A 115,343-nucleotide genomic window follows, 5' to 3' on the forward strand; every position below is an offset into this window, starting at 1 on the left:
GCGGATTTCGATGCGGGGTTGTTCGGTATGTCGCCGCGGGAGGCGTTGGCGACCGATCCGCAGCAGCGGCAGCTGCTGGAGGTGTCGTGGGAGGCGCTGGAGAACGCGGGTATCGATCCGTTGTCGTTGCGGGGCAGCAATACCGGCGTCTACACCGGCATCATGTACAACGACTACGCGACCAGACTCGAGACGGTCCCCGAGGATCTCGAGGCGTATCTGACCAACGGCAGCGCCGCCAGTGTGGCGTCGGGTCGGGTCGCGTACACGTTCGGTTTGGAGGGGCCGGCGGTGTCGGTGGATACCGCCTGCTCGTCGTCGCTGGTGTCGATTCATCTGGCGGTTTCGGCGCTGCGTAGTGGTGAATGCGATCTGGCTCTCGCCGGCGGCGTCACTCTGTTGTCGTCGCCCGCGAGCATCGTGGCGGCGGCCCGGCTGGGGGCGCTGTCGCCGGACGGGCGGTGCCGTTCGTTCGGGTCGGGGGCGAACGGCACCGGCTGGGCCGAGGGTGTGGGTGTCGTTGTGCTGCAACGGTTGTCGGACGCGCAGCAGGCGGGCCTCCCGATTCTGGCGGTGATCCGGTCCACCGCGATCAACCAGGACGGCGCGTCGAACGGTTTGACCGCGCCCAACGGCGCGGCGCAGCAGCGCGTGATCCGGCGCGCCCTCACGTCGGCCGATTTGGCACCGGGTGATGTCGACGCGGTCGAAGCGCACGGAACCGGCACCGCGCTGGGCGATCCGATCGAGGCGAACGCACTGCTCGAAACCTACGGACAACCCGGTCGCGAACACCCCCTCTACGTGGGCTCGCTCAAATCCAACATCGGCCACAGTCAAGCGGCCGCCGGTGTGGGTGGGGTGATCAAGATGGTGCAGGCGTTGCGGGCGGGTGTATTGCCGGTGTCCTTGCACGCGGATGTGCCGAGTGAGCATGTGGACTGGTCGGGCGGTGCGGTGCGGGTGTTGTCGGAGTCGGTCTTGTGGCCCGAGGTCGGCAGACCGCGGCGGGTGGGAGTGTCGGCGTTCGGGGTGAGTGGGACCAACGCGCATGTGATCCTCGAGCAGGCACCGGTTTCCGCGACCGGAGCAGTCGAACCCGCGACCGTGGGTACGACAGGCCCCAGTACCGACGAGTCCGCTCCGGCGACGGGCGTGGCGCCCGCGTCCGCCGCCTGGCTGGTGAGTGCGAATTCGGCTGCGGCACTGCGGCGGCAGGCGCGCCGCCTGGCCACCCATGTGCGTGCCCACCCCGGTATCGACGTCGCCGCGGCGGCGCGGACGTTGGCGACCGGCCGCGCCCGGCTCGGCCACCGCGCCGTCGTCATCGGCCGCACCGCGGGCGAATTCGCCGACCGCCTCGACGCTTTCGCCGACGAGCGGCCCGACGAGACCGTCGTCCACGGCCTCGCCGTGTCGCGGCAGCGCGTCGCCTTCGTCTATCCGGGCCACGGGTCCCAGTGGGCCGGGATGGCCACCGGCTTGCTGGATACCTCCCCGGTTTTCGCGGCCGCGGTCGCCCGATGCGCCGACGCCCTCTCCCTGCACCTCGATTGGGATGTGGCCGAACTGCTGCGCTCGGGTGCGGGCACCCTGGCCGGCCGATCGAAGGTCGAGGTCGATCAGCCCGCCCTGTGGACGGTGATGATGGGTCTGACGGCGCTGTGGGAATCGGCCGGGATCATCCCCGATGTAGTGATCGGCCACAGTCAGGGCGAGGTGGCCGCGGCCTGCGCCGCGGGCATCCTGAGCCTCGCGGAAGGCGCGCGCATCGTGGCTGTGCGCAGCACATTGCTCGCCCGCCTGGTCGGGCGCGGCGCGATGGCATCGCTCGCGCTGCCGCAGGAACGAGCCCGGGAGCTGCTGCGCGAGGTGAGCGGGGTCGATATCGCGACGGTGAACGGCACCGGGGCCGTGGTGGTCTCGGGCGATTCGGACGGTATCGACCGGCTGATCGCCACCTGCGCGGCCGATGGAATCCGGGCTCGCCGGCTCGACGCCGAATTGGCCGGCCACTCGCCGGTCGTCGACGCCGTGGCGCAGGATCTGCTCGCCGAACTCGGTGAGGTGCGACGGAAACCGGCGACGGTCCGGATGATCTCGACGGTGACCGGTGCGCCGGTGTCCGCCGACGAACTCGACGCCGGGTACTGGTACCGGAACTTGCGCGAAACCGTGCAGTTCCACACCGCCGCCGGAGTCGCGATCGACAGCGGGTGCGATGTTTTCGTCGAGGTGAGCCCGCATCCGGTGCTGACCGGCCCGCTGGCGACCACCATCGAGAACTCCGCCTCGCCGGATGGGCTGACCACCGCGACGCTGCGACGCGACGAGGGAGACCTGGCCCGATTCCTGCAGTCCGCGGCGGAGCTGGAGGTCGGCGGGGTGTCCGTGGACTGGTCGGCCTTGGTGACCGGCACGACACCGATTCCGTTGCCCACCTACGACTTCGAGCGACGCCGATACTGGCTCGACGGTACCGTCGCGCTGCCGGGGGTCACCTCGGTCACCGGGGACGACGACCGCTTCGGCGACGACGAAACCCGCGGCGCGGCCCTGGCGGAGCTGCCGGACGGACAGCGTCTGACCGCGGTGCGCGAATTGGTCGAGGCGGAGATACGGACGGTGCTGCGGCTGGAACCGGACGATGAACTCGTCGTCGAGTCGCCGCTCAAGGAATTGGGGTTCGAGTCGGTCTCGGCGGTGGATCTCACCAGACGGCTGAGCCGGGCGACCGGTCTGCGGCTCCCCACCACGCTGGCCTTCGAACATCCCAGCCCCGAGGCCATTGCCGCGCACATCTCCACGCTGCTCGGTGCGACTCGACGCGCGGATGTCGCGGACCTGGTCGACCGGCTCGCAGCGGCGCTGCGCGACGGCGTGGCCGACGACTCCGCCCTGCTGCGATTGCGGGCCGTCCTCGCCGATGCCGGGCCGTCCGGCGACATCGATCCCGGGGGCGACCTCGGCCAGGACATCGACCTCGACCAAGCCAGTGACGACGAACTGTTCGACATCGTCGACGTCGGGAGGAATTCGTGACCATCGCAACCCCGCCCCGCGCATCCGGCGATCAGCCCGGCACCTCGCGCGAAGCGAAACTGCGCGCCTACCTGAAAAAGGCGATCGCCGAGACTCAGGACCTGCGCGCCGAACTCCAGCGGCTGCGCTCCGCCGCGGTCGAGCCGATCGCGGTGGTGGGGATGGGCTGCCGGTATCCCGGCGGGGTCCGTTCGGCGGACGAGCTGTGGGATCTGGTCGCCGGTGGTATGGACGCGATCGGCCCGTGGCCGGCCGACCGCGGCTGGGATGCCGACGGGCTGTTCGACGAGGACCCCACGCGGGTGGGGGCGTCGTATGTGCGGTCGGGTGGATTCATTTCCGGTGTGGCGGATTTCGATGCGGGGTTGTTCGGTATGTCGCCGCGGGAGGCGTTGGCGACCGATCCGCAGCAGCGGCAGCTGCTGGAGGTGTCGTGGGAGGCGCTGGAGAACGCGGGTATCGATCCGTTGTCGTTGCGGGGCAGCAATACCGGCGTCTACACCGGCATCGTCGCCGACGATTACGGCGACGGTTACTGGTCCGCGATTCCGCCGGAATTGGAGGGGTATCTGGGTGTCGGCACGTCGGCGAGCGTGGCATCGGGGCGGGTGGCGTACACGTTCGGTTTGGAGGGGCCGGCGGTGTCGGTGGATACCGCTTGCTCCTCGTCGCTGGTGTCGATACACCTGGCCGTCACGGCACTGCGCACAGGTGAATGCGATCTGGCTCTGGCCGGCGGGGTGACCCTGCTGACCTCACCTGCCGGATTCATCGAGTTCTCCCGGCAGCGAGGGTTGTCGCCGGATGGGCGGTGCCGTTCGTTCGGGGCCGGGGCGAACGGCACCGGCTGGGCCGAGGGCGTGGGAGTGGTTGTGCTGCAACGGCTGTCGGATGCGCAGCGATCGGGGCGTGAAGTACTGGCCGTGATTCGCTCCACCGCGATCAACCAGGACGGCGCTTCCAACGGACTGACCGCGCCCAACGGCGCCGCGCAGCAGCGGGTGATACGCCGGGCGCTGACGGCCGCGGGATTGGACGCGGCCGAGATCGACGCGGTCGAGGCGCACGGAACCGGCACTACGTTGGGCGATCCGATCGAAGCGAACGCGCTGATCCAGACCTATGGGCGGGCCGAGCGCCGCCATCCGCTGTATATCGGGTCCCTCAAATCGAATATTGGCCACACCGCGGCCGCGGCGGGTGTCGGTGGGGTGATCAAGATGGTCGGTGCGTTGCGGGCGGGTGTGATGCCGGCGTCGTTGCACGCGGCTGTGCCGAGCGAGCATGTGGATTGGCCGGCGGATGCGGTGCGGGTGTTGTCGGAGTCGGTGGCGTGGCCGGATACGGGCCGCCCGCGCCGGGTGGGGGTGTCGGCGTTCGGGGTGAGTGGGACGAATGCGCACCTGATCCTGGAGCAAGCACCGGTAGTCGAGACCGGGACGATCGCGACCGGTGGTGACAGCGATGCGGCGGCCCGCACCGGAACGACGGCCTGGTTGCTGTCCGCCCACACGGATGCGGCATTGCGGCGTCAGGCGCGCGACCTCGCCGACCATGTACGCCGTCATCCGCGGGCCGATCCGGCGGATATCGCCCGCGGTCTCCTCACCGGCCGAGCGCGCCTGGCGCACCGAGCGACGGTGATCGGCTCCGGCGCAGCCGAATTCGCCGATCGGCTGACGAGCTTGGCCGAAGGCGCGCCAGCTCCCACCGCGGTGTCCGGCAGGGTGCGACGCGGCGGTGTCGTCGGCTATCTGTTCACCGGTCAGGGCAGCCAGCGGCCCGGAATGGGAGCTGCGCTCGCGCGACGCTTTCCCGTGTTCTCGGAAACCTACGAGCAGATCCTCGCCGTGCTGGATGATCGGCTGCGCGGGCGGATCGATGGTTCGCTGGCCGCCCTCGTCCGGGACGCGCACGATCCGGTGGCCTCGGCACGGACCGTCATCGCGCAGCCCGCACTGTTCGCGTTCGAGGTCGCGTTGTTCCGCCTGCTCGAATCCTGGGGTGCGGTACCGGATTACGTCTGCGGTCACTCGATCGGCGAGATCTCCGCCGCGCACGTATCCGGAATGCTCACCCTCGAGGCCGCGGCCGGACTCGTGGCCGAGCGTGCTGCCCGCATGCAGGAACTCCCGTCGGCCGGTGCGATGCTCGCGGTGGAAATGTCTGTGGCGGAGCTGGATTCGGCCGCGCCCGGGTGGCACGACGTGGTCGATCTCGCCGCGGTCAACGGGCCCACGGCGATCGTGGTATCCGGGTCGGCCGATGGCATCGAGAAGGTGCGCGACACCGTGCTGGCGCACGGGCGCCGAGTGCGAAGGCTCGAGGTCAGCCACGCCTTCCATTCCCGGTGCATGGATCCCATGCTCGACGGGTTCGGAAAGGCCATAGCCGCACTGCCTTTCGGCCAGCCGTCGATTCCACTGGTGTCCACGGTGAGCGCCACGGTCGTCCCCGCCGACGCGATCGCCACCCCCGAGTACTGGGTGCGCCAGGTCCGGCAGCCGGTGCTGTTCCACGAGGCCGTGCGCGAGCTGGTCCGGCTCGGTGTCACCGACCTGGTGGAAATCGGTCCCGACGCGCATCTCACACCCTCCGCGATCGCCACCGTGTCCGCCACGGACAGCACGGGCCCCACCGTGACGGCCACCGCACGCCGGGACCGCTCCGAGGTCGATACGGTGCTGGCCACCGCCGCCCGCTTGGAGTTGGCGGGCGCCGAGATCGACTGGGGCAGGATCGCCGGACCCGGCCCGGCGGCGGTGGGCCTACCCACCTATCCGTTCGAGCGGGAAACTTACTGGCTGCCACCGGGGCCCGCCCTCGTGGGGGTGCGTGGACAGGCCGCCGTGCCCGCGCTGCCGGTCGCGGCCGCACCCGAGCCCGATCCGCAGCCGCTGTCCGACGCCGATCTGCTCGAACTGGTCCGCCGGGCTACCGCCGGAGTGCTCGGACTCCCCGATGTGAGCCGGGTCCGGGCAGAGGTGCCGTTCGCCGAGCTGGGCATGACCTCGCTCGCCGCTGTCGAGTTGACCGAGCAACTGCGGGCACACCTGGGATTCGCGCTCGCGGCGAGCGCGCCGATCGAATATCCCACGCCGGCGGCGCTGGCCGACCACCTGCGGGCGAACAGCACCGACGCGGCGCACCCGGCCGGTGACGGTTCGCTGCCCGCGCTGTATCTCGAACTCAACCGGGCGGGGGAGATCGCGGCCGCCGCGGCCTTGATCACCGCGGCATCGCACACCCGGCCCCGATTCGGACTTGGCGATATCCGCACCGCCACACCGCCTCCGGTCCGGCTCGCCGCCGGCGATGGCGCACCGCCGGTCATCTGCTTCCCGGCGCTGACCGCGATGTCGGGCCCGCACGAATTCGCCGGATTCGCCCGGGCTTTCGGCGATCGCCATCCGGTCTACGCCATGGAAGCCCCGGGGTTTCGCGCCGATTCGGCGGTGCCGGAGGATCTGCGCACCTATTTGCACGCGCAGCTGACGACGATTCTCGACACGGTCGGTGATCGGGACTTCTTCCTGGTCGGCCGGTCTCTGGGCGGCTGTGTCGCGCACGCGGTGGCCGCCGAACTGGTCGCCGCCCAGCGGCCGCCGCGCGGGGTGGCGCTGATCGACACCTACCCGATCGACACCCCGGCCCGGACGGGCAAACAGTGGTGGATGCCCGCACTCATCGACGGTATGGTGCGGCGCATCGACGATCTGGCGCTCGAGCTGTCGGCGCATCGGCTCACGACGATGGGTGCCTATCTTCGGCTCACCGCTGAGCTGGCCGACCAGCCGATTCCGGTGCCCACACTGTTGGTGCGCGCCCGAGATCCCTTGCCGGGGATGCCTGGAGAGGATGCGGATTGGCAGGCGGACTGGCCGCACGCCGACCACACCGCCGATGTCGCGGGCGATCACTATTCGGTGCTGGAGGAGGGTTCCGCCGGGACCGCCGGCGCGGTCGCCGGGTGGATCAGCACGCTGGATGGTGGGCGCTGATGGCGATACCTGCCGTCGTCCTGCTGCGGGCCGGTGGCTGGCATCCCGGATCGGTAGTGGGGCGTGACTATTCGGCGCGGCGATGGGCCGACGATGTGGTCGCCCGGGCCGAGGCGTTGCAGCGCGCGGCGTACCCGCCGCACTATCTCGGTATCGACACCATCGCCCATGCGCACGACGGACGCGGCAGCTGGCAGCTGGTTGCGGTCGACGCGTTGTCGATCGCGCGACGGCTGCGGACCGCCCGCCCGCGCAGCACCCTGGTGCCCACGGTGACCGTCGCCGATCTCGAGGACACTTCGCTCGAGATTCCCGGCATCGGGGGTGGGCTGGATCTGCAGGTCCGGGTGACGAACCGCTTCGTGGGCTCGGAGCCGATGCCGGAACCCACACCACCCGATATCGACCTGACCGACCCGGAGATCCTGCGTGGCATGGATATCCGTTTCACCGCTGCGGCGCGGACACTCGCCTTGGTGCGCGCGCGGTGGGCACCGCACGGGCATGCCCCCAGACTGTGGGCACTGGCGCACATGACGATTCCGTACCGGCTCGCGGCCGAGGCCTGCGACGATGTGGCGCTCACGCCCCGGACACCCGAGCAGTCCCGAGCCATCCTGGCGGAGGTCCGTGCCCTGGAGTCCGAACGCAGCCGCCCGCTACGGAAATTCGCCGATGTGACGGTATGCGTCGACGACGCCCCCGGCGCGGCGGCGCGTCGAATGGCCGAACTCGACCGCCTTGCAGGGACGCCGCTGCGGTCCGATGCGGCGGTGGTGGTCGGCACCGGCGCGGATCTGGTGGCGCAGTGCGAGCAATGGCTGGCCGCGGGCTTCGACGGAATCAGATTCCGGCCGTGCGGCGAGGCCGATCTGCACTGCCTGGCCGACACGGTGCTGCCGCGCCTCACCCGAGGTTGACGCCACATAAGACGCCGAACCCGGTTGTCCCGCAAGCACTTCGAAACCATGCGCGGCAGTGGACGGAATGCCCGTTCGACTACACTCGTCGGCACCCGCGGTCAAGTGCGATGCACCCCTATTTCCGGGCCGTGGCACCGGCATTTCCTCGCACTGCTTAGGGGTGATATGCGCGCGACGCGGTTGTTAGCGTCCGAACATGAGCGAAAACCCAACTCCCGCAGCGAAAACGGTCGTGATCACCGGCACATCCTCCGGTGTCGGCCTCGCGGCCGCGGTCGCCGCCGCCCAGGCCGGATTCACCGTAGTCGCCACCGCGCGCGACCTCGATCGCACCGACGCCCTGCGCGAGGCTGCCGCCGCGGCCGGCGTGGAGCTCGACATCCGCCGCCTCGACGTCACCGAACCGGACAGCATCGAGGAGACGATCTCCGGAGTGCTCGACACCTACGGCCGGCTGGACGCGGTGGTGAACAATGCCGGAGTCGGCAGCATCGGCACGCTGGAATTGCTGAGCCTGGAACAGATCCGGGCCGGTATGGAGGTCAACTTCTTCGGTGTGCTCGCGGTGAGCCGGGCCGCACTGCCGCATCTGCGCGCGGCCGGTGGGCGTCTGGTCACCGTGGGTAGCGCCTACGGCGCGGTCGGCCAGCCGTTCAACGAGGCGTACTGCGCCGGTAAGGCCGCGACCGAAACGTATCTGGAGGCATTGGCGGCCGTGGCGGCGGAGGTGGGGGTGACGGTGTCGGTCGTGCAGCCGGGCCCGATCGCCTCCTCGTTCGGCGACAACATGCCCATCGATCGGGTGGCGTTGCGCGCGGCCGCCGACGCCGGGCCGTACAAGGTCGCCTACGCGAACTATCTGGCCTACCTGCCCGGCATGATCGCCGACGCGGTCCAGACCTCGGCGGAGGTCGCCGAGTACGTGCTGTACGCGCTGACCGACCCCGCGCCGCCCTTCCGCATCCAAACCTCGGAGTTCTCCAGGAATTTCGTGGCCGACAAACTCGCCGACATCGATGGTTCGGCAGTGCAGGCGATCACCCGGCAGTGGCTGGGATCGGCGAATACGGGTGTCAACCCCTAGCTTTCACGCGATCCGGACGGCATTTCTGGGGTAACTGGTGAACAATTTGATTGTTAATGTCCGATATGTGCGTCCGATTTCGCCGTTGCGGCTGGTGATCCTTTCCATTGTTTGTGTCCTCTCCGTTGCCGGATGTGCCGGGTCCGGTACTATCGGAACGGCGCCGTCCGAGCCGGTTTCCGGAGGTACTCTGACCTTCGGAATCAACGATGCGCCAGGGTGTTTCGATATTCATGTGACGTCGGCCGATATCGCGGCGGAAATCCAGCGCAATGTCGTCGACTCGTTGGTCTCGGAAGATTCCGATCACAAATTTCACCCCTGGCTCGCGACGGCGTGGACCGTCGCCGATGATTTGCGTAGCTACACCTTCACGCTGCGTAAGGACGTGACGTTCACCGATGGCACTTTTTTCACCGCCGCTGCTGTGAAAGCGAATTTCGATCACATCGTGGCGCCGGCCACGAAATCGCAATACGCCAAGAATCTACTCGGCCCCTACACCGGAACCGATGTCGTCGACGATTACACCGTCCGGATCAATTTCTCGGCGCCGTTCGCACCGTTCCTGCAGGCGGCGAGTACGCCGTTTCTGGGGTTCTACTCACCGCAGACCCTCGCTACCGCCGCGGACAAGTTGTGCGCGGGCGGGCCGGTCGACGTCGGCTCGGGGCCGTTCGTCTTCACCGAATACACCAAGGGACAGAGCGCGGTGATGACCCGCAATCCGAACTACCGGTGGGGTCCGGAAGGGGCCGCGCATCAGGGCCCGGCCTATCTCGACTCGCTGGTCTTCCGGATCCTGCCCGAGGACGCCACCCGGGTCGGCGCGCTGACCAGCGGCCAGGTCGATATCGCCAAGGCGATCCCGCCGATCCAGGTGCGCACCGTGGAGGCGGCGTCGAATCTGACGGTGAGCCGGGTGGATCAGCCGGGCCTGCCCTATGGTGTCCACCTCAACACCGCCGCGGCGCCACTGGATGACCAGCGGGTTCGAGCGGCGATCCAGCAGGGCATCGACGTGGCACAGGATGTGCAGACCGTCTACTTCGGCCAGTACAAGCGTGCCTGGGGACCGTTGTCGCCCACCACCGCGGCCTACGAGCCGGGTGTGGAGAATTCCTGGCATTACGATCCGCAGGCCGCCGGGCGGCTGCTCGACGAAGCGGGCTGGACCGGCCGCGACAGCGCGGGCTTCCGCACCAAGAACGGGCAGCGGCTCAGCCTGTTCTGGCCGGCGCTGCCCGAATCGAGCACCCGCGATCAGCGCAATCTCCTGGACCAGGCCGTCCAAGCGGATCTGGCGAAAATCGGTGTGGAGGTCCAACATCCACATCTCACCGCGGGCGAATACAACGCCAGGGTCGCCGATGGCCGGTTCCAGCTGTTCTCGGTGAGCTGGGCGCGGTCGGAAGCCGATCTGCTGCGGCTGTTCTTTCACAGCGCGAATATCCCGCCCGCCGGGCAGAACGTCTCCCATCTGAAGGATCCGCAGATCGACGAGTGGACCGGCACCGGTGCGGCCACCACCGACCGACACGGCCGCGATCGCCTCTACGGCGACACCCAGCGGCGAGTACTGCAGACCGGTGCGATGGTGCCGCTCTACGTCCTGGCCGCGATCGACGGGGCATCGCAACGGGTGCACGGGCAGAAATTCGACCCCAACGGCTGGCTGCAGTTCTACGACGCCTGGAAGGCCTGACCGTGCAAGTACTGAGCATGCCCGACGTTGTCGTCGGGGGCACCGCCATCCGGGTGGCGACGGCCGTCAGCAAGCGTGTGCTGGCCGCCGTCGCGGTGGTCTTCGGCGCCGCCACCCTGGGCTTCCTCGCCCTACAGCTGTTGCCGGGCGATCCGGTGGACTGGCTGCTCGGCCCGAATCTGACCGCCTCACCCGGACTGCGGGCGCAGGTGCGAGCCGACTACGGCTTCGACCGGCCGGTGCTTGAGCAGTACCTGTCGTACCTGAATATGGTGCTGCACGGACAGCTCGGGACTTCCTACCAGTTGCAGCAGCCGGTGACCACGCTGATCGCACATCAGCTCGCGCCGACCGCGGAACTGGCCGTTACGGCACTGGTATTGGCGCTCGCGCTCGCGATCGCCTCCGCCGTCGCGACCGCCGGCCGGCGGCCCCGGCTGCGCGCGGGAGTGTCCACCGCGGAACTCGTCGTCACCTCCGCGCCGCAGTACTGGGTGGGAATCCTGCTGCTGACGGTGTTTTCGTTCGAGCTGCGGGTGTTCCCGGTCGCCGGTGCGCAGACTCCGGCGGCGCTTGTACTGCCCGCGATCACGCTCGCACTGTCCATCGCCGGCGTGCTGTCGCAGGTGCTGCGCGAAGGGCTGGAGGCGGCGCTGACCCAGCCGTTCGTCGTCACAGCGCGGGCACGCGGCGCGAGCCTGTCGGCGGTCCGGCTGCGACATGCCCTGCGGCACGCGGCCGCACCGCTGCTCACTCTCACCGGCTGGCTGACCGGAACGCTGCTCGGCGGCGTCGTTCCGGTGGAGACGGTCTTCGGCCGCCCAGGGATCGGATCGCTTGTGCTGCAGGCGGTTACCACCCGTGACATGCCGGTGGTCATGGGCGTCATCCTGCTGTCGGCCGTGGTGTTCGTGGTGATCTCCACCCTCGTCGATCTGCTGCAGCTCGCTCTCGATCCGCGTATCCGCACGAACGGAGACTGACCGTTGACCGCTCCTGATATCGCCGTGCCGGAAACGGCCGCGGCGCTCGAGACCCGGCTCCGGATTCCCCGGCCCGCAGTCGTCACGGCCGCGGCGGTACTGGCCCTCGTGGTCGTGGTGGCTGTCGCGCCCGGCCTGTTCACCGACTTCTCACCGACCGCGACCGATATGAAGGAGGCGCTGGCCGCGCCGTCCGCCGCGCATTGGTTCGGCACCGACCAATTGGGCCGCGACGTCTTCACCCGGGTGCTCTACGGCACCCGGCCCGCGATCCTGCTCGCGGTGCTGGCCACCGCGCTGGCCGTGGTGATCGGCACCGTGGCCGGGTTGCTCGCGGCACTCGGCGGCAGGTTCGCCGATCAGGTGCTCATGCGCGGTGCGGATGTGCTGCTGGCCCTGCCGCCGCTGCTGCTCGCGCTGCTGGTCATCGCGGCGCTGGGACCGGGTACCGGCAATGTCGCGGTGGCCGTGGCGATCGCGTTCCTGCCGCTGTACGCACGACTGGTGCGCTCGGAGGCACTGCTGGTTCGCCGATCCGGCTATGTGGAATCCGCGACCGGGCTGGGCATTCCGCGGCCGGTGGTGATCGTCCGGCACGTCGTGCCCAATGCGCTGGGCCCGCTGCTGGTGATGGCGCCGCTCGGTTTCGGGACCTCGATGCTGTACTCGTCGGCGCTGAGTTTCCTGGGGCTGGGCCTGCAGCCGCCGACTCCGGAGTGGGGCGCGATGCTGTCGGAGGGCAAGAGCATCCTGGCCGCCGCGTGGTGGGTCGGTGTCTTCCCCGGAATCGCGGTGACCTGCACGGTGATCGCGGTCAATGTGGTGGGACGGGCACTGCGCACCCGCTTCACCGGGCGAGGTGTGGCATGAGAGTCGCGAGGAGCCGCGATACGACCGAGCCGCAATTGATCGTCGAAGGACTCGATGTCGCCTTCGGGTCGGGCCCGGGCCGGATCCATGCGGTGCGGGATGTGTCGTTCGAAGTGCACGCGGGGGAATGTCTTGCCATCATCGGTGAATCCGGTTCCGGTAAGAGTGTCACCGCTCGGACGCTGATGGGACTGACCGGCGACGACGCGAGCGTCACCGCGCGGCGGCTCGACTTCTCCGGCACCGATCTGCTGGCCGTCGACGAGTCCGGCTGGCGCAGACTGCGCGGCCGGCGCATCGCGCTGGTGCTGCAGGACGCGATGGTCGCACTGGATCCGTTGCGCCGCACCGGCGCCGAGATCGCGGAAACGCTGCGCATTCACACCGCGACCCCGCGCCGCTCCATCGACGACACGGTACTGTCGCTGCTCACCGACGTGGGTGTGCCCGAACCCGAGCGCCGCGCCCGCCAGTATCCGCATGAGCTCTCCGGCGGACTGCGCCAGCGTGCGCTGATCGCCTCGGCCGTCGCCGCGGGCCCCGATCTGCTGCTCGCCGACGAGCCGACCACCGCTCTGGACGCCACCGTCGCGGCGCAGGTGCTGGATCTGCTGCGCGAGCTGCGCGCGGGCGGGATGTCGATCCTGCTGATCAGTCACGACCTGACCGTGGTGTCCCGGCTCGCGGACCGGGTCGCGGTGATGTTCGGCGGCCGCATCGTGGAATACGGTTCCGCTCAACGCATTCTGCGCGACCCGCGGCATCCCTACACGCGCGCGCTGCTGGCGGCGGTACCCACCGGTGACAGCCGGGGCACCCGCCTGTCGGTGAGCCGGAGTAGCGGCCCACCGGAGGGGCCGGGCGGCCACCTGCGAGCCGGTGACGGCGGTGGCCTGCCGGACAATGGCGGGAGCGATCATCTCGCTCCGGCCCGGCTCGATGCCGCGTCGCGATCCGGCTGCCCGTACGCCGCCCGCTGCCCGCATGCCGACGAGCACTGCGTACGCGAATTGCCCGCCCTCACGTCCGCGCCCGGCGCCCCTGACGTCCGGTGCTGGCATCCCGACGCCGTGGCCGTCGCACCGTTGCGCATCCCGTCGGCCGTGCCCGCCACAAATTCGGATCTCGCCACCGGCCGCGCCCTGCTCGAGGTCGACTCGATCGGCAAGTCCTACCGCGGTCCGGGCGGGGTTCGCCACCACGCGGTGCGCGAGGTGTCCTTCCGGCTCCGGTCGGGGGAGGTGCTCGGTGTGGTCGGTGAATCCGGTTCGGGCAAGACCACGACGGGACGGATCGTGCTGGGACTTACCACGCCCGACACCGGCAGTGTCCGCTTCGACGGACTGCCCTGGAGCGAGCTGCGCGAACACCGTCGCCGCCCGCATCGCCATCGGATCCAGGCGATCTACCAGGATGCGCTGGGCTCCTTCGATCCTCGGCTCACCGTGGCCGGCATCCTCGGCGCCGCCATCGCGCGCGGTGGCGTACCCCGCGGTGCGGCTCGCCGTACCCGGGCCCTCGAACTTCTCGATCAGGTCGGGCTGGCGGCGAATGTGCTCGACCGCCGCCCGCGTGAGCTGTCCGGCGGTCAGCGGCAGCGAGTGGGTATCGCCCGCGCGCTGGCACCGCGACCGGAGATCCTGGTTTGCGACGAACCGGTGTCGGCGCTGGACGTCTCGGTCCAGGCGCAGATTCTCGACCTGCTCACCGCCCTGCAGCACGAGCTCGGCGTCGCCATGCTGTTCATCTCCCATGATCTGGGCGTCATCCACCACCTCAGCGACCGGATTCTGGTGATGAAAGACGGCCGGATCGTGGAGGACGGCGAGGCGACCCGGGTCTTCACCCATCCCCGAGACCCGTACACCAAGCAGCTGCTCGCCGCGACCGCGGTGCGTTCGGACGCCCGCCAGGTATCCGATCGGCCGGTGGCTCCGGTGCCGGGCTGATCCAGCGGAGTCCCCGTATGAATGAACCCGCCGCGCCGGCGGCCGTCGCCATCGTGGGCGCCGGTCCCAAGGGCCTCGGCGTCCTGGAACGAATCTGCGCCGGCGCGCCGGAGCTGCTCGGCGACCGGCGGCTCGTGGTCCATCTGATCGATCCGTATCCCCCCGGGCCCGGCCGCGTGTGGCGCCACGACCAGTCGCCGCTGCTGTTGATGAATTCCAAGGCCGCCGACGTCACCATGTTCACCGACGACAGCGTGCAGTGCGAGGGGCCGCCGGTACCGGGACCCACACTGGCCGAATGGATTCAGCAGGTGCGCGACGGCACGCTGACCGCCGAAATCGATCCGGGTCTGCGCGACGAACTACACCGCGCCACGCCTGCCACTTTTCACACTCGTCGTATGCAGAGTGCCTATCTGTCGTGGTGTTATCGGCGGATCCTCGACACGAGAACGGATTCGGTCGAGGTGAGTGTGCACACCACCGAGGCCGTCGACCTCACCGAATCCGGCGACGGCGATCAACTGGTGTGGCTGCGCGACGAACGGCAGCCGGTGCGGGTCGACGCGGTGGTGCTGACCGTCGGCCACCTCGACGGCGAAACCGACGCGGCCGGACGATCACTCGCCGATTTCGCGCGCCGGCACCACCGCAAGTACTTTCCCCCCGGCTATACCGCCGATACCGACTTGTCGCCGATCGAGCCCGGGGAATCGGTGCTGGTACGCGGATTCGGGCTCGCGTTCATCGATATGCTGACGCTGCTGACCGAAGGACGCGGCGGCAGGTACGAGACCGGTGCGGGGGATGAACTCGTCTATCGGCCCTCCGGCGCCGAGCCCATCCTGTTCATCGGGAGCCGCCGCGGTGTCCCGTACCGGCCCAAGCCCGCTTACGGATTGCTCGGTGCCGCAGCGGAATTGCCGCGCTTCTTCGGCCCGGCCGAGATCGCCGCCCTGGCGGCGCGTCCCGCACCGATCCGGTTCCGCCTGGATCTGTGGCCGCTGATCGCGAAGGAACTCGGCTGGGGCTACTACACCGAATTGTTCACCGCCCACCCCGAGCGGGTGCGGATGGAGTTCACGGAATTCGCCGAGCGCTACAGCGAACTAGACTGGGACACAGCGGAAATGCGCACGCTGGTCACCAAGGCGGTTCCCGCCGCCGAGGACCGGTTCGATCCGATCGAACTGGACCGTCCCCTGGCCGCGGTGACCGCCACGGATTCGCACGAGATGGCCGCCCGGGTGCGCGACCATATCGTGCAGGTACTCGACCGTGGTGGTGATTCGACGTTCAGCGCGGACCTGGGCGCGGTCACCGCGATGCTCTCCGTGTTCCGGCAACTGCCGGCCGCCGTCGCCACCGGAAAGCTCGACCCGGCATCGCAACTGTTCGATGTGGACGGCTGGTGGTTCGGCTTCTTCAGCTATATAGGCAGCGGGCCGCCCCGGGCGCGGCTCGAGGAATTGCTTGCCCTGGAACGCGCCGGGATCGTCTCGTTCGTAGGTCCCGAGATGTGGGTGGCGACCGACGAGGAGCGCGGCCTGTTCCTGGGTGGTAGCCGAAAAGCGCCCGGCACGGTCGCGTCGACGACGCTCGTCGACGCCCGGCTGCCGTCACCGGATGTGAGCCGCACGACCAACCCCATCGTGCGGGCCCTGCACGATCGCGGCCGCCTGGGCGCGGAGCGACTGGTCGGTGAATCGTCGATCCACAGCACCGGCCGCATCCACACCTCCGGTATCGACGGACAGCTCTTCGATGCCGACGGCGTCGCGCACCCGCGGCGTTTCGCGCTCGGACCGCACACCAGTCTGCGCATCGCGGGCGCGTTCAGCAGACCGCGCACCAACGCGCTCGGCTTCCGCGAAAACGACAGTGTCGCAAGACAGGTGCTGCGGTTGGTCGGTGCCGACCGGCCGCGGCGGCAGCCACGACCTCAGGAGATTCCATGACCCGCAAGACCTATGCTCGTGTCCTGACCAACGATGTGAACGGCACCGTCGAGGTGCTGCGCGAACTCGTCGGCCGCGCGCCCGACTTCCAGGTCACCTTCGGCCGCTTCGATATCGCGCTCATCGGCGACTTCTGTGTGGTGGCCGGAACCGACGAGGCGCTGGCCCGGTATCGCGGCACGGTCGGGCCGGTGATCGTCGCGGACCTCGATGCGACGCTGACTCTGCTAGAGCGGGCCGGCGGCGAGGTGACCGTGCCGCCGTTCGAGGGGCCGGCCGGTCGTGGCTTCCTGATCCGCCATCCCGACGGAGTCGAATTCGAGTATGTCCAGTTCCGCCCGGACCTGGCCCAGCAGGTGTTCGGCTGAGATTTCGACGGCGCCTTTTCTGCTCAGTGTGAACGGAATCGCGAAAACAGAAAAAGACCCTGTATTCCGGTTAAGAGCCGACCGCGGCCCCGCTACGGTGGCCTGCGCACGGTCCGATGGTCGGTTACGATAGCAGCACGGTAATGCTTCGATTCGGCCGACCGCAATTCACACAGCCGAACAGAACGACACGGTGCCGCATTTCGGAATATCGTGCGCTATTCGGTCTGAACGGTACGGGGCTGCCCCGAGGTCCCGTAACGCGGTGCCTCAGGGCGGAACGACGAGGTTCTTCGATCCCCGGTGCGTGGTCGCCAAGAGCGAGATGAGGGCGCCCCGTTGTTTGTCGAACGTCGATCACAGCTTGTAACTCTGGAGCGAATCTATCGCCAATGTATTGCCGGCAAGGGTGGTATATCACTGATCACCGGTCCCGTCGGGAGCGGTAAGACGGAATTGCTGGAAGTATTCGCCGAACAGGTGTCCGGCCAGGGCGCGATAATTCTCGAAGCCGTTGGTTCGCCGCGTGAGTGCGATCAGGCATTCGGGATTCTGCAGCAGTTGTTCGCGAGCCTGCGTGACCTCGCCGATCACGGGCGCGCCCGGGAGTTGCTGTCCGACAGCGCCGCCCGGCTGAGCGGCCGTGACCGGGACACGCAGTTCCTACCCAACCATGCGAACCAGGAACTGTGGGCGATCGTGCGGCGATTGTCGGCCCAGGCGCCGGTCGCCATCATCGTCGACGACCTTCAGTACGCCGATCTGGCCTCGCTGCAGTCGCTGGTCTATTTCAGTGGCCGCCTGCGTTCCGCCCGGGTCGTGATCATCGGGACTCGCTCCGATCTCCCGTCGTTCGCCGGTGACCAGCGCGCGGTGCTGATCACCGAATTACTCCGCCGTCCCCGGTTTCACCTGCTGCGCACCGGCCCACTGTCGGTCGAGGGCGTCCGCGAAATGCTGGCCGAGCGAATCGGCGTGCCGGTGGGCTCGGCTCTGGCGCAGTCCTGGTATCGCCTCACCGGTGGCAGCCCGTTTCTGCTGCGCGCCCTCACCGAGGACAACGGTTCGGCCGGATTGGCTCTGGCGCAACGGCTTTCGGAACCCATCGCCGGTGACGAGTTCGCCAAGGCCGCGCTGGTGTGCGCGCATCGCGGCAGCCGCCGGTTCCTCGAGGCGGCTCGCTGCCTGGCGGTGCTGGCCGAATCGGAGTCCTTCGCCCTTCTGCCGCAGTTGATCGGCGAGGACGAGGCCACGGCCGCGGCGATCGTGCCCGCGCTCACCGACGCGGGCATTCTGGACGGGGAAAGGTACCGGCACCCGGCGGCACAGGCCGCGGTTCTCGGCGAACTGTCCGCCGCCGAGCGTGCCGAACTGCATCGCCGCGTTGCCGGTCTGCTGTACGAGGACGACCGCCGGCCCGATCGGATCGCGGTCCATCTGGTCGCGGCCGGCTGCGTTCGCGAACCCTGGGCGCTCGAGATCCTGCTCGCGTCTGCGCGGGAGGCGCTGCAGCGCGACGATCCCGAGTGCGCCGGCAAATGCCTGCGCACCGCCGAGCCCATGGTGACGACCGCGGAAGAGCAAGTGGCACTGGCGATTCTGCGCATTCACGTGGAATCACGCAGCAATCCGGACGCCATCACCGAATCCGTGGCGACCGTCCTGGACGCGGTGCGTGCCGGCCGGGTGTCCGTCGATCAGATGATCGGGTTGCTGAATCCGTTGCTGTGGCAGGGGCGCGCGGGTGCGGCGACCACGATCCTCGCGCACATCGAACAGACCGACGCCGCGCTGGACGATCGCTGCTCCGCCGATCTCGCCTCGATCCGGACGTGGATGCGGTCCACCCATCCAGGTCTGCTGGCCGGGGCCGCCCGGCTGGGCGAACCCTCGGGTGGCGCGCGAGTGCGCATCGTCGCCAACCGGTCCGTGCGCGGTCCGGGGCTGCTGGCGGAGGTACTCGAGATCGGTCCCGACGAGCACACCGTTGCGACCGCGGAGTGGTTGTTGCAGACCACTCGGCTGTCGATCTCCTCGTTGCCGTCGATCGTGTCGGCGCTGCTGGCTCTGGCGCACGCCGATCGCGTCGATCTCGCGGAGCGGTGGTGCGAATCGCTGCTGCGAGAATCGGTGGCGCAGGATGCGGTGACCTGGCAGGCGATCCTGACCACCACGCGTGCCGAGATCGCCATCCGGCGCGGCGATATGGTGACGGCCCGGCGCGATGGGCTGGCGGCTCTGGATCTGATATCTCGGCAGGCATGGGGGGTGGCGCTCGGCACCGTCGTCTCGCGGGTGCTGATCGCGGCAACGGCGCTGGGGGACTGGCAGACCGCCGGCGATTGCCTGATTCAGCTGCCCGCCGCGGTCTTCGACACCCGTTACGGCGTGCAGTTCCTCTACGCCCGGGGCCGCCGGCTGCTGGCGGGCGATCGGCTGCAGGCGGCGCTGGACGATTTGTCGACCTGTGGCCGGCTGATGGGCGAATGGGGAATCGACCAGCCCACCTTCCTGCCGTGGCGGGCCGATGCGGTGGCGGTGCTGCTGCGTCTGGGGCGTGAGCGCCACGCCGCCGAATTGGCCGCCGAACAACTCGGCCGCACGAGTGCGAGCCAGCCCCGGGCGTACGGGATCGCGCTGCGTACCGTCGCGGCGACCGAACGAGACGCCGGGACCCGCCGCGATCTCCTGGTGCGAGCCATCGAGGCCCTGGAGAACGCGCCGGATCGGATGGAGTTGGCCGCCGCCCTCGCCGATCTGAGCGAGGTCCAGGTGCGGCTGGGAGAGCCCCGCCGAGCGCGGCAGACGGCACAGCGTGCGACCCGGCTGGCGGAGGAACTATCCCTGGAGCCGTTACTGCAACGGCTCGATATCGGCCGCAGGCCGATCGAATCGGTATTTCCCGTGTCACCGTCGAGCCGGGCCGAGAGTGACAGCGACGTTCTGAGCGCTGCCGAACGTCGAGTTGTGACGCTGGCCGCCGGTGGTCGCACCAACCGGGAGATCGCGGCCGAGCTGTACATCACGGTCAGTACGGTGGAACAACATCTGACCCGGGTCTACCGGAAGTTGCGGGTGAAGGGCCGCGGCGACCTGGCGGCCTACCTGCACGGTGGCGGGCTCACCCAGCGCGGCGCCGCGTGAAACTCCGGTGCTCCCCTCCGGGCTCGAACCCGGAGGGGAGCACCGTGTCACGCGGCCGGTTGTTTCGGTTCCCTGATCACGACCAGGCTGATCACCAGCGCCGCGGCGGCGAAGACGACCGCCGCGATGACCGCTGTGGACAACCCGTGCGCCAGCGCGGCTTCGACCGCGGCGCCGGAACGTTCGCGGTCGGTGCGGGCGGATTGATAGATGGTGGTCAGGATGCCGACGCCGAGGGACAGGCCGATCTGCTGGGTGGCTTGCAGCAGTCCGGATGCCGCACCCATATCCCGTGGTTCAAGGCCACCGAGCACGGTCATGTTCAGGGTGACGAACGCGAGGCTCAGGCCGGCGCCGAGCAGGATGAACGGCGCGAGAACGCCGGTGAGGTAATTGCTCGTGCCGGTGGTGGTGGTCAGCCAAACGGCTTCGGCGAGCATCAAAATCACACCGGTCACCAGAATCTGTTTGCGTCCGAACCGGGCGATGAGTTTCGGCGCCCACTTCGCCACCGCGAACTGCACGATGGCCATGGGCAGGAAGGCGAGTCCGGCGACCAGCGGGCTGAAGCCGAGCGCGTCCTGGATGTAGAGCGACAACAGGATGTAGGTGCCGGCCATGGTGGCCATCAGCAGGACGAAGATCAGATAGGCCCCGGCCCGGATCCGGTTGCCCAGCAGGCGCAACGGCATGATCGGCTGTTCGGCGTGGCGTTCGATGAAGACGAATCCCGCCACCAGCACCACACCGGCGACGAACGGCACGACGGTCCCGGGAGCGGTCCAGCCGTGGGTCACATTGGTCAGGGCGTAGACGATGCCGACCATGCCCAGGGTGGACACGATCGCACCGAGCAGATCGAAAGTGCCGCGGTGGCGTTCGGTTTCGTCGAGGTAGCGCCGGGCCAGCAGGATTGTCGCTATGCCGATCGGCACATTGATGAAGAACACCAGGCGCCAGCTGAAGGTGGTGAGCACACCGCCGACGATCAGCCCGAGGGTGATCCCGAGCCCGGTGACCATCGAGAAGACGCCCAGCGCCCGAGTGCGCTGCGGGCCCTCGGCGAACGTGGCCGCGATCATCGACAGCGCCGCCGGTCCGGCGAAGGCGAATCCGACGCCCTGCAGCGCCCGCGCGGCGATCAGCAGGCCGCCGTTGGGAGCGATGCCGCCCAGAATCGAGGCCACGACCAGCAGCCCCAGACCCCAGGAGAACATCCGGCGCCGGCCGAGGATGTCGCTGGCCCGGCCGCCCAGCAACAGCAGGCCGCCGTAGGCCAGCGAGTAGGCGCTGAAGACCCAGGCCAGCGATTGCGCCGACATCCGGAGCCCGGATTGGATCTCGGGCAGCGCGATATTGACGACATTGCTGTCCACCGCGACCATGAGCTGGCACGTCACGATGACACCGAGCGCGATCGACAATCTGCGATTGCGGGTGATGGTGGCGGGATCCGCCGGCGCGTCAGCGCCGGGAATTCGGGTGTCGGGCTGGATATCTCGGCTGGTCATCGACAGTCCGTTCGAAGGATTCGGAAGGAAGGTAGCGCGAGCCACTGCGCGGCGCTGCACATCGCTCTACGCTTGTAGACTCGAATCAGCATAGGTCTCGAGGCCATTTTCGTCTACATGTGTTGAGTGAGGTTGCGATGCCGGTTCAAGAAGTCGAGGCGGCTCCCGCCAGTCGTGCGCAGCGCCGTCGCCAGACCAGGCAGCTGATTCTGGAGGCGGCGCGGGAGCTGTTCGCCGAGCGCGGCTACATCGAGACCACCATCCGAGCCATCGCGCAGCGCGCCGATGTCGACCCGGCGCTGGTGATGCAGCATTTCGGTACCAAGAGCGCGCTCTTCGACGAGGTCGCGGGCATTCCGGTCACGCTCGACGATGCGCTCGAGGGTCCACCCGAGGAACTGGGTGAGCGATTGCTCCGGCATGCCCTCGCCGATGTGGACCGCAAGGAGGACCGGACCATGCCGGTGCTGCGGTCGATGCTCACCCATCCCGAGGCGGCGCACGCGGTGCGCTGCGCGATCATGAATCCCGAGACCAGTCCGTGGACGCGGGTGCTGGTCGGCCCGGACGCCGAGCGGCGGTCGGTACTGATCGGCACTCTGGTACTCGGCGTGCTGATCGCCCGCTACATGGTGCATCTGCCCGGTGTGGCCGATGCGCCGGCCGAACGCCTGGTCGAACTGCTCGGCCCGTGCCTGCGCCCGCTGGTCGTCGGCGACGCCGAGACCTCGGTTGCGGGCGCCGGTTCGGTTCTGGACGAGCTGGCCGAAGCGGAGGCGGCGCGGCGGGCCGCGGCGGAGCGGGTGGACGAATGCGCGTTCGCGGCGTTGGCGGCCGGGGCGTCCTACGGGGAGGTCGGCCGCCTGGTGGGCATCACCCGGCAAGCGGCGCGGAAGCGGTGGCCGCAGCGGGGAGCTGCCGAGTAGGCGCGGATTGTCGAGGTGACAACTAAGGTTGTCGAACGGCGGAACTCGGAGCGTCGTCGGTGATCCGATTTCTCGTTGACAACCAAGGTTGTCGCTCCGATCGTGGCAGTCCGTCCGTGCCGCCACGGTTAGGAGGACTTGTTCGGTGTCGACTCGCGGCCAGTAGCGAGCGACGCCGGCGAACCTCCGGTCCGCCGTGCCGTGTTCTCAGGCCCTAGGGGGTCACCCGCACCGTGATAGGGGTGCCGATCGACCTTTCTCGTTCCTAGGCTTGCGGTGCGCAAACATGCTCGCCCGCAACAGATCTCGCCCGTCACAGATCCGGTGCGCCACCGCGGGGAGCCGCCGAAACGGCCGACCGTGAAGGAGCCATCCCCTTGACCAGCCTCGACACCATCGACGTCTTCGATCAGGAACGCTATCTCGACGGACCGCCGTACGCCGACTTCGCGGTGCTGCGCCGGCAGGCGCCGGTCTTCCATCACCGCGATCCCGAAGTACCCGAAGGACATTGGGCACTGACCCGGCACGCGGATATCGTTCACGTGGCCCGTCATCCGGAACTGTTCTCCTCCGAGCGCAAGGGTTCGCAGCCGCAGGAGTTCGACGAGGTCGCCATCGATGTGCAGCGGCGGATGATGATTCACCAGGACCCGCCCCGGCACAGCCGGATCCGGGGTTTGGTCAACCGGGGCTTCACCCCGCGCGCGGTGGATCGCCTGCGGCCCAGGATCGCGGAGGAATGTGCGGCGATCGTCGACAATGCCTTGGCGAAGGGCGAGTTCGATCTGATCCCGACCCTGGCCGCCGAACTGCCTCTGATCGTGATCGCCGAGCTGATGGGCATCCCGCGTTCGGATCGTCATCTGATCTTCGAATGGTCACGCGCCATCGCCGGGCAGACCGATCACGAGCACGGCGGTGCGGAGGCCACCCGGGACGCGGTCGTCGGTATGTCCGGTTATGCCGCCGAACTGGGCGCGCAGCGCCGCCGTTGCCCGCTCGACGACACCGTGACGAAGATGGTCAGCCCGGACGCGCAGGGAAATCAGCTGACCGACGAGGAATTCCAGGCCTTCTTCATCCTGATGACCGTCGCGGGCAACGAGACCACCCGCTACTCGATCGCCGGTGGCGTCGAGGCGTTCGCGCAATTCCCCGATCAATGGGCGCGCCTGCAGCGCGACCCGGAGCTGGCGCGCACGGCCGCGGAGGAGATCGTGCGCTGGGTCTCACCGACGAAGGTGTTCCGCCGCACCGCAGTCACCGATACCGAGGTGGGCGGGCAACTGATCCGCGCCGGGGACAAGGTGATGGCGCACCTGGTGTCGGCCAACCGCGACGAAACCGTCTTCGCCTATCCCGAGTCCTTCGATATCGGCCGCGATCCCAATCCGCACCTCGGATTCGGTGGCGGCGGACCGCATTTCTGCATCGGTAAACATCTCGCCGTGACCGAGATCGAGATCATGTTCGAAACTTTGGCGCGAAAGGTGGACCGCATCGAGATCACCGGGCCCACACCGCGATTGCGCTCGTACCAGTTCACCGGTATCACCGCCATGCCGGTGCGCATCACCGCGCGCTGACCAGCCATTCGGGCCGGGCGGCGCCCCGCGGAGTCAGCACCGTCCGATATCGGCCGGGGGTAGCCGACATCGATACCTGATCGGTGAGACCGCGATAACGACCCAGCGGCGTCTGCGCGGTGAACATCTCCGGTGCCCGGCAGCGGTGGAGGTCGCCGGTTCCGGCGATCTCCGCGGCATATGTCCGGTCGAAACAACCCATCCCGAGAATCCACAGGGCGACCCGGGTCAGACCGACGTGGACCCGGTAGCTGCCACCCTCGACCGCGCGCCGGGCCAGCGCTTCCACGATGCCCGCGGTCAGCAACCACGCGACGATGTAGTCGTTGACCACGGTGATCGGCGACAACGCGGGCCGATCGGGTGTGCCCTCCAGCAGCATGGCGCCGGTCAGGCAGCCCGCGGATTGATCGAAGCCCACCCGGCCGGCCCACGGCCCGCGCTCGCCGTTCAGTGAGATCGTGGCGTGAACGATGCCGGGACGCAGCTGCGCGGCCTGCTCCGCGGTCAGCCCGATCCGGTCGAGATATCGGGGGCGGCGGTTGGCGAAGAAGATGTCGGCGCCGGCCAGCAGCGTCCGCATCAGCCGGGCGCCGTCGTCGTCGGAGGGATCGACGGTACTGGATCGGATGCCGACATTCGCGCTCAGATAGGTCACGTCGTGCTCGAAATCGCCCGGGCGCCAAATGTTCAGCACGTCGGCACCGTGCAGCGCCAGGGCGCGTCCGGTTCCCGCTCCGGCGATCACATGACCCATCCCGAGCGCCCGCACGCCCGCCAGTGGCTGATCATCGGTGCCGGGCAACGGTTCCGGTGCGCTGTCGGCGATCCGGGTGATCTCGATCAGCGGCATATCGGCCAGCCCGTCACGGAAGTGCGATTCGGCTGTCAACTCCTCGAGTGTGCGCAGCATCGGCAGCACCACCCCGGCGTCGGCTCCGGCTTCCTCGAGATCCCGTGCCCGCCAGCGCCGCACCGCCGCGGCCACCGCGTTCACATCGTCGGGGACACCGAGCAGCCGTTGCGCGGCAACCTTGATTCGCGGATACGGGTTCAACGGCATGACCCAGCGATCGTCCGCGGTGCGGTAGAACTCGAAACCGAACGCGGGAGAGGCGTTGACCGGAGCGCCCGGGGGATAGCCGTTGAGCCGCTCCCACCGGCCGTGGAAGGGCGCCAGCCGGTGCACCGCCGCCCGCAGGTCCACGGCGATGTCCTGGCCCGGGCCACCCCGCAACCGTGAAAGTTTCGCCAGCGCGGCGGATTTCGCGGCGAGCCCGATCGCCCCGGCCGCGCCCAGCCGCAAGGCGCTGGGCACGATCGGATCGGCTCCGATGAACTCGATGCTGCCGCCGGTGTCGGTGGGGTCCATTCCGATCCCGGCGAGAACCTCGCCGAATTCGGCGTGCGGGTCGAAATCGTCGGTGGCCGGGCTCGACACCGCCTCGCGCAGCCGATCGGACAGCGAAACTTCCGTGGGCATCATGTCTCGAAGGTAGGACCGGACGGTGGCGGTGACCACGACCGATCCGGACAGGTGCACATGACCGCAACGGTCGGTTCACCGTAGGGTGGGCGGGTGGAGATGCTGCACCTGCGCTACTTCATCGCTGTCGCCGAGGAGCTCAATTTCACCCGGGCGGCGGCTCGACTGCATCTGTCGCCGTCCCCGTTGAGCAGGCGGATCCGGGATCTCGAGCGTGAACTCGGTCGCGATCTGTTCATCCGCGGTCATCACCGGATCGAGCTCACCGCCGCCGGTGCCAGTCTGCTGCCCGCGGCGCGCGAGATCATGCGGCGGATCGAGGCGGTGCCGGCACTGGTCCGTGACGCTTCGGGGGTGTGCCCGCGCACTCTCACACTCGGGATCGCGCCCGAAGTGTCCGCCCGGGTGCGCAACTCGGTGCTCGAGGCACTGTCGGCCCACCCCGATGTCGCGGTGCGACTGCACCCGGCCGAGGGCGGGCGGCTGCTGCGCGCCTTGCAGACCGATGCGGTGGACCTCGCACTGGTCACCGAACCGGTCGGGGTGCCCGGTGTCGGCCGGGTTCGCCTGGAATGCCAGCCGATCGCCGTGGTGGTCGCCACCGGTATCGGATTCGACGGGCGCACCTCGGTCCGGCTCGACGAACTGGCCCACCTTCCTTATGTTCCTTGGGGTTTCGGTGCGGACCCGACGCCGCTGGAGTCCGTGGAGGACGCGATCCGGCAACTCGGCGCGCGCCGGTGTCCCGGGGCCGACGCGCTGAACCCGGACGGCATCGCGCATGTGGTGGCCAGCGGGCAGGCGTTCACCATCGCCGGGCGCTGTACCGGAGCCGGGAAGGCCTTCGCCGACGAGCGGGTCGAGGTGCTGGCCTTGGAAGGGGTCGACGCCTCGATTACGACGGTCGCCGCGTGGCGCGAGGATCGGCTGCGGCCGGGCGGAGCGCTCGTGGGCGCGGTCGCGACGCTGTCCGAGCTGGCCGCGGAGCGGGTTCGCGACGCGCAACGGTCGTCAACGCGGTGAGTGCGGTGAGCGGGGTCGAGCGCCTGCTGCTCAACGCGGCACGGACACTCGGCGCCGGACGGTTCTACATCTTCACCCAGGTCGTGCTGCCGGCCGCCTTCCCGGCGATCTTCCCGGGGATCCGGCTCGCCGCCGCCAACGCATTCACCGCCCTCGTCGCGGCCGAACTCGTCGGCGGCGCGCAGGGGATCGGCATCTACATCAACACCGCCTCGTTGCGGTATCAGACGCCGCAGATGTATGCCGGAATCTTCGCCCTCGGCCTGGTCGGAATCATCGTCAACGCGATTCTGACCGTCGTCGAATGGCGAGTTACCTCCTGGCAGCGCGGATTGACGAGCAGATAGCGCGGAAAGTATTCGGATGCACAGGAAAGATCGGCGCCGGCCGCCCGCAGCGATGCGGGCTCCGGTTCGGCGCGGAATCGCGACGATCGTCGCTCTGATTCTTTTCGTGCCCGCCGCGGCGGCCGGATGCGGGTCGGCGACGAAGGTCAGCTACGAACCCGCCGCTGACGACGAGAATGCGCTGGTCGTTTACGTCGACGGTGGCGACGATCGGGAAATTCTCGATTACGCGATCCACAACCTGCTGCCGGATTCGGTGAAGGTGAAACCGGTCGACGCGGCCGGCGACGCCAACGCCCGCATCGCCGCCGGCAAGGGCGATCTTTCCTACTTCCAGCACATTCCGGCGTTCGAGGCCGACAGCCAGAAGAATTCCTATACGAATCTGAGCATCGTGTCGAAGGTGAACGTGGTGCCCTACGCGGTGTACTCCTCGAAGTGGCGCGATCTGAAGGACACCACCGACTGGGTACACGTGGGATTGGTGCAGGACCAGGTCGCGGGGGTGAGCCTTCCGCACGGCGCGCAGGTGGCCCTGCCCGCGACGCCCACCGGTTTCGCACGCGGGCTCTACCTGCTGCAGAGTGCGGGCCTGGTGACGCTGGATCGTCCGTTCGGCGGCACCTCGGCGGCGGATCTGACGATCGGCCAAGCGAACGTGCGCGACTCGGCGCGGCATCTGTCGTTGCTGCCGTTGAGTTTCGACCAGGATCTGGCATCCATCTATCACAGCTACGACGCGGTGGTCCTCAGTCCCGAGCAGGCCGCATCATTGGGGCTGCAACCGGCGAAGGACGCCCTCGCGATCGAGCCGGGTCCCCGGAAATCCCTATGCGCACGTGCTTGTCGCGCCGTCCCGGCTGGCGGGCGACCAGCGGGTGCTGGAATTGACCCACGCGCTGGAGAGCCCCCGGCTGGCCCAGTTCCTGGCGACGAAATACCGGGGCGCGGATATCGCCGTGGCGGCTGCGGGCGCCAGGTGACGTCGTCCGAAATGCCGGGCCGAAATCCATACGCCCAACCTCTACATACAAGGAAAACGATGGCAGACAGCGACATTCGCGAGCGGCGCGCACCCGTACGGAGGCACCTCGTCCGACGGTGCAGCGCAGCGGTGATCGCGGTGATCGCGGTGCCGCTGGTGGCATACGCGGCTCCGGCCGCGGCGCACGTGCAATCCGACGGCACACCGGTGACCAAGGGCGGCTACGGGGTCGTGCACCTGATCGTGCCCGGTGAATCCGCCACGGCGAACACGGTCGGGCTCACCGTCACCATCCCCGCCGGCGTGGATCTGAAATCAGCACGGACACAGCCCATTCCGGGCTGGACGGCGTCGGTCGAACGGGATCAGGCCGCCGGTCGGGTGACCAAGATCGTGTGGAATGCGAATACGCCTGCCGACGGTTTCAGCAATACGCAGTATCGCGAATTCTCGTTCTCGGCGGGCCCGTGGCCGAAGTCTGTGGACTCGGTCGCGCTGCCGTCCGATCAGCGGTATTCCGACGGTTCGGTGGTGTCGTGGAACGAAATAGCGGTCGACAAGGCCAGCGAGCCCGCACATCCGGCGCCGGTCGTCCCGGTGACCGCGACCGCCGCCGGACATTCCGACGACGGCGGTCATGCCGTATCTGCGGCGAACACGGCGCCGGATCGGCACGACGACGCCGCCCTGCACGACGGAGGCGAATCATCGGCGAGCGGATGGTGGCAGGCGCTGTCGGTGGTGGCGCTGCTGCTCGCGGTCGCGGCGGGTGCGGCGGCGACACTGGCATTGCGGCGCGATCGTGAGCCTCGGTCCTAGGGGTGCACTGCGGTGCTGGTTCGTCCTGCTCGTCGCGATCGTGGCGCCGGTGTGGGCGGCCGGTGTCGCGTCCGCGCACGCCGTGCTGGTGTCGACGACACCGGAATCGAGAACCCATGTCGACACCGCGCCGGGTGAGCTGCGGCTGCAACTCGACGAGCCGGTCACCCTGGTCGCGGGCTCGGCCCAGCTGATCGACAGCGGCGGAAAACGATTCGCGCTGTCCGCCGCTCGGCTCGATGACGGTCAGCGCCGGGTTGTGCTGGTGCCGGCCGAGGCGGTTCCGGACGGGGCCTATCTGGCCACCGCGCGCGTCGTGTCCGCCGATACCCACGTGGTGTCGTTATCGATCCAGTTCACCGTGGGTGCGGTGACCGCGCAGGGCCGGTTCGCCCCGCCATCTCCGACCGGTATCGAGCAATATCTGAACTCTCCGACGCGGGGTATCACCTATCTGGGATTGATATTGTCGGCCGGATTGTACGCTGCTGCGCTGTGGGTGTGGCCGACGGTGGTACGCAGGCCACGTTTTCAGGTGCTCTATCGGGTGGGAATCGGGATCTTCGTCGCCGGATTCGGCTGCCGATTTCTCGTTCTGGTCGCCCAGCAGGACGGCGGTCTGTCCGCGATGTCGGTCACGGGTGCACGCACCGTTCTCGAGACCCCGCTCGGAGTGGTGACGGTGATCGCGGGGCTGGCCTCGATCATCGCCTTCGCTCTCGTCACCCGTGCCGCCCGCGCGGTCGTGGGGGCGGGTGCGGCGCAGGCCGCCGCCGCGGTCGTCGCGGTGACGCTGGACGGTCACGGCGGCTCGGTGCAGGGGTGGCCGTGGTCGTTCGCCGGCACGCTGCTGCACGTCTACGGCATCACCGTGTGGCTCGGTGGTGTCGTCGTGGTCGCCTTCGTCCTGCGCGGGGGCCGGAATCGGGGTCGATGGCATGCGGTCGCGGTCGGGCACGTGGTGACGGCCGTGGCCGGCGGGATCGTGCTGGCGGTCCTGCAGGTGCACCCGCCGGCCGCTCTCGTGCACACCACCTACGGTCTGGTGCTGGTGGCGAAAGTCGTTGTGGCACTGGGGGTTGTTTCGCTCGGTTATCTGAGCCTGCGGTGGTTCCGCCGCACCGATGCGATCGTCGGCCGGCCCCGGACCCTCGTGCTGGAGACGGCGCTGGCGGTGGTGGTGCTGGCGGTGACCTCGGTGCTGACGACGCTGGCTCCGGCGAAGGATACCTACACCACCGATCTCGCGACCACGCTCGACTTCGGGGCGGCGCAGGTGCTGCATATCGGCATCGATTCGATCCGGCACGGCCCGCAGCGGCTCACGGTCGACTACGCACCGGCGAACACGTCTGCGGCGCATAATGATTCCGCGACCGTGAGCGTCGACCTGTCGTCGGAATCGGCGAATGTGGCACGGTTACCGGTGACGTTGGGGCGCCCCGTGGTAGAGCACGGATCGCTGGTGTGGCGCAGCGAGCATCTCATCGTCCCCGCGCCGGGACATTGGAGAGTCACCGTCAGATTCGACGGCGGCACCGGCCCGAAACTGGCTTCCTTCTCTTACCGAGCCCTGTGACTACGAGACGAGCCGGAACGAGGAAACGGTCACCCCAGCGGGGAGCTTGCAGCGCAAGGTCCCCCGCGGGCTCCGCGGTGCATTACATGAGTTCGGCGAAGCTGTGACGAAGTTGGGCCTGGCCGGTCCGGTAGGGCCATTCACGCGCTGGTCAGGAGCCAAATATGCGTCACCGAGCGCTGGTGAGTTCGGTCTGGCTCGTCAACACCGACAGTTGGTTGACCCGCCTTTCGGAGGTTGCCTCGTCGTCAGTTGTTCTGCGACGTCCTGTCGACGTTCTGTAGGCCCGGGTGAATCGGCGATCGCAGGCGAAGCCAATCGATCTCCCCGGATCGAAAACCCTTGCTGAACTGCGGGTTCGTTATTCAACGAATGGGCCGGAATGCGGGAGCTGTCCCGCCCTGTTTGCGTATCGATCGCATCCTTCGATGCTACTAATGACCGGTTGGTTTTGTCCGGCGAAGCGGCGCGACCTGCGGGTTCGTGGTTGTTGGTAAGTGTTGTCGGTTGCTGTTTGTTGCTGTTTGTGGACCTGTGACGTCCTGATACAGACGTCGTTTGCCCACGTACAGTGCTATTTTCGAGACGTTTCGCGCCGACAGCTGAACCGCCCGTCAGGTGTGACCTTCGGTGATGGATGAATCGCCCCGGGTCTGTCGGAGGCTCTGATGTTCCCCGGGTTTCGTGGAGTCGGGATGCTGGACTTCAGGCCACGGGTTGGATGGGTGATTGCATCATCTCGTACTCGATAGGGGACCGCATGCCCAGGGCCGAGTGACGGCGTCGCCGGTTGTGGAAGATCTCCAGGTATTCGAAGATCGCGTTTGCCAGCTCGATCCGGGTTCTCCATCTTTGACGGTTCAATAGCTCGGTTTGCATTCTGCCCCAAAAGGATTCGATGACAGCATTGTCGAAACTTTATCCGGCTAACCAGGGTTGATCTTGTTCCGCTGTTAGGGTTTCGCCTTTTCCGGCTGATTTCTGGATGTCGGTGATGGTGGCGTCGAGGCGGGCGATGAGTTGGTGGTGACGGGCGGCTTCGGTGATCCAGCCGCGGCGTTGGGCGTCGTCGGCGAGTTTGCGGGCGTCGCTGCGTTGGGCGGCAAGGATGGGCAGGTAGGTGGCATCGGTGCGGAAGTTCGGGCAGTGTTCGCAGATGTTGGCGTAGGGGCAGGCGCCTTGGGCTGGTGCGCGCAGGCAGAATCCGCCTGCGAGACGGGATTTCAGGGCGGGGGCGGCGGTCCAGTCCTTGCAGCTGGTGATGTCGGCGAGCGGCAGGGCTTTGGTGCCGGCGGGTGTGGTCGGCAGGTCGGCGAGGTGGTCTTTGGCGAGGGTGAGGGCGCGTTCGTATTCGGTGCGGATGGTGGTGTCGAACAGTTTCCCGTAGCGCAGGCTCATCTGGGCGGACACGTGCCCGAGCAGGGCCATCAGCGATTGCAGGGAAACCCCGGCGTTGACTAGGGCGGTGGCGTAGGTGTGGCGCAGTTGGTGCGGGGTGACGTGCCCGATCCCGGCGGCGGCCGCGGCGCGGTCGAGTTCGAGGCGGACGCCTTGCTGGGCGAGCCGCCCGCCGTGGTGGGTGAACAGGAATTGGGCCGGTTTCCCGGTGCGCGGATGGGTCAACGGTTCTCCGGGACTGCGGATTTCGATGATCCGGTCGACGAGTTCGACGGCTTCCTCATCGAGGGGGATCATCCGTTCGGTGTCGAGTTTGCCGAGAGGGACTTTCAGCCAGGATCCTTCGCCGGGAATCTCGTGGACGCAGTCGATTTCGAGGTCGAGTAGTTCCCCGATCCGCAGTCCGCATGCCCGTGCCAGCAGCAACGCCGACGCTGCGAGTTCGTGATCGCTGCAACGCAGTGCGTCGGTGAGGCGCCGGTCGGCGTCGACCGGGATGTAGCGCGGTAACGGTTTCGGGAGGCGGGGAACATCGTTGCGGAACAACAGTTTCCGCTTTGGTGCGTCGTTCCATCCCCATTCGGTGATCTCGGTGAGGAAGGTGTTGACCGCCACGATGCGGCGGGCGTGATCGGCAACGCCGATCGGTTCACCGGTCTTGCTGTTCACCGCGTCGGGCAGGCTGGCCAGCCAAGGCTCGATGTGGCGGCGGCGGTCCAGTTGCGACAGCCGGGTCAGGGCGGGGTCGAGGTCGGTGAGGAACCGGCCGAACCCGCTCAGTCGGGTGGCCATGCTGGACACGGTGTGGCGGGTGCAGGTGCCGCGTTTGGCCTCGAGGTAGTCGATCATCGCCTCGGCGATGGCCGGGGTGATGCCGTCGAGGCGGACCGCGAAGTCCCAGGGCCCGCCGGGGCGTGGTGGTTCGGGCAGGATGCCGAGGTGGAACAGCACCAGGTGCGTGTTGGCGAGGGCGGCTTTGTAGTGGTGCCAGCCTTTGCCGGTGCGGTCTTGGCGGTCGCGGCAGGCGGCGGCGAACTCGTCGAGATCGGCGAGGGTGAGCTGATGCAGGCGGCGGCCGGTCTGGATCAGCAGCCGCGCTGGTGCCTGGGACCCGGTGGCGGTGCGGACTCTTTGGGTGAATCCGAGTCCTTGTGCGGTGGTGAGAAATTCGGCGAGATCGCCTCCGATCGGTGAGGCGTCGATCTCGCGCCAGAGGCTGGAGATCTTGCGTTCGAGCAGGTAGTCGTAGCCGGGCCGCAGCAGGTTGTGCAGCATCAGGAACGTGATGAACGGCCGCGTCGCCGAGTTCGCCGACAACCGGACCTCGAGCGGCTCGTGGGCCCAGTCCTGCGGGTTCGGCCACTGCTGCAGGAAGGTCCGCGCGGCGCTGTAGTAGGGCGCGCTGCCACGACCGGTGCGGGCCAGTTCGGCCAGATATCGATGGTAGAAGTCGTCGGCGTCAGACCTGGCGGCGAATACGTGCGCGAGCGGCATCGAATTCCTCCTTCACCCGTTTCGGGGCCAGATGGACATAGCGGGCAGTGGTGTCGACATGGGTGTGCGCGAGCAATGCCTGCATCACCGACAGATCAACCCCCGCCTCGGCCAGCGCGGTGCCGAACGAATGCCGCAACGCGTGCGGATGACCGGCCGTGACGCCGGACAGTCGACGGTGATAGCGGAAGATCGTCCGCAACCCCGCCGGAGTCAACGGTTGCCCTCGATTCGGGCCCTTCGCGACCAGAAACAAACGCGCCGAAGATGATTCGGGCCGCTCGGCCAGCAGATAGCCCTGGATCACGCGGGCCAGATCCGCGTCGAGCGGGACGGCGCGTTCCTTGGCGCCCTTGCCCCAAACCCGGATCCAGCCCCGCCCGATATCGACATCGCCGACCTCGAGGGCCAGCACCTCGCACGACCGCAACCCGCAATACAACATCAGTCCGGCCATCGCGCGGTCACGCCAGGTCCGCAAACTTGCCAACAGCCCGGCGGCCTCCCAGATTCACCGGCCCGATCCGGATGTCCCGCTGGAGGAAACGCTGGGCGCGCTCGACGATCTCGTCAGCGCCGGCAAGATCCGCTACTACGGGACCACCACCTTCGAGCCCCATCAGCTGGTGGAGGCGCAGTGGGTCGCCGAGGATCGGCGGCTGCACCGGCCGGTCAGTGAACAACCGCCGTATTCCATCCTGGCGCGCGGGGCCGAACGGGCCACCCTGCCGGTTGCCCAGCGCTACGGGCTGGGGGTACTGACCTGGAGTCCCCTGGCCGGTGGCTGGCTGTCCGGACGCTACCGGGACGGCGCGCGAGCGCCGGAATCCTCACGGCTGCAACGCCAGCCGCACCGGCACGATCCGGCACTGACGGTGAATCAGCGCAAGCGCGCCGTCGCCGAGGAGCTCGCGAAACTGGCCGACGAGGCGGGGCTGTCGCTCGTCCATCTGGCCCTGGCGTTCGTACTGCAGCATCCGGCGGTGAGTTCGGTGATCATCGGACCACGCACCCTGGAGCAGCTCGGGGGCCAGCTCGGCGCGGTCGATGTGCGCCTGAGCACCGACGTGCTGGACCGCATCGACGAGATCGTCGCGCCGGGGGTCACGATCAGCCCCGCCGACGAGGGGTACCTGCCGCCGTCACTGACCGAATCCGCCCTTCGCCGCCACCTTCCGGGAGCCCGCCGATGAGCCTGTCCGACCTGCGCACCCTCGGCCGCACCGGAGTGCGGATCAGCCCGTTCGTCCTGGGCACCATGAACTTCGGGGCGCGCGGCAATACCAGCCATGAGGAATCGATCGCCCTGATCCATCGCGCGCTCGACGCCGGGATCAACACCATCGACACCGCCGACACCTACTCGCGGGGCGAATCGGAGATCATCGTCGGCAAGGCCTTGGCCGGCCGCCGTGACCAGGTGATCCTGGCAAGCAAATTTCACAATCCGGTCGACGACGATCCGTCGCATCGAGGCAACTCTCGGCGCTGGATCGTGCGTGCGGTGGAGGATTCGCTGCGCCGCCTGGGCACCGATCACCTGGACCTCTATCAGGTGCACCGGCCGGAATCGATCACCGCCATCGACGAGACCGTGGGTGCGCTCGACGATCTGGTGCGTGCGGGCAAGATCCGCTACTACGGCACCTCGGTCTTCTCGCCCGCCGAATTGATCGAGGTGCAGTGGTCGGCCGACCGGTGGCGGTGGCACCGCGCGGTCAGCGAACAAGTGCCGTACTCGCTGCTGGTGCGCGGCATCGAACGCGAAACCCTGCCGATCGCAAGGAAATACGGTCTCGGCGTCCTCACCTATGGTCCGCTGGCCGCGGGGTGGCTCAGCGGCAAGTACCGGATCGGTGCGGGCCAGCCCGCATCGCACCGGGCCGACCTGATCCCGGGCCGCTTCGATATCGACGCACCGGCCAACGCGACGAAACTGGCCGCCGCGGACGCGCTGGCCCGGCTGGCCGAGGAATCGGGACTGAGCCTGATCGAGCTGGCGATCGGCTTCGCGGGTTCACATCCGGACGTCTCGGGCATCATCATCGGCCCCCGCACCGGCGAGCATCTCGACACCTATCTGCGCGCCGCCGATGTGGTGCTGGAACCCGCGGTGCTGGATCGGATCGACGAGATCGTGCCGCCCGGAACGTATTTCCATGAACGCGACACCGGGAAGATCCCCGATGCCCTCGTCGACCCGGCGTTGCGTCGCTCGGCCTGACGCCGTTCGGCCCGCCGCGAGCTAGCGTTCCAGGCGCTATCCGGCGCGGCGCGGCATGGCCGAGCGGGTGTGCTCGATCAATTGCTCCAGGTCGAGCTCCCCGGCGCGGGTTTGTGCCCCCGCCTCGAGTGCGGCGGAGAACCGTTGTACCGCATCGGTTCCGGTGAAGAGCGGCATGAGCAGCTCGAGCTCGGCGGCCAGGCCCTCGGTCAACGGCAGCTCGCTCGCGGTCAGCACGGCGCGTTTGGCGGCGGCGACCGCGGCCGGGGGATGACCGGCGATGCGGCGAGCGAGGTCGTCGACGAAGGCGTCGAGTTCGTCGGCGGGCAGGGCGCGGTTGATCCAGCCGTAGCGTTCGGCGGTGCGCGCATCGTAGAGTTGCGCCCCGAGAACGACCTCCAGCGCCCGGGAGCGGCCGATGAGCCGTGGCAGCAGCTGTGTGCCGCCACCACCGGGAAAGATGCCGAGCGCCACCTCGGGCTGGCCGAACCACGCGTGATCGATTGCGGCATAACGCAAATTGAATGCGAGCAGGAATTCCGCACCGCCGCCGCGGGCCCGTCCGGTGATCTTCGCGATCGTCGGCTGCGGTAGGGCGCGGTAGCGTTCGAACAGGGTCGGCCCCGGACCTGCGGCATAGGTTTCGAGCGCTTGCGGATCGGTGACCAGACGCATATCGCCGTGCGCGAGAAAGAACTCCGGGTCGGATGCGGTCCGGTGGCGAGTTGCGGTTGAACCGGAGTGCCCTGCCGGTGATCAGCCGATGAGTTCCCCGCGCGGATCGTCCGCGGTATCGGGCGCCCAGGCGGCATGCAGCCGGGCGTAGCGGCCGCCGGCGGCCGAAAGCTGTTCGTGGGGACCGTCTTCCACGATCCGGCCGGCGTGGAAGACGAGGATTCGATCGGCCATTTCGGCGCTGTGCAACCGGTGGGCGATGGTGACGGTGGTGCGGCCCGAGGTCAGGTGCGCCAAGGCGCGCTGCAGGCGCACATCGGTGGCGGCGTCGACGCCGCTGGTGGCCTCGTCGAGCACCAGCAGATCGGGATCGGTCAGCGCGGTGCGCGCCAGGGCGACCAGTTGCCGCTCGCCCGCCGACAACGCCTCGCCGCGCCGTCCGACCACCGTGTGCAGGCCGTCGGGGAGGTGGTCGATCCACTCCCGCAGCTCGAGCCGGTCCAGGACGTCGAGGATCGCCTCCCGGGAGGCGCCGTCGCGGCCGAGCGCGATGTTGTCCTCGATACTGCGGTCGAACAGGAACGGATCCTGCGGCACGATCGCCACCCGCCGGGCGAGCACGCCGCCGTCGATGTCGGCCGTATCGATATCCCACAGTGCGACCCGTCCGTTCGACGGGAGCAGCTGCCGGGTGATCAGTTTCGCGAATGTGCTCTTACCGCAACCGGTCTCGCCGACCACCGCGACATGCTCGCCCGCCCGGATGCGTAGATTCACCGGCCCCAGGGCGAGCCGTTCCGGCACGTAGCCGAATGTCACCCCGGTCAGTTCGACGGGCGTCGCGCCAGAGGGGAGAGCGGTGTGCCGGGGGGTTCGCGAGCTGGTCGGAGCGTCCAGAACGGTTGCCACTCGCCGCAGTCCGGCCTCGGCATTGCGGGCGTCGGCGAGGCTGGTGACGGCGAACTGCATCGGCCGTACGAAGAATGTGGCCAGGAACAGGAATGCCACGATGTCACCGGCGCTGGCGTGCAGCGGGCCGATGCCCGCGGCCGTGCCGACCACGATGACCGAGGTGGTGATCAGTCCGCTGGCCCACTCACCGACCGACATGTTGAATCCGACCGGCCACAGCGTTCTGCGCTGTGCGGTGAGGACGGCGTCGATGCGCCGCTCGGCGCCGTCGCGCATCCGTTCCTCGATGCCGTAGCCACGGATGGTGTCGATGCCCAGCAGCAGTTCCAGCAAGCCGGCGTACAGTTCGCCGATTCGCACGCGCACCGCGTCGAAACGTCGCGCCACCAGTCGCTGTAACCGGCGGCCGGCGATCGGGACGAGTGCGCCGATGATCAGTACCAGCACCGCCAGCGGCCACGAATACACCGCCATCACGGCCAGGGCCAGCACCATCTGGCAGATATTCTGGACCAGGGTGACGCCGCCCGACTGCGCGTAGACCGTCACCATGTCCAGGTCGTTGGTGACGCGGGCGACCAGATCGCCACCGGAATCGGTGCCCCGATCGGCGGGATCGCGACGCAGGATGCGGCTGAAGGCGGCCGCGCGCAACCGGAACAGGACCTGTTCGACGATCCGGATCAGACGCCGGTTCACCAGCGATGAGCTCAGCATCGCGGCCAGCACCGCCGCCACGCCGACACCGACCGCCGCGAGGACGATACGGGACCGGGCGCCCGGCGTGGTGTCGGCGAGCAGGGCGTGGTCGAGCGCGTACTGGATGGTGACCGGGATGACGATGCGACCACCCCCGGCGACCACGACCAGCAGTGCGATACCCAGGAGCGCGGTGCGCGGCAGGGGTGCGTGGCGGTCGAGTCGGCGCAGCAGCGCCGGAATCGAATCACGGTGCGGGACAGCAAATCGATGGTGGCCTCGCTGGAGCACAGCCTGCGCGATCTGGGCACCGACTACGTCGACATCTTCTACCATCACAGCCCCGATCTCGAGACTCCGCTGGAGGAGACGGTCCGCGCACTGGCCGACGTGGTGCGCCAGGGCAAGGCCTTGTACGTGGGCATTTCCAACTACCGGCCCGATCGGGCGCACGAGATCGCCGAGCTGCTGCGCGGCGAGGGGGTGCCGTTGCTGATCCACCAGACCCGGTATTCGATCTATGATCGCGGCCCCGAACAGAGCGGACTGCTCGATACCGCCAGTGCCGACGGATTCGGTGTGATCGTGTATTCACCACTGGCGCAAGGTCTTCTGACCGACAAGTACCTCGAGACGATTCCCGAGGGTGCGCGAGCACGCAACAGTGCCTTCCTCTCGCCCGAGGTCATCGACGACACCTATCGGCAGCGCACCGCCGCGTTGAACAAGATCGCCGAAGCGCGGGGGCAGTCGCTGGCGCAGCTGGCGCTGCAGTGGGTGCTGCGGCGTCCCGAGGTCACCTCGGCGCTGATCGGCGCCAGCTCCACCGGACAGCTCGACCATAACCTCGCGGCGCTGACCTTCCCGGCGCTGACCGACGAGGAACTGGCGCTGATCGACGAGCACGGCGTCCACGGAACCGGATCGCGGCGCTGAGATGCCCGGTCCGACATCGGGTTTCCATCTCAACCTGTCGCTGATGACGCCGGGACATTTCCGGCAGGCGTGGCGGTTGCCGCACGCCGATCCGCTCGCCTATCTGGATATCGAGTACTTCCAGCGCCTCGCGCGCATCGCGGAGGCGGCGACGATCGACGCGGTCTTCCTCGGCGACGGGCCGTCGCTGCGCGGGGAGATCGAGGAGGCGCCGGGCACCGGCATCGATCCGCTGGTGCTGCTGGGCTCCGTCGCGGCGGTGACCGAGCACCTCGGTGTGGTGATCACCTCCTCGACCACCTACAACTCGCCGTACAACCTGGCGCGGCGATTCCAGGCGCTCGACCATGTGACCAAGGGGCGTGCGGCGGTCAATATCGTCACCACCGGAACACCCGCCGCCGCAGCCAATTTCGGCCTCGACGCCCATCCCGATCGCGAGACCCGCTATCGGCGGGCGTGGGAATTCCTGGATGTGGTCACCAAACTCTGGGACAGCTGGGATGCCGACTGGCTCATCGCGGACAAGGCCTCGGGCCGCTACGCCGATCCGGACCGAATCCACCGCATCGACCACGAGGGAGAGTTCTTCTCCGTCGCGGGCCCACTGCCGGTGCCGCCGGGCCCGCAAGGGCGGCCGGTCGTGGTGCAGGCGGGCGGGTCGGAGGGCGGCCTCAGGTTGGCCGGAGACTTCGCCGACGTGGTGTTCACGGTGGCTCAGACCCGGGAGCGGGCCGTCGCGTTCCGGGAGGAGATCCGCCGCCGGGCCGTGGCAGCCGGTCGCGGGCCGGACGCGGTCAAGGTCTCACTCGGCGTGGTGGTGCTGGTCGCGGCGACCGAGGAACAGGCACGTCGCCGCGAACGCGAACTGTACGACCTGCTGCCGATCGAGCGGCTCACCACCCACCTCCTCGCCAACCTCGGCCTGCCGGCGGGTTCGTTCGGACCCGACGACCCGATCGACGTCGGAGATCTTCCGGAAACCGTTCCGGCCGAGACGTTTTCGACCGGATCCAGTGAATCCACCCGGGCGCTGATCGCCACCGGGCCGCGCACGCCGCGCGAGTTGATCGAGCGCAGCGCCGGCGGATCGGGGCATCGCCTGCTGGTCGGCACCCCTGAACAGGTTGCCGACGATCTGCAGCAGTGGTTCGAAGCCGGAGCCGCGGACGGTTTCACGATCATGCCGGCCGACACCGCCGTGGATCTGGAGAACTTCGCCACCGGCGTGGTGCCGATCCTGCAGCGGCGCGGGCTGTTCCAGCGAGAATATCGGGACCGGACACTGCGTGCGCGCCTGGGACTGCCGGGGCCGCACCGGCAGGTGGGCGACGTCGCCGAATCGGCCTGAGACCGGTTGTGCGGCAGCGGTAGCACCGAGGCGGGGACATCGAGTCCCCGCCTCGGTGTTGTCGCTCAGCGCAGCAGCGGCAGCAGGTGTTCGCCCTGGCGGTGGATTTCCTGCAGGTAGGGCGTGTCGGAGAGGACGAAATGGGTGATCCCGAGGTCCTGGTACTTCCGCAGCGATTTGGCGACGTCCTCGGCCGAACCGACCAGCCAGGTGCTGCCCGCACCGCCCCCACCGACCCGGCCCGGCGCGGTGTAGAGGTTGTCGTCGAGCACGTCGCCGCGGGCCGCGAGGTCGTAGAGGCGCTGCTGGCCGACCGCGGCCCGCCACTGCGGTCCCGGGCCCGCCTCATGACTTTTCGCCATCTCCGCCACCCGGGCCTGGGCATCGGCCCACGCCTGTTCGGTGGTGTCGCGTACGACGGTGGTGACTCGCAGACCGAATTCCAGCGGCGGAAGTTCACGTCCGTGCCGCTCACTCAGCTCCCGCAGGCGCTCGATCCGCTCGCGCACGTCGGCGAGCGGTTCACCCCAGAACAGCTGCACGTCGGCCACGGTCGCCGCGACCCGCTCGGCGGCGGCCGACGCCCCGCCGAAGTAGAGGGTGGGATGCGGCCTGCCCTCCTGGACCGAAATGCGCGGTAGCACGGTGGAATCGGTCACTCGGTAGTGCGTTCCCGCGTGGGTGACGTTCTCCTCGGTCCACAGCCGGCGAACGAGGCGGATGAACTCCTCGGTGCGCCCGTAGCGGGCGGCCTGGTCCTCCTCGGATTCGCCGTAGGCGGCGAGATTGTCCTTCCCGGAGACGATGTTGATCCGCACCCGGCCGCCGGACAGATGATCGAGTGTGGCGACCGCCGAGGCGAAATGGGCGGGACGCCAGTATCCGGGCCGGATGGCGATCAGCGGCTCGAACGACCGGGTGCGCGCGGCCAGCGCCGCCGCCACGGTGAGCGTGTCCGGACGGCCCCATCCGGTACCGAGCAGCGCGCCCTTCCAGCCGTACTCCTCGAGCGCTCGCGCCTGCGCGGTGAGGGTGTCGAGGCTGTTGTGATCGGTGGTGACGGTGTCGCCCCGGTGGCCCGGTGTCACTTGATTGGGGATGTACCAGAGGAATTCGGCGCTTATCGGGGTCGTCCTGTTCGGTGGTCGCGATCCGCGGCGGACGCAGCTGGCTACCGCCGGAGGAAGAATGTTCGGCGAGGCGAACACCGAGAGTATGGTCCCGCCGGATCGTCCGATCGCCTGTCCGGCCGGCCGCCAGGATGCGTGAAAAGCGCTGTGTACTGCGGGAATTCGGTCTCGGCCGAAATAAATTCCGGGGGATTCGAGAGCGCCGCCGAAAGCTCCACCGGTTCGTCGGAGAGTGAACCGATGCCCCTCGGGTGCGTTACGCCCGGTGTCGCAGGACGCTCCGATCGCGAAGGTTCAGTGCGTTTCCGGATCTCGACGACTCTCGGCGAGCGCCGCCGCTGCCGTCGCCACCGCGTCGATCATCCGCTCTCGCTGGGCGCCGGGAAGCCGCTCGGCCAACTGCCGCTCCAATGTGGCACGAATATCGTCGCGAAGCGCGAGCCCGGGCTCGGTCAGGACCGCTCGGGTGATTCGCCGGTCCGCCGGATCGGGTTCGCGCGCCAGCAGTTCCCGGCGCTCCAACCGGTCCACCATTCCGGTCACGTTGGTCTTGTCGCATCCGAGCGCCGCGGCGAGCTCGCCGAAGCTGGGCCGCGACTTGTGCACCAGGCACAGCAACTCGAGTTGCTGCGCGGTCAAACCGTAACTCCGCGCGACCTTTCCGTAGAGCACGCTCAGCTCCCGGTGCAATGCGCCGAAGGCGGTCACTGAATCCGGGTCACCGATGGCCATCGCCGAAGTCTAGCTCCTCGACTGTTGACATGCTCCACCAATTAGTCGAGTGTGTGGACTATAGACATGCTCATCTATGTGGAGGACTTATGCCGGTAGCGATAGTGACCGGGGCGTCGGCCGGGATCGGGCGGGCGATCGCGGGCCGCCTCGGATCCGAAGGAATGGCTGTCGTCGTCAACTACCTCGGCAACCGCACCGCGGCCGAGGAACTGGTGGCCACCGTCGAGGCGGGTGGCGGGCGCGCGGTGGCCGCCCGGGCCGACGTCTCCGACCCCGTGCAGTTACGCGGGCTGTTCGATCTGGCGGAGGACGAGTTCGGCGGAGTCGACATTCTCGTGAACAACGCGGGCACCGCTCGTTTCGCACCTCTGGCGCAGGCCACCGACGAGGATTTCGACCTCACCTTCTCCCTCAACGTGAAAGCCACGTTCATCGCATTGCGCGAGGCGGCGAATCGCCTGCGCGACCATGGCCGGATCGTGGTGATCTCTTCGGGTGTGACGGTCACTCACCGTTCCGGCTCGGCCGTCTATGCCGCGAGCAAGGCCGCCGCCGAGGAATTGGTGCGTGTTCTGGCCAAGGAGCTGGGTCCGCGCGGCATCACCGTGAACAGTGTGCTGCCGGGTGCGACCCGCACGGAAGCCCTCGCCGGCGCGCGAGATACCGCGGCGCTCGACGAGGTCGCTGCGGCAACGCCTCTCGGCCGCATCGGTGAGCCCGGGGATATCGCCGACATCGTCGCGTTTCTGGTTTCCGACGACGCGCGATGGATCACCGGCCAGTCCGTGCGCGCAGGCGGCGGACTCTTCTGACGTCCGCGGGCGATCGCGGTAAGAATTGGGCTGAACCAAAGCCTCCGGCCGGCCGCCGGAACGTGCGAATGTCGTTGGGTACCACGGATATGGACCGCGCCGGGCCTGCGAGGAGATCGGCGCCCTATCCGCCGTAGCAGCGGGATGCGCCCCACTTGCGGGCTGATCGCGCGATCCATTCAGCACACCGACGGTCCCGGGAGGGCGTCATGACGTCGACACATATCGAACCCGTTGCACCGGCGCTCGATTCCATCGAATTGCGGGCGGTGATCGATGAGATCGCCGCGGATGCTCGGCGGCGCCGCGAGACCGGCGGGGGTTGCCCGGACCGCGCGCTGGCACTGGCTCGTGAGCATCGCCTGGGCGCGGTGCGAGTGCCGCGCGACCTCGGCGGCGCCGGCTACAGCGTGCGCGAATTCTTCGCTCTCGCGGTGCGGCTCGCGCAGGCCGATCCCGACGTCCCGCACATCCTGCGCATCCACTGGAGCACCGTCGAGGAAGCGCTGCGCACACGCGAGACGGAGCGAAGCAAGCAGTGGCTGCGGTGGATCCGCGAGGGCAAGATCTTCGCCGGTGCGCAGTCGGAGCTGTCCGGTCAGCCGGGTGTGTACAGCTACGACACGCTGCTCACCGCCGAGGACGATCATTTCCGTCTCAACGGCCGCAAGTTCTACAGCACGGGCAGCATCTACGCCGACTATCTGCGTATCGGCGCGAACAACGAAGCGGGACAACAGGTCAGCGTCGTCGTTCCGGGCGACCGCGAGGGCGTGCTGCACCTCGACGACTGGGACGGCATCGGACAGCGTGAGACCGGCAGCGGCACCACCGTCTTGGACGACGTGCTCGTGCACGCGGACGAGATCGGCGAATTCCGATTGCTCCCGGGCCCGAGACGACCCCGCAGCCCGCTGGTTCATCTGCTGCTGCACGCGATCGCGGCGGGCATCCTGAGGGCACTGACCGAGGACACCGCGACGCTGCTGCGCGCGCGGACCCGGTCCTATTCGTGGGGCAATGCCGAACTGGCCCGCAACGATCCGCAGCTGCTGGCTGTCGTCGGATCGCTGTCGAGTACCGCTTTCGTGGTGGAAGCCGCGGTGCTGGCGGCCGCCGACGCGCTCGACGCGGCGACCAGTCACGTCTGGCAGCACGGCCTCCCCGACGACGGCCTGGAACTCGCGGCCTCACTACAGACTTCGCAGGTCAAGGTGGCGGTGGAAAAGATCGCCCTGAGCGCCGCGGCCGAGGCCTTCGACGCCGGTGGTGCGTCGTGGACACGCGCATCGGCCGGACTGGACCGGCACTGGCGCAATCTGCGGACGTTGTTCTCCCACAACCCGACCGTGTACAAGGCGCGGGTTGTGGGAGACGTCGTCGTCAACGACGCCGAGCTGCCGAGCGTCGGATTCTTCTGAGTCCGCGCGCTTTACGCCGTGTAGTGCGGGGGAGTCGGGCGGCGGTGGCGTCAGCCCGGCTCGTCCCCGCTCGCCACCGGGCGGGTGGAATCGGAACTCGACGCCGAGAACGAGCCGGGATAGAGTGCGGCCTCGACTCCGAGCGTCGCCAGCGCCAGTACGTCCAGGGTGGCCGCGGTGCCGCCGCCGCAGTAGGCGCCCCACTGCTTCCGGCCGCCGAATTCGCCCGCGCCCCGATATGCGGTGCGCAATGTCTCCGGGGCGCGCAAGAACCCGTCCGGCCCGATATTGCGGGCCGCGGGAAGATTCACCGCTCCCGGGATGTGCCCGCCGCCGGAGGCGCCGGAATAGCCCGCACTGTCGCGAGCGTCGAGGAGGACACCCGAGCGGGCCAGCTCGCCCGCCGCTTCGGTGTCGAGTACCGGCAGCGAGCCGAGGGTGACGACGAACGAACCGGTGCGTGCCGGCGGCGCCTGATCCCCGACGTCTCCGCCGGCCGCGACCCAGGCGGCCAGACCGCCGTCGAGGTGCCGCACATCCGGCACCCCCGCCCAGCGCAGGGTCCACCATGCCCGCGCGGCGAGTGCGGGAACCTCACGGCTGTACACCACTACGAGGGTGTCGGCGTCGATTCCCCAGCGCCACACGGCATTCTGGATCTGTTCCTCGGTCGGCAGCGGAAACGCCCCCGAACCGGGCGATGTCGGTCCGACCAGATCGGCGGTCAGCGACACCACATGCGCACCCGGCAGGCGAGGCGCCGCGTCGGCGGGCGGTTCGCGATGCACTTCCAACAGCGTTACGGGACGTCCGGAGCTCGAGTAATGGTCGCGCAATTGTGTGGCGCTGATAACGACATCGGTGAGTGTGGACATGGCGAGTCCTTTCCGGACGGGTGGATCTGCGGCACCTATGCGGTGAGTTCGGCGAGCTGCGCTCGCCGAACATCGGCGGACTGGCCTTGTACCAGGAGGAACAGGGCGGTGCGCGCGTAGAGCTGCGCGGTGTCGTCGCCGGCCAGCCCGCGGCCGGAGCGGGCGATGAGCAGGGCCCGGGTGATCGCCGACAGTGCCTCGCCGACAGCGACTTTCACGGCGAGACGATCCTCGGCCCGGTAGGCCCCACCGCCGTGAGCACGTGCCTCGTCGGACAAGTCGTAGGCGGTGGCTCGCAGCTGTTCGAACCGCGGTCGCCACACCGCCGCCACCTGCTGCGCCGGCTGCTCCGACGCCAGTTCCAATTCACGCAACACGGTTTCGGCCAAACCGAAATGCTGGGCACGCGCGTCGTTGGAGACACCCTGGTCATGGCACAAATCCACCGAATCATGGACATCAACCAACTCCACACCGTCACCAGCGAAGTCGTCGACACCGCCCGCGAATCCCTCGTCATCGGCACCCTCTAAACGGCCGACAAGGCCGGCGGCCCACCCCTGGTGTCGGAGGATGCCCTTATCGTTGGGCACATGACCGACATCGCCCCGCTGGCCGCCTCCACGCGGGCAGTATTCGGCGACCCCGGCGTCCACGCCGTCGTCCGAGCCGGACGCACCGTACACGCCGTCAGCCTCGGCCACTGGATCGGCGACGAACAAGCACCAGAACTGCTGTGCCACACCGGCGTCGCCGGATGGTCATCCACCGCACTCGAACCGACACGCGCAGAAATCACCTGCGCCCGCTGCCTACGCAAACTCGGCACCCCCATCCTCGTACCACAGCAACTGCACCTATTCAGCGACGAACAACCGGCCAGATAACGCCGAAGATCTCGCGCCATCCATCGCACAAGGTCACAGTCAGGGTCCGATTCGCCGTTTTTCCCGTGTTGGCTGGCGTGCAAAGTTGTGCTACTTATATATGCGCATCTAAACATTAGTTGTCGACTGTGTTGCGCACGTCGTCAACGTGTGGCGGCGGGATCGGGTGAGTCTGCGCCGGCACCACCGCGATCGCGGGAACGGGCCGCGCGACTCCGAACGTTCGCGCCGTGGCGGGCCGCGGTGAGTGCCGCCATGGTGCCGGCGGTGCCGCCGCCGACGATCAGCACATCGCAGCTCAGTTCGCGGCCTCCGGTGACCGGTGGTATCGCCGATGTCATCGTTGTCTCACCCTCTTTCGGTCGGTGTGGTCACACCGTGGTGCGGTGTGACCGGAATACGGTGCAGCCGGCCGAACAGGGAGAACCGGTCGCCGCGGAAACGGAGGTATTCGAGGTCGACGGGGCGACCGGAGTCGGTGTAGGTAAGGCGTTCGAGCAGCAGCAGCGGCGCGCCCGGGCGGATCGACAGCAGCCCGGCCACGGTGGGATCGGCCGCCACCGCCTCGATGGCGACGGCCGCCGAACCCAGCGGCAGACCGAGTTCGGCTTCCACCAGCCCGAAAACGTCACGACCGGCGAGGTCCATATGCAGCAGCGGCGCGCCGATATCTGCGGTCAGGTAGCTGGCGTCCCGCGACAGGGGTTCACCGTCGAGCAGCCGTACGCGTTCCAGTGCCACCACCGGCGTACCGGGCTCCAGTTCCAGGCGTTCGGCAACGATCGGGGTGGCGGGGATCAGTTCGGCCAGCAGGACCCGGTTGACTATGCGGCTGCCGCCGGTCTCGAAGCTCTCCGCCAGACCGCGCAACCGGTCCAGCTCCTGCACGGCCTTCTGCGCGACGACGAAGGTGCCCGCTCCCTGAACACGGTCGATCATCCCTTCGTCGCGAAGCAGGGCGAGGGCATCGCGCACCACATTGCGGCCGACGCCGAAATCGGCGGCCAGCTGTGCCTCGGCGGGCAGCGGGCGGTCGCCGTAGACGCCGCTGCGGATGCGAGCGCGCAGGACGTCACAGACCCGGCGGGCGGGCGGGAGCGCTGCGGCGGCCGGTGCCGGGGAATGGGGAAGTTAGTTCAGCTCGGTAGGCTTGATCGGGTATCGGCGGGGTGACGCGGCAAGGTCGTAGATGCCGAGTTGTCGTTCGATACCGGCTATTTGGTCGCGGTAGCCGGATAATCGTGCTCGCCGAATCGTTTCTGTTGTGCTTCTGCGATTTGCTCCGCCGTCTGATCGAAGGTGTTGCTGTCGACGGTCACGTCCCCGAAGGCCGGGAAAACCACCGTGTACAGGTTCGTCCGCACGCGCTCGTTGACATCCCCAGGTGGACAGTTGAATGCAAATGAGCTGATTGAGGTTCCCGACGAGTTCGGCCGGCGTCAGGCCGACGAAGGCGGTCTCGTCGACCGGCGTCAGGCCGGTGACCGTGTCTTCGTCGTAGGAAGCAGTGACAGCCGTCGGAGTTCGGGCCCACGCTGCGTCGTCGGTGAAGGCGGTGCGCACCAGAATGGAGTCGCCCTGGGGCAGTGGGGAACGTGCCAGGGCGAGGCCTTGTGCGCGCTCGCCGAGCACGCGCTGGACGACACCGAACTCGACACCCTGGTGCCCCCGTTGCTCCTGTCCGCCGGAGCGGTTCTGGTCGATGAGCTGGTGCCGCTGCGGGACCTCATCGCAGGCCTCGCCGACGTCGAACTTCCCGGCCACACCACCCAGCTGCTTGCCCTCTTGCCGGACACCGCCCGGCCGAAGTCACAGCGTGATCGCGACCCGAACGCCTTCGCCGATTCCTCCCACGACATCAGGAGAAGACGATGACGGCCGAAGCAACCAATGATCCAGTACCCGCACGGCCCGCGGTCGCTGATGCCGCGCAGTAGGTGCCTTCCGATGCTTGCTTTGACGTTGCAGTGCTCGCGAGGTTTCGTCGGCCCCGCGCGGACCACGCCCTATCCGCCTCTCGAGCGAGCTCACCGGCTGGAGACAATGGGTCGAATGGACGTTGGAGGTCGGTCGAGAGTTGTCGAATCTGAGTGTCGACCCTCGGAAAGGTGCCCGCTATGACGAATCATCGCACCGCGCTTCGGCTTTCGGTCCTGGATACGGCACCGATCGTGGAGGGCTCGAACGCAAGCCAGGCGCTACGTGAGTGCGTCGAGCTGGCGCAGTTCGCCGACGGGCTCGGCTACCACCGGTTTTGGATACCGGAGCATCACGGTATGCGCGGAGTGGCCAGTGCCGCACCGGCAGTCATCATCGACCGCGTTGCGTCGGCGACCCGCCATATGCGGGTGGGAGCCGGCGGTGTCATGACACGGAATCATTCGCCCATCGTGATCGCGGAACAATTCGGTACGTTGGAGGCTTTTCGCCCCGGGCGTATCGACCTCGGACTGGGACGCGCCTTGGGCGGGCCCCGTGAAGTCGCCGACCGTATTCGTAGCCCACACGACCGGACAGCGACGTCGTTCGAAGACCAGATCCGGGACCTGCTGGGGCTGTTCGATGAACAGACTTCAGGCCGCCCGGCGGCGGTGCCCGCCGAAGGCAACCGACCCGAAATCTGGATGCTCGGAAGCAGCGACTACACCGCGCGCGTCGCCGGTGCCCTCGGACTTCCCTTTGCTGCAGCGCATCACCTCGAGCCGGAAAATACCATCGCGGCTACCCGTATCTACCGGCAGACCTTTCAGCCCTCATCACTGTGCCCGGCACCGCGGACCATGGTCAGCGTGGCAGCAATCGCGGCCGAAAGCGACGAACGCGCTCAGTGGCTGTCCGGGTCACTGAAGATGAAGGCCGCACGGCGAAAAGCGGGGCAGCCGATACGCTTACCCAGCCCGCAGACCGCAGCACACTCCGGATATGCGAGCAGATGCGGCGCCGCAGATGAACTGGACGGGGTCTTCGTCGGCACGCCGGCGACCGTGCTGTCGCGTTTGCAGGGCTTGGCAGAGTCAACCGCCGCGGAGGAACTCCTGATCAAGACCGACCTTTACGACCCTCACGATCGCTGCGAGTCGTTCAGACTGCTGGCCGACAATCGCGTTGCCCAAAGCCGAACTTAGTACCAGGGTTCGTAGACGCTCGGCCGGAGTGCGGGGCAGCACCGATGCGGGTGTTCACCAAGTACGCGACCAATCGAGTCGTGATCCCTTGGCTGGACGAAAACGATGGTGCGCGTGGCATATTCAGCACGTCAGCAGATCTACCGGAACATTCTGTTCGAACCCGGTCGTCGCCGAGCCGACGCCTACCGTGTTCATCATCCCCCTGCCGTACGGCAGCCGGGTCGACTGCCGCGCTTGACCGGTGCCCCTTCGCCCTTCCGGCCCTGTGCTCATCGGTCGGGGACTTCGCTGATCTCTTGGGAGTCGTTGTGCCCTGTCAGCCGGGCCACGTGGAAAGGAACGATCCGAGCAAAGAGGTCGTCCGAATCGACCCGGCAACCCGAAGGGCCCGCATCATGACTTTCTTGGCGATGGTTCACCCGCATGCCGAACGGCATCGCGGCGAGCACGCGGGCTGGCTGCGGGCCGCGGTCCTGGGCGCCAACGACGGACTGGTCTCGACCGCGAGCCTCATGGTCGGCGTCGCGGCCAGCGGCGCCGCGGCGGGCGCGGTCCTCACTGCGAGGCTGGCTGGATTGGCGGCGGGGTCGATGGTCATGGCGGCGGGCGAATACGTCTCGGTCAGTTCGCAAGTCGACGTCGAACGCGGCGACCGAGCCAAAGAGGAGCACGAACTGGCCACCGACCCCGCCGCCGAATTGACGGAGCTGGCGGGCATCTACCGCGACCGTGGACTGCCTGCCTAACTCGCCGCGCAGGTCGCCGCCGCATGGCACGACAACGATCCGCTCACCGCCCATCTGCGAGATGAGCTCGGGCACAACGAAATCACCGCCGCCCGCCCCACGCAAGCCGCGTTGGCCCCGGCCGCCAGCTTCTTCCTCGGCGGCCTGCTCCCGCTGCTCGGTGTGATCGCCCCGACCAGCGGCACCCGACTGGGGCTCATCGTGATCGTGACCGTGCTGGGACTGGCCGTCGCGGGCGTTCTCGGAGCCCGAGTCGCCGGGACGAGTACCCTGCGCCCGGCGCTGCGAGTCGTCATCGGCGGCAGCCTCGCCATGGCAGTCACGGCGCTGGTCGGTCAACTCGTCCACGTCGCCGGCATCTGATCGGACCGGCCGAACGCGGCTGGGTCGTGGAGCGTGTAATGCTACGCGGCATCGAACAGCGTGCCGGGCGACTCGCGGTGGCGATGTCAGGTTAGCCATGGCTCGGGGTCCAAGGTCCGCGTCCGTGGTGGCGTAAGGCTCGTCGATCGGTGACTTCGGCCTGCGGTCCCCGCACAGCGTGGCGGCGACGATGGGTGTGTTTCCGTTGGTTCGGCGAGAGGTGATCGCGATGGGGGCGCTGTTCGGACTTCCGGCGCATCCGCTGCTGGCGCATGTGGCGGTGGTGGCGATTCCGGTGGCGGCGGTGCTGGCCGTGGTGGTCGCGGTGTTCCAGCGGGTGCCCGGGCTGGTCAAGCTCACCACACTGGGTGTGGGTGTGGTGGCTGTGGTGGTGGTGCCGTTGATGGAGTCCTCCGGCGAAGCGCTGCAGGAGCGAGTGCCCGAGACGGCGGCGGTGGAACGGCACGCCGACCTTGGAGAGACGTTGTTGCCGTGGGTGATCGGGCTGTTCGTCGTGATCGTCGCAGTACTGGCGATCGACCGGTGGCCGCGTGCGCCGCGTTCGAGCGGGCCGGGAACACCACGTCAACGGGACTTCGGTCTGTCTCATCGGGGCCTGCGGACGGTACAGATCGCTGGCGCGGTCGCGGTGGTCGTGGTGGCGGCGGGCACGCTGGTACAGACGATTCGGATCGGCCACAGCGGTGCACAGGCGACCTGGTCGACCTCCGCTCCGGTACAGAACCCGGGTGAGCCTGAAGATCGCTGATCACCCGGCGCGGAATTTCCAAATCCTGTTGCACCCCTGGGGGATCGAGAGGAACAGACATGCACAACAAATCGCGACTGACGATTGCGATGTGTACCGCGCTTCTGGTGCCGGTGGCGGCGTGTTCGGGTACGCCACAGCGAGCCGCGTCGCCACAGCAGTCTTCATCTCCACAGCAGTCCCAGTCCGCGCTTGCCGAGTCGACCCGAACCAACGCCTTGGCGGCGATGCACGGGGAAGCCTTCGCTCACGCGAAATACCGGGCCTATGCGGATCAGGCCCAGCACAACGGCCAGACACGGGTAGCGCAGGAGTTCCACTCCGCTGCACGGACCGAGCTGGCGGATCATTTCACTCGTGAGGCCGATCTGATCGGACTGGGCGGTGACACCGCAGCGAATCTGCGGGACGTGATCGCCGGCGAGTCCACCGAATCGGCCACTATGTACCCGGGCTTCGCTGCACAGGCGACAGCGGCGGGTGACGCTGCGGCGGCGCAGCTGTTCTCCGGGATCGCCGGCGACGAAGCAGCGCACGCACGCGACTTCACGACCGCGTTGGCGACCCTCACAGGGCCCGCGGGCGCCGTGGTTCCGGCGGGGCCCGATGTCACCGCGACTTCGATCACGCCGGGACCGGCGAAGTCGTCGGGTGCGACCCTGGCCAACCTGCGCACGGCCATGCAGGGCGAGGCGTTCGCCTTCGCGAAATACACCCGATATGCCCGCCAGGCTCGTCAGGCGGGGAATCCGCAGATCGCGCAACTGTTCTCCCGCACCGCCCAGGTCGAGCTCGCCGAGCACTTCGCTGAGGAAGCGACGCTGGCCGGGCTGGTGGCCTCCGACGCTGCCGCCAATCTCACCGACGCGATCGCAGGGGAGAAGCAGGAAGCCGAGTCGATGTACCCCGACTATGCCAACCAAGCCGACAAAGCCGGAAACGCTCGGGCCGCCGACCTGTTTCGAGAGATTGCGGCCGACGAAAAAGCCCACGAGCAAGCCTTCCGACAGGCTCTCGCCGCCCTGTGACCTCGGTCGTTTCGACCAGGCCCGGCTCACGGGAATGGGCCGGTACGTGCAGTTGCTGCACCAACTGGTGCCGGGTTCGGTCGACACCGCCGACGCTGTTCGTCCAGTGTGCGCGATCGTTCCTGGACAGCTCTTCGGGGGGAAGATATTTGCGCGGACTGCCAGACCCGGCCATGGGACGCGGCGCATTCCGTCGTGCCGGTGGCCGCCGAGGGACAGACGACGCAGCCAGCTATCACCCACGGGTCGGAAGCCTACACGGAAGGGGAGGCCGAAGCGGATCGTGTGCTGGGCCGTTCCGCCGATAGTTCTCGGCTGGTGGACGGTACGGGCGCTGCGATTCCACAGCGGTTTCGGTCGCACGCGGTGCCGAGTAGTTCACCACTGCTTCGCGCCCGAATTCGCCGCGCTCGCAACGGATTCGCCTGGGAGGTGCCGCGACGTCACGCCAACGAGAGGAACAGCTTCTCCATCTTCTTCATGTCGGCGCCGTCCGGGCTGCCGTTGGTCAGACAGTACTGGAGACCGGTCGCCACCAAGGCGTAACCGCTGCGGCTCAGCGCTTTGTTGACAGCAGCGAGCTGAGTGAGCACATCCTCGCACTCCGCACCGTCTTCCATCATGCGGATGACGGTCGCCAGGTGGCCGTGTGCACGCTTCATGCGAGTGATCACGGCCTTCACCTCGTCCGGTTCGAATTGCATCTGTTTCCTCCAACGTCTCGGCCGGCCCGTCGCGGACCGTACCCATGAATCATATCCCCCCGGGGGGATGCTATCGTTGTCTCATATCCCCCCGGGGGGATAGCCCGTACGTGGTTCTCCCCGCACCACCCGCGACGGACCACAGCTGATGAAAGGAATGCCGGATGTCCGTACTCAGTGAGCGCCCGTCCCGCCACGGCGCCGCCGTGCTCCAAGAGCTCTCGCCGCAGCATCGCGCGCTACGTCATGCGATCCCCGAGGTGTACAAGGGTTTCGGCGAACTCAGCAAAGCCGCGTTCGCACCGGGAGCCCTCGATCGCAAGACGAAGGAACTGATCGCGCTCGCCATCGGCGTGGTCGAGGGCTGTGACGGTTGCATCGCCTCGCACGGGCAAGCGGCCGCGCGCGCCGGGGCCACGCGCCAAGAGGCCGCAGAGGCCATCGGCGTTACCTTCCTCATGCACGGCGGCCCGGCAACGATCTACGGTGCTCGCGCCTACGAAGCGTTCTGCGAGTTCGTCGATGCCGTCGATGCCGGCGACGGCCCGGCGTGATCACGAACGGAAAAGGTTCTCGGCATGTGTAGTCCCGTTCGCTGCAGGGTGTGCGGCAAGACGACGTGGTCCGGTTGCGGTCGGCACGTTGCTCGGATCCGGGCCGCCGTTCCGGCCGACCAATGGTGCGCCGGCCATCCGGCATCCGCCCAGGACGGCTCGTCGCGTCGGCTGTTTCGCAAGTGGGGAGGCCGCTGAAGCGGCCCCGGTCAGCAGTCCGACGGTTTCGGACAAAGCGCTGGTGTACTGCGCCAGGAATTGGCGCCTGTTGACCAACCATCTGGACGACCAGCGGATCGCCTACCAACACATCGATCGCATCCTTCGATGCTACTGATGACCGGTTGGCTTTGTTCGGCGAAGCGGCGCGACCTGCGGGTTCGTGGTTGTTGGGGAGTGTTGCCGGCTGCTGTTTGTTGCTGTTCGTCAGCCTGCGACGTCCTGTGGACGTCCTGTACGGCGTCTGAATTTCACCTTTCCGGCTGGCGGCTGCCGGTTGGTCGCAGGCACCTGGCGGCCCTGATACAGGTCCATGTGGCGTGTGCTGCCCGGCCGGGGTGCGTGCCGATAGCGGTCGTTGCGGCAGCCGGTGAGCGGAACACGGCCGTCGAAGCAGGCCGAGATGTCGCTGCTGCCGGGGCGAGAACCTTGGCAGATCTACCAGGCATCGGTGTGGCACGAGGGACTCGTATACCTCACTGCGGCAGATTTACCTAAGAGGGTGTCTCACGTGGTTGTGATTCGGTTATGCTTATGCTGCGTCGGATCCGGTTGTGCTGCATGATGTTCGACTTGTGGTCGATGAGTTGTCCGAACGCCTTCTCCCGGACGAGTTGTGGGCTTTGGTCGAGCCGCTGTTACCGGAGTTCACCCCACGTCCGCAGGGAGGTGGGGTGGCGCCGACCGACGAGCGTGCGGTGTTCACCGCGGTGGTGTTCGTGCTGACCAGCGGCTGCGCCTGGCGGATGCTGCCATCGTCGTTCGGTGTCACCGTCCCCACCGCGCACCGCCGGTTCAGCGCGTGGACCGACGCCCGCCTCTGGCGGCGATTACACCAGGCGATTCTGGACGAGCTGGGCGGCAAGGGCTTGATCGGCTGGTCGCGAGCGGTCATCGACGCGGCGTCGGTGCGAGCCAAAAGGGGGACCTTTGACCGGGCCGAGCCCGGTCGACCGCGGCAAATCGGGCTCGACGATCCACGTCCTGTCCGATCGCGCGGGAATCCCTCTGTCCGTGGGCATTTCGGCCGCCAACACCAATGGCGCACAAGCGCTGCGACCGCTGGTCAAAGCGATCCCGGCAGTCCGATCCCGGCGCGGCCCACGTCGGCGCAGACCGGCCGAGCTGCACGCCGACAAAGCTTACGATGCTGCTGCCCTGCGGGAATGGGGGCGCGATCGAGGCATCGGCGTCCGTATCGCCCGCAAAGGGATCGAATCCTCCGACCGCCTCGGCCGCCATCGATGGGTGATCGAGCGCACGATAGCGTGGCTGAGCGGCTACCACCGGCTCAACATCCGCTACGACCGCAAGGCCACGCACTATCTCGGCTTCCTCACCCTGGCTGCGGCACTGACCTGCTTCAAGAAACTCGCGAAATCAGCGACATGAGACACGACCTTCGGTGCCTCGCGGCGACACAGCAGGGCGGCGTTCGTTTGTTCGCCTGTTCAGGGGTTCGCTCGTCGGAGAGGTGAGTATGGCCGATCATGAGGTGCGTCTGTCGACGAACGGTCTGTTGGTCGACAGAATCGATCTGGATTTCGATGTGAAGATCGACGGCAAAGTGTTCGGGACCCTGAAGGTGTCCGAACGTGGGCTGGAATGGCGACCCAAGCACCGTCGCCGCCGCGGCAAGCATGTCAAGCGCAGCTGGAAGCAGTTTGGCGACTGGGCCAAAGGCGATGCCTGAACCGACTTGAGGATGGAATCCGTTTGGGGGCGCGGCGCGGCAGGCATATTGATTGCCGATACGGCGAGGGTTGCCTCCTGCGGCAGAAAGGCACCCCTCGCCGTGGAATCTCACAGGGCGGCGGGCGGCTTCTTGTACCAGGCGGTGACCACGCCGACCAAGTGGACGATGTTCTGAGTCCGCATGATCGGGGCATTGGCGTCGGGTTCGAAGTCGACGTTGGCCTCGGTGGTGCGCCAGATGCTGGTCTCGGTGACTGGCGCGGCCGATGGTCGACTCACCGGCAGGCCGCCGACTCCACAAGCGCGCAGTTATACTCCAGTGTTTGTCAGGGGCGGGGCAGTTCACCTGCGCGGGGGGCACTGTCGCGCACGGGCAGAAAATTCGTCAAGGTCTTCAGTCCGGGGAGGTCCAGTCCGCCGCCCTCGCGGGTGGCTCGGCCCAGCAGTTGTTGCAGCGCGGTGTTGAGCGGCGCGGCGACGCCGTGCAGGCGGGCGAGCAGTGCGATTTCGCCGTTGAGGTAATCGATTTCGTTGCTGGCCGCGCCGCGTGCGAAGCTCTGCCAGGTGGATTGGCGCCCTGGGGGTACGGTGTCTCGGGCGGCGCGTTGTCGGCCGGAGGCGGCGCCGAGCGAGGCCGGCTCGTGAAACGTGATTCCGGCTGCGGCGAGAACCAGCCGGGCTTCGGTGACCAAAGCAGCACCGACCGCGGCCTTGGCGGATGGGTCGCCGCCGAGAACCTCGAGACCGTTCTTCACGCTGTGCAGGATTTTCGCGGCTTTGTAGGCGCGTACATCCGGTACGGCCTTGGCGTGGAAGTTCGCTTTCCCGAGGTCGTCGACGAGAGTTGCCACGGCCCTTCCGCCGCGGGCAGAGTCGCCAGTGGCGAGTCCGGCGATCATCGCGCCGACGGTCGGGCTCGCGCCGACGTGAATTTCCCCGAGTCGCTCGTAGCGGGCGGAAACCAGCAGGACGGCGCCGATCACGGTAGCGAACCAGCGAGCCACCATGCCTTCGGCGGCCAACCCGTTCTGCACGGTCACCACCGGGATGTGGTCGGCGGCCAGGCCTATCACGGCGCCGTCGGAATTTCGAACGTCGCGCCAGGCCATGACCTCGGCGGCGGCACCCACATCCTGGGTTTTGGCGGTGAGTACTAGGACGTCGCCGGTGTGCAACGCCAAGTCGTCGGTTGCCGCCGCGACGGGCAGGCGCACGTTCCGGATGCCCGTGGGGGTGTGATAGCTCACCGGGTGCTGCCGGAAGTGCCGCAGCGCATTGCCGCGGGCGATCAGTAGGACGTCCTGTCCGCTGTCGGCCAGTTCCACAGCCAGCGTCGTCCCGACCGCTCCGGCGCCGACGATCACATAGCGGGTCACCGCGGTGCCGAATCGCTGTAGCGCAGGCGGGTTTCGCCCGCCCGGATAGGGATGTCGAGCCGGTTCGGGGCCGGTGGGAGCGGGCACAGGTAGTGGTCGGAGAAGGTGCAGGGGGGCAGGTAGGCCCGGTTGAAATCGACGGTGACCCGGCCGCTGTGATCCGGCGGCGGCACCGTCAGGAAGCGGAATCGCTGGGTTTCGGTGCCGTTGGTGGTGTCGGCGAAGGTGATCTGCGTGTCTCCCGCCGGTGTGCGCACGCCCTCGAATGCGATGTCACGGCCGCCGACAGTGAGATGGATGCGCGATGCCGCGTTCTCACTGACGAATCCGTCGATGTGGTCGAGTCGCAGCGTGGCCGAGGTCTTTTCGGCGATGCCCTCGATCACCCATGCGCGGTCGGGAGCGAATGCGTCGATACCCGCCAGTCCGGTCCGGGTGGTGGCCTGTGGGTCGAACACCCGCAGCGCGAGTTCGCCGGCGCGAATCAGCGGTTGCAGCAGGAGGGCGCCGAGTACGTGTCCGCGGCCGGGCTCGAGTTCCACCCGGAACCCGTCCGCGTCCGCACCGACGGCGCGGCCGTCGACCGCAACCCAGGCACCGGGGAGGCCGTTGATGTGGATCGGCTCGTCGCCGAGCCAGTGGGTTCCGATCGCCGCGGCCAGTCCGTGCGCGGCAGTGGCGAGGGCGATACGTTCGGCCCGCCATGCGTGCCAGTCGGCCGACCACAGGTCGATGTCCGGTGTCGTGGATGCGGTCACGGTCATGCCTTTCCGATGTTTGGATTGAATGTAGCTGCGGGGCAGAGCAATACGAGCTCAGCGCGGGGCCGTGGCGCGCCGGCCGGGTATCGCCGCGAGCAGTCGCTGGGTGTACTCGTGCGCAGGGTTGCGGAACACCTCTGCGGCCGGGCCGGATTCGATCACCCTTCCGCGTTCGAATACCGAAACAGTGTGTGCCAGCTGCCCGACCACGGCGAGGTCGTGGGAGACGAACACGTAGGACAGGCCCAGCCGTTGCTGCAGATCCGCGAGCAGCGTGAGGATCTGCTGCTGCACCGAAACGTCCAGCGCCGAAACGGGTTCGTCGAGCAGCACCACCTCCGGCTCCAGCGCCAACGCGCGGCCGATCGCGACCCGCTGACGCTGCCCGCCGGAGAGTTCGGCGGGGCGTCGATCGAGGAAGGTGCGTGGTAGCGCTACCTGGTCGAGCAGTTCCAGGGCTCGTGCCCGGCGGCTACGCCGGTCGCCGATGCCGAAGGACACCAGTGGCTCGACGATGCTGTCGCCGACGGTGAACCGGGGATCCAAGGACGCGAACGGATTCTGGTGCACCAGCTGAAAGCGGCGCCGCAACGGTCGCAGCCGCCGCCAGCTCAGCCCGGTGAGATCCGTGCCGTCGAAACGGACGGTGCCGGTCGTGGGTTTGGTCAGCGACATGGCGATGCGCAGCGTCGTGGTCTTCCCGGACCCCGATTCGCCGACCAGCGCATGGGTGCGCCCGGCTGCCACGCGAATCGAGACGTTGTCCAGGGCGAGAGTGGTGTGCGGCCCGGGAGTGCCACGCGCGGAACGGAATTCCTTGGACACCGCGACGAGTTCGAGGATCGGCTCGGCCACCTCCACCTCGTCGGGCCGCAGCGTGAACCGAGGTTCGACCCCCCCGCCGTGGGCGAGAGCCGGCGCGGCGGCGATGAGGCCGCGCGTGTAGGGGTGCTCGGGGTCGATCAGGATCGCCGCCGGCGTGCCCTCCTCGACGATCCGCCCGCGCCGCATCACCACCACCCGGTCGGCGCGGTCGGCGGCCACGGCGAGGTCGTGGGTGATGATCAGCAGTGCGGTACCGCTGCCACGCACCAACGACTCGAGATGGTCGAGGATGCGCGCCTGGACGGTCACGTCGAGCGCGCTGGTGGGCTCGTCGGCGATGATGAGGTCGGGCTTACCCGCCAGAGCGATGGCGATCAGCACGCGCTGGCGCTGGCCGCCCGACAATTCGTGCGGGTACCGGTGCAGATGGCGTTCGGGTTCGTCCAGCCCGGCCTGGTGCAGGGTGTCGAGCACCTCCGCATGCAGTTCGGGGCCGCGAAGGCCGCGCAGCTTCACCGCCTCGGCCACCTGCTTGCCGATCCGCTGGGTCGGATTCAGCCCGACCATCGGGTCCTGCGGAATCAACCCCACCGTCGCGCCGCGCAGCGGTCTCAGAGCCTTCTCACCGGCTCCCACGAGCTCGGTTCCGGCGACGCGGACCGAGCCGCCGGTGATCTGTGCCCGATCGGGCAGCAGGCCGATGACGGCGAGTGCGGTGGTGGTCTTGCCGGACCCGGATTCGCCGACCAGCGCGACGATCTCGCCGCGGCGAACGCGCAGCTCGACATCCCGCACAGCCGGTTCGACGGTGCCCTCGCGCCGGTAGCCCACTTCGAGCCCCTCGATCTCGACGATCGCCGAGTCCCGCGTGGCCACGGTTTCCGCGATTGCGGCGGCGTTCGTCATCGCTTCCACTCCTGCATCGTCTTGGCGATGTGATTGAGCGACAGCACGGTGAACACGATCACCGCGCCGGGCATCAGCGACACCCACGGCGCGGTCACCAGAAAGTTGCGGCCACCGGCGACCAGCGACCCCCATTCGGCTTGCGGTGGCGCCGCGCCGAAGCCGAGGAAGCTCAGTGCCGCGACGGCGATGATCGCGGTCCCGAAGTCCAGCACCGACAACGCCAGCACCGGCCCCCACGAGTTGGGCAGTACATGGCGCAGCAACACCCTCAGCCACGAGGCACCGCCGGCCCGGGCGGCCTCGACGTACGGAAGTGTCTTGACGCGCAATACCTCCGACCGCGTGGTTCGCGCGAAGCCGGGCAGGATTCCGACCCCGACGGCGATGGCCACCGGGATGGTTCCGAATCCCAGCGCGGTCACGATCGCCAAGGCGGACAGCAGCCCCGGAATCGCCAGCAGGACATCGACTCCGCGCATGACGACCGAATCGGTGGCCCCGCCGAAGAAGCCGGATACCAGTCCGAGGGCCAGCCCGGCGAGCAGGGCGATGCCGACGGCGATGAGGGCTGCCTGCACGGTCAGGCCCGAACCGTAGAGCGTGCGCGCCCACAGATCCCGCCCGACATCGTCGGTACCGAAAAGGTGTGTCGCACTGGGTGGTCGCAGTCGCTGGGCCGGTGCGGTGGCATACGGGTCGTAGGAGGTGAACACCGACGGCACGAAGGCCGAGGCGATCACACCCGCGACGATCGCCAGCGCTGCGACGAATCCGGGCCGGCGCGCCAGCCGCACCGCACTCCGGCGTAGCAGTGCGCGGCGTCGCGGTATCGCGGGATCCGCCGCGGTGACGATGTCCTCCGGAGCCTCGGCCAGGACCTGGACCATGTCAGCTCACCTCCGCTTTCGTGGCATGTGTGATCCGAGGATCCAGTAGTGGGTACAGCAGGTCGACGACCAGATTGACCAGGACGAATCCGGTCGCGGCGATCACGACGATGCCCAGCACCACCGGAATGTCTTTGGCCAGTACGGCTTCCTGCGCGAGCCGGCCGATCCCGTTGCGGCTGAACACCGTTTCGACGACGATCGCGCTGGTTACCGTCGTGCCCACCAGAAGTCCGAGGATGGTCAGCGCCGGGAGCAGCGCATTGCGAAACGCGTGCCGCAGTTGCACTGCGGACCGCGACAGGCCCTTGGCCCTGGCGGTGACGATGTACTGCTCACCCAATGTCTCGTCGAAACTGTGGGTGAGTACCTGGGCCAGCTGGGCCGACGACGGTAGGGCCATGGTGACGACCGGCAGCACCTGCGATCGCCATCCGTTACTACCCGACGACGGCACCCAGCCCAGGTCGAAGGCGAAGACCTGAATAAGTAACAGCGCCACCAGGAACGAGGGGATCGCGACACCGAGCGCGGGTATCCGGTCGAGCACCATCCGCAGCGGCCGGAATCGGACGAACGCGGCGAGGTAGGCGACGATGGTGCCGACCACCACCGCAAGAGTTCCGGCGAGGACACTCAGCAGCAACGTCCCGCCGAGCCGGTCGCCGATCAGCTGGGTGACCGGCGTATGTTTGGCGATCGAGGTGCCGAAGTTGCCGTGCAGTGCCCCAGTCAGCGCGGTGATGTACTGATCGAGTATCGGCCGGTCGAGTCCGTACTCCGCCTTGGCGGCGGTGAGCTGTTGCGGTGTCAGCGAATCGGTCTCGATGCCGGCCGCGCCGAGCTGGATCGAGACCGGGTCACTCGGCAGGAGATACAGCACGACGAAGGTGAGTGTGAACGCCGCCCACAGCACCACGACGGCCTGTGCGATGCGGCGTGCAGCGTAGCTGGTCAAGGTATTTTCCTTCTCTCGCGGGGACGGCGCTAGGGTTGAATCCAGGTGTCGTCGAGGGACAAGAAACTCTCGGAGGTGAACCGGAATCCGTTGACCTGGTTCCTGATTCCCGCGTACTGCAGGCGCTCGAAGAGTGGGAAGGTGACACCGTTGTCGATCAGGACGTTCTGCAGCTCGGTGTAGATCCGCTGTCGCTGCGCCTCGTCGGTGGCCTGTACCGCCTCCGTGAACAGATCACGCACCCGGGCCGCGGTCGCGGGGTGCTGGGCATTCCGGGCCAGAGCCTTCGAATTCGCCAGTTGCTCGACGAGAATGTATTGCAGGGCACCCGGATCGGCACGGGTGAAATAGTTTTCGATGAGATCGTACTGGCCGCCCGCGATGGCGCCGGGGCGTTCCGCGTTGGTGACCACCTTCAACTGCAGGTCGATGCCGACCTTGCGCAGCTGGTCCTGGAACAGCTCGGCACCGGGGCTGGACGCGGTGATCAACTGGGTAAGAGTGAGCCGCTTGCCGTCTTTCGACCGGTACTGGTCGCCTGGTGCGAGGCGCCATCCGTCGGCGTCGAGGAGCCGCCCGGCCTCCTGTGGGTCGTAGTTCAGTTTGGCGGCCTGCGACACGAAATAGGGTGTGGTGCTGTCGAAGGGGCCGCCGACGGCCGGATAGTCGGATCCGAAAATCGTTGTGGCATATGTCTTCACGTCGATTGCCTTGTACAGCGCCGCGCGGACCTGGTCATCGGCCAGCGGATGTCCGTCCGACACGTTCGGATACAGCGTGTAGGAGACGCCGGGCAGCGGCCGCGACCGCAGATAGGCGCCGGAGCGCGCAATCAGCTGCCGGTCTTCGACGGTAAACGGATTGCGCGGCCAGGCGATGTCGATCTGGCCGGAGACCAGGTTGCCGGTGCGGACGCTGTCCTCCGCGACGTAGCTGACCTTCACTCCGTCCAGATAGGCCTCGCCGGTGTTCTTGCTCAACGCCGAACCCCAGTGGTAGCCGGTGCGCCGGCTCAGCGAGACACTCTCACCCGGCACGTATTTGTCGAGGACGAACAATCCCGACCCGGCGATGTCGCCCTGGCAGCGCTGCTGCGGAGTCTTGCGGAACGACGCCGGGGACAGCAGGGCCAGGTTCGTGGTCGAGGTCGCCTGCAGGAACGACGAATTCGGCTGGGAGAAGTGGAACTTCACCGTCTTGGCGTCGACCACTTCGGTCGATTCCAGGCCGACGATGTAGCTCGCGCCGAAGACCGTGCCGTTGGTCCGACGGGTCTCATCGAGGAAGGCGTCGAAGTTGGTTTTGACCGCCGCGGCGTCCAGGGACGCGCCGTCGGCGAAGGTCACTCCGTCGCGCAGAGTGAAGGTGTAGTCGCGGCCGTCTGGGCTGATCTGCCATCCGGTGGCCAGCCAGGGCACGATCGCCCCGGTGTCGGGGTTCTGATCGGTCAGGGAATCGGCGAAATTGCGGACCAGTGAACGACTCTCGATCCAATACACCTGAAATGGATCGATGCACGGGAAGGCCGCGTTGTCGGGCCAGAACGCCAGCCGCAAGGTGCCGCCGCGTACCGGGTCACGCCCCTCTCCGGAGGGTCCGCTGTCGTTGCCCCCACCGCCACAGGCACTCGCGAGCAGCGCGGTGGCAGCGGCGAGCGCGAATGCCGCGGTGCGCCATCGGCGCTTGCGGCGGTGCGGGGTGGGCTTCATGAAGGTCGGCATCGGGATGTTCCTCGCGACGAAACGAAAAATGTTGATGGACACCGAACCGGGACTACGCGCCCGGCCGGAGGATCGCGCGGCCGGCGGCCAGTAGTGCGGCGTCTTCCTGCGGCGGATGGACCCGCACGCACAGCACGTCGCGCAGATGCCGTTCGAGCGGGTTGTGCCGAGTCAGCGCCGCGTTGCCGAGCGCCGCGACGGCCGTCTCGACCGCTGCGATGGCGGAGCGGGCGATCAGCACCTTGACCGACGAGAGCTGTTGGGGCACATCGGGTTCTCCGGCGGCGAGCCGGTGCAGGGTGCCGTACAGCAAGGTTTCGGCCTGCACGATCTGGCTCTCGATCTCGCCGGCCACCGCCTGGATGCGCTCGGTCTCGGCGATCGGCTTACCCAGCGCGGAGGGCACGCGCGCGCGGGCGTACGCGGTGAATGCGGTGCGGGCGGCGCGTGCCACGCCCACGTAGAGGGCCGAATGCCCGAACGAGGCAGGCCCCGATGTCGCCGCCGGATCGCGATACACCCCGTCGACGAACGGGATCTCACGGAAATTCTCCGCGGGCACCGCGACCCCGGTGTAGGTCACGTCGTGGGTGTTGGAGGCCCGCAATCCGAGGTGGTCCCAGGTGTCGTGCCAGGTGATGCCCGCCGCGTCGGCGGGAACCAGGAAATGTCCGACCCGCTGCGGGGATTCGTCGGTGGCCGCCCACACCACGTGGTAGGTCAACGCCCGTCCGCCGGTGGCGAAAGACTTGCGCCCGTCGAGAATCCAGCCGGATTGGGTGCGGCGGGCGATCGTGGCGGGCAGTCCGCCGCGGGCCGGCGCGCCCAGCTCCGGTTCGGCACGGACGGCATTGACCAGCGCCGGTCCGTCGAGTGAGCGCCGCACCAGTTCGGCGTAGACCGCATCGGGCCAGCCGCCGGTGTCGGCCTGGGTCCGGTGCACACCGAGATTGTTCGCCGCGATGAGCGCGACCGACGGGTCGCCCTCGCCGAGAGCCACCAGAATTCGCGCCACCCGGTGATGATCGAGTTCGGGTCCGCCGTAGCGGGCGGCGATCGTGGCGGTGAGGTACCCGCCGCGATGCGCGGCGCGCAAGCCGGCGAGCGGAACATCGCCGGATCGGTCGTATTCGGCTGCGGTCGCGGCAATTTCGGTCGTCAGCGCCGCCAGGGCGGCGGGCGAGGTATCCGGAACGGTCAACGCCGGATATCCGGTCGGTGCGGTGGTCACGGGCGGGCCGCCGCTGCGAACGCGCCGAGGTGTTCCGACTGCAGGGTGCCGCGCCGGCCGGTCGCTTTCCGATGCGCCAACTCCTGGCGAACCAGCGGCAGCACGTAGCGTCCGTAGTCGATGACGTCGTTGAGGGTGTCGTAGCCGCGGATCGATACCAGGCTCGCACCCAGATCGATGTAGTCCAGAATCGCCGCCGCGACCGTCTCCGGGCTGCCCACCAGTGCGCTCGACGCACCGGCGGCATTGGTCACCGCGGTGGTACGCGTCCACAGCGCGCGATCGTAGATCTCCTGGCGCTGAGCGAATTCCAGCGCTCGTTGCGAGCCGACGTTCTGCGGTGCGCCGGTGAATCGCTTGCGCGGCGGACTGTTGTCGAGATTGCGTGCGATCCGTTCGACGTAGTCGCGCGCCTTGGCCCAGGCGAGGTCGTCGGTGCGGTCGATGATCGGGCGGAAGGTCACCCAGATGCGCGGGCGATCGGTGCGCCCGGCCGCGGCGGCGATGCTGTGCACGCGCTCGATCTGGCCCTTGACGTCGGCCAGCGGTTCACCCCAGAAGGCGAAGATGTCCGCCTTGGCCGCGCCGATCGCGAACGCCGCATCGGACTGCCCGCCGAACGAGATCGGAATCGAGTCGCCGTAGGGCGGGAATCCGGGGCCGAAATCATCGAAGCGGTAGTGCTCGCCGGCATACGAGAACGACTCTTTCTCGGTCCACGCACGGCGCAGCACATCGATGAATTCGCCGGTGCGCGCATAACGCTGGTCCTTGGGCAGATAGTCGCCCTGTCGTGCCTGTTCGGCATCGTTGCCGCCGGAAATCAGATGCAGTACCGCCCGGCCCTCGGTGAGCTGGTCCAGGGTGGCCAGCTGCTGGGCGGCGACCGTCGGGAATACCGTGTTGGGGCGTACCGCCACGATCGGCTTCAAGGTGTCGCTGAGCTGACCGACCGCCGAGGCGAGCACGAACGAATCGGCACTGGACGATCCGTACGGCAGCAGCGTCGCGTCGAATCCGGCGTCCTCGAGGGTGCGGACGTAGCGCCGCACGAAGGGCAGATCGATGCCGCGGGTGGGAATCGGCGCGAGTTCGGTCGAGGGATTCGTATGCGTCAGGCTGATGAATTCCACAGTCGGTGCGGCGGTGGCCGGCACCGGTTCGGCACTGGTTTCCACGGTCATGACAGTCCTTCCGGCAATGGTCTCGGATGTGCGCGCACCGATTCACGGCCGGACACGGAACGTCATGCTAATGAGCCGCCGAGCTTGAAAACCAGAGTTCGAATCGTGAAATTCGATTCGATTACCCGATAGCGACCGATAGGGTGAAAGAAATATCCGGGGAATTCTGATCCGGCCGATTTCAAAGGTATGCAAATCCTGCGGGACAGCGTTTACTGGTTGAAATTATTGTGCCGTTCAGAAGGTGGCTGAATGTTATGGCGGATCCCCTGGATTTGACGCACCTGCGCACGCTGGTGACCATCGCCGAGACTGGCGGGTTCCGGCGTGCGGCGGACGCCTTGCATCTGAGCCAGCCCACGGTCAGCCAGCACATCCGCATGCTGGAACGGCGCCTGAAGCTGTCGCTTGTCGAAAGGCACGGCCGCGGTTCGTATTTCACCCCGGACGGCGAACGCCTGGTGGCTGAGGCGCGCAAGCTGCTCGACGCCCAGGACGAAGTGCTCGCTCGCTTCGCCGGATCGGCGCCGGTGCAGATCACCATCGGCTCGACCGAGCATGCGGGCGACGGGCTGCTGACCGAACTGCTCGCTGTCCTGCGTACCGCCTATCCAGACGCTCATCTGCATTTCCGGATCGATCGCTCCACCGCGCTCACGGAATCGGTGAGTAAGGGCGTGGTGGATCTCGCGGTGGTGCTGGGCGGCAACACCACCGAGCCGGTCGGCGCCGAGGTGGGCCTGCTCGATCTGCGCTGGGTCGCGGGAACCACCTGGCAGCTGCCGCCCGCACCGGGGCCCATCTCGCTGGTGGCGTTCGAGGAGCCCTGTGGATTGCGGCGGCGGGCCGTGCAGAAGCTTGGCGAGCTGGGCTATCAGGTCGCCGTGACCGCGGAATCCGGCAATTTGGACGGCGTGGTGGCGGCCGCGAAGGCCGGTCTCGGGATCGCCCTGCTGCCGTTTCTCACGGCTCCGCCCGGTGGCCTCGCCGAGATCCGGGAGCTGCCCGCGATGGGCTCGATCGATGTGCGATTGGTAGCCCGGCGCGGACTCGGTCACGATATCGAGAACACCGCCGTCGACGCGATCACCGCGCACTATCGCTCGATCACCGGCCGTCGGCTGAGGGGAGTCGCGTAATGACTTCGCGGGCAGACAGTGTGATCACCGCTGAGGAACTGGCCGAGCGGCTCGATGCCGGGGTGCCCGTGACGGTTCTCGACGTGCGCTGGCAACTGGACCAGCCCGACGGCCGGAAAGCCTACGGCGCCGGCCACATTCCGGGTGCCGCCTATGTGGACCTCGAATCCGAACTGTCCGACCATTCGATCACCGGGCGCGGGCGCCATCCGCTACCGGCAGGCGCCCGGCTGCAGGCGGCGGCGCGGCGCTGGGGCGCGCGGACCGGAGTGCCGATCGTGGTGTACGACAACTGGAATCGTGCGGGCTCGGCGCGCGCGTGGTGGGTGCTGCGTGCGGCCGGTGTCACCGATGTACGCATCCTCGACGGCGGGCTCGCTGCCTGGACAGGGATCGGTCGCGACCTGGCACAGGGCAACGAACAGCCGACGCTCGGCGATCTCACGGTTGCGCACGACAACCTGTACGCGGGCGCGGCGGACACGGTGACCGCGGACGGGGCGGCCGGGCTCACCACCGCGGGAGTTCTGATCGACGCCCGGGCACCCGAGCGATTCCGGGGGGACAGTGAGCCGGTCGATCCGGTGGCCGGGCATATTCCCGGCGCCGTCAACGTCCCGTACGCCGGCCTGCTCGACGAGCACGGATTCTTCCGTCCCGCAACGGAACTCGACGCGATCTTCGCGTCCGCACAGGTGGGTGACGGCAGAGCCGTGGGCGCCTACTGCGGTTCCGGAGTCACCGCCGCCGTGGTCATCGCGGCCTTGCGGATCACCGGCATCGACGCGGCGTTGTTTCCGGGGTCGTGGTCGCAGTGGAGCGCGGAGGCCGGGCGTCCGGTCGCCGTGGCGGCAACGCCGCACTGACCCGATCAGAACATCTTTCCCGGATTGAACAGCCCGTCGGGGTCCAGCGCGCGCCGGACCGCGCGCTGAACCTGCAGCGCGTCGGGTCCCAGTTCGCGCTCCAACCAGCGCCGCTTGAGCAGCCCCACGCCGTGCTCACCGGTGATGGTGCCGCCCAGTTGCAATGCGGTGGCGAATATCTCATCTGCCGCGTTCTCGGCACGCCCGAGCGCTGCGGGGTCGTGCTCGGGAACGACGATGATGGGATGCAGATTTCCGTCTCCGGCATGGCCGAAGGTGTAGATCCTGCTGTCGTGCCGGGTGGCGATCTCGGTGATCCGGCGCACGGCCTCGGCGATCCGTGATCGCGGCACCGCGATGTCCTCGATGAGTACCCGGCCGTGCCGCTCCAGTGCGGGAAGCGCTGCGCGGCGCACCGTGAGCAGTTCGTCCGCGGCGGCGGAATCCGTGCCGACGGACACGCGGGAAGCGAAGCGCGCGAACGTCGATTCGACGATCGCGGCCTCTGCGTCGGCACCGAACCCATCGGTCTGGGCGACGACGAACGCGCCCGCCGCCGCACCGCGCACCCCCGACAGCTCCTGGGCCTCGCGAAGCGATGCCCCGTCGAGCAATTCCAGCATCGCGGGCCGTACCCGCGCGGCGAGTACGGCCGCTGTTGCCGCGGCCGCCCGCTCGACGTCATCGAAATAGGCGGCGACCGTCACCGTGCGCACCGGAATCGGTTGCAACCGCACCGTCGCCGACACGATCACGCCGAGAGTGCCCTCCGAGCCGGTGAACAAGCTCGTCAGATCCAGTCCCGCGACGCCTTTCGCCGTGCGTCGTCCGGTATGCAGCAGCCTGCCATCGGCGAGGACCACGCTCAGGCCCAACACCGAATCGCCGGTCACCCCGTACTTCACGCATCGCAGCCCACCCGCGTTGGTGGCGATATTGCCCCCGATCGTCGAGATCGCGACACTGGCCGGGTCCGGCGCATACCGCAGGCCGGCCCGGGCTGCGGCGGCGTCGAGCACCGCGCCGCTGACACCGGCTTCCACGACCGCGTACTCGTCGGCCTCGGCGATCCGCAGAATTCGGTCGAGCCCACTGACGTCGAGGATCAGCGAACCCGCACCGGCACTCGCGCCACCCGCCAGCCCGGTGCCGGCCCCTCGCACGACCACCGTCAGCCCGGCCTCCGCCGCGAATTCCACTGCCCGCCGCACGTCGTCCACGGTCGCCGCGCACACCAGCACATCGGGCTGCCCCTCGGCCCGATGAGCCGATCGATCCGACTTCACGTGCTCCGGTATCGCGGAGCCGATGAGGACCGTCCCCGTGATCGACTTCGGCCCGGTGGCGGGAATGCTCATCGAGGTACTCCTTCGGGTCCGCGTGCGCTGGCGTGGCAACGGGGCGCTGGTTCATTTTCCCCGCTTGCCGGAGCTTTGCGCCGCTCGCAACGATCGAAGTATCCGATCACTGCCTATTGCGAGCCCGCCCGCCTGACCCTTGATCGTTCGGTTCAACGCCGAATACCTCCAGGGCTCGGGATCGACCAGGCAGTGCGATCGGAGCAATTCCGCTTCACGGCGAAGCTCGACGTGGCGACCAGCATCGAAGGCAATGACAGCGGTGAGAGCCGAACTCGCGTAGCCGCCGACTTCCGTCGCCTGTCACGGTGCTCGGCCCCCGACGCGCCGGTTCTCAACCCCGCGGAAACCTGATCGTGCGGCCCACGGTCCACTGCAGTGCGGGGGACTTCGAGCAACATCGCTGCGGGCAAACAGTGCATATCGTCAGACCTACCAGCCGCGAAAGATGCTGGGGGAGTGCCAATATCGCGAGAAGTCGATGTGGGGGCAATTCGTAACCATCACGCGGATTCCCCAAGTGGGGTCCCTGACCGCCCGTGCCTACGTTAGCGTTCAAATACCCTGACCTATCAAGCGCTAGTGCCGCGTCAGGCAATGTTGGTTAGGTAATTCGGCCGTCGGATCTTGGATCCGACGGCGAAGTCACGGATGGGTTCGGCGTGCTGGTTGCGCCAACGGACGTAGGTGGCGATCGCGTCGTCTTGTTCGCCAGGACTGCGGTGGTCGGTGCCGTTGAGGGCGAAGTACCGCAGTGCCGCGAACTCGCATTCGACCCGGTTCAGCCACGACGAATACGTGGGCAGGAACACGAGTTCGATAGCGTTGACCGAGCACCACGCTCGGACCTCGGCGCGCTTGTGGACCGAGTAGTTGTCGCAGATCAGATACAGTTTCTGGTCCGGCCACCGGTCCCGCACAGACTTCAGGAACGCCAGGAACTCGGTCCATCGTTTCCGGTCCCGGATCCGGTAGCACAACTGCCCGGTCCGCAGGTCCAAGGCGCCGAACGTGTGCCGGACACCCTGGGTCCGGTGGTAGATCGCTCGCAGCCGGCGCGGCCGCCGGGCGGTGAACCAGCCTCGGCCGCCGCGGGGTTGAAGGTCCAGCGGGCCGAACTCGTCCACGCAGATCACCCGACCGTCGGCAGGCGGATTGCCGTAAAGATCGAGGACTCGTGTCATCGTGGCTTGAAAGTCGGGGTCGTTGCCGGCTTTCCGGGTTTTCGTGGCCTGCCACGACACCCCACCGGTGTTGAGGATCTGTCGGACGGTCTCGCGGCTGATATCGGCAATCGTGTTGGTCCGCAACACTTCTGCCGGTTTCGACAGGCTCCGTGTCGAGAACGGCCAGCCCAAGTCACGGGGACAGCACCGGGGGATCTGACAGATCCGATCACGTGTCGCCTGATCGGTCTTGGCCGGTCTGCCCCCGCTCCATGTTGGGTCCAGAGCGTCGAAACCCTTCTCGTTGAAATCGCCGTGGTCATGGCAGTGTGTATGCGGCGCTGGACCGCGGCCGGATCGACACCGACCGGCCGCGGCGAGCGCTGGCGGCGGTGCCGCTGCCGCGAGCCGCGGACGGCCGGCTGGTGCTGGCGGTGGACATCACCTGCTGGCTGCGGCCCGAAGCGCACACCTGCCCGCAGCGGATCCTGTGTCACACCTACGGCCGGGCCAAGAACACTCACCAGATGATCCCGGGCTGGCCGTTCTCGGTGGTCTGCGCGCTCGACACCGGCCGCAGCTCCTGGACCGCACCGCTGGACGCGGTCCGGCTCGCGCCGGGTGACGACGCCGCCGAGATCACCGCAACCCAGCTGCGGTCGGTGATCGGCAATCTGATCACCGCTGGTCAGTGACGGTCCGGTGATCCCGACATCTGGGTTGTCGCCGATGCCGGCTACGACGGGCCCCGGCTGGCGTTCCTGCTTCTGCCCGTGAGGGTGCTGGCCCGCATGCGGTCGGGACCGCGTCTTGCGTCGTGCCGCACCGCCTTGGTTGCCCGGCACCACTGGCCGACCGCCCCGTCATGGTGGTGAGTTCGTGTTCGGCGACCTCGCGACCTGGGGTGAACCTGCGACCGAAACTGTCACCGAGACCAGGCTTTACGGTCCCGCGCATGCCCGGTCGTGGGACCGGCTGCATCCCCGGCTGACCCACCGTTCGTCCTGGGTCGCGCAAGCTGGGACGCTGCCGGTGATCGAGGGCACCGTGATCCGCCTCGATGTCGAGCGCCTGCCCAGCGGCGCGATACCGAAACCGGTCTGGTTGTGGCATTCGGGCACAGGCCTCGACACCGGCACCGTCGATCTGCTCTGGCAGGCGTTCCTGCGCCGGTTCGATATCGAGCACACCTTCCGCATGCTCAAGCAAACCCTCGGCTGGACCGCCCCCAAACCCCGCGACCACGCCGGCGCGGACCGGTGGACCTGGATGCTGCTCGCCGCCTACACCCAGTTGCGCCTGGCTCGCGGACTCGCGCGGGATCAGCGGCGGCCGTGGGAGAAACCCGTTGCCGCACAACAACTCACGCCAGCACGGGTCCGCCGGGTATTTCGGCACCTGCGCCCGAACATCGCCTGTCCAGCCAGCGCACCGAAACCCTCACGTCCTGGTCCCGGCCGACCGGCGGGCCGCCGCAACCAGCGGCCCGCACCCCGCCACGACGTCCACATGAAGACCGCGAGCAACACTCGCGCACCAACCCCCGCAGGGCCACGACCACGCCGAACAGGTTAAAACTCGAGCTAGGGGTGTACGGCGGTGCCGGTTCGTTCTACTCGTCGCGATCGCGGCGCAGGTGTGGTCGGCCGGCGCCGCGTCGGCGCATGCCGTGCTGGTGTCGACGGACCCGGGACCGGGAGCCCATGTCGACACGTCGCCGGCTGAGCTGCGTTTGCAACTCGACGAGCCGGTCACGCTGGTCGCTGAGTCCGCGCAGCTGATCGACAGCGGCGGAAAACGATTCGCGTTGTCGGGCACGCGGCTCGACGACGGGCAGCGTCGCGTTGTGCTGGTCCCGGCCGCGCCCGTTCCGGACGGGGCCTACCTGGCCACCGCGCGCGTCGTGTCGGCCGACACCCATGTGGTGTCGTTGTCGATTCAGTTCACCGTGGGCACGGTGACCGCGCCGGGGCATTTCGCCGATCGTTCGTCGCCCGGTATCGAGCACTATCTCGATTCTCCGACGCGGGGCCTCACCTATCTCGGGCTGATACTGTCGGCTGGTTTGTACGCTGCGGCGTGCTGGGTACGGCCGTCGGTGGTCCGGAGGCGGCGTTTCCAGGTGGTCTATCGGGTTGGAAACGCGGTCTTCTCGGCCGGGTTCGTATTTCGGTTTTTCGTTCTGGTCGCGCAGCAGTCCGGTGGTCCGTCCGATATCTCGGGCGCGAGCGCACGCACTGTCCTCGACAGCCCGCACGGGGCGGTGGCCGCAGTCGCGGTGCTCGCCTCGATTGTTGCTGTCGCGGTCGTCTCCCGTGGCAGCCGCAGTGCCGTGGCGGCCGGCGTATTACAAGCAGTCGCAGCGGTTCTCGCGGTGACGCTGGATGGCCACGGTGGCTCGGCGCAGGGGTGGCCATGGTTGTTCACCGGCACGCTGTTGCATGTCTATGACATCACCGCGTGGCTGGGTGGTGTCGTTGTCGTCGCGTTCGTGCTCCGCGGTGTGCGGGATCCGGCGCGATGGCACGCCGTCGCGGTCGGGCACGTGGCGGCGGCCGTCGCCGGGGGGACTGTGCTCGCGGTGCTGCAGGTACAGCCGTTGGAGGCTCTCCTGCATACCATCTACGGCCTGGTCCTGACAGTCAAAGCCATTGTGGCAGCGGGTGTTGTGGCGCTCGGCTACCTGAGTTCGCGGTGGTTTCGCCGCACCGGTGCCATCGCCGGCCGGCCCCGAACCGTCGTACTGGAGACGGTGCTGGCGGTCGTGGTGCTGGCGGTGACCTCGGTGCTGGCGACGCTGGCTCCGGCGAAGGACACCTACACCACCGACATCGCGACCACGCTCGACTTCGGGGCGGCGCAGGTGCTGCACATCGGCATCGACTCGATCCGGCACGGCCCGCAGCGACTCACCGTCGATTACCCGCCCGCGAAGCTACCTGTTGCGCAACATGTTTCGGCTACGGTTAGCGTCGACCTGTCCTCGGAATCGGCAAATGTGGCCCGATTGCCGGTGACGTTGGGACGGCCGGTGGTGGATAACGGGGCGCTGGTGTGGCGCAGCGATCAGCTCGTTGTTCCGGCACCAGGGAATTGGAAGGTCACCGTCCGGTTCGACGACGGCACCGGTCCGAAATTGGCCTCGTTCTATTACTGGGTGCTGTGAATTCGAGATGTTCGGTCGGTGCAGTCGACTTCCTGGGCGATGGCCGTCCACTCACCGGCCGCATATCGGCGGCACGATCTGCCGAGGGGCTGGCCACGCCACCGACCCCAGAGGCTGAATTTTGCACTGTGCAGCTCTTCGAGCACGTCGGGGGCCATCGTTGTGCCGAGGGCGATTGCCTCCAACGTCGTCGAAACCGCCCACAGCACTCTCGTCACCGGCCCCACCTGGCAACGGCGCGACACTGTAACCACCGCCGAGGTATGTTTCATAAACTTGCTGTCCGGTATCGGAAGGTGTGTCCACGTGTCGTTTCCGCCCGAGATCACGCAACGGCTCCGTAGTACCCCCGAACAGATGGCCGCCGCCTGGGTCGGCGAGAGTCCCTCGAAGGTCGAACCCGTCGTTCTCGTCCCTTACAACCCGTGCTGGCCACGAATGTTCGACGAGCAAGCCGACACGATCCGGAAAGCCCTTGCCGGTCAACAGATCACAACCGAGCATGTCGGCAGTACCGCAGTCCCCGGCCTGGCCGCCAAACCGATCATCGACATCGACCTCATCGTGACCGACTCCGCCGACGAGGCCACATACGTACCCCAGCTGGAACAAGCCGGTTTCCGCCTGGTTCTACGGGAGCCCTCCTGGCACCAGCACCGAATGCTCGCCCGCACCGACCCGGCGGTGAACCTGCACGTGTTCAGCCCGAACGCACCCGAGCACATCCGACATCTGGTCTTTCGCGACTGGCTACGCACCCACCCCAGCGACCGGGACCTCTACGAAACCGCCAAGCGCCACCTCGCCGCGAAGACCGCCGACACACCGACCGACTACAACCTGGCCAAGAACCCGATCATCGATGAAATCTACGGCCGAGCCTTCGACCACGCTGCCCAACGATGAGGGCGCCCAGGCGAACCCTTGGCATGGTACCCAACAAGCGCTGGGAGCGGGCCTTGCGGCCAGCTCAGAGGGCCGTCGTGCAAGGTCGGTGTCTCAACTCAACGGCCCCATCCACGGGACTGCGTTGTGCGCAAAGCTCTGCTTGACCGGTACCAGGCCAGAATGATCATCCAACGCCGTGATCGTGACCCCCACCCACCCGAGTTCATCGCCCTTGGAGGCGATCGACGAACCACACTTCGGACAGAACCCGCGGCCGATCTGAGGGAACGTCTCGAACCATGTGGGCTCACCACCCGGACCGGTCCACGCGAATCCTTCCTCGGGAAAAGACACCCACGACATCACCGGAGCGCCTGAAAGTCGCTGACAGTGCTCGCAGGAACACAAATGAGGGAAGTCGGGATCGCCGGTCGCGGAGAACCGGATATTGCCACAGAGGCAGCCGCCGTTCACATCGCTCCTTTCGCACGCCCCGACACCATGTCGTACCACGGGAGCGTACGAGAGGGGTCCGACAAGACTGTGTGAGCGTATGTACGGCGTAGTCGGAAGGCATGCCCATGACTCGCCTGGCCCCTGCGGATTCACTCTGGCCCACTGTCCAGGTTCCATCGGATCCGCGACGTCCTGTCGACGTTTCTGTGGATCGGGGCGGATGGCGATCGCGATTATTTCCCAGACTCACGGTGCATCGAAGCGTCATTGAACAGCGGTTTTGCGAATCTATCGGAATGTAGGCGCCGGTGCATAGGCCCATCGACCAACACAGCGATCGCATGCCCCTGATGGTACGGAGGTTCGGCGCTGGTGCCGGCCGTCAGTCGGGCGGGGCCGTATCGGTGGTGTAGGTGACCGGCCAGCGAGTGACTCCTGGCGAGTGTGGTTGGCCGGTGCCGTATTCGATGGTGGTGGCCGATGTGCCGGTGCGTGCCAAGGCCGAGGTGATGTGGAGGCGGATCACCGCGTCGAGAACGGCGGGGGCCATCGCCCGGGGAAGGAACACGTCCATGTGGCCGGTGCGGGTGTCGGGCGCGTTCACGTCGTTTCGGTGGGGTTGTTGCGCTGGTCGAGGGTATGTTGCAGTTCGGTGTTGAGGCGTTGGGCCTCGGCGAGCTGGTCTTCGAGGATGACGATGCGGCACGCGGCGTCGAGGGCGTTGCCGGCGTCGACGAGTTCGCGCACGCGGGCAGCGATACGCAGCTGGTAGCGCGAGTAGCGGCGGTGCCCGCCGGCGGATCGTTGCGGGGTCAGCAGTTGCGCGGCGTCGAGGCTGCGCAGGAACGCTTGGGTGACACCGAGGATTTCCGCGGCGCGTCCCATCGAGTAGGCGGGGTAATCGTCGTCGTCGAGTTTGTCGGCGGCACTGGGACCGGCGGCGGGGTGGGGATTGGGTTGTTGCACAGGGCCTCTCGGGGTCAACGCCAACAGGCCCCGGCGCGGCGCGCCGAGGCCTTTGGATCTACGAAGGGGGAACATTTCATTGCGGTTCACCGGCCCCGCAGGGCCGCTGTGGCACACCACATCCGATGCTCTCCGGATGCGGAACTGATGAACGTCTCTTCAGTGACCACCTCCTGGATCGCCGGTCTTCCTGCTGTGCTTGTGCATTTCGATTGTTCGGTAGTGCCTGGTCCCCTTCCGGCGGGTCCGGCCGACTGCTCCGGGTCTCGCTGTCATCCGCCGGAAGGGGACGGCGGAACTTACTTCTTCCGGGCAGTTCACCTGCCCGGCCACTTGGACTCGTTAATTCGAACGACAGTGACTCTACAACGAACCTCAACGAATGTCTACACCCGACACCACAGATTTTCGACTGCCGCTGCGACTGTCTATGTCACATGTGTGGACCGGGTATATCTGGCGGAACCTCGGCGAGGCGGTCGAACGCACCGTGGCACGCCACCGCGCCCGTCTGGCCGCCGCGACCGTCACACCCGAATCCGAGCCGCAGGGTCGGCCCCACATCACCGAGCTCGCTACCGAAATGCATGGCGGGCCAGCTGCACCCGAGCAACGTCAGGATCGCACGGCGGTGCGGACACGCCAGCGCTGTCCGGAAGGTGTGGTGGCGGTGCGCCCGCGGGCAGGAATCGGCATCCCGCATCAGCACTCGGATCGAGAAGGGCTGTCACTTCTGCACGTAGTGTCGGTTGAGCCTGGTGGTCGGTTTCGCGGGACTTCCGGAATGCAGTGGTCGAGATCAAATAAAGCTCACAGCGGCCCGGTGCGGTCCTTGGCTTCGGACTTCGAGCCGTATTGTCGGGGTGGTGACCAATGCCAAGCAGATCGTGCGACTCGCCCTGGGCGACGCTGCTGTCACCATCGACCCCGGCAATGGGTGCCGGATCAGCAGCATGACCGTTGACGGCATCGAATTGCTCCGCCAGGGAACCGAATACGGCGCCTTCCCGATGGTGCCCTGGTGCGGCCGCCTCGCTTACGGCCGCTTCCGCAATGGTGGCGATGTCCACCAGATGCCGGTCAACCACCCGCCGCACGCCATCCACGGCACCGGCCGGGACTCCGCCTGGAGCACAACCCGGGCGGACGACACATCAGCTGCATTCACCGTCGACCTTGCTGCTCCGTGGCCCTACCCTGGCCGCATCACGCAGCGGGTAGAACTCGGCGAGGAAGCTCTGACACTCACTCTGGGGATCGAAGCCTCGGCGGATTCGTTTCCGGCGCAGGCCGGCTGGCATCCCTGGTTCCTGCGCAACCTCGGCAAGGGTGAAGATGTCGAGATCGACTTTCGTGCGTCATGGCAGGAATCCCGTGGCCAGGACTACCTGCCCACCGGTAAGCGCATCGACCCCCTGCCCGGGCCCTGGGACGACTGCTTCGGGATGCCCGACGGCGTCGACGTCACCCTCACCTGGCCCGGTGCCATCGAATTGAAGGTCACCAGCGCCGCCGAGTGGGTCGTTATCTACGACCAGCAGCCCGGGGCGGTCTGCGTCGAACCGCAGAGCGGGCCCCCGAACGGCCTCAACACCCTGCCGCGGCTGGTCACGCCCATCGACCCGCTCGAAATTTCTACGACGTGGAGCTGGCGGCCCCTGACATAACACCGCCGACCGGCTCGGCAGGGCAAGCGCTCCCGACCGAGAGGGTGGTGGGATGTGGCCTCAGGCGGGGTTGAGATGCAGGAATTCGACTGTGCCGTCCAGTGGCCGCGACCGAGAGTGCGCCAGAGCCGACCTTTCCGGCAGCGCTGTTGCACTGCAGGATGATTCTGGCGCAGTCGTCCGGACCGGTTTAGCTGGGGGTATCAGCGGCGGGTGCGGGCGTAGCGTCCTGGAGTGGTTCCGGTCCAGCGGGTGAAGGCGTGAGTGAAGCTGGATGCGTCGGCGTAGCCGAGGCGGTCGGCGACATCTTCGACGGTGGTGCCGATGGTCAGCAGTTCCTCGGCCAGGAGCTGGCGGGTTTCGTCCAGCAGTTCCCGGAAGGAGGTCTGTTCGTCGTCGAGGCGGCGTCGCAGGGTACGGACGCTGATCCGCAGTTCGGCCGCGACCTCTTTCTGGCCGATGGTGACGCCGCGGCTGAGTAGGATTTCGCGCACGGTGGCGCCGACGCCCTCGCGTGCGCGGCGGCGCTGCATGATGTCGAAGGCTTGTCGTTCGGCGATCGCGGCCGCGTGTGAATTGGCCTGCGGCATGGGTAGATCGAGCACGTCACGGTTGAAGTGCAGGCGTGTGACGGGGGCGTCGAATTCCGGCTGTGAGCCGAGCAGAGCGGTGAACTCGTCGATGTATTCCGGTGCAGGACAGGACAGCTCGACTTTCGTGGGCGGGACTGTCCAGCCGAATACCTGGTGGTCGACGGTCATGGTTTCGGCGAGGTCGCGCTCGAGGAGAAAGGTACGTAACTCCGGTGGGACGGGGGAGTAGTCGGCGCTGGCCACGGCTTCGTCATCGCGTTCGTCGAAGCGCCAGCGCGCGAAGGAGTAGCTGATATCCATCAGTTCCACCCCAATGCGCCAGCCGTGCCGCACGGTGGGACTGCTGAGGACGGCAAAGGCCCAGATGCCATGGTCGAGTAGGTCGTAGCGGCAGCCTGCCTGCAGGCCGAGCGCGGGGATGTGACCGATCGTGGTGACGACGTTGTGGACGAGTCGCAGTTCCTGGTGGGCCAGGATCTCTGCGGCGGGGTCGTCGAGCATCGAGGGTGTGATGCCGGTCCCGGCGAGGCAGTGCGTGATCTCCATACCGTGCTCGGTCGCCAGTCGGGTCAGGATGGCCGCACTGGCGATCGATCGCGGCAAATTCAGGCGCGGGGCCATGGTGAGCATCCTTGTCCATCTGGCCGAAAAGAACAAGTATTGGCTCTTGATCTCATGGTTTCCGCATCGGCCGGTTCCTACCGTTGGTGACAGCGGACACAGACAAAGGGATCGGGTGATGGAGATCAACCTCGCGAGTGAGCGGCTCGGCACGAATGATCGACCGCAGGTCGATGTGCCCGGGCTGATCGGCGGGCTGCGTGCGGCGCAGCCGGCGTGGGAGGCGTCGGGTGTGGCCCAGCGTGTGCGCTGGTTGCGCCGTTACGCCGACTGGCTGCTCGACAACGAGGACCGCATCGTGGGTCTGCTCGCTGCGGAGGTGGGAAAGCCCCTGGTGGAAGCCAGGATCGAATTCACGGCGCCGATCGAGCTGATCAAATATCTCACCGGTGAGGCGAAGCGCATGGTGCGAACCGAGCGTCCTCGCTCGGCGAATACGCTCGGGTCTTTGAAGTCGGTGACCGTTGCTCATCGGCCGTATCCGGTGGTCGGGGTGATCACTCCGTGGAATTTTCCGTTGGGATTGGCACTGTGCGATGCGATTCCGGCGTTGCTGGCCGGCGCCGCGGTGGTGGTCAAACCTGCTCCGGCCACTCCGGACTGTGTGCTGACGGCCCTGGAGGGTTGGTCTGAAATCGGTGCGCCCCCGGTTCTTTCAGCACTTTTCGGTGGCACCGAGGTCGGTCGCGCGTTGGTTGAGCAGGTCGATTATGTGCAGTTCACCGGTTCGACTGCGACTGGCCGTACAATCGCGGCGCAGTGCGGTGATCGGCTGATTCCGTGTGCGCTGGAACTGGGGGGCAAAGATCCGGCGGTGGTGCTGTCGGATGCCGATGTGGACTTCACCGCGCGCGGAATAGCGTGGGGCGCCTTGGCCAATGCCGGTCAGATGTGTACCTCGATCGAGCGGGTGTTCGTCGAAGTGTCGGTATTCGACGAGTTCGTCGGCAAGCTTGCCGCGCACGTGTCGTCGCTTCGCAAAGGCCGCGATATCGGCAGTCTGGCGACTTCTGAGCAGGTCGATGTGGTGATCCGCCATCTCGACGATGCGATCGCCGCGGGCGCCACCGTGGTCTGCGGCGGCCGGTACTCGCGGGCCGCGCGCTGGGTCGAGCCGACGGTCCTCATCGATGTCGATCCCAGCATGGCGTGTCTCCGGGAGGAGACCTTCGGGCCGTTGATCCCGGTGATGGCGGTAGCCGGCGAGGACGAGGCAGTGCGATTGGCCAACGACAGCGATTTCGGACTGTCGGCCAGTGTGTGGTCGCGCGATCGTGTTCGCGCGCAGCGGGTTGCGGCTCGGCTGGAGGCCGGAGCGGTGAACATCAATGATTCCCACGCCAACGTATTCCTGCTGTCGGCGCCGATGCACGGCTGGAAGCAGTCCGGGCTCGGTGGGCGCTTCGGCGGCGCGCAGGCGGTGCTGAAGTACTGCCGGCCGCACGCGGTCACCACGGCCCGCGTGCCGCTGCCGTACCAGCGGCATCTGCTTTGGTTCCCCTACACCGATCTCGGCGCCGCCGTAGTCGGGCGGATGATGCGGGCGCTGGCAGCGACCGGCATCCGCCGACTGCGTCGATGAGCGGCGCATCGCACAATCGGTCCCGCCGGAGGTAATCGGACAATGACATCGGTAACCGAGAATTCTCGCAACTACCTCGGCATGGCTTGCGCCGAACCGGCACTGGTGGACGAGCGCGGCGTGCTGACCTACGGCGAATTCGATCGCCGGTCCAATGCGCTGGCCAATACTCCTCTGGCACAGGGTATTACGCCGGGCTCGGTGATCGCCATACTGGCCCGCGATCACCGGGGCCTGGTGTTGGCCATCAGCGCGGCCGGACGCGCGGGACTGCGGTTGGCGATGATGAATACCGGCTTCGCCAAGCCACCGTTCGCCGAGGTCGCCGCACGCGAAGGGGTGCGCGCGGTCCTGCACGACGAGGAATCCTGCGACCTCCTCGACGCGCTGATAGCCTCCGGCGGCACGGACCTTCCGAACCCGCTTGCTCAGCCGGGCGGCTTCATCATCTTGACCAGCGGAACCGCCGGTCTGCCCAAGGGATCGCCGCGTTGCCCGGCGTGGATGATGCCGCCGTCGTCGGCGGCCCGGACGATGATTTCGGCAAACGGCTGCGACGCGGTCATCCATCGTGGCAGCCTCCGGCGCCGTCCTCGATGCCGAAACCGTCTAGGAGTACGTCCGGTCGAATCCGGCCCGCGACACGGTGCCCCGTGACGTGATCTTCGTCGACGAACTTCCCTGCAACGCCACCGGGAAGGTGGTACGCCGCACGCTCGAAAGAATTGGACTTCGCATGAACACCGTCGAAACACCCACGTCTGCACCATTCTCCGTGGCCATCATCGGTTGCGGCTTCGGTGGTCTGGGGGCAGCGATCGAACTGGAACGCCACGGCATCGGCACGTACACCGTCTTCGAGAAGGGCGACGGGGTCGGGGGAGTGTGGCGGGCAAACCACTACCCGGGTGCCGCTTGTGATGTGCCGTCGTCGACCTACTCGTACTCCTTCGAGCTCGAGACCGAATGGTCACAGCGTTTCGGCACCCAGCATGAGATCCGGGCGTATCTGGAGCGCACGGCGGTGAAATACGGTGTGGCACCGAAGATTTCGTCCAATACCGAGGTGATCGCCGCCACCTTCGACGAACGCTGCGGTCGCTGGCAGATCGAACTCGATGACGGTGAGCGGCAGTGGTTCGACGCCGTGATCTGCGCGACAGGACAGCTGTCGCGGCCCAAGGTTCCCGATATCGAAGGCCGGGAAACATTCTCCGGCAACCAGTTCCACTCCGCGCAGTGGGATGACGCGGTCGATTTGGCCGGTAAGCGGGTGGCCGTGGTCGGCAGTGGCGCCAGCGCCGTGCAGATCGTGCCGGCCATCGTCGATCGTGTCGACGAATTGGACGTCATCCAGCGGTCGCCGAACTGGATCGGCAACAAATGGAACCACAAGACCAACCCGTGCATTCGCCGCCTGCTGCGGACGGTGCCAGGGCTGGCGCGCGCACAGCACAACCTGGAATGGCTGTGGTACGAGATGCGAGTACCGTTGATCTACAACCGATTCGATCCGCTGCGGGCGGGTCTGCATGCCTGGTTGCGCTACAAGATCCGCCGCGAGATCTCCGACCCGCAGCTCCGTCGCAAGGTCACACCCGATTACAAGGCAGGATGCAATCGCCTGCTGCTGTCCAGCGACTGGTATCCGGCGCTCGACCGCTCACATGTCTCGGTGCACGCCGAAGGTGTGACGCGGGTGACGCCGTCGGGGCTGGTACTCGGCGACGGCACAACAGTCGATGCGGATGTGATCGTCTGGTGTACCGGATTCACCGCCACCGAATATCTCGCCCCGATCGACATCACCGGTCGCGGTGGGCGCAAGCTGCACACCGAGTGGAAGTCCGGCCCGGAGGCGTATATGGGAATTACGGTCGCCGGCTATCCGAATCTGTTCATGATCTACGGCCCGAACACCGGCTCGCTCACCAACACGATCATCTTTTTGCTCGAGAAACAGGCCCGCTACGCCCGCAAGGCGATCGAACACAGCGCCCGCACCGGCCGGTGGCTGGACGTGCGGAAAAGCGTTCAAGACGAATACAACCGGCGACTCCGGCAGCGCCTGTCGCACACGGTATTCACCAGCGGGTGTCCTGGCTGGTACCACACGGCCGAGGGGAAGGTGGTCGCCGTCTGGCCCGGGTCGCACATCGCCTACGCGCGCGCGACCGCTCGGGTCGACCTCACCGCCTACGAGACCGGGCAACGATCGGCGTGACTGCGAACACCTACCACCCCCCATTCCCTGTTGTGCCGACCGGACGCGACGATGAACCGCCGCCGGGCCGGCGGCCGAGGATGTCGCCAACCGAACGAATCTTCTTCGCCGCAGAGTCACACAAGAGCCCTCAACACGTAGCCGTCTTGGCACGGTTCCGGTTCCCCGACGACGCGCCCGACGGCTATGTCCACGATCTGGTGGCCGCGATGCGCGCGGTCACCACCGTGGTCGCGCCATTCAATTACCGCCTGCGGCAATCACCGCTGCGCACGTTGAGACCAGCCTGGGAGGTTCTCGACGACGACCGAGTCGATCTGGACTATCACTGCCGGCACCTGGCGCTGCCCGAGACGGGCAGCGAACGGGAATTCGGTGCTTTGGTCTCGCATTTGCATTCTCGCCCTTTGGATTTGACCCGTCCGCTATGGGAATGGGTGGTTATCGAAGGATTCGCTCAGCGATGCTGGGCCCTGTACTTCAAGGTGCACCACGCCCTGATGGACGGCGCCGGCGGCGGTCTGCGCGCCAAGGACATGCTCACCATCGATCCCGGCGACCGAGGTGTGCGCCCGATCTGGAGCCTGACCCCCACCGTGCGCCCGGCCCGCGCGGCCACCGGCTCCCGTCGCCGCGGGATCGGCCAGGCCCTTTCGATCACAGCTGCCGTGAGTGCGCTCACTGTCCGGATGGTTCGCGACCGCCGCCACGGCGACGCCGACCTCGCCGTGCCGTTCGCCGCACCCCGCACCCTGCTCAACCGGCGCATCGGAACACAACGCCGATTCGCCACCCAGTCCTATGATCTCGACCGCGTCACCGCGCTAGCGGCAGCGTCGGGCACCACCGTCAACGAGGTGTACTTGACCATTGTCGGCGGCGGGTTGCGCCGCTACCTGCACGAGCTCGGGCAACTTCCCGATCGGACACTGACCGCGGCAACCCCGGTCAACGTCCGGGAGCACGATCACACCAGCCACAACGCCTTCACCATGACCGTCATGAATCTGGGCACCGATATCGCCGACCCCTATGCCCGCCTGGCCGCCGTACAGCGATCCAGCACCCGGGCAAAAACCGAATTACGGCGACTGCCCGCGCACGTGGTGCCGCTGTCGGCGGCATCGTTCATGGGGCCGTTCGTGGTCCAGAATCTGCTCGGCCTCGGCGGCCGCACCGCACCGCCCTACAACGTCGCGGTCTCGAACGTGCCCCTGTTCAGCGAGGACATGTACCTGGCCGGTTCGAGGCTCGAAGAAGCCTACCCACTCGCCATCGCCTTCCACGGGGTCGGATTGTTCATCTCGGTATTCGCCGCGGCCGGACGGTTCAACATCGGGTTCACCGGCGACCGTGACTCGCTGCCGCATCTGCAGCGGCTGGCCGTATATACCGGCCGAGCGCTGGAGGAACTGGAAGATGCTGTCCTGGGCAAGGAGCCGTGACCATGTCTCGTCACAGAGTATCCAACGGGCACGGTCGAGCCGGTCATGGCGTCCAGGTCGGACGCGGTCTCGCAGAAGTTGTTGCAATGGCGCGAATCATGAGTCGGCGGGCCGGCATGCTCGCCGCGGTGTATGCCGTGGGCTGGACAGTGGGGGCTGTGCTGGTCGCCTACGGGGACAATGTACGTCTGTCGGCCTTCGGGTTGGGGCTCATGGCGCCCGGTGGCGGGCTGGCCTATTACGGGCATTGGCCGGAACTGCTCGTACTCGAGGTCGTGCTGGCCTGGCTGGCGCGCAAACGAGAGTGGGCGCTGATCGGGTACGCGTGGTTTGCGGTCGGTGCGGTGATGCTCACCCACGCGCCGCATCCGGACATGTTCTGGCCCGCAGCGGTTTGGGTGGTGCCCGCCGTGACCGTGGTGCCTGCCCTGGTATGCGTCGCTCTCCTCATTCGCCGGGTCGCCGCCGGCTCCGTCGATCAATCAGTGGGACAAAGGAGTCCGAAATGAAGCAGTTGCTCGATGGCCGCGTGGTCGTTGTGACCGGCGGCGCCCGGGGAATCGGGCAAACGCTCGCCGCCGCGCTCGCCGGGCGGGGGGCTCGGGTCGCCATCGGCGACATCGACCAGCAGGCCCTGCCCGAGGCAGCAGCGGAGACGAATGCCGCCCTCGCTGCTTGGCTCGATGTTACCGATTCGTCGTCGTTCCGCAGTTTCCTCGACTCGGTCGAAACCGAGCTCGGCCCGATCGACGTGCTGATCAACAATGCCGGGATCATGCCGGCGGGTCCATTGCTGGACGAGGACGACGCGTTGACACGCAGAATCTTCGAGATCAACGCCTACGGCCCGGTCCTCGGCACCAAACACGCACTCGCGCGCATGGTGCCCCGCGGGCGCGGCCATATCGTCACCATCGCCTCCACCATGGGCGAATCCTCGGTGCCCGGTCTAGCCGTCTACAACGCCAGCAAAGCCGCAAGCATCCGGTTCAGCGATGCCGCCCGGCTCGAATTCCGGCGTAGCGGCGTGCGGTTCTCCTGTGTCCTTCCGGGCGCGGTGAACACCGAACTCGCCGCGGGAATCAAAGGACCCAAAGGGATTCGCAACGTGGCGCCCGAGCAAGTGGCGCAAGCGGTGGTGACCGCACTCGAATCTGGACGATCACACCCGCGGATCTACCTACCCCGCAGTTTCGGCACACTCCTGGGCCTGCAGCGGGCACTGCCACTACGCGTGGGGGAAGCGCTGGCCCGTGTCATGGGCGCCGAGACTGCCGTCCTGCGCGATTCCGATCTCACCGCTCGGCGCGCCTACGACGCCCGTGTCGGCCGCAGCTGACCCTCCGAACAAAGGACCGGCGAATGCCTGATTCCGATCTCACCTGCCACACCGACCCCACCGCAGTCGCGCCGGCGCTCATCCCGGAGCGAGAGCGCCTCGACGGCCCCGTCACCACGCGCCGCTTGCGCCGCACACTCACCGGATACCTGGCACTGGCCGGTGCCGGTGTGGCGATCGGCCGCACCGCACGCCGTGGCGGCGTGAATGTCGGCACCGGCCTGGTCTGGCCCGGCGCCGGATATGTGACGGCCGGAAAACCATTGCGCTTCCTCGCTTCCCAAGCCGGGTTCACCGCTTCACTGGGATTGTGGCTGGGCAGCGGGAACGTCCTGGCGCCGATCGCGGTCTGGGCGGGCACCGCCACCGCGGGAGCCCGCCACGACGTGCGAATACCCGCCGCGAAAACCGCCGTACCCCTGCTGGCCGCGGCAGGAATAGGCGTTGCGCTCACTGTGCGGCGCAAGGCGTTTCGTCAAGCCGTCGCTCGGCGGCAAGCCCGCAACGAGTATCTCGGCGCGCTCCGCGCCAAAACTCCCGTCACAGTGGAGTTTCCGCGCTCCGTGTCAGTGCCCGAGGTGCCTGAACTCGGCACCGAGCAGCTGGCGCAAGTGCGGTTCGCCCTGGACCGTGCTTTGCAGCCGGTCTCCGAATTCGCCGGTTTCGATCGCATCGACCAGTTCCAGACGTCCTCCATCCGATATCAGGTCGCCGTCTGTGGCTATGCGTTGACCTCGGTGCAGTTCGCGCACACCCCCGCATTCCACGGATATCTGTCGGTGGCGCAGCGCAATACGATCGCGAAGTGGCAGGAACGGATCTGCTGGGCCTTCTGGTCCAAGGAGAGCATGTGGGGTCACCTGCGCTACAACCCGGACCCGATACCCCGCGACGACATCATGGTGTCGGGGTGGCTGGCAAATCTGGTGGCCGGCTACACCACCACGACCGGCGACCATCGCTACTCCGAGCCCGGCTCCATCTGCTTCCGCCATCCGCGCGGCATGCGTTACGAATACGACCTGCACTCACTGACCGACGTCCTCGCCCGCAACTTCGCCGCGTCCGACTACGGCCTGTTCCCGTGCGAGCCCAACTGGATCTACGCCCTGTGCAACGGTTTCGGCATTCTGCCGCTGCCTATTCACGACCGTCTCTACGGCAGTCGGCACAGCGCATCGATCCTGCCGAAGTTCCGTCGCGGGTTCGAAGAGGAATTCCTCAGTGCCGACGGCCGCACCATCGGACTGCGATCGAAGTGGACCGGGCTCACCGTACCCGCGATGACCTCCGTGCTTTCCGACGCCAGCGTAATCTGGCAACTCGCGCCGGTCTTCCCCGACATCGCCCGGCGACAGTGGGAGATCCTGCGCCACGAGAAACTGCGACTCGGCGCCGACGGACAGCTCGAAGCCGAACTCAGCGGCTGGGACAACATCGACACCGGCAACTACCGCCGCAGTAACATCACCCCGCTGCTGTGGGTGCAAGCCGCGGCAACGGAGTTGGGCGACACCGACATCGCGCGAGCCGCGGGCGAGCGGATCGCCGCGGAGGGACAGCCCATCGTGGACCACGGGGTACGGCGGCTCGCCGGAGCCTCGGCACAGGCGAACCTCGGACTCGCCATGTCCATGACCGGGCGCGCGCATGCCCACTACGACCGAACCAGCCGGCCGCTGCCCGACGCGTGGTCCCGCGGCCCGATCCTCGACGAGGCCGAATACCCGAATGTCCTCGTCGCGCGGGCGGTCACCGATGGCGCCGCCTTGGATCTGGTCCTGCGACCGGGAGCCGAACCCGGACGAGCCTCGCTCGGCCTGGCGCGGCTGCGCCCAGATCAGACCTACCGCCTCACCGGAGCGGTGGAAAACAGTGTGGTCGCAGCGGCAGACGGAACCGCTCGCATCCACGTCGACCTCGCCGACCGGCGAGAGGTGCGTATCACGCCCGAAAGCCACTGAAGGATAAGACGATGTGCCCCCTATGTGTGACCGTGACCGCAATCGTGGGTGTCGCGCTGACCCGCATGCGCCGACGCAAACAGCCCGACCCCGCCAGGTGGCAACCGCGGAACCAGACCACCACGTCCGGTTGAGCAACGATGTGAAATAGCGTGCGAGTACTTGCTCAACCACTGCGGCACCGCGCTGCCGGGTGAGGAATGCGGCGACGCCTGGATTTCGTGTCAGTCGCGGACCCTTGTTGCGCACACCGCACTGCTGGCGCGCGGTCGCCGGACTGTGGGCGCTTATGGCCGAACCGATGGTTGCGTGTCGACGGCCGAGGCTTTGCGGCCGAGGCGGCGCGTTGCCTCGAGAGAGTCGAAGTTGTCTGGCCAGGAGGACAGCAGGGTCGGATCGGCGATCACCATGCCGCCCCGGATTTCATCGATCAGGTTTCGCCCGGCGATGACGGCCGCCGCGTGTAGGCCGCTGACCATCGACCCGACGGTGCCTGGCCCCAAACGGTGCTGGTGCCGACCCGGAACAAGCCTCCGATGGGGGTCTGGGTTCCCGGCCGGAATGGTCATGCTTGGTCGAGTCGCAGCGAGAGGCCGAATGGCGCCCCAGATGAGTTCCCGACGAATCTCGTTTGTGTTGCTGGACTTGCTAGCTCGGCCACGCGGACATGTGATGACGATCCCGGGTATGCCTGCTCCATGCGTTTGAGCATGCCGTCGACAATGATTTTCTTGATCTCGTTGTAGCGCTTACCGGTACGGTATTCGCCCGCGGCAACGTCGCAGCCCTCGAATCCCCACAGTCGTGGATTCGAGGGCGTGATGGTTTGGACCTCAATTGTCGCGTGACCTTGTGGTGCTGAGCTCCAGGCGGTCACCAGTGGGACGTGCAGTATCGGAGCTACTGTGAACAACACACGCGGCGCCCGAGCCCTGGTAGGGAGATTGAGCTGTCACGCGAAGTTGCTGGGCGCGCGGACCATGTCGGACCGGAAGACCGCGACCGGCAGGACGGTCAGCCGCCGCTCGCGAGCTCTCGATAACGTTGCGGCAGAATCGGATCCCCGCTGTCGAACGCCTCGTCCAGGGGCGCCCGCGCGGCTTCGGCATCACGGCCGCGGATCACACAGAACAGGGTGTCGTCGCAGGCGTCGAGCCGGTGCAGCTATTCCAGGCACAGGAATTGGCCAAGGTCGCCGTTGGCCGCTAGCAGCACGGTGTGCGGCGGATACGAGGTGGAGGGCCGAGATTGCGCGGCGGCCAGGTGTTCGGGGCCGATGAACTTGTCGAAGCTGAGATCCCGCCGCCGGTACGCGGTTGTCGTGCCCGTGCGCGGTGGCGCGGGTGGGGCGACGGCCGCCGCGGTTCCGTATCGCTGTATACGGCTCAGCGCCGCAACGTATTCGCCGGGTGGAGATGGTGCACCGGCGCCTGCACGTGGAACAGTCCGACGGTCAGGTGTCGAGCAGCTCCGGGGCGAAGAGGTCCTCGATTGCCCAGTGCCGCGAGGACAGGCCCTGCCCCGCGTGGCAGCGCAGATAGGTGTCGAGGGTGGGGCGGTTGGCCGCGATTGGGTAGGGCCATCAGTCGTCGGCGAATCGCTGGGCGTTGCGCTCGACCAATGCGTTGAACCACGGAACCATGGTGTGCGCCTCGTAGAGTCGGCGATTGCGGCGATAGTATTCGGCCGCAGCGTCTTTCGCCTCGTCGAAGACCCGGAAGGCCTCGCGCGCGAGGTCAGGACGTCGCCGCAGCAGGTCGCGACGCGCGACGATGACGTGCATGATCGGGAAGATCCCGGTGCGCCGGTGATAGTCGCGCTCCAGAAGCTCGGCGGCGGGAAACAAGCGGGCGACGTTCGGTGATCGGTCGAGGACGCACTGGGGGACGTTCGCCGAGAACCGGGCGTCGATCTCGCCCGCGTCCAGCATCGCGCTCAGACTGGCACCCTCGGGTGCGGCGGTCACTTCGATGTCGGCGGGATGTGGGTGCGGTATGAGTTCGAGCGGGGCCATGGGTTTGTCCGGTCCGCCGATCATCCAGAGGCTGCAGTGTTGATGCGTATTGGGGTACTGCCTAAAGCAACTCGACCTCATCGAATCCGACGGTCAAGCTGTGGCGGCGTTCTCGTAGGACGTTCCCTTCGCGATGAGCCACGCCTTCACTGAAGCTGAGGCGCAGCTGCGCTCGCTGCTCGTCCACCTGTTGTACGACCGCGCAGATGCCGTTGAACGGTCCCGCTGGGAAGTAGACGACATCACCCGGCTCGTATTCGCGAATACTCACCGACTCAAGGTACTCGGCTTGATTCTTCGGCCGGCCCACCCGAACCAGTCGGTGGGTGAGGTGGTTCGACGAAAGCGCCGATGTCGAGGCGCATGAGGGCGCGGACGGCCTCGGCGGTGTCCGAGTCGACGGGGCCCTGTGGGGTGTCGTCGGTGCGCAGCAGAAAGGGTGTGGTCGGGGCGCTCAGCACGACACTGATATCCGGTCGTCCGAGTGCCGGTACACGTCTCCGCATGTGGCCGTGGGCCAGTTGATTCGCCGCCGGCGGGGCCTGGCCCGCCGCAGTGGAATGGAACTCGCGCACTCGGCCGGAATCTCGCCGCGGCAGCTGAGTTTCGTCGACCGCGGCTGGAAGCTCGGCACGTTGAAAATCCCCATGCTCTCGGAAGGCGTCGTCACGGTTGCTGCGCGCCATGAGGTATCTGAACTGCGACCGGCAGGCATAGCAGCCTGATGTCGCTGAATCATTGCTGTCGCGCTGTGAAGGGCGGCGTCTCTCTGATGAGCACCGCAGTTACTGCCCGGTTAAATGTTGCTCACGCGCCGTTTCGCACACCTGTGAGATCTGTAGTGTTGGAGCTGGATGCCACGCGACCTCGGGCACCCCAGCCGCCCGATCGAGGACTCGCACATGCTCGCGCCCTGAAGCCGAACTTCCGTTGGGCGGCGGGAGCACACCGATACCGACCGATTCGGCCTGCCTGCAAGGAAGATCCGCACGATGACCGGTTTCGCCCCCGCCGCCCGTCACATCCCGTCCCGCGACCAGCTACCCGATGAGTTCTTCGCGCTGTTCCTCGACCCGACTCGCACCTACAGTTGCGCATACTGGACCCACCCGGACGACACCCTGGAACAGGCCCAGTCCGCCAAGATCGACCTTGCACTGGCCCAATGCGATCTGCGACCGGGGATGACCTTGCTCGACGTGGGCTGCGGCTGGGGTTCGACGATGCTGCGCGCCATGGACACCTATGGGGTCAATGCGATCGGGCTGACGCCCCACCGCAACCAGCATCGGTACGTACGAGACCGCCTCGTCGACCGCCTCGTCCACGGCTGCCCCTACGGCGGTGTGCGACGGCAAGGCTGGCAACAATTCGACCGCCCCGTGGACCGCATCGTCTGCATCGGCGCACTCGAACAGATCCACCATGAGCGATATCCAGATTTCTTCGACTTCGCCTACCGGGTAATGCCCGACGACGGAGTGCTGCTGCTACAAACCGTCGTCGCCGGTGACCCGCACGAGGCGGAAGCGCATCAGGAACCCGCCCTGACGACCGAAGCCGAATTCGCGTTTCTCCGCGGCACCGTCTTCGCGAGCAGTCAGCTCCCGCGATCAACCGGCCACGACCCCAGGGGAATCAAAGAGTACGCGCAGGACGCCGGATTCACCCTCACCCGCAGTCAGGAACTGGGGTCCCACTACACCACCCTGGACAGGTGGGTCACATCTCTGCACGAGCACCGTGACCGAGCGATCGAAATCGCCGGGCAACAGACCTACGACGCCTACATCGGCTATCTGACCGGGTGCGCCGACACCTTCCGCCGCGGACACCTCACCGTCATGCAGTTCACCTTCACCAAACCCGGCGCAATGCCACCCTCACCACATTGATCCTGCCCGCGGCACTCGAATAGGTGCCCCCGCAACCGGCAAGACGATCTCGCAGCGAGTTCGGGCGCGGTTGGGGCTGTCAGCTAGTTCCCCGCGATCGTCGGTGCCGGAATCGGCAACGCGCTCGCATGCGGGCGGGCCGGCGTGCTCCCGGCCTGGGGCGCAGCTGCCCAGCTGGCGAGGAGCTCGAGCCGGTCCTCGAAGGCGGTGCCGGGTTCGGCGGTGTAGGTGACCAGGTTGTGCACGGCCCGGCCGGACAGGGGCAGGTCCAGCGACTGGAAAGTCAGTTCCATGTGGCCGACATCGGGGTGCCGGAGCCGTTTGATGCCGTCGTGGCGGATCAGGACGTCGTGCGCTGCCCATAGGCTACGGAACTCGGGGCTGAGGGTGGACAATTCGCCGACGAGTTCGCGCAGTGCCCGGTCGCGGGGCTCGCGTCCGGCCTCGGCGCGCAGCAGCGCGGCGGTGGCGATACAGGCGGCGTCCCAGTCGACGAAGAAGTCGTGGGCGCCGGGGTCGAGGAAGATGTAGCGAGCGATATTGGGTCGGCCGCGACGATCGATGGTTGTGCTGTCGAACATCGGCGCGTACAGCGCTCGGGCCAAGCGGTTGTCGGCGATGACGTCCGTGCGGCCGTTGCGTACGAACGCCGAAGACATCGTCATGGAATCGAGCAACCATTGGATCCGGGCCGGGATCTCGACATCCCTGCGACGCGATGGCGTACGACTCGCGCGCCGCGATGACCGGGCCAGATCGAACAGGTAGGTGCGTTCGTCGTCGTCCAGTTGCAGGGCGCGAGCGACCGCCTCGAGGACGTCGTCGGACACGCCGCCGATGTGCCCCTTCTCCAGCCGCGTGTACCACTCCGTGCTCACGCCGGCCAGGACGGCGACCTCCTCGCGCCGCAGCCCGGCGACCCGGCGACGGGCGCTGGTCGGCAGTCCGGCCTGCGCCGGGGTGATCTTGGCGCGCCGGCTCGTGAGGAAGTCGCGGATTTCGCCACGGTTTCCGGGCTGCTGGTCCATGTCGTTCACAGTAGCCGCTGGTCGCGGCGAGAAAGGGGGTTGAGGCTATACCCCCATAAGCGCAACCTTCTCCGGTCGCCGCGACCGCGGTCTCCTGGATCGAACATTCCGCCACGAACTCGAGAACAAGCAACGGAGGTAGCACATGACGAGCAAGACGCTGACAGTGCCGACGGCAGCGCTGGGCACATGGGCCTGGGGAGACAGCGGCGAGGCAGGCGAGGGGTATTTCGGCAGTCGGCTGACCGAATCCGGGCTGCGCGAGGTCGTCGAGAAGGCGCAATCGAACAGGTTCACCCTGTGGGACACCGCCGTGGTGTACGGCATGGGCCGCTCGGAGACGGTCCTCGCTCAGGCGCTGAAGGGCTACGCCCGCAACGAGTACCAGCTGTCGACGAAGTTCACCCCGCAGATCGCGGGCGACGGCAACGATCCGGTCGCGGACATGCTGGAGCAGAGCCTCGACCGAATGGGCACGGACTATGTGGACCTGTACTGGATCCACAACCCCGCCGACGTGGCCCGTTGGACGCCGCTTCTGATTCCGCTGCTGCGGAGCGGCCGGATCAAGCATGTCGGCGTCTCGAACCACAACATGCAGGAGATCGCTCTCGCCGATCGGATCCTCGGCGAGGCCGGCTTCCGTGTGGAGGCGGTCCAGAACCACTACAGCCTCCTGTATCGGAGCTCTGAGCGCGCAGGCATTCTCGAGCACTGCCGCGAACACGACGTGCGGTTCTTTTCCTACATGGTCCTCGAGCAAGGGGCGCTGACCGGCAGGTACAGCCCGGCCAATCCGTTGCCGGAGGGCAGCAGCCGAGCGGTCGTCTACAACGCCATCGTGCCCCAGCTGCAGGCGCTGACAGACCGGATGCGGGCGATCGGCGAGGACCGAGGCGCGTCCGCCGCCGACATCGCCACCGCCTGGGCCATCGCCAAAGGCACCACCCCGATCATCGGGGTCACGAAGGCCGGCCACATCGACGGGTTGATCCGAGCCCACGACATCGAGCTCACCGACGAGGAGATCGCGGACCTCGAGGCGCTGGCCGACGCTACGGACGTCGACACGCGCGGCAGCTGGGAGCACCACATGTAGGGCGGGCGAGGTGCCGGTCTCTTGTGGGCAGCCTGCGCCGGTTCTCCCCGCGCAGTTACTGCGAGCGCGATCGTCGCGTCGGCTCCAACTGCCTCGATCACCGCGTCGACGCCCTCGCCGCTCGTTAGTTCTTTCAGGTGTTCCTTGGGGTTCGCGCTGCCGACCGGCTCGGCGCCGCGGCGTACCGCGTCGTCGCGACGGTGTGCGAGGGGTTCTACGACGAGAATGCGCGCGGCGCCCACGACGAATGCCGACTGGACGGCCGGCTGCCCCACCGGCCCCAGACCGATCACGGCGACGGTGTCGCCGGGTTCGATCCGCGCGCGGCGCGCGCCGTACCAGCCGGTCGGCGCGTTGTCGGTGAGCACAACCGCTCGGCGAACGCCTGCAGCATCTTCCAGGTCAGCGACCACACGCCCGCCCGCTGCCAGCGGCGGAACAGCCCGTATATCGTCTGCCACAGCCTGCGACTGGAATGTCTCCTGCTGAGACGTCGCGCATTCTCGCACGTGGGAATCGCGTGAGCGGTGGCCGGATCTACTCTCATCGCGTCGATCGAGCCGCCGCTGTGTCCACGAATTCGCGACCGGACCCCAGCGGCCGGGATGTGAGGAGTTCGCGATGACCCGAGGCGATATCCATCTGTGTGGAAGTGTGCCGCTGCCGAATGCCGAGGCCGTATTCGGTGCGGCCGCGCGGCGGCTGGGACCGTGGCTCGGCCGTATACCCGACGGTGAGACGGGCGAGCGGGACAACTTCACGGTCTGGCAGTTGCCGCGCATGGGCGCGCATCCGGATCTGGAGACGGTGCCGCCGCCGAGCCCGGAATACGGGCCCAGCGAGCGGGTGCGGCCCAAACCAGGCGTGGATCCTGCATCGATCGATTTCGGTGAGCTGGGTTATGCGCAGGCAGCGCTCGAGTCCTGGGGTGTATTCCGTAGGTTGCGCGAACGCGGCGACATCGATGCCAGGGTGCGGTTCCAGGTCTGCCTGCCTACCCCGATCTCGGTGGTGGGCGCCTTCGTCGGCGATCCGCAGGACATTCTCGAACAGCGCTACGAGGCCGCGCTGCTCGCCGAACTCGGTCGCATCGCTGCGGCGATCCCGCACAGCGATCTTGCGGTGCAGTGGGATTGCCCGGTCGAGTTCGCGATCTTCGAGGGGGTGTTCCCGTCCTGGTTCGGCGCCGACGACGACACTCGGCTGAGTGAGATCGTCGCCCGGCTCGTGCGCCTCGGCGCGGCCGTCCCCGGGGATATCGAACTCGGATATCACTTGTGCTACGGCGATTTCGGGCATCGGCACTTCGCCGAGCCCGCCGATACCGGTCGCATGGTGACGGTGCTGTCCGGTGTGCTGGCGGCGCTGCCGCGCCGGGTCGACTGGGTGCATATGCCGGTTCCGCGCTCGCGTACCGACCGCGAGTACTTCGCACCGCTGGCCGGGCTGCACCTGCCGCCGCAGACCCGGCTGTACCTCGGACTGGTACACGCCACCGACGGCCGCGAGGGGGCCCTGCGCCGCATCGGCGCCGCCCGGGAAATCGTCGACGGTTTCGGTATCGCCACCGAATGCGGATTCGGCCGCCGGCCCGTTGAGCAAATCCCGGATCTGCTGGATCTGCATGCCGAACTGGCAGCCACGCTGTCGTGAGTGACCTCGGAGTGGATCGGTGAAGGGCGACCTGTCCGACCATTGTGGTGACAGCAGTAGTGTCGCCGGTTGCTGTCCCGCATCGTCATCACGGGTTTGCTTGACTGCAGTCGAATGGGGCACCAGGCTTGAACGTGGAGTATATAATCCAGCGCTCTACTCGAGGAGACGATGGAGCTATGTCCAGCGAACATCTGTCCGAAGAGCCTCAATCGCAGCGAGGAGCCAAAGGCTCGCGAGACACCGGGTCGAATACACCGGGCGGCGGCTCGACCGATCGCCCGGCCGGCACATTCGACCAAGAAGAAGTCACTTCAGCCCGTGATCAGAACCAGTCCGGAGGCGACGTCGCCACGACCGGGACGCTTCCACCCGGCGACGCTGAACCGGCCGTGCCGCCCTATGAAGGCCGCCGAACGGGCGCGGAAGAGGTACCCGGCACCGCAGGAGCGGGGAGCAGCGCCAATACAGCGGGCGCGACACATCCGGTGGCCGACCCGACGTTCAAATCCCCTGCGCCCGAAGAGACTTCCGGCGGGGCCACCGCATCCCCCGCCGAGGAGCAACCCGCATCGCAGGCACCCGAAACCGAGGCCGGCGCTGAAGGAGCCGAGGAAGGACATCACGGCGGCGTGCGCAGAGCCGAGGACCAACCTCGGGAATCGCGGCCGCAGTAATCGCGCTACGGCGAGCGCGCGCACAGACGAGGCGACGGTGTCGAGCCGCGGAGTGGAGAAGGGTTGTCGCGCATCGAAGGCGGCCTGTGCCGTCTTCAGCCACCGCGCAGAACAGGCGCAGCGCGAGGCAGGCCGCACATGCGACCCGAAATTGCCGCCTCGCACCCGGGTGTGCACGACGGTCACGGTTGGTTCATCTCCTGGGTTTTCGGCGAAAAATCCGCTCGGCCGGGCTGCTCCCATTGTTCGGCACCGTTGGCAACGGTCTGGACTACGCGATGACGGAATCGTTCTGGTTCTCGCCGCAGATCGAACTACTCGACCGCCAGAGATGCGCGATTCGCCCCGATTCGCGAACCCAATCTTCGACGACATCGAAATTTCGGCAACCGCCGGCGCCGACACTCGTCGGCGGTCCCTCGGGTAGTTCCGTCGCGCTTCAGCCGCTGTTTCCCGCTCAGAACGCTGATATTCGCGCGACCTCGGATTGTGTGCCGATTTCGCAACGCGCTTTCGTGGCCAGGATCGCAGACGCTTGCTAGAGTCGCTTCGCGCAACCCCTGGCAGGGGAGACTCCCTGCAGTTTCGTCCGAACAAAGGATGTGGCTTGTGAGAGGGTTTCTGGCAGCTGTGGTAACTGTTCTCGTCGCTAGTGCGTGTTTGGGCGAACAGTCCGCTCGGGCGGACGAAGCCCCGCCCACCGGGCCGATACCGCAGTCGTCGCCCGGAAATCCCCCGCCCTCCCCACTGCAGAAGTGGATCGACGAAAACATAAAGCCGCCACAATTGATGGCCGGCCCCGAGCAGTCCGCCGGCGATCAGCAGGCGGCATTGTGGCGGGCGATGTTGTCGTCGCCGACCGGCGATCAGACCTTCGACGCCTGGCCCGCGAATCTCGCCGCGCTGGAGCCGGGCCAGATCATCGAGTCCCGTGACGTGACGGCGACGACAGCGCAGCATATGGCGGCACCGATCCAGCGGGCGGTGCTGTTGAAGTTTCGCTCCACCTCGGCGACGGGCACGCCCTCCTTCGGTACCGCCACATTGATCACCCCGGCGGCATCGTGGAACGGTCCGGGGCCCCGTCCGGTGGAGGTGAACGCGTTGCCGATCAACGCACTCGGGTTGCACTGCACGCCGGGCTATCAGTTGTCGCACGACATACTCGATCGGACCAACACCGATCTGGTCTGGTTTCTGCCGGCTATCTGGTCGGCCCTGAACCAGGGGCACGCGGTTCTCCTGCCCGACCATGAGGGCCCGCTGATGGCGTATGGCGAGCCGAATGTGGCCGGGCACATGATGCTCGATTCGATTCGCGCCGTGCGAAATGCCCTGCCGGAGTTCGGTAACAGCCGTTATGTGGTCGAGGGCTACTCGGGCGGAGCGATCGCGTCGTACGCCACCGCGATGTTGCAGAGCGAGTACGCGCCGGACCTGTCGGACGTTCTGACGGGGGTGGCTTCGGGTGGACTGGCCGCCGACTACCGAAATATCGCCCATCGTTTCAACGGCTGGGTCGCCTCCGGCATTTTGTTGTCGGTGTCGACGGCGATAGCGCGCGAACATCCGGAGATGCTGCAGTACATGAATCACCTCGCGCAGTGGGTGACGACTTCTCCGACGCGAGATCTGTGTGGCGACGCTGATGGGCCGCTCGGTGTCGTCGGTATCCCGATGGACGTGGCCACGAATATCAGCAACTCGCTCGATAGTCCGGTGGCCGAGAATTTGTATCGCCAACTAGATTTGTCCGACCGGACGTCGGGTGTGCCGCTGTATATCTACCACGGTGCGTGGGATCCCTGGATTCCCCTCGAGGACGCACAGCGTATGTACGGCGAACAATGCAGCCGGGGCGTTCCGGCTATTTTCCGCACGGTGCCCGGTGAACATCTGAGCAGTTACGTCACCAGCTATCCGGGACTCAGCGATTGGCTCGACGCGCGGCTGCGCGGCGAACCGGCACCGAGTGAATGCCCCGGGAGGTAGCTCGGTAATCCTGGCAACCTGCGACGAGTCGCCGCAGCTGGCGTATGGCTACGCCACCATGATCGTGCTGGCGTTGATCCCATTGGACAGCGTTGTCGGGCAGCTCGTCGCCGCGGGCCGCCCGGAGTTGAAATGTCCATCGCCCCGGCAGCACGTTGCGACCGATCAACTCCCTTCGCACCTGCTCGGCCCCGGCAACTACTCGATAGGGTCGAATCACGACCGCACCATGAGGCGCAACAGGCCGAGCTGCGGTTCCAGTGCGCCGTCCTGGCCGAGGGCACGGAAATCGACCTCCACGGCGTCGACATCGAGGCGGCCCGCGCGCACCGCCAAATCTGGTCGAACAATCCGCAAGAACGATTGAACAAGGAAATCCGCCGCCGCACCGACGTCGTCGGTATATTCCCCGACCGGCAAGCCATCATCCGCCTCGTCGGCGCCGTGCTCGCCGAACAACACGACGAATGGATCGAAGGCCGCCGCTACCTCGGCCTCGACGTCCTGGCCCGCTCCCGCGGCCTCACCGACCCTACCGACGAACAGGAGGACACCACCACTCCAGCACTGACCGCCTGACCCAACAGGATCACGCGGCAATCACCCCCATACACCACACATTTGGACTTGACCGTGGTATTACCCCGAGGCGAAACGGGCAGCGGCCAACATCGAAGGCCACGTCGCCTTCTACAAGAACAAGGTCTCCATCCAGGAGTGATCCACGGCGTCTGCCGGAGGTGATGTTCCGGAATGCGTGCACTAGCTTCCGGTGGGCGATGCAGGTCAGTGATCGGCATCGACGCAGCCGATCGTGCCGGCTGCCGCTGCGGGTCACCCGAGGCCTGAACCCAGTGCGGGGGTCATCTACCGTGTGATGGGCCCGACACGGATGTTCACTGGCCTATGCGGTGAGTCGCCTGCCGGCTGGATCTCGTATCGGTCGGAGCCGGTCCGCAGTAGGTGTCTCCGGCAGCTTCACACCCGGTACGGCGAACGCGACTGAGGAGAGCCGTGGCAGATGACCGAGCCCGAGATCGAATTTCCAGAAGGACCGCCACGGACCGGCCTGGCCATCGTGGACGATCGGCACGCCACATGGTGAGCGTTCGCGCCGGGCGCTTCCACACGATCTACGACCCGAGCGCCGGTGAGTCGCAGCGGTGGTACATCAACGACCACACCATCATTCGCGACGAATCGGGCCGCTGGCACCTGTTCGGCATCACCCATCCCGAACCGGCGGATCCGTTCGAGGAGATCGAATTCGCCCACGCCAGCGCCGACGATCTGCACGGCCCATGGACCAAACACCCTTCGGCATTGACCGTGGACCGCGACTACGGCGAGACGCACCTGTGGGCGCCGTACGTGATCCGCGCCGACGGCCGCTACCACATGTTCTACGCGTGCGGTGGCGACGACCGCACCGCGGCAGCGATCTGTGTGGCCACCTCCGACGACCTGTTCGAGTGGACCCGCGAACCGACCGGGCCGGTGTTTCGCGACGGGTACGACGCCCGCGATCCCATGGTCGCGTGGATCGACGACTGCTGGGTGATGTACTACGCCGCGACGAGTTCGCCGGCGGGCGGCAACTATGTGGTCGCATACCGCACGAGTACCGACCTGCGCACCTGGAGTGAGCGGCGCATCGCGTTCACCGACCCCACCTCGGGCACCGAGGCCGGCAATACCGAATCACCATTCGTGTTGTCCCACAACGGTTCCTGGTATCTATTCATCGGCCCGCGACCCGATTACGTCGGTACCGACGTCTTCCGTAGCGACAACCCCTACCACTTCCGGATCGACAATCGTGCCGGCCACATCGCCGCGCATGCCGCCGAGGTGATCGACGACGGCGATCTGTGGATCACCAGTTGCGGCTGGGGTCAGGGCGGCGTGTCGCTGGCTTCCCTCGAGATCGGCGGAACCGCACCGTAGACCCTGCCCTGAGTGATATCTGTAGTGGTGCGAGCGCGGCCCGGAGGCGGCAGCCTGCATTACCACCGAGGACCACGCGGACCGCCATCGGGCACAGCAGCGAGTAGTCCGACCGTTCGTCTCTGGAAGGGATCCGGCGTGGCACGTATCGGTGTGATCAGCATTTCCGACGGACGCGACTATGTGCACGACGGCATAGCCGAGTTCATCCGTACCAACGAGGACCGGCTCGTCGCCGAACTGAGCTCCGCCGGACACGAGGTGGTGCGCGGCTCCGCGCCGGTCAGTACCAATACTCTCGCCGTCTCGGTGGCTCGCGAAGTCGCCTCGGCCGCAGTCGATCTGACCGTCCTGCACTACGCGGTGTGGGCATTCCCGCACTTCACGATGCTCGTCCAGGGAGCCACGCCGGGAGCGTTGCTGCTGCTGTCCAATATCGACCCGGTGCAGCCCGGAATGGTCGGGATGCTGGCGGCCGGGGGAGCGCTGGATCAGATCGGTCGCACGCACACCCGGCTGTGGGGCGACCCGGCCGACCCGGATCTGATCGAGAAGATCGGCGTGCAGGCGGTGGCGGCGTCGGCGGTGTCGAGCCTGCGTGGCTCGACGTTCGGCCGGTTCGGCGGCCGGCCGATGGGGATGAACACCGCCGTCGCGAATACCGATCAGTGGCAACGCATCTTCGGTGTCGACGTCGAGGAGATCGACCAGTGGGAGATCGTGCGCCGAGCCGAGTTGGCCGATGCCGCTGAGGTGTCGAAGGCCCGGGCATGGCTGGAGGAGACCACCGCGGGCGTGCACTACGACGGTGACAAACTCACTCCTGAGTTGCTGGAGCGCCAGATCCGCTCCTACCTCGCGGTTCGCGAGCTGATCGACGAATGGAACATCGACTTCTCCGGCATCAAGGGGCAGCCCGAACTCACCCAGTACTTCGCCACGATGGACGTCACGGAGGCGTTCCTCAACGACCCGTATGACTGGAACGGTCCGAAACCGACGCACGTGTGCGCGACCGAAGCCGACATGGACGGCGCGCTGACCATGCAACTGCTCAAACAGGTCTCGGGAACGCCGGTGTTGTTCGCCGACGTCCGCCACTACCACGCGGACCGCGACATCTGGGATCTGTGCAACTCCGGCCAGCACGCCACCTGGTTCGCGGCGCGCAGCGACGATCCGGCGGAGAACCTGTCGCGCGTGCATCTGTTCCCGGAGGTGTTCTTCTTCCCCGCAGGCGGGGCGTCCGTCCATCATCTCGCGGCGCCGGGGCAGATGACTCTGGCCCGGCTCACGCGCAACGACGGCAACTACCGAATGCAATTGATGCTCGGCGCCTTCGAGACTTACGACGAGGCCACCAACGAGGAATTGATGAGCCAGTCGACCCGCGAATGGCCGCACGCGTTCGCGCGGCTGGACGCTCGTGCCGAGGATTTCCTGTCCCGATTCGGCGCCAACCACATCCACGCTGTGCCCGGTGACCACCGCGGCACCGTGCGGGCCGCGTGTGATCTGCTGGGTGTCACCGTGGACGAATTCACTCGGTGACCATGTTCCTCGGAATCGACATCGGCACATCCGGTTCCAAGGGCGTCCTGACCGACGCCGGCGGCAAGGTCCTTACGCGGTCCGAGCGGCCGCACGAGGTGTCGATGCCGCGACCGGGCGTCGACGTGTGGGCCGAAACCTATTCGCTCGCAGCGGGAATGGCGACCTCGGGCGCGGTCACCGGCTGCGCTGCCTGGTCGGCGGAGGTTTCGGCGACCTGGTCGCGGAAGCGGGCAAGGTTCCGGCGGGTAGCCCAGGACTGCTGATGCTGCCGTACTTCGCCGGCGAACGAACGCCGCTCTTCGATCCCGACGCGCGCGGCATGGTCGCCGGTCACACCACGAGCCACGGCCGCGGCGAGCTGTACCGCGCCGCGCTGGAAGGAACCGCATACGGGGTCCGGCACAACCTGGAAGCCATGGCCGACGCCGGGGGCCGCGCTCGATGTCTGGTCGCGGTCGGGGATGGAACGAAGGGCGGGCTGTGGACCCAGATCGTGTCCGACGTGACCGGTCTGCCGCAGGAATTGCCGGCGGAGACCGTCGGTGCCTGCCTCGGCGACGCCATGCTCGCTGCGGAGGCTTCCGGGGTCGACACCTCCGGCTGGAACCCTGTGACGGCGATCGTCGAGCCGGACGCCGAACGGCAAGCGGTCTACGACCAGTACTACCGGTGCTACCGCGAACTCTACGAAGCGACTGCGGATATCGCGAATTTCCTTGCTACCGAACGACATCGGGCGGCGAACCATGGCTGAACTGTGGCGACTCGACCGGGCGCGGACACGCTCGATCAGCCCCGAGAACCCGACGGGCGCGCCGGGCGCGGGCGCACGGGCACAGACTGGCACCGGCGCGGGCGCGGCACGCGATCTCGGTGTGGGGTGGAAGGTGTCCCCGTCGATCGACCTCGCGGCTGGATCCACCGCGACGCTGGCCGACGTATCCGGACCGGGAGTGATCCGGCACTTCTGGCTGACCACCGACCGCACGGTACTGCGCCGGTTAAGGTTGACCTTCACCTGGGACGACGAGTCGCAGCCGTCGATCGACGTGCCGCTGGGCGACTTCTTCTGCAACGGCTGGGACGAACTGGCACTGGTGAGTTCGGAAATGGTCGTGGTCGCACCCGCCGGTGGCCTGAACAGCTACTGGCCCATGCCGTTTCGTCAGCGCGCCCGCGTCACCCTGCACAATCCGACCGAACGATCGGTGCCGGTCTACTATCAGCTCACCTACGACGAGACCGAGGTGGGGGAGGATGCCGGGTACCTGCATTGCAGGCGGCGACACAGTAATCCACTCGGCACTCCGGCGGTGCACACCATCGTCGACGGTATCCGCGGCCGCGGACGCTACGTCGGCACCTATCTGGCGATCGCCCCCAACGCCCCGGGCTGGTGGGGCGAGGGCGAGATCAAATTCCATCTCGACGGAGACGACGAGTTCCCGACGATCTGCGGCACCGGCACCGAGGATTATTTCGGCGGCGCCTGGAACTTCGACCTCGACGGCGCCTACCGCGACTACTCCAGCCCGTATCTCGGTCTGCACCAGGTACTTCCGCGCGAGGAGATCTACACGCCGCAACAACGATTCGGCATGTATCGCTGGCATGTGCGCGACCCGATCCGCTTCCACGAGGAACTGCATGTCACGCTGCAAGCACTGGGATGGCAGGACGGCGGGCGGTATCTGCCGTTGGCCGACGCCGATATCGCCACCACCGCATGGTGGTACCAGGAAAGGGGACGGTGAATGCGTGCCTTGGTGATCGAAAAGCCCGGTGAGTACTCGGTCCAGACTATTCCCGACCCGACCCCCGGCCCCGGCGAGGTGGTCATCGAGGTGGCCGCGGTAGGAATCTGCGGCACCGACATCCACATCGTCGAAGGCGAATTCCCGCCCACGCCGTACCCGATCGTGCCCGGCCACGAGTTCTGCGGTGAGATCGTCGACGGCCCGAGGTCCGGCGAGAAGGTGGCCGTGGACCCGTCGCTGTTCTGCGGCGCCTGCCACTACTGCCGTATCGGCCGCGGCAACCTCTGCGAACGCTGGGGTGCGATCGGGGACACGGTGAACGGCGCGATGGCCGAATACGTCGCGGTGCCGGAGGCCAACTGCTTCACGTTGCCGGCGGATTTGCCCGCCGCACACGGCGCGCTGGTGGAACCGCTGTCGTGCGCGGTGCACGGATTCGACGGATTACCACGCACATTGGGTGCGCACTATCTGATCTACGGCGCGGGCACCATGGGCCTGATGATGCTGCAACTCGCGGTAGCCGCAGGCGCGACCTCGGTATCGGTGGTGGACCTCAACACCGACCGATTGCAGGTCGCCCGCACACTCGGCGCCGACGCGGTCGCCACGAACGCCGACGAGTTCGACCGCCCGCACGGCTGGGAAGTCGTCATCGACTGCACCGGCGCGATCTCGGCGATCGAGGACGGCCTCACCCGAGTCCGCCGCGGCGGGACCTACCAGCAGTTCGGCGTTGCCCCCGGCGACGCGACCGCATCGTTCTCACCCTTCCGCATCTACAACGACGAAATCACCGTCGTCGGCTCGATGGCCGTGGTCCACAGCTTCGGCCGCGCCGTCGACCTCATGTGCAAGGGCGCGATCGACGCCGACACCATGGTCACCCACACCTTCGGCCTCGACCAGTTCTCCGAAGCGCTGCGAGCCTTCCGCGACGGCATCGGCCGCAAGATCCAGATGGCCCCGCGCGGATAAATGGCAACCGTCGCCGGGGTAGACAGCTCCACCCAATCCTGCAAGGTCGTGGTCTGCGACGCGGACACTGGTGAGGTGTTGACACGGGGCCACGCCCCGCACCCAGACGGAACCGAGGTGCCGCCCGAGGCATGGTGGACCGCGCTGCAACAGGCGGGGGAGGGGTTGCTCGACAACGTCGACGCGGTATCGATCGCCGGCCAGCAGCACGGGCTGGTGGCACTCGACGACTCGCATCGGCCGGTGCGAGATGCCTTGCTGTGGAACGACGTCCGCTCCGCCGAGGCGGCCGACGACCTCGTCGCGGAGCTGGGAGGACCGCAGGCGTGGCTGGACGCAGTCGGCAGCGTCCCGGTCGCCGCCTTCACCGTGGCGAAACTGCGGTGGATGGCCGACCACGAGCCCGAACTCGCGGATCGGGTCACCCGCGTGATGCTGCCCCACGACTACCTCACCTGGCGATTGCGTGGTGGTGGTGATGCCCCACCCACCACCGATCGCAGCGACGCCTCGGGCTCTGGATACTGGTCGGCGGTGCAGGGCCGGTATCGAGAAGACTTGCTGGCCTTGGCCTTCCGTGACCGAACCCCGGAACTTCCGAGGGTGCTGGAACCGTCCGAGAGCGCCGGACGCACCGCATCGGGCGCGCTCGTCGCCGCAGGCGCGGGGGACAACGCGGCAACGGCGCTCGGTCTCGGGATCGGTGACGGCGACGTGGTGATCTCGCTGGGCACCAGCGGCACTGCGTTCGCACACACCTCGCAGCTGCATACCGATCCGTTCGTCAACGGATTCGCCGACGCGACAGGGCAATTCCTCCCCTTGGTGTGCACACTCAACGCCGCCCGAGTGCTCGAGGCGATGGCCACTGCCTTGGGAATCGGCATCGGCGAACTCGAGACACTGGCCCGTCAGGCCCCGCCGGGCGCCGACGGCCTCGTCCTGCTGCCGTACCTGTCCGGCGAACGCACCCCAAACCTTCCGTATGCGACAGGTAGCCTGCACGGATTGCGCGCGGAGACAATGCGGCCCGCGCACCTGGCCCGCGCCGCAGCGGAGGGAATGCTGTGCAATATGGCCGATGCGCTCGACCGGCTACGTGCTGCCACACCCCGGCGAGTGCTGCTAATTGGCGGCGCTTCGCGTTCGGCCTTCGTCGCCGAGACCGCCGCGCAAATTCTCGGTGCGGTGGTGACTGTCCCGACGCCGGGGGAGTACGTCGCACTCGGTGCCGCACGGCAGGCTGCGTGGGTATTGCGCGGTGGCGCTGCGGTGGCCAGCGGCCACGACTGTCGAGATTCCGGCATCCGGCGACGATGCGGTGGGCGAAGGGATCCGCAACGCCTACACACAGGCGCGAGAAGCGTTGTACGGCAAATGGTGCGTAACACCGAATATCCAGGCCTGACACGAGAGGCTGCGGATAACGAATTCTGCGCGAGAGCGAATATCAACATCATCCGCGGTTTGGCGCGCCACTGGTTTCGAGGTAGCGACTGAGAAGACGTGGGGCGGTCTGCGGCGCCGTATGCAGCTCGACGTCACGCCACTCGAGTATTAGCGGTGGCGTAAAGGCGGACCGATAATCGAAGTAATTCGAGGTCGTGGGCCCGTTGCGCGATGAATGCTCTGCATGGTCCATGCCACCGTTCACGTTCAATGAGCGCCCGCTCAGTGGCGTGCCTGTCGAACCGCGTCGGTGTACAACACGGTGGTTAGCTCTTCGGGGGTGACGCCGAGGCCGGTGAGTACCTTCCGCAGGTCCGTGAAGGCACGGGACATGTCGGGTTCTTCGGCTTGGGTTTCCAGTTCGAGGAAGGTGCCGTCGATCTCGGGGACGTTCGCGATGGTGGCGAGCATGCGCCTGCCGCAGGCAGTGAACTCGAAGTTTTCGCATCGTTTGGTGAAGGACAGGGTGGGCTGATAGCCGAGTCGGGTGATGATGGCGCCCATGGCGTGGCGATCAGCGACAACGGTTTCGAATTCGGGTTTGGACCCGGTCGCGTCGTCAACGGCGGGGTCTTTGAAGGTGAGTAAGTGCCGATGGGCGCCGGAGGAGTCTTCCATAGTGCGGAGTCGGAATTCCCGGCCGGTGCGGTCGAGGTCGCCGCTGGGGGTGTCATAGTAAGTGTCTTGGTAGGACACAACATTGGGGATGGCTCGCTCGCGGAGGGCGGCACGGACTCGGTCCGGGGCGGTCAGCTTGGCTTTGTATTCTGCCTCGATCACAGTGCTGCCTTTCTATCAATGGTCAGACGGCGCGGCGGGCGGTTGTGACGGTCTGTTCGACAGTTCGGCAAAAGGCGTGGTGCAGGATCCCGACTGGGTTCGGTTGGATCCGGTGAGTCGGACAGGCGTGGGCTTCGCGGCAGTCGGTGAACGCGGAGACGAACATGGTTCCACGCGGTCCATCGATGCTGATGATCCGCCATACCGGGACGTGATCGTAGAGATAGATCTCGACTGGGCGTCCGGCAGCGGCAAATTCACGCAATCGTGAGAGCGACAGACGGATTCCGGCGGAGAACGACTCGCCTGATTCACCGACCTCCTGCGCGCGATATGCGGCAGCAGCTGAGTCGGGGTCGAGCAGAAGCACGCGCAAGGGGGTGTCGACCGGGATGACTTCGCGCAGGAGCGAGTCCTTCAATCCCAGGATGCCGAGCCCGCGCACTGCCATGACATCGACGGTGGCCGCACCGCGGACTGCTGTACGGATGTCCGCGGCGGCATCGGCCTGGGCCGGGTAGGTGCGGGTGATCTCGTTGTGACCGACCGATGTTGCCGAACCGTCATTCCGGGGTGCGAGTCCCAGGGCGATCCGGGCCGGGTCCGGCATCCCCAGTCCGTCGGCCAGTCGCTGAAATGAACTGAGGCTGGTGACCTGTCGACGCCGGTTGATCAGTTCGTTGATTCGGCCTTGGGAAATCGCCAGCGCTGTGGCCAGGCGTTGCTGGCTGGCGCCGGTGTGCTGCTGCACCAGCCGCAGGATGCCGGCAACATCGCGCTCGGCGAGAAGACTGCGGACCTCTTCACGTGCCCAGATTTCTGCGGGAACCACGACCGGTGTGAACGCGGATCCATGCACGCCTGCCCCCTCCTGACCTCTCACCAGCGCTTATCTCGCGGCGAGATTATCAGATTGGCTGGTGATATCACCGCTGTGCGATCGAAAAGTCTTGTGCACCTTAGCTTACTGGACGTGCTGCTCACGCTCGATGGTGGGCGTCAACGAGGCCGGCTGAATGGGAGGGCCGTACACGGTGCAGCCACCAGCAGAGGATGCCGACCCAATCGGCTACGCGCTCGGTCTTGCCGCCGGCCTGGGTGTCGACGCGATGATCGTCTACGACCTGGAAACGGTCGGGCACACCCCGAGCCGGGTGTGCGAGCTGTTCGATCTGGAGACGGTCTGTCCTCCGGTGACGTGGGCCGCAGCGCTGCCGAGCCCGGATGACGCGACCCACGCACACCCGGAGAATCCGCTCACGGTGGTCTCGGCACAGCGAATCATGCAGCAGCACTTGAGGTGTCACGCGGTTTCGTGCGCCCGCAAGGCAAGCGCGCACAGCTTCCTTGTGCGCGAGGGCAAGATCGTCCCGCCTCTCGATACCCCCGCGCGAGCGCGCCGCTGCCCGTGGCATTTGCTTCCGACCGCGACCTGACAGCGACGCCCCGCTACCGGAGGGCGTGAACCTGGAAACGCTGCTCGAGGTTCTGGCCGGACTGGCCGAATACTCTCCAATCGGGAAGCAGTAGCGGGACGCGATGAGCTTCGCCGATCCCACTGAAGCTGAACATGAATCGCCGCTGCCGGACGAGCCGGATATCGGCCTCTGCGTCCTGATCACGGTCTCCAGCGAACATGAACTGAGGTTTGTGGCATGCGCATCGGCCGCTATGCGGTTCGTCGCGTGCACGTCCGCCGACCTACATCCCGGCAGGCGACGAATTCGGTCGTTCGGAAATTCCTCGCCGATACGATCGATCCGCGGATGTGTCAACCGAATTGGTGTGAGCCGAATGTGCTCATACGCGGCACGGGATGATCTGGGTGAACAACCCCGAGTGGGGCGAACTGCTGTACAGCGACTTCGGCCTCTGTGTGCAATTCGGGATGGGTAAGTCATGCACGGCCACGGCTACGTCGACATCTGGTACGACCATCGACGGAGTTGAGAGGTGACAACGCGTGCCGAGTTCTCTTTTCCATATGAGTCATGGGTCACGCTGCATGTGTGGGAACCGTCGCGGCTGTCGCCGCGTCATAACTAGTGAGCAACACAGAAACTTGGGGGATACCTTGTGGAGCAATCGGTTTCACGCGCCTGTGTTGCGGGGGAGGCAACATGTTCATCAGAAGAGCTGTCGCGGCTGTAGTCCTCGTGCTTATGGGTTTGGGCCTGGGCGGGGCGGTGCCGGCATCGGCGCAGCCGATTCCCGCATCGCATCAGTTCACGCCCAATGACCCGTCTTGGGTCAGGGAGAATAATGTCGCGCGGTTCACCGGTCAGGTGGCCTATGCGAGCATGACATTTGCCTGGTCGCTTCGGTTGAGTCCTTCAGTTCAGGCGATAGTCTTGGGGCCGATGACCTGTTGGACCACGATCAGCGGAGTTTCGGGCTACTCCGACAATCATGCGGATATCCCAGCGGATTACCTCCTGCATTCGAGTGTGAAGATTCAGCGAGGAGTGAATTGCAGTCTTCGGAGTCGGTGTGATTTCAAGGTCATGACCGATACTGGTCCGACGCCCTCGAATGTTGTGACGGCGATCGATTTCAACGCTTGATTGCTGGGCGGGTAAGAAGGTAGAGGCTCTGCTCGCATTATCGTTCGAGCAGAGCCTCTACCGATACCGGCACGGTCAGGGCCAAGTGACTTTGATGGCCCGGAGATCATGTGAATCCTGTTGAGCTTCTTCGTATTCCACCTCGACTGAGTCGTCGATGGCAACGTCACCGAAATTCTTGTGCTCACCTAGCGAGTCGAGACCGAACCAGACATGCGAACCGCCTTCGGTCTCGATTATTCCGGTGGCGCGTTTCTCGTTCCAACGCCAGACTTTCCCCTTGGCGCGCTGTACCTCTCGCTCATTCTCCACGTCCTCGACTATACCCACGCGGTGTCGGCAGCTGGGTAATGCAGAGGGAGGCGTTCGTTCGGCAATCGAGAAGCTCTACCGGCGTCCCACCGCACAACGGTTTCACCCGCGTCGGCGGTGAGAGGCGGGAACGAGCGCGAGGAAAGAGAACGGGAGGGACGGGAACGCGGGCGGTGATAAAGGATCGCCGAGGTAGCCGGTGTGCGGGTTCGACCAAGGGCCCGAACCCCTTGAAAGTCATGCAAACAGAGGTCGCTGAGACAATCGGTGCCCACTGTCGTTCAGGAAAGGAATCCCAGGTGAGCTCTGCCGGTGTTGTGCCGCTGCTCGGATCTGTCGCTGCCGCTGTGTCGGAGGCGATTGCCCGAGTCCGACCCGATCTGGCCGGAGCCGACCCGGTGGTGCGACGATCCGATCGCGCCGACTTCCAATCGAACGCTGCGCTGCCGCTGGCGAAGAAGACCGGGACGAAACCCATCGAACTGGCCCACTCGCTGGTACAGCATCTCGAAGGCACTGGCCCCAGGGCCGTCGAGTCCGTGACGGTGTCGGGACCAGGCTTCCTGAACATCACCGTCTCCGATGCTTCGATCTGGTCACAGGTCTCCGCCAGGCTGGCCGACGACCGGCTCGGCGTTCCCGCCGACGAAACCGGGCACCGGGTGGTGATCGACTATTCGGGACCGAACGTAGCCAAAGAAATGCACGTCGGGCATCTGCGCACCACCATCATCGGTGACAGCCTCGCCCGTGTTCTCGGTTTTCTCGGCGCCGAGGTGATCCGCGCTAACCATCTCGGCGACTGGGGAACCCAGTTCGGAATGCTCATCCAATACATCGATGAGCACCCCGAAAACCCTTGGCATCAGGACGATCTCACCGATAACCAGGTCAGTGCGGTCTCGGCATTGGACGCGCTCTACAAAGCTGCACGGTCCCAGTTCGACGCCGACCCTGACTTCGCCGATCGTGCGCGACGGCGTGTGGTCGCCCTGCAAACCGGTGACGAGCAGACGGTAGCCCGGTGGAAGGAGATCGTCGCCGAATCGGAGAAGGCATTCGGCGCGATCTATGACCGTCTGGGCGTTCTGCTCACCTCCGACGACTATGCCGGGGAGTCCTTCTACAACCCGATGCTGGCCGACACCGTCATCGAACTCCTCGACAAGGCCGTCGCTGTCGCCAGCGACGGTGCGATCGTCGTGGCCTCGGAAGAGGTCACCGGCCCAGACGACACGCCCGCCGTGCTGATGGTTCGCAAGAGTGACGGTGGATACGGCTACGACAGCACCGACCTGGCCACAATCCGTTACCGCATCACCACCCTGCAGGCCGACCGGTTGCTGTATGTCACCGATTCCCGCCAAGCCCTGCACTTCCAGTTGGTCTTCGAAGCAGCCCGTCGGGTCGGTTGGATCACCGACACCGTCACCGTCGACCATGTTCCTTACGGCACCGTCCTCGGCCCCGACGGCCGCCCCTTCAAAACCCGCGCCGGTGGCACCGTCCGCCTGATGGATCTGCTCGACGACGCCGTTACCGCCGCTCGCACCGTTGTTGCCGAGAAGAACCCCGACCTGCCCGCCGCAGAACTCGATGCCATCGCCGAACAAGCCGGAATCGGCGCGGTGAAATACGCCGACCTGTCCACCAGCCGGATCAAGGACTACACCTTCGACCCAGAGCGCATGACCGCATTCAACGGCAGCACCGGCGTCTACCTGCAATACGCCCACGCCCGAATCTGCTCGATTCTGGGTAAAGCCGAAGCCCTCACGGGTGTTTCGGTGGAGCCGAATATCTCCCTCGAGCCCGCCGAACGAGAACTCGCACTCACCCTGGACGGATTCGCGGATGCCATCGCGGAGGTCGCCGCAACGCTCGAACCCCACCGCCTGGCCCGCTACCTCTACGAACTCGCCCGCACCTTCACCCGGTTCTACGACACCTGCCCCGTCCTGACCGCCGCTGAGCCCGTCCGCGGCAACCGGATCGCCCTGTCACAGCTGGCGGCGCGAACCCTTGCCCAGGGGCTCGGGCTGCTGGGAATCGCTGCGCCGGAACGACTCTGAACAGAAATGATCGACGAGGGACGTGAACGTGGGCGGTGATCAAGGATCATCGAGGTGGCCCAGCACCCCCACTACCTGAGAGGATGACACCCGTGACCGACCTCATCGAGGGCCTCGTAGCTACAGCCGAACGCGACGGCGTCGTGCAGCTGGTCGTCGGCGCCGTCATCCAACATGAGGGCCGCGTCCTGCTACTCCGCCGACCCGGCAATGACTTCATGGGCGGTGTTTGGGAACTGCCCAGCGGGAAAGTCGAACCCGGCGAAAATCTCGGTGACGCTCTTACCCGGGAGGTCTCCGAAGAGACCGGCCTGACCATGACAGCGATAGGCCGCTACCTCGATTCGTTCGACTACACCTCGGGAAGCGGAAAACATAGCCGCCAGTTCAATTTCGCGGTCGACTGCGTCGCGCCGGACCCCGTTCGGCTCACAGAACACGATGCATACACCTGGGCTGCTCTCAGCGAGGAACTGCCGGTCACTGACGCCGTCAAGAAGACCCTGGCCACCTTCGTCGAGGGCGGGGGAAGCTATATCGCTCGATGACTGCCGGGTGACCGGAAGGCTTGTGGTGGTGCGAGTTCCGCGATCGGATTCGGTCAGATGCCCGGCGCTACCGGTGTCTCCTCGCGATCACGCGCGGCGTGGCGGGGCAGGAACATAGCCGGCACGATGATCACCGCCGTGAGCCCGAACAATGGTCCGACCACCGGCATCAGTGGGGGCGGAACGGAGCTGATCTGCCCGGAACCGCCGCTGCCGGAAGGCATTCCGCGCTCGACCAGCTTCCCGAAAAGGTGCTGTGTCAGCGCGGTCACCAGTAAGGCGCTGCCGAGCGACGCGCCGACCTGCTGAATGGCCGAGAGCGTGGGCGCCGCGTGTGTCAGGGCGTCCTTGCCCAGTTCCGTGTAAGCAGCCGCGATAGTCGGCATCATCACCGAACCGAGGCCCATACCGCGCACGAACAGGGCCACGCAGAGCCAGATGTACGAGGTGTCGGTGCCCACGTAGCATCAGCCGCTATGTGCTGCTATCCCCCGGTGTCGGCACGGATACCGCCTCGAGCAGACGCACACGCTCCCCGTTCGATATCTCTGTTCCGGATACCGGCTCCGCGAGCACACACAGCAGCAGCGCCACGCCTACCGCCCCCGGGTCGGGGTGGCCGACGGCGCGCTCGCCGAGGTAACTCGCGCGACCGCGACGCGCCCGCAGGGGCGCAGTGGACAGGGCTCCGTCCACTGCGACGCTCACCATCGCGGCGATATCGACATCACCATTCAGCGCCGCGGCGGCGGGAGCGAGCGCGTCGACCATGGTGCGGTCGCCGACTTCCGCCTCGCCGACGCGCTGGATGGCGGCGAGACCATCGCTGAGACCGGTTCTGAGGGCGTCGATATAGGAATCCGATCGTGTCGCCCGGGTGCCGAGTGATTGGAACAGGAGTCCGAACAGAGGGCCGCTCGTGCCTCCGACCTCGTCGAGAAAGACTGCTCGCAACGTATCCCACGGTGCGGGGGAGTCCGGTGTGGCAAGGCGGTCGGCGACCTCGGAGAGACCCTCGCGCAGATTGACGCCGAAATCTCCGTCGCCGGTGATCTCGTCCAGCGTTGTCAGTGCGGGCTCGGCGGCGATGAACACTTCCTGCAGCCGGGCGACGGTGCTGTCGAGCGTCGTCATTGCCTCGCGGGTCATCGTGCGGCGTCCTTCCAGGCGGGCGCGCCGGTCGGGGCATGCCAGAGATCGAGCCAGCCGTCGGCGAGTTGGGTGAGAGTGATCGAAAAGCCGCTCATGTCCAGTGCTGCAACAAAAGTGCCGACCTGGACCGCCGAGATTTCGCGGCCTCGGGCGGTGAGGGTGCGCGCCGCGAGCTCGAGAACCGTGCAGAGTTCGAGCTCCGTCGTCGCACCGAGCCCATTGATCAACAGTAACAACGGCTTTCGATGATCACCGGGAAGTGAGGTGAGGATATCGGTGAGCATCCGGTCGACAAGTTCGGCGAGTGGTGGCCTGGTAATCGAGGTCGAGGCGCGTTCGCCGTGTATTCCCACCCCGTATTCGAGCTGATCCGGTTCGAGTTCGAAGGCCCGCGCTCCGGTATTCGGTGACGTGAGCGCCTCGGTGGCCACCGCGATACTGCGGCTGCGCTCGGCCACCTCGCGGCCGAGCGCGGCCAGCGAGGTGAGCGCGTCACCGCGGTCCGCGGCGGCGCCGAGGATCTTTTCGACAACGATCGTCGCGGCGGTCCCGCGGCGTCCGGTCGCCGTCTCGTCCGATTCGGTGGCGACGTCGTCGTCGACGAGTACCCGGTCGACCTCGATCCCGTCGGCGGCGAGCCGTTCTGCGGCGATCCCGAAATTGATCTTGTCTCCGGTGTAGTTCTTGACGATGTGCAGCACCCCACCGTCACGAGCGACGGCTTTGCTCGCCTCGTAGACCTGGCGATTGTGCGGCGAGGCGAAGATCTTCCCGGGTACCGCCGCGTCGAGCATTCCCATGCCCACGAATCCGACGTGCATCGGCTCGTGGCCGGAACCGCCGCCGGAGACGAGGGCGACCCGCCGCGTCGGCGCACCGCGATCGTGGTGCACGAACAGCGGGTCGGTACTTATCCGGACCCACGGGTTTCGGCGCACGAAACCTTGCAGTGCAACCTCGGGGCCCTGGCCTGGTTCGTGTAAGAACAGTGCGGGCACAGACATCCTCCTCGTCGATCGACGGCGTGATGTCCAGTATCACGGGGCTGGGCGAAGTCGTGTTCCCAGGTGTCCGGGCTCCCAGCGACGAGGCGTCGCTGTCGACCATGACAGCGTGATCGTGTTCGTCGTCGCGATATACCCGTCGAGCATCGTCCCGATGTAGTAGGTCGGGTTGTCGTCCGGGCCGAAGGTGAGCCGACTGCCCAGCACGCGATCGACGATCGCGTAGATCTCGGGCATGAACTGCTCCGGCGGCCAGCCGAGTCGCGTGCGCGTTCCTCGACCATCGCGATGAGCGGACCGGTCGGATCGCCACTGGCAGCGACGATTTCGCCGACGCTGTGACAGTTCCAGTCGATGTCGCCGTGCTCCATCCGGTCGATGATCCTCGCTGGCGGCGATGGTGACCAGTTCGGTGCCGAAATAGGAGAAGAACGCGGTCGGCACGGCCGCGAGAGCAAATCTGCGGCTATGGACCTTCGTTCAGGATCGACGGCGGCGTACGACGCGGTAGGTCCGCTGGTCGGCTGGAGCGAAAGAGGTTCTGCCGACGGGTGATCAGGGGGCCGGCTTGGGCTGGGATAGATCCTTGATACCGGTGATGGCCGTGATGATGTTGTCGATAGTGGAGGTGCCGCCCTCGAGGGCCGAGCTGCCGGAGTCGAGCATGGCCGAGCCCGACGACGATCCTGCGGAACCGGACGATGAACCGGTGTCGGCCGAGCCCGAGCTCAGCTGTGCGGGGGCGGTGGTGCCCGAGTCGGCGGAGGGGGCGGCCGCGGAGGCCATGGCGACCGGGCCGAAGAACAGCGCGGCGGTGGAGATGGTGGCGGCAGCGAAGATCTTGCGAGAGACCATGTACGGGATTTCCTTCCACAGATGGATAACGACGCCATCACGGCGCGTAACCCAAATATACGAACGTGAAATGTGTAAATCCAATTTCGTTACTGTGTGAATGGTCACGGTTAACAGCTGGCGAACTGCGTATTTCGTGTAAGTATCAGAATTGATCTTGCATTCTTTCCGATAATTACATGATCAAATTTCCAGGTCTCCGGCTGATGCCTCCAACCGTGGTCTGCGGGCTGTCGAAGGGGTCACGTGCGGCGTAATCTACGTCACATCGCCACTCGGCCTCGCCCACTCGAACAAGGAGTCCTGATGGTCCTCTTCATCGATGTGCACGAACATCTGCCCGAAGGCACGACGGCGCGGGACGTGGCCGCCGCCCATGCCGCAGACGTGGCGATCCAGGGAGATTACGGCGTGACGTACCAGCGCTACTGGGTCGACGAAGCGAGCCACACGGCCTTCTGCCTGGTCGATGCCCCGGACGCCGATACGGCGATCGCCGTGCACCGCGAGGCGCACGGCCTCGTGCCCGACCGGATCTACCCGGTGGTCGAGGGCGACTGATCGTTTCCGCCCGCGAAGTTAATCGGTGCGGCCGAGACCACGTGCCTGCGCCTGTCGACGCCCGGTACTCCGTATCTCCGTGCGTCAGCGCCCGAAGACGTTCACCTCGATCTCCCCGCCGAGGTGGTAGCCGGCGGACAGATGCAGATTGTCGCCGCTCCAAAATCTGCCCGGGTCGTACCAGTTCGGATGCTTCTCCGGCAGCAATCCCATCGCCTGGTAGGTCATGGCGACGATTTCCGCGCAGTAGGCGTTCTCCAGACCTGCCTCGGTTGCGCGGGTTTTCGACCGCTTGGGTCGCGGTATCCGGCCCCGGAACCACCGGCCCGCCAGTGCGCTTGTCGAGGGAAAGGGCATGCCGTCCAGCCGTGCGACCGTCCGCAGGGCCGCGTCCTCCATCTCGCGTGTCACCGGCCGATCCAGCTGACGCAGCCACGCTTGCTGCCCGTAATCGTTGGTCCAGCGCAGGACCGCGGCCTGCAGGTCGTGCAGCTGGGCGCCGCGATGATGGGTGCCCGACCAGACATCCGGTAGCGCCCGGCCGAGTTCGGCATGCCAGATCAAAGCCGGCAGATCGTCGACGACCACCGCCATGCCGACGTGGTTGACCGGGCTGTTGGTCAAACCCCGGATCGCGCGATCGGCGCCGGAATGTCCACGGAACAGCCACAAGTCGCCCGTCCGCGTGAGTTCCACCGCTTCATCCAAACCGATACTCGAGGGCGCTTCGCGTGGCACAACGACTAGCCTAGGCCGTATGCGGTGGTGGAAAGTACTCGGCTTGGCAGGAGCCGCGGGTGTCGCGGCAACCGGAGCGGTGATCGTGCGCTCCGAGCGCAAACGCCGGGCCTACACCCCGGATCAGGTCCGGGAGCGGCTGCATGCCCGCCTCGGCGAGCAAGCGGAGGCCATCGGCGGTGGGGACTGACCCGGGACGGGAAGCGTTCGACCGCAACAGCTTCGATGCCTTCGGAGCACCATGGCGTCGCCAGAAAAATCGGACACCTCACCGCCCACCCAGCCCCGACATCGCAATCCCTCGCACGAACGACTTCTGTGCGAACGCGTAGATCACCAGCATCGGCGCCACCATCAGGATGGAGGTCGCCATAA

101 protein-coding genes and 11 pseudogenes (1 of these 112 running past the window's edge) are annotated in these 115,343 nt (G+C 67.0%); 65 read left to right on the forward strand and 47 right to left on the reverse strand.

What is annotated here, in order from left to right; translation table 11 throughout:
• The 11 genes and pseudogenes from C5E41_RS19315 to C5E41_RS19365 all read left to right on the forward strand — a co-directional run.
• Positions 1-3,042: type I polyketide synthase (locus C5E41_RS19315; protein WP_104377219.1), on the forward strand; the 3,042-nt coding region annotated here is incomplete at its 5' end.
• 56 nt (positions 3,043-3,098) lie between these two features.
• Positions 3,099-7,043, forward strand: a pseudogene (locus C5E41_RS19320) (type I polyketide synthase); the annotation flags it as partial.
• Positions 7,043-7,963: an LLM class flavin-dependent oxidoreductase gene (locus tag C5E41_RS19325; RefSeq protein ID WP_104377220.1), complete on the forward strand. Its 921-nt coding sequence runs from the start codon at positions 7,043-7,045 to the stop codon at positions 7,961-7,963. The pseudogene C5E41_RS19320 and the gene C5E41_RS19325, both read left to right, overlap by 1 nt.
• 199 nt (positions 7,964-8,162) lie before the next feature.
• Positions 8,163-9,050, forward strand: coding sequence for an SDR family NAD(P)-dependent oxidoreductase (locus tag C5E41_RS19330; RefSeq protein WP_104377221.1), 888 nt, complete (start codon positions 8,163-8,165; stop codon positions 9,048-9,050).
• 235 nt (positions 9,051-9,285) lie between these two features.
• Positions 9,286-10,755, forward strand: a complete 1,470-nt coding sequence (locus tag C5E41_RS19335) for an ABC transporter substrate-binding protein (protein WP_219823195.1) — start codon at positions 9,286-9,288, stop codon at positions 10,753-10,755.
• Between the two features lie 17 nt (positions 10,756-10,772).
• On the forward strand, positions 10,773-11,738 hold the full coding sequence (locus C5E41_RS19340; protein WP_104377318.1) for an ABC transporter permease: 966 nt from the start codon (positions 10,773-10,775) through the stop codon (positions 11,736-11,738).
• Between the two features lie 3 nt (positions 11,739-11,741).
• The gene (locus tag C5E41_RS19345; RefSeq protein ID WP_104377222.1) at positions 11,742-12,608 is read left to right on the forward strand and encodes an ABC transporter permease; all 867 of its coding nucleotides are present in this window, start codon (positions 11,742-11,744) and stop codon (positions 12,606-12,608) included.
• Positions 12,605-14,557, forward strand: a complete 1,953-nt coding sequence (locus C5E41_RS19350; RefSeq protein ID WP_104377223.1) for a dipeptide ABC transporter ATP-binding protein — start codon at positions 12,605-12,607, stop codon at positions 14,555-14,557. Before C5E41_RS19345 ends, C5E41_RS19350 begins: the two co-directional genes overlap by 4 nt.
• Positions 14,558-14,574: 17 nt before the next feature.
• Positions 14,575-16,515, forward strand: a complete 1,941-nt coding sequence (locus C5E41_RS19355) for an FAD/NAD(P)-binding protein (RefSeq protein WP_104377224.1) — start codon at positions 14,575-14,577, stop codon at positions 16,513-16,515.
• On the forward strand, positions 16,512-16,883 hold the full coding sequence (locus C5E41_RS19360; RefSeq protein WP_104377225.1) for a VOC family protein: 372 nt from the start codon (positions 16,512-16,514) through the stop codon (positions 16,881-16,883). The genes C5E41_RS19355 and C5E41_RS19360 overlap by 4 nt, the downstream gene beginning before the upstream one ends.
• A gap of 303 nt (positions 16,884-17,186) precedes the next feature.
• On the forward strand, positions 17,187-20,027 hold the full coding sequence (locus C5E41_RS19365; RefSeq protein WP_104377226.1) for an AAA family ATPase: 2,841 nt from the start codon (positions 17,187-17,189) through the stop codon (positions 20,025-20,027).
• A 47-nt stretch (positions 20,028-20,074) separates the two neighbouring features.
• On the opposite strand, the gene C5E41_RS19370 is transcribed toward C5E41_RS19365, so the two are convergent.
• Positions 20,075-21,538, reverse strand: coding sequence for an MFS transporter (locus C5E41_RS19370; RefSeq protein ID WP_104377227.1), 1,464 nt, complete (start codon positions 21,536-21,538; stop codon positions 20,075-20,077).
• Positions 21,539-21,675: 137 nt separating this feature from the next.
• On the opposite strand from C5E41_RS19370, the gene C5E41_RS19375 reads away from it, so the two are divergent.
• Together C5E41_RS19375 and C5E41_RS19380 are read left to right on the forward strand one after the other, a co-directional pair.
• Positions 21,676-22,464: a TetR/AcrR family transcriptional regulator gene (locus C5E41_RS19375; protein WP_104377228.1), complete on the forward strand. Its 789-nt coding sequence runs from the start codon at positions 21,676-21,678 to the stop codon at positions 22,462-22,464.
• 377 nt (positions 22,465-22,841) lie between these two features.
• Positions 22,842-24,053: a cytochrome P450 gene (locus C5E41_RS19380; RefSeq protein ID WP_104377229.1), complete on the forward strand. Its 1,212-nt coding sequence runs from the start codon at positions 22,842-22,844 to the stop codon at positions 24,051-24,053.
• On the opposite strand, the gene C5E41_RS19385 is transcribed toward C5E41_RS19380, so the two are convergent.
• Positions 24,040-25,539 (reverse strand): CoA transferase, encoded by a 1,500-nt coding sequence (locus tag C5E41_RS19385; protein WP_258081078.1) that lies wholly within the window; start codon positions 25,537-25,539, stop codon positions 24,040-24,042. The two genes, C5E41_RS19380 and C5E41_RS19385, sit on opposite strands and share 14 nt — an antisense overlap.
• 99 nt (positions 25,540-25,638) lie before the next feature.
• Between C5E41_RS19385 and C5E41_RS19390 the strand changes: the two genes are divergently transcribed.
• From C5E41_RS19390 to C5E41_RS19410, 4 genes are read left to right on the forward strand one after another with little or no spacing between them, the layout of a single operon-like run.
• Positions 25,639-26,562, forward strand: a complete 924-nt coding sequence (locus C5E41_RS19390) for a LysR family transcriptional regulator (RefSeq protein ID WP_258081100.1) — start codon at positions 25,639-25,641, stop codon at positions 26,560-26,562.
• A 5-nt stretch (positions 26,563-26,567) separates the two neighbouring features.
• Positions 26,568-26,909, forward strand: a complete 342-nt coding sequence (locus C5E41_RS19395; RefSeq protein WP_258081079.1) for an ABC transporter permease — start codon at positions 26,568-26,570, stop codon at positions 26,907-26,909.
• A gap of 16 nt (positions 26,910-26,925) precedes the next feature.
• A complete protein-coding gene (locus C5E41_RS35195; RefSeq protein WP_258081080.1) occupies positions 26,926-28,713 on the forward strand; it encodes a MetQ/NlpA family ABC transporter substrate-binding protein in 1,788 nt (595 codons plus the stop codon).
• Positions 28,697-30,292 carry a copper resistance CopC/CopD family protein gene (locus C5E41_RS19410; RefSeq protein WP_258081081.1) on the forward strand — a complete coding sequence of 532 codons (1,596 nt, stop codon included), beginning with the start codon at positions 28,697-28,699 and terminating at the stop codon, positions 30,290-30,292. Before C5E41_RS35195 ends, C5E41_RS19410 begins: the two co-directional genes overlap by 17 nt.
• Before the next feature lie 705 nt (positions 30,293-30,997).
• Here C5E41_RS19410 and C5E41_RS19415 read toward each other — a convergent pair.
• The 3 genes and pseudogenes from C5E41_RS19415 to C5E41_RS19425 all read right to left on the reverse strand — a co-directional run.
• A pseudogene (locus C5E41_RS19415) lies at positions 30,998-31,204 on the reverse strand (IS3 family transposase); the annotation flags it as partial.
• A 6-nt stretch (positions 31,205-31,210) separates the two neighbouring features.
• Entirely contained in the window at positions 31,211-33,184 is a 1,974-nt protein-coding gene (locus C5E41_RS19420) for a tyrosine-type recombinase/integrase (protein ID WP_104377233.1), read from the reverse strand.
• On the reverse strand, positions 33,150-33,599 hold the full coding sequence (locus C5E41_RS19425) for a tyrosine-type recombinase/integrase (protein WP_439956458.1): 450 nt from the start codon (positions 33,597-33,599) through the stop codon (positions 33,150-33,152). The genes C5E41_RS19420 and C5E41_RS19425 overlap by 35 nt, the downstream gene beginning before the upstream one ends.
• On the opposite strand from C5E41_RS19425, the gene C5E41_RS19430 reads away from it, so the two are divergent.
• Positions 33,538-34,377, forward strand: a complete 840-nt coding sequence (locus C5E41_RS19430; protein WP_258081083.1) for an aldo/keto reductase — start codon at positions 33,538-33,540, stop codon at positions 34,375-34,377. The genes C5E41_RS19425 and C5E41_RS19430 overlap by 62 nt on opposite strands.
• Entirely contained in the window at positions 34,374-35,408 is a 1,035-nt protein-coding gene (locus C5E41_RS19435) for an aldo/keto reductase (protein WP_104377234.1), read from the forward strand. The genes C5E41_RS19430 and C5E41_RS19435 overlap by 4 nt, the downstream gene beginning before the upstream one ends.
• 36 nt (positions 35,409-35,444) lie before the next feature.
• Here C5E41_RS19435 and C5E41_RS19440 read toward each other — a convergent pair.
• A pseudogene (locus C5E41_RS19440) lies at positions 35,445-36,101 on the reverse strand (enoyl-CoA hydratase/isomerase family protein); the annotation flags it as partial.
• A 63-nt stretch (positions 36,102-36,164) separates the two neighbouring features.
• Positions 36,165-37,985: an ABC transporter ATP-binding protein gene (locus C5E41_RS19445; RefSeq protein WP_258081084.1), complete on the reverse strand. Its 1,821-nt coding sequence runs from the start codon at positions 37,983-37,985 to the stop codon at positions 36,165-36,167.
• Here C5E41_RS19445 and C5E41_RS19450 point away from each other — a divergent pair.
• Together C5E41_RS19450 and C5E41_RS19455 are read left to right on the forward strand one after the other, a co-directional pair.
• A pseudogene (locus tag C5E41_RS19450) lies at positions 37,959-38,630 on the forward strand (aldo/keto reductase); the annotation flags it as partial. The gene C5E41_RS19445 and the pseudogene C5E41_RS19450 overlap by 27 nt on opposite strands.
• A gap of 1 nt (position 38,631) precedes the next feature.
• Complete coding sequence (locus C5E41_RS19455) at positions 38,632-39,981, forward strand: NtaA/DmoA family FMN-dependent monooxygenase (RefSeq protein WP_104377236.1); 1,350 nt, start codon at positions 38,632-38,634, stop codon at positions 39,979-39,981.
• Between the two features lie 65 nt (positions 39,982-40,046).
• On the opposite strand, the gene C5E41_RS19460 is transcribed toward C5E41_RS19455, so the two are convergent.
• Together C5E41_RS19460 and C5E41_RS19465 are read right to left on the reverse strand one after the other, a co-directional pair.
• Positions 40,047-41,105 carry an LLM class flavin-dependent oxidoreductase gene (locus C5E41_RS19460; RefSeq protein ID WP_104377324.1) on the reverse strand — a complete coding sequence of 353 codons (1,059 nt, stop codon included), beginning with the start codon at positions 41,103-41,105 and terminating at the stop codon, positions 40,047-40,049.
• A 300-nt stretch (positions 41,106-41,405) separates the two neighbouring features.
• Complete coding sequence (locus C5E41_RS19465) at positions 41,406-41,843, reverse strand: MarR family winged helix-turn-helix transcriptional regulator (RefSeq protein WP_104367566.1); 438 nt, start codon at positions 41,841-41,843, stop codon at positions 41,406-41,408.
• 89 nt (positions 41,844-41,932) lie between these two features.
• Between C5E41_RS19465 and C5E41_RS19470 the strand changes: the two genes are divergently transcribed.
• Entirely contained in the window at positions 41,933-42,658 is a 726-nt protein-coding gene (locus tag C5E41_RS19470; RefSeq protein WP_104377237.1) for an SDR family oxidoreductase, read from the forward strand.
• Positions 42,659-42,867: 209 nt separating this feature from the next.
• The gene (locus tag C5E41_RS19475) at positions 42,868-44,079 is read left to right on the forward strand and encodes an acyl-CoA dehydrogenase (RefSeq protein WP_104377238.1); all 1,212 of its coding nucleotides are present in this window, start codon (positions 42,868-42,870) and stop codon (positions 44,077-44,079) included.
• Between the two features lie 50 nt (positions 44,080-44,129).
• Here C5E41_RS19475 and C5E41_RS19480 read toward each other — a convergent pair whose 3' ends face one another.
• Complete coding sequence (locus C5E41_RS19480; RefSeq protein ID WP_104377239.1) at positions 44,130-44,954, reverse strand: sulfurtransferase; 825 nt, start codon at positions 44,952-44,954, stop codon at positions 44,130-44,132.
• A gap of 35 nt (positions 44,955-44,989) precedes the next feature.
• A complete protein-coding gene (locus C5E41_RS19485) occupies positions 44,990-45,343 on the reverse strand; it encodes a hypothetical protein (RefSeq protein WP_104380440.1) in 354 nt (117 codons plus the stop codon).
• Positions 45,344-45,547: 204 nt separating this feature from the next.
• On the opposite strand from C5E41_RS19485, the gene C5E41_RS19490 reads away from it, so the two are divergent.
• On the forward strand, positions 45,548-45,841 hold the full coding sequence (locus C5E41_RS19490) for a hypothetical protein (RefSeq protein ID WP_104377241.1): 294 nt from the start codon (positions 45,548-45,550) through the stop codon (positions 45,839-45,841).
• 218 nt (positions 45,842-46,059) lie between these two features.
• On the opposite strand, the pseudogene C5E41_RS36235 reads toward C5E41_RS19490, so the two are convergent.
• From C5E41_RS36235 to C5E41_RS36240, 4 genes and pseudogenes are all read right to left on the reverse strand, one after another.
• Positions 46,060-46,182, reverse strand: a pseudogene (locus tag C5E41_RS36235) (FAD-dependent oxidoreductase); the annotation flags it as partial.
• Between the two features lie 7 nt (positions 46,183-46,189).
• On the reverse strand, positions 46,190-46,780 hold the full coding sequence (locus tag C5E41_RS19500; protein WP_258081085.1) for a GntR family transcriptional regulator: 591 nt from the start codon (positions 46,778-46,780) through the stop codon (positions 46,190-46,192).
• Positions 46,757-46,918, reverse strand: a pseudogene (locus C5E41_RS35205) (winged helix-turn-helix domain-containing protein); the annotation flags it as partial. The gene C5E41_RS19500 and the pseudogene C5E41_RS35205, both read right to left, overlap by 24 nt.
• A gap of 54 nt (positions 46,919-46,972) precedes the next feature.
• Entirely contained in the window at positions 46,973-47,605 is a 633-nt protein-coding gene (locus tag C5E41_RS36240) for a DUF6924 domain-containing protein (RefSeq protein ID WP_439956459.1), read from the reverse strand.
• Between the two features lie 353 nt (positions 47,606-47,958).
• Here C5E41_RS36240 and C5E41_RS19510 point away from each other — a divergent pair, with 353 nt between their 5' ends.
• The 4 genes and pseudogenes from C5E41_RS19510 (at position 47,959) to C5E41_RS19525 (ending at position 51,875) form a co-directional block, all read left to right on the forward strand.
• On the forward strand, positions 47,959-48,966 hold the full coding sequence (locus C5E41_RS19510) for an LLM class flavin-dependent oxidoreductase (RefSeq protein WP_104377245.1): 1,008 nt from the start codon (positions 47,959-47,961) through the stop codon (positions 48,964-48,966).
• 413 nt (positions 48,967-49,379) lie between these two features.
• Positions 49,380-50,078 (forward strand): annotated as a pseudogene (locus tag C5E41_RS35210) (VIT1/CCC1 transporter family protein).
• Between the two features lie 190 nt (positions 50,079-50,268).
• Positions 50,269-50,847 (forward strand): DUF2231 domain-containing protein, encoded by a 579-nt coding sequence (locus C5E41_RS19520; RefSeq protein WP_146099127.1) that lies wholly within the window; start codon positions 50,269-50,271, stop codon positions 50,845-50,847.
• Between the two features lie 59 nt (positions 50,848-50,906).
• A complete protein-coding gene (locus C5E41_RS19525) occupies positions 50,907-51,875 on the forward strand; it encodes a ferritin family protein (RefSeq protein ID WP_219823197.1) in 969 nt (322 codons plus the stop codon).
• Positions 51,876-52,318: 443 nt separating this feature from the next.
• On the opposite strand, the gene C5E41_RS19530 is transcribed toward C5E41_RS19525, so the two are convergent.
• Complete coding sequence (locus tag C5E41_RS19530) at positions 52,319-52,579, reverse strand: metal-sensitive transcriptional regulator (protein ID WP_104377248.1); 261 nt, start codon at positions 52,577-52,579, stop codon at positions 52,319-52,321.
• 164 nt (positions 52,580-52,743) lie between these two features.
• Here C5E41_RS19530 and C5E41_RS19535 point away from each other — a divergent pair, with 164 nt between their 5' ends.
• The 3 genes from C5E41_RS19535 (at position 52,744) to C5E41_RS19545 (ending at position 55,045) form a co-directional block, all read left to right on the forward strand.
• A complete protein-coding gene (locus C5E41_RS19535) occupies positions 52,744-53,133 on the forward strand; it encodes a carboxymuconolactone decarboxylase family protein (protein ID WP_104377249.1) in 390 nt (129 codons plus the stop codon).
• Between the two features lie 794 nt (positions 53,134-53,927).
• Positions 53,928-54,744, forward strand: a protein-coding gene (locus C5E41_RS19540) for an IS5 family transposase (RefSeq protein WP_439956541.1) whose coding sequence is annotated in 2 segments (ribosomal slippage) — positions 53,928-54,275 and positions 54,277-54,744 — 816 coding nt in all. Because the reading frame shifts where the segments join, the coding sequence is not laid out codon by codon here.
• Between the two features lie 88 nt (positions 54,745-54,832).
• A complete protein-coding gene (locus C5E41_RS19545; RefSeq protein WP_104377251.1) occupies positions 54,833-55,045 on the forward strand; it encodes a hypothetical protein in 213 nt (70 codons plus the stop codon).
• A gap of 110 nt (positions 55,046-55,155) precedes the next feature.
• Here C5E41_RS19545 and C5E41_RS33960 read toward each other — a convergent pair whose 3' ends face one another.
• From C5E41_RS33960 to C5E41_RS19585, 9 genes are read right to left on the reverse strand one after another with little or no spacing between them, the layout of a single operon-like run.
• The gene (locus tag C5E41_RS33960) at positions 55,156-55,326 is read right to left on the reverse strand and encodes a hypothetical protein (RefSeq protein ID WP_181063318.1); all 171 of its coding nucleotides are present in this window, start codon (positions 55,324-55,326) and stop codon (positions 55,156-55,158) included.
• 47 nt (positions 55,327-55,373) lie between these two features.
• Complete coding sequence (locus C5E41_RS19550) at positions 55,374-56,423, reverse strand: ketopantoate reductase family protein (protein ID WP_104377252.1); 1,050 nt, start codon at positions 56,421-56,423, stop codon at positions 55,374-55,376.
• Positions 56,420-57,181, reverse strand: coding sequence for a DUF1684 domain-containing protein (locus tag C5E41_RS19555; protein WP_258081086.1), 762 nt, complete (start codon positions 57,179-57,181; stop codon positions 56,420-56,422). The genes C5E41_RS19550 and C5E41_RS19555 overlap by 4 nt, the downstream gene beginning before the upstream one ends.
• Positions 57,182-57,238: 57 nt before the next feature.
• The gene (locus C5E41_RS19560; RefSeq protein ID WP_104377325.1) at positions 57,239-58,915 is read right to left on the reverse strand and encodes a dipeptide ABC transporter ATP-binding protein; all 1,677 of its coding nucleotides are present in this window, start codon (positions 58,913-58,915) and stop codon (positions 57,239-57,241) included.
• Entirely contained in the window at positions 58,912-59,805 is an 894-nt protein-coding gene (locus C5E41_RS19565) for an ABC transporter permease (RefSeq protein ID WP_104377254.1), read from the reverse strand. The genes C5E41_RS19560 and C5E41_RS19565 overlap by 4 nt, the downstream gene beginning before the upstream one ends.
• A gap of 1 nt (position 59,806) precedes the next feature.
• The gene (locus tag C5E41_RS19570) at positions 59,807-60,763 is read right to left on the reverse strand and encodes an ABC transporter permease (RefSeq protein ID WP_104377255.1); all 957 of its coding nucleotides are present in this window, start codon (positions 60,761-60,763) and stop codon (positions 59,807-59,809) included.
• A gap of 29 nt (positions 60,764-60,792) precedes the next feature.
• Positions 60,793-62,484 carry an ABC transporter substrate-binding protein gene (locus C5E41_RS19575; protein WP_258081087.1) on the reverse strand — a complete coding sequence of 564 codons (1,692 nt, stop codon included), beginning with the start codon at positions 62,482-62,484 and terminating at the stop codon, positions 60,793-60,795.
• Between the two features lie 52 nt (positions 62,485-62,536).
• Positions 62,537-63,715, reverse strand: coding sequence for an acyl-CoA dehydrogenase family protein (locus C5E41_RS19580; RefSeq protein ID WP_104377256.1), 1,179 nt, complete (start codon positions 63,713-63,715; stop codon positions 62,537-62,539).
• Positions 63,712-64,899: an LLM class flavin-dependent oxidoreductase gene (locus C5E41_RS19585; protein ID WP_104377257.1), complete on the reverse strand. Its 1,188-nt coding sequence runs from the start codon at positions 64,897-64,899 to the stop codon at positions 63,712-63,714. The genes C5E41_RS19580 and C5E41_RS19585 overlap by 4 nt, the downstream gene beginning before the upstream one ends.
• Before the next feature lie 257 nt (positions 64,900-65,156).
• Between C5E41_RS19585 and C5E41_RS19590 the strand changes: the two genes are divergently transcribed.
• Both C5E41_RS19590 and C5E41_RS19595 read left to right on the forward strand, forming a co-directional pair.
• Entirely contained in the window at positions 65,157-66,038 is an 882-nt protein-coding gene (locus C5E41_RS19590) for a LysR family transcriptional regulator (protein ID WP_039783543.1), read from the forward strand.
• Positions 66,038-66,904 carry a sulfurtransferase gene (locus C5E41_RS19595; protein WP_104377258.1) on the forward strand — a complete coding sequence of 289 codons (867 nt, stop codon included), beginning with the start codon at positions 66,038-66,040 and terminating at the stop codon, positions 66,902-66,904. Before C5E41_RS19590 ends, C5E41_RS19595 begins: the two co-directional genes overlap by 1 nt.
• Before the next feature lie 5 nt (positions 66,905-66,909).
• Here the strand turns inward: C5E41_RS19595 and C5E41_RS19600 are convergent, their stop codons facing one another.
• Positions 66,910-68,262, reverse strand: a complete 1,353-nt coding sequence (locus C5E41_RS19600; protein ID WP_104377259.1) for an FAD-binding oxidoreductase — start codon at positions 68,260-68,262, stop codon at positions 66,910-66,912.
• A 590-nt stretch (positions 68,263-68,852) separates the two neighbouring features.
• Complete coding sequence (locus C5E41_RS19605; protein ID WP_146097616.1) at positions 68,853-69,713, reverse strand: IS630 family transposase; 861 nt, start codon at positions 69,711-69,713, stop codon at positions 68,853-68,855.
• A gap of 44 nt (positions 69,714-69,757) precedes the next feature.
• On the opposite strand from C5E41_RS19605, the gene C5E41_RS34500 reads away from it, so the two are divergent.
• The 4 genes from C5E41_RS34500 to C5E41_RS19620 all read left to right on the forward strand — a co-directional run bounded on the left by C5E41_RS34500 (position 69,758) and on the right by C5E41_RS19620 (position 73,500).
• Positions 69,758-70,123 carry a transposase gene (locus C5E41_RS34500; RefSeq protein ID WP_219823198.1) on the forward strand — a complete coding sequence of 122 codons (366 nt, stop codon included), beginning with the start codon at positions 69,758-69,760 and terminating at the stop codon, positions 70,121-70,123.
• 184 nt (positions 70,124-70,307) lie between these two features.
• Complete coding sequence (locus C5E41_RS34505) at positions 70,308-71,003, forward strand: hypothetical protein (protein WP_258081088.1); 696 nt, start codon at positions 70,308-70,310, stop codon at positions 71,001-71,003.
• Between the two features lie 61 nt (positions 71,004-71,064).
• A complete protein-coding gene (locus C5E41_RS19615; RefSeq protein ID WP_258081089.1) occupies positions 71,065-72,594 on the forward strand; it encodes a copper resistance CopC/CopD family protein in 1,530 nt (509 codons plus the stop codon).
• A gap of 306 nt (positions 72,595-72,900) precedes the next feature.
• Complete coding sequence (locus tag C5E41_RS19620) at positions 72,901-73,500, forward strand: GrpB family protein (protein ID WP_258081090.1); 600 nt, start codon at positions 72,901-72,903, stop codon at positions 73,498-73,500.
• A gap of 93 nt (positions 73,501-73,593) precedes the next feature.
• Here the strand turns inward: C5E41_RS19620 and C5E41_RS19625 are convergent, their stop codons facing one another.
• From C5E41_RS19625 to C5E41_RS19635, 3 genes are all read right to left on the reverse strand, one after another.
• Positions 73,594-74,115, reverse strand: a complete 522-nt coding sequence (locus C5E41_RS19625; protein WP_104377261.1) for a GFA family protein — start codon at positions 74,113-74,115, stop codon at positions 73,594-73,596.
• A 205-nt stretch (positions 74,116-74,320) separates the two neighbouring features.
• Positions 74,321-74,542: a hypothetical protein gene (locus C5E41_RS19630; protein WP_104377262.1), complete on the reverse strand. Its 222-nt coding sequence runs from the start codon at positions 74,540-74,542 to the stop codon at positions 74,321-74,323.
• Positions 74,539-74,904 carry a helix-turn-helix domain-containing protein gene (locus tag C5E41_RS19635; RefSeq protein WP_104377263.1) on the reverse strand — a complete coding sequence of 122 codons (366 nt, stop codon included), beginning with the start codon at positions 74,902-74,904 and terminating at the stop codon, positions 74,539-74,541. Before C5E41_RS19635 ends, C5E41_RS19630 begins: the two co-directional genes overlap by 4 nt.
• Before the next feature lie 866 nt (positions 74,905-75,770).
• On the opposite strand from C5E41_RS19635, the gene C5E41_RS19645 reads away from it, so the two are divergent.
• Positions 75,771-76,571: an aldose epimerase family protein gene (locus C5E41_RS19645; protein ID WP_104377329.1), complete on the forward strand. Its 801-nt coding sequence runs from the start codon at positions 75,771-75,773 to the stop codon at positions 76,569-76,571.
• A 203-nt stretch (positions 76,572-76,774) separates the two neighbouring features.
• On the opposite strand, the gene C5E41_RS19650 is transcribed toward C5E41_RS19645, so the two are convergent.
• Complete coding sequence (locus C5E41_RS19650; protein ID WP_181063319.1) at positions 76,775-77,785, reverse strand: AraC family transcriptional regulator; 1,011 nt, start codon at positions 77,783-77,785, stop codon at positions 76,775-76,777.
• A 118-nt stretch (positions 77,786-77,903) separates the two neighbouring features.
• Between C5E41_RS19650 and C5E41_RS19655 the strand changes: the two genes are divergently transcribed.
• From C5E41_RS19655 to C5E41_RS19685, 7 genes are all read left to right on the forward strand, one after another.
• On the forward strand, positions 77,904-79,367 hold the full coding sequence (locus tag C5E41_RS19655) for an aldehyde dehydrogenase family protein (RefSeq protein WP_181063320.1): 1,464 nt from the start codon (positions 77,904-77,906) through the stop codon (positions 79,365-79,367).
• Between the two features lie 42 nt (positions 79,368-79,409).
• Positions 79,410-80,024 carry an AMP-binding protein gene (locus tag C5E41_RS35760; protein WP_104377267.1) on the forward strand — a complete coding sequence of 205 codons (615 nt, stop codon included), beginning with the start codon at positions 79,410-79,412 and terminating at the stop codon, positions 80,022-80,024.
• Between the two features lie 79 nt (positions 80,025-80,103).
• On the forward strand, positions 80,104-81,591 hold the full coding sequence (locus C5E41_RS19665) for a flavin-containing monooxygenase (RefSeq protein WP_146097610.1): 1,488 nt from the start codon (positions 80,104-80,106) through the stop codon (positions 81,589-81,591).
• Positions 81,592-81,671: 80 nt separating this feature from the next.
• Complete coding sequence (locus tag C5E41_RS33965; protein WP_181063321.1) at positions 81,672-83,036, forward strand: wax ester/triacylglycerol synthase family O-acyltransferase; 1,365 nt, start codon at positions 81,672-81,674, stop codon at positions 83,034-83,036.
• A gap of 98 nt (positions 83,037-83,134) precedes the next feature.
• The gene (locus tag C5E41_RS19675) at positions 83,135-83,545 is read left to right on the forward strand and encodes a hypothetical protein (RefSeq protein WP_146097611.1); all 411 of its coding nucleotides are present in this window, start codon (positions 83,135-83,137) and stop codon (positions 83,543-83,545) included.
• Complete coding sequence (locus C5E41_RS19680) at positions 83,542-84,375, forward strand: SDR family oxidoreductase (protein ID WP_104377270.1); 834 nt, start codon at positions 83,542-83,544, stop codon at positions 84,373-84,375. The genes C5E41_RS19675 and C5E41_RS19680 overlap by 4 nt, the downstream gene beginning before the upstream one ends.
• Positions 84,376-84,398: 23 nt before the next feature.
• Complete coding sequence (locus C5E41_RS19685) at positions 84,399-86,339, forward strand: linalool dehydratase/isomerase domain-containing protein (protein ID WP_104377271.1); 1,941 nt, start codon at positions 84,399-84,401, stop codon at positions 86,337-86,339.
• Positions 86,340-86,626: 287 nt separating this feature from the next.
• On the opposite strand, the gene C5E41_RS19690 is transcribed toward C5E41_RS19685, so the two are convergent.
• The 3 genes from C5E41_RS19690 to C5E41_RS19700 all read right to left on the reverse strand — a co-directional run bounded on the left by C5E41_RS19690 (position 86,627) and on the right by C5E41_RS19700 (position 88,624).
• Complete coding sequence (locus C5E41_RS19690; RefSeq protein WP_104377272.1) at positions 86,627-86,818, reverse strand: hypothetical protein; 192 nt, start codon at positions 86,816-86,818, stop codon at positions 86,627-86,629.
• Positions 86,819-87,921: 1,103 nt separating this feature from the next.
• Positions 87,922-88,353, reverse strand: coding sequence for a hypothetical protein (locus C5E41_RS19695; RefSeq protein ID WP_146097612.1), 432 nt, complete (start codon positions 88,351-88,353; stop codon positions 87,922-87,924).
• 61 nt (positions 88,354-88,414) lie between these two features.
• Entirely contained in the window at positions 88,415-88,624 is a 210-nt protein-coding gene (locus C5E41_RS19700) for a hypothetical protein (RefSeq protein ID WP_104377331.1), read from the reverse strand.
• Between the two features lie 721 nt (positions 88,625-89,345).
• On the opposite strand from C5E41_RS19700, the gene C5E41_RS19710 reads away from it, so the two are divergent.
• Entirely contained in the window at positions 89,346-90,248 is a 903-nt protein-coding gene (locus C5E41_RS19710; protein WP_104377275.1) for a class I SAM-dependent methyltransferase, read from the forward strand.
• An 83-nt stretch (positions 90,249-90,331) separates the two neighbouring features.
• On the opposite strand, the gene C5E41_RS19715 is transcribed toward C5E41_RS19710, so the two are convergent.
• Positions 90,332-91,276 carry a helix-turn-helix transcriptional regulator gene (locus C5E41_RS19715; protein WP_104377276.1) on the reverse strand — a complete coding sequence of 315 codons (945 nt, stop codon included), beginning with the start codon at positions 91,274-91,276 and terminating at the stop codon, positions 90,332-90,334.
• 145 nt (positions 91,277-91,421) lie between these two features.
• On the opposite strand from C5E41_RS19715, the gene C5E41_RS19720 reads away from it, so the two are divergent.
• Positions 91,422-92,375 carry an aldo/keto reductase gene (locus C5E41_RS19720; RefSeq protein ID WP_104377277.1) on the forward strand — a complete coding sequence of 318 codons (954 nt, stop codon included), beginning with the start codon at positions 91,422-91,424 and terminating at the stop codon, positions 92,373-92,375.
• Positions 92,376-92,488: 113 nt separating this feature from the next.
• Here C5E41_RS19720 and C5E41_RS35220 read toward each other — a convergent pair.
• Positions 92,489-92,884 (reverse strand): annotated as a pseudogene (locus C5E41_RS35220) (hypothetical protein); the annotation flags it as partial.
• Between the two features lie 112 nt (positions 92,885-92,996).
• Here C5E41_RS35220 and C5E41_RS19730 point away from each other — a divergent pair.
• The 12 genes and pseudogenes from C5E41_RS19730 to xylB all read left to right on the forward strand — a co-directional run bounded on the left by C5E41_RS19730 (position 92,997) and on the right by xylB (position 104,433).
• Positions 92,997-94,028, forward strand: a complete 1,032-nt coding sequence (locus C5E41_RS19730; RefSeq protein WP_104377278.1) for a hypothetical protein — start codon at positions 92,997-92,999, stop codon at positions 94,026-94,028.
• 827 nt (positions 94,029-94,855) lie between these two features.
• Positions 94,856-95,116 (forward strand): annotated as a pseudogene (locus C5E41_RS35225) (IS3-like element ISAar24 family transposase); the annotation flags it as partial.
• A 378-nt stretch (positions 95,117-95,494) separates the two neighbouring features.
• Positions 95,495-96,697, forward strand: coding sequence for a lipase family protein (locus C5E41_RS19740; RefSeq protein WP_258081102.1), 1,203 nt, complete (start codon positions 95,495-95,497; stop codon positions 96,695-96,697).
• Positions 96,698-97,027: 330 nt separating this feature from the next.
• Positions 97,028-97,276, forward strand: a pseudogene (locus C5E41_RS19745) (transposase); the annotation flags it as partial.
• A 58-nt stretch (positions 97,277-97,334) separates the two neighbouring features.
• Positions 97,335-97,418, forward strand: a pseudogene (locus tag C5E41_RS35990) (hypothetical protein); the annotation flags it as partial.
• A gap of 377 nt (positions 97,419-97,795) precedes the next feature.
• On the forward strand, positions 97,796-98,644 hold the full coding sequence (locus C5E41_RS19750; protein ID WP_104377281.1) for a family 43 glycosylhydrolase: 849 nt from the start codon (positions 97,796-97,798) through the stop codon (positions 98,642-98,644).
• 138 nt (positions 98,645-98,782) lie between these two features.
• A complete protein-coding gene (locus C5E41_RS19755) occupies positions 98,783-100,195 on the forward strand; it encodes an L-fucose/L-arabinose isomerase family protein (RefSeq protein ID WP_104377282.1) in 1,413 nt (470 codons plus the stop codon).
• The gene (locus C5E41_RS34510) at positions 100,192-100,461 is read left to right on the forward strand and encodes a hypothetical protein (protein WP_219823200.1); all 270 of its coding nucleotides are present in this window, start codon (positions 100,192-100,194) and stop codon (positions 100,459-100,461) included. The genes C5E41_RS19755 and C5E41_RS34510 overlap by 4 nt, the downstream gene beginning before the upstream one ends.
• Positions 100,461-100,952, forward strand: coding sequence for a xylulokinase (locus tag C5E41_RS19760; RefSeq protein ID WP_219823201.1), 492 nt, complete (start codon positions 100,461-100,463; stop codon positions 100,950-100,952). The genes C5E41_RS34510 and C5E41_RS19760 overlap by 1 nt, the downstream gene beginning before the upstream one ends.
• A complete protein-coding gene (locus tag C5E41_RS19765) occupies positions 100,945-101,952 on the forward strand; it encodes a glycoside hydrolase family 172 protein (RefSeq protein WP_104377283.1) in 1,008 nt (335 codons plus the stop codon). Before C5E41_RS19760 ends, C5E41_RS19765 begins: the two co-directional genes overlap by 8 nt.
• Positions 101,953-102,933: a zinc-dependent alcohol dehydrogenase family protein gene (locus C5E41_RS19770; protein ID WP_104377284.1), complete on the forward strand. Its 981-nt coding sequence runs from the start codon at positions 101,953-101,955 to the stop codon at positions 102,931-102,933.
• Entirely contained in the window at positions 102,934-104,433 is a 1,500-nt protein-coding gene (xylB, locus tag C5E41_RS19775; protein WP_104377285.1) for a xylulokinase, read from the forward strand.
• Positions 104,434-104,604: 171 nt separating this feature from the next.
• Here xylB and C5E41_RS19780 read toward each other — a convergent pair whose 3' ends face one another.
• Positions 104,605-105,162 carry a class IV adenylate cyclase gene (locus tag C5E41_RS19780; RefSeq protein WP_104377286.1) on the reverse strand — a complete coding sequence of 186 codons (558 nt, stop codon included), beginning with the start codon at positions 105,160-105,162 and terminating at the stop codon, positions 104,605-104,607.
• Between the two features lie 22 nt (positions 105,163-105,184).
• A complete protein-coding gene (locus C5E41_RS19785) occupies positions 105,185-105,994 on the reverse strand; it encodes a helix-turn-helix domain-containing protein (RefSeq protein WP_219823202.1) in 810 nt (269 codons plus the stop codon).
• Between the two features lie 184 nt (positions 105,995-106,178).
• On the opposite strand from C5E41_RS19785, the gene C5E41_RS19790 reads away from it, so the two are divergent.
• Complete coding sequence (locus C5E41_RS19790; protein WP_104377287.1) at positions 106,179-106,598, forward strand: hypothetical protein; 420 nt, start codon at positions 106,179-106,181, stop codon at positions 106,596-106,598.
• A gap of 13 nt (positions 106,599-106,611) precedes the next feature.
• On the opposite strand, the gene C5E41_RS19795 is transcribed toward C5E41_RS19790, so the two are convergent.
• Positions 106,612-106,800 carry a hypothetical protein gene (locus C5E41_RS19795; RefSeq protein WP_104377288.1) on the reverse strand — a complete coding sequence of 63 codons (189 nt, stop codon included), beginning with the start codon at positions 106,798-106,800 and terminating at the stop codon, positions 106,612-106,614.
• A gap of 482 nt (positions 106,801-107,282) precedes the next feature.
• Between C5E41_RS19795 and C5E41_RS33375 the strand changes: the two genes are divergently transcribed.
• Entirely contained in the window at positions 107,283-107,726 is a 444-nt protein-coding gene (locus C5E41_RS33375) for a hypothetical protein (RefSeq protein WP_146097613.1), read from the forward strand.
• A 75-nt stretch (positions 107,727-107,801) separates the two neighbouring features.
• Here the strand turns inward: C5E41_RS33375 and C5E41_RS19800 are convergent, their stop codons facing one another.
• The gene (locus C5E41_RS19800) at positions 107,802-108,038 is read right to left on the reverse strand and encodes a hypothetical protein (protein ID WP_104377289.1); all 237 of its coding nucleotides are present in this window, start codon (positions 108,036-108,038) and stop codon (positions 107,802-107,804) included.
• A gap of 299 nt (positions 108,039-108,337) precedes the next feature.
• Here C5E41_RS19800 and argS point away from each other — a divergent pair, with 299 nt between their 5' ends.
• Both argS and C5E41_RS19810 read left to right on the forward strand, forming a co-directional pair.
• Positions 108,338-110,110: an arginine--tRNA ligase gene (gene argS, locus C5E41_RS19805; protein WP_258081091.1), complete on the forward strand. Its 1,773-nt coding sequence runs from the start codon at positions 108,338-108,340 to the stop codon at positions 110,108-110,110.
• 92 nt (positions 110,111-110,202) lie between these two features.
• On the forward strand, positions 110,203-110,658 hold the full coding sequence (locus C5E41_RS19810) for an NUDIX domain-containing protein (RefSeq protein WP_439956460.1): 456 nt from the start codon (positions 110,203-110,205) through the stop codon (positions 110,656-110,658).
• 53 nt (positions 110,659-110,711) lie between these two features.
• Here the strand turns inward: C5E41_RS19810 and C5E41_RS19815 are convergent, their stop codons facing one another.
• The 5 genes from C5E41_RS19815 to C5E41_RS19835 form a co-directional block, all read right to left on the reverse strand.
• Complete coding sequence (locus C5E41_RS19815; RefSeq protein ID WP_258081092.1) at positions 110,712-111,119, reverse strand: hypothetical protein; 408 nt, start codon at positions 111,117-111,119, stop codon at positions 110,712-110,714.
• A 13-nt stretch (positions 111,120-111,132) separates the two neighbouring features.
• Positions 111,133-111,807 (reverse strand): dihydroxyacetone kinase subunit DhaL, encoded by a 675-nt coding sequence (gene dhaL / locus C5E41_RS19820; protein ID WP_219823203.1) that lies wholly within the window; start codon positions 111,805-111,807, stop codon positions 111,133-111,135.
• A complete protein-coding gene (locus tag C5E41_RS19825) occupies positions 111,804-112,808 on the reverse strand; it encodes a dihydroxyacetone kinase subunit DhaK (protein WP_219823204.1) in 1,005 nt (334 codons plus the stop codon). The genes dhaL and C5E41_RS19825 overlap by 4 nt, the downstream gene beginning before the upstream one ends.
• 39 nt (positions 112,809-112,847) lie before the next feature.
• Positions 112,848-113,051 carry a hypothetical protein gene (locus C5E41_RS33380; RefSeq protein WP_146097614.1) on the reverse strand — a complete coding sequence of 68 codons (204 nt, stop codon included), beginning with the start codon at positions 113,049-113,051 and terminating at the stop codon, positions 112,848-112,850.
• Between the two features lie 318 nt (positions 113,052-113,369).
• Positions 113,370-113,669: a hypothetical protein gene (locus tag C5E41_RS19835; RefSeq protein WP_104377294.1), complete on the reverse strand. Its 300-nt coding sequence runs from the start codon at positions 113,667-113,669 to the stop codon at positions 113,370-113,372.
• 306 nt (positions 113,670-113,975) lie between these two features.
• Between C5E41_RS19835 and C5E41_RS19840 the strand changes: the two genes are divergently transcribed.
• Positions 113,976-114,230 (forward strand): nickel-binding protein, encoded by a 255-nt coding sequence (locus C5E41_RS19840; RefSeq protein ID WP_104377295.1) that lies wholly within the window; start codon positions 113,976-113,978, stop codon positions 114,228-114,230.
• Between the two features lie 84 nt (positions 114,231-114,314).
• Here the strand turns inward: C5E41_RS19840 and C5E41_RS19845 are convergent, their stop codons facing one another.
• Complete coding sequence (locus C5E41_RS19845) at positions 114,315-114,968, reverse strand: hypothetical protein (protein WP_181063322.1); 654 nt, start codon at positions 114,966-114,968, stop codon at positions 114,315-114,317.
• 19 nt (positions 114,969-114,987) lie between these two features.
• Between C5E41_RS19845 and C5E41_RS33970 the strand changes: the two genes are divergently transcribed.
• Entirely contained in the window at positions 114,988-115,158 is a 171-nt protein-coding gene (locus C5E41_RS33970) for a hypothetical protein (RefSeq protein WP_181063323.1), read from the forward strand.
• 78 nt (positions 115,159-115,236) lie between these two features.
• Here C5E41_RS33970 and C5E41_RS19850 read toward each other — a convergent pair whose 3' ends face one another.
• On the reverse strand, positions 115,237-115,343 hold the final stretch of the coding sequence (locus C5E41_RS19850) for a carbohydrate ABC transporter permease (RefSeq protein WP_258081093.1). 739 nt of this gene lie beyond the right edge of the window; the window shows 107 of its 846 coding nt (coding positions 740-846); its start codon lies beyond the right edge, outside the window; it ends in the stop codon at positions 115,237-115,239.

The organism is Nocardia nova (assembly GCF_002933465.1).
GTDB classification, from domain to species: Bacteria; Actinomycetota; Actinomycetes; order Mycobacteriales; family Mycobacteriaceae; genus Nocardia; species Nocardia nova_B.

What these genes read in the sequence shown, in the direction of transcription:
- C5E41_RS19325 (WP_104377220.1), top strand. Translation starts at nt 7,043, where the DNA reads ATGGCGATACCTGCCGTCGTCCTGCTGCGGGCCGGTGGCTGGCATCCC.
- C5E41_RS19330 (WP_104377221.1), top strand. Translation starts at nt 8,163, where the DNA reads ATGAGCGAAAACCCAACTCCCGCAGCGAAAACGGTCGTGATCACCGGC.
- C5E41_RS19340 (WP_104377318.1), top strand. Translation starts at nt 10,773, where the DNA reads ATGCCCGACGTTGTCGTCGGGGGCACCGCCATCCGGGTGGCGACGGCC.
- C5E41_RS19350 (WP_104377223.1), top strand. Translation starts at nt 12,605, where the DNA reads ATGAGAGTCGCGAGGAGCCGCGATACGACCGAGCCGCAATTGATCGTC.
- C5E41_RS19355 (WP_104377224.1), top strand. Translation starts at nt 14,575, where the DNA reads ATGAATGAACCCGCCGCGCCGGCGGCCGTCGCCATCGTGGGCGCCGGT.
- C5E41_RS19360 (WP_104377225.1), top strand. Translation starts at nt 16,512, where the DNA reads ATGACCCGCAAGACCTATGCTCGTGTCCTGACCAACGATGTGAACGGC.
- C5E41_RS19370 (WP_104377227.1), bottom strand. Translation starts at nt 21,538, where the DNA reads ATGACCAGCCGAGATATCCAGCCCGACACCCGAATTCCCGGCGCTGAC.
- C5E41_RS19375 (WP_104377228.1), top strand. Translation starts at nt 21,676, where the DNA reads ATGCCGGTTCAAGAAGTCGAGGCGGCTCCCGCCAGTCGTGCGCAGCGC.
- C5E41_RS19385 (WP_258081078.1), bottom strand. Translation starts at nt 25,539, where the DNA reads ATGATGCCCACGGAAGTTTCGCTGTCCGATCGGCTGCGCGAGGCGGTG.
- C5E41_RS19390 (WP_258081100.1), top strand. Translation starts at nt 25,639, where the DNA reads ATGCTGCACCTGCGCTACTTCATCGCTGTCGCCGAGGAGCTCAATTTC.
- C5E41_RS35195 (WP_258081080.1), top strand. Translation starts at nt 26,926, where the DNA reads ATGCACAGGAAAGATCGGCGCCGGCCGCCCGCAGCGATGCGGGCTCCG.
- C5E41_RS19420 (WP_104377233.1), bottom strand. Translation starts at nt 33,184, where the DNA reads ATGCCGCTCGCGCACGTATTCGCCGCCAGGTCTGACGCCGACGACTTC.
- C5E41_RS19435 (WP_104377234.1), top strand. Translation starts at nt 34,374, where the DNA reads ATGAGCCTGTCCGACCTGCGCACCCTCGGCCGCACCGGAGTGCGGATC.
- C5E41_RS19455 (WP_104377236.1), top strand. Translation starts at nt 38,632, where the DNA reads ATGCCCGGTCCGACATCGGGTTTCCATCTCAACCTGTCGCTGATGACG.
- C5E41_RS19465 (WP_104367566.1), bottom strand. Translation starts at nt 41,843, where the DNA reads ATGGCCATCGGTGACCCGGATTCAGTGACCGCCTTCGGCGCATTGCAC.
- C5E41_RS19470 (WP_104377237.1), top strand. Translation starts at nt 41,933, where the DNA reads ATGCCGGTAGCGATAGTGACCGGGGCGTCGGCCGGGATCGGGCGGGCG.
- C5E41_RS19475 (WP_104377238.1), top strand. Translation starts at nt 42,868, where the DNA reads ATGACGTCGACACATATCGAACCCGTTGCACCGGCGCTCGATTCCATC.
- C5E41_RS19480 (WP_104377239.1), bottom strand. Translation starts at nt 44,954, where the DNA reads ATGTCCACACTCACCGATGTCGTTATCAGCGCCACACAATTGCGCGAC.
- C5E41_RS19490 (WP_104377241.1), top strand. Translation starts at nt 45,548, where the DNA reads ATGACCGACATCGCCCCGCTGGCCGCCTCCACGCGGGCAGTATTCGGC.
- C5E41_RS19500 (WP_258081085.1), bottom strand. Translation starts at nt 46,780, where the DNA reads ATGATCGACCGTGTTCAGGGAGCGGGCACCTTCGTCGTCGCGCAGAAG.
- C5E41_RS19510 (WP_104377245.1), top strand. Translation starts at nt 47,959, where the DNA reads ATGACGAATCATCGCACCGCGCTTCGGCTTTCGGTCCTGGATACGGCA.
- C5E41_RS19520 (WP_146099127.1), top strand. Translation starts at nt 50,269, where the DNA reads ATGGGTGTGTTTCCGTTGGTTCGGCGAGAGGTGATCGCGATGGGGGCG.
- C5E41_RS19525 (WP_219823197.1), top strand. Translation starts at nt 50,907, where the DNA reads ATGCACAACAAATCGCGACTGACGATTGCGATGTGTACCGCGCTTCTG.
- C5E41_RS19530 (WP_104377248.1), bottom strand. Translation starts at nt 52,579, where the DNA reads ATGCAATTCGAACCGGACGAGGTGAAGGCCGTGATCACTCGCATGAAG.
- C5E41_RS19535 (WP_104377249.1), top strand. Translation starts at nt 52,744, where the DNA reads ATGTCCGTACTCAGTGAGCGCCCGTCCCGCCACGGCGCCGCCGTGCTC.
- C5E41_RS19545 (WP_104377251.1), top strand. Translation starts at nt 54,833, where the DNA reads ATGGCCGATCATGAGGTGCGTCTGTCGACGAACGGTCTGTTGGTCGAC.
- C5E41_RS19560 (WP_104377325.1), bottom strand. Translation starts at nt 58,915, where the DNA reads ATGACGAACGCCGCCGCAATCGCGGAAACCGTGGCCACGCGGGACTCG.
- C5E41_RS19565 (WP_104377254.1), bottom strand. Translation starts at nt 59,805, where the DNA reads ATGGTCCAGGTCCTGGCCGAGGCTCCGGAGGACATCGTCACCGCGGCG.
- C5E41_RS19575 (WP_258081087.1), bottom strand. Translation starts at nt 62,484, where the DNA reads ATGCCGACCTTCATGAAGCCCACCCCGCACCGCCGCAAGCGCCGATGG.
- C5E41_RS19585 (WP_104377257.1), bottom strand. Translation starts at nt 64,899, where the DNA reads ATGACCGTGGAAACCAGTGCCGAACCGGTGCCGGCCACCGCCGCACCG.
- C5E41_RS19590 (WP_039783543.1), top strand. Translation starts at nt 65,157, where the DNA reads ATGGCGGATCCCCTGGATTTGACGCACCTGCGCACGCTGGTGACCATC.
- C5E41_RS19595 (WP_104377258.1), top strand. Translation starts at nt 66,038, where the DNA reads ATGACTTCGCGGGCAGACAGTGTGATCACCGCTGAGGAACTGGCCGAG.
- C5E41_RS19600 (WP_104377259.1), bottom strand. Translation starts at nt 68,262, where the DNA reads ATGAGCATTCCCGCCACCGGGCCGAAGTCGATCACGGGGACGGTCCTC.
- C5E41_RS19625 (WP_104377261.1), bottom strand. Translation starts at nt 74,115, where the DNA reads ATGGAACCTGGACAGTGGGCCAGAGTGAATCCGCAGGGGCCAGGCGAG.
- C5E41_RS19650 (WP_181063319.1), bottom strand. Translation starts at nt 77,785, where the DNA reads ATGGCCCCGCGCCTGAATTTGCCGCGATCGATCGCCAGTGCGGCCATC.
- C5E41_RS19655 (WP_181063320.1), top strand. Translation starts at nt 77,904, where the DNA reads ATGGAGATCAACCTCGCGAGTGAGCGGCTCGGCACGAATGATCGACCG.
- C5E41_RS35760 (WP_104377267.1), top strand. Translation starts at nt 79,410, where the DNA reads ATGACATCGGTAACCGAGAATTCTCGCAACTACCTCGGCATGGCTTGC.
- C5E41_RS19665 (WP_146097610.1), top strand. Translation starts at nt 80,104, where the DNA reads ATGAACACCGTCGAAACACCCACGTCTGCACCATTCTCCGTGGCCATC.
- C5E41_RS33965 (WP_181063321.1), top strand. Translation starts at nt 81,672, where the DNA reads ATGTCGCCAACCGAACGAATCTTCTTCGCCGCAGAGTCACACAAGAGC.
- C5E41_RS19675 (WP_146097611.1), top strand. Translation starts at nt 83,135, where the DNA reads ATGAGTCGGCGGGCCGGCATGCTCGCCGCGGTGTATGCCGTGGGCTGG.
- C5E41_RS19680 (WP_104377270.1), top strand. Translation starts at nt 83,542, where the DNA reads ATGAAGCAGTTGCTCGATGGCCGCGTGGTCGTTGTGACCGGCGGCGCC.
- C5E41_RS19685 (WP_104377271.1), top strand. Translation starts at nt 84,399, where the DNA reads ATGCCTGATTCCGATCTCACCTGCCACACCGACCCCACCGCAGTCGCG.
- C5E41_RS19690 (WP_104377272.1), bottom strand. Translation starts at nt 86,818, where the DNA reads ATGGTCAGCGGCCTACACGCGGCGGCCGTCATCGCCGGGCGAAACCTG.
- C5E41_RS19695 (WP_146097612.1), bottom strand. Translation starts at nt 88,353, where the DNA reads ATGGCCCCGCTCGAACTCATACCGCACCCACATCCCGCCGACATCGAA.
- C5E41_RS19710 (WP_104377275.1), top strand. Translation starts at nt 89,346, where the DNA reads ATGACCGGTTTCGCCCCCGCCGCCCGTCACATCCCGTCCCGCGACCAG.
- C5E41_RS19715 (WP_104377276.1), bottom strand. Translation starts at nt 91,276, where the DNA reads ATGGACCAGCAGCCCGGAAACCGTGGCGAAATCCGCGACTTCCTCACG.
- C5E41_RS19720 (WP_104377277.1), top strand. Translation starts at nt 91,422, where the DNA reads ATGACGAGCAAGACGCTGACAGTGCCGACGGCAGCGCTGGGCACATGG.
- C5E41_RS19730 (WP_104377278.1), top strand. Translation starts at nt 92,997, where the DNA reads ATGACCCGAGGCGATATCCATCTGTGTGGAAGTGTGCCGCTGCCGAAT.
- C5E41_RS19740 (WP_258081102.1), top strand. Translation starts at nt 95,495, where the DNA reads ATGGCCGGCCCCGAGCAGTCCGCCGGCGATCAGCAGGCGGCATTGTGG.
- C5E41_RS19750 (WP_104377281.1), top strand. Translation starts at nt 97,796, where the DNA reads ATGGTGAGCGTTCGCGCCGGGCGCTTCCACACGATCTACGACCCGAGC.
- C5E41_RS19760 (WP_219823201.1), top strand. Translation starts at nt 100,461, where the DNA reads ATGCTGCCGTACTTCGCCGGCGAACGAACGCCGCTCTTCGATCCCGAC.
- C5E41_RS19765 (WP_104377283.1), top strand. Translation starts at nt 100,945, where the DNA reads ATGGCTGAACTGTGGCGACTCGACCGGGCGCGGACACGCTCGATCAGC.
- C5E41_RS19770 (WP_104377284.1), top strand. Translation starts at nt 101,953, where the DNA reads ATGCGTGCCTTGGTGATCGAAAAGCCCGGTGAGTACTCGGTCCAGACT.
- xylB (WP_104377285.1), top strand. Translation starts at nt 102,934, where the DNA reads ATGGCAACCGTCGCCGGGGTAGACAGCTCCACCCAATCCTGCAAGGTC.
- C5E41_RS19790 (WP_104377287.1), top strand. Translation starts at nt 106,179, where the DNA reads ATGGGAGGGCCGTACACGGTGCAGCCACCAGCAGAGGATGCCGACCCA.
- C5E41_RS19795 (WP_104377288.1), bottom strand. Translation starts at nt 106,800, where the DNA reads ATGTTCGCTGGAGACCGTGATCAGGACGCAGAGGCCGATATCCGGCTC.
- C5E41_RS33375 (WP_146097613.1), top strand. Translation starts at nt 107,283, where the DNA reads ATGTTCATCAGAAGAGCTGTCGCGGCTGTAGTCCTCGTGCTTATGGGT.
- dhaL (WP_219823203.1), bottom strand. Translation starts at nt 111,807, where the DNA reads ATGACCCGCGAGGCAATGACGACGCTCGACAGCACCGTCGCCCGGCTG.
- C5E41_RS33380 (WP_146097614.1), bottom strand. Translation starts at nt 113,051, where the DNA reads ATGCCCGAGATCTACGCGATCGTCGATCGCGTGCTGGGCAGTCGGCTC.
- C5E41_RS19835 (WP_104377294.1), bottom strand. Translation starts at nt 113,669, where the DNA reads ATGGTCTCTCGCAAGATCTTCGCTGCCGCCACCATCTCCACCGCCGCG.
- C5E41_RS19840 (WP_104377295.1), top strand. Translation starts at nt 113,976, where the DNA reads ATGGTCCTCTTCATCGATGTGCACGAACATCTGCCCGAAGGCACGACG.
- C5E41_RS33970 (WP_181063323.1), top strand. Translation starts at nt 114,988, where the DNA reads ATGCGGTGGTGGAAAGTACTCGGCTTGGCAGGAGCCGCGGGTGTCGCG.